This window comes from Corynebacterium sp. UMB9976 (genome assembly GCF_030212265.1).
In the GTDB taxonomy this organism is placed as follows: Bacteria; Actinomycetota; Actinomycetes; order Mycobacteriales; family Mycobacteriaceae; genus Corynebacterium.
Map to the genome: position 1 here is coordinate 1 of NZ_JASODY010000002.1, position 115,343 is coordinate 115,343.

A 115,343-nucleotide genomic window follows, 5' to 3' on the forward strand; every position below is an offset into this window, starting at 1 on the left:
GAGCTATTCTTTGGTGATTTGTGGTGTGTGGTCTGGGGTTATGGTGGCATGCGGACACACTTTTCTTTACTTAACCCGGGCCGGGGCTCGCTTCATTAGCGAGACCCGGCCCCTTTTTCACGCCTGACCGCTAGTAATTAGCGGCGACGCTCCTGACCCAGCATGTGCACCTGGATCATATTGGTGTTGCCCGGGATTCCCGGTGGGGAGCCCGCGGTGACCACGACGAGGTCATCGTAGTTGTAGTTCTTCTTGCTGAGCAGGGACTCGTCCACCACGCGCATCATGTCATCGGTGGAATCGACGTCATTGGTGAGCAGCGTCTCGGTGCCCCAGGTCAGCGACAGCTGGTTGCGCACATCCTGCGAAGGCGTGAACACCAGCAGCGGCAGGTAGCTGCGCAGGCGCGCCACGCGCTTGGCGGTATCCCCAGAGGAGGTGAAGGCCACCAGGGCGCGCGCGTTGAGACGCTCGCCGATGTCCTTCGCCGCGTAGGAGATCACGCCGCGGCGGGTGCGCGGGCGGTGCGTCAGGGGTGGGGCCTCGCCGTCGTCCTCGGCGGCAACGACGATGCGGGACATCGTCTCCACCGTCGCAATCGGGTGCTTACCCACGGAAGTCTCGCCGGACAGCATGACCGCATCCGCACCGTCGAGCACGGCGTTGGCCACGTCGGAGGCCTCCGCGCGGGTCGGACGGGAGTTCTCGATCATGGAGTCCAGCATCTGGGTCGCCACAATCACCGGCTTGGCGTTCTCGCGGGCGATCTGGATGGCGCGCTTCTGAACCAGCGGGACGTCCTCCAGCGGCACCTCCACACCCAGGTCACCGCGGGCGACCATGATCGCGTCGAAGGCCAGGATGATCGGCTCCAGCGCGTCGACGGCCTCCGGCTTCTCCAGCTTCGCGATGACCGGCACGCGGCGGCCGACCTCGTCCATGATCTCGTGGACAAGCTCAACGTCCGCCGGGGAGCGGACGAAGGACAGCGCGATGAAGTCCACGCCCATCTTCAGGGCGAAGCGAAGGTCCTCGCGGTCCTTCTCGCTCAGCGCCGGCACAGAGATGTTCATCCCCGGCAGGGACACACCCTTGTTGTTGGAGACCGGGCCGCCCTCGACGACCTCGCAGACCACGTCGTCGTCCTCGACAGCCTTGCAGATCAGCGCGACCTTGCCGTCGTCGACGAGCAGGCGGTCGCCCGGCTGGGCGTCCCGGGCAAGGCCCTTGTACGTGGTGGAGACGCGGTCGTGGGTGCCCTCGATGTCCTCCACGGTGATGCGGACGGTCTCGCCGGTCGCCCAGTAGGTCTTGTCTTCGGCAAAACGGCCCAGGCGGATCTTCGGGCCCTGCAGGTCGGCGAGGATGCCGACCGGCTTGCCGGTCTCCGCCGAGGCGTCGCGAACCCACTGGTAATTCTGCTGATGATCAGCGTGTTCCCCATGGGAAAAGTTCAGACGCGCGACATTCATGCCCGCGTCGATCAGCCCGCGAATCGAATCCTTATCGGCCACAGCCGGGCCGAGCGTACATACGATTTTTGTTCTTCTGCTCACAGCTCCCCAGAATAGCCAGGAGCAGCCTACCCCCGCTACATAAGGGGTAATTGGGGCGTGTTTTTACTCCGACGCGGCAGAAAGTTCGGCGTTGCCGCGGACGTACTCGGGAGTTTCCCGACGTCGGTTCCGGGTCGCCCAGAACAAGATGGCAGCCGACACAAACGCCACGGCAGAGACCACCACGTTGATGCGGACGTCCCCGAAGACCGTCGTCGCCGGATCGGTGCGCATCATCTCAATGAAGAAGCGACCCAGGGTGTAGCCAGCCACGTAGAGCATGAACACCCTGCCGCCACCCAGCCGGCGGGTGCGGTCGATGTAGACCAGCAGGCAGACGATGAGGATGTTCCACAGCATCTCGTAGAGGAAGGTGGGCTGGACGGTGGCGATGACCTCCCCGGTGGAACGCCCCGTGACGGGCGCGAGGTACCCGGATTCGTCGACGCGGCGGTAGATCTCCAGGGCCAGCGGGCCGTCAGCGGGACCGCCGTAGAGCTCCTGGTTGAACCAGTTGCCCAACCGGCCGATGGCCTGTGCCAGCAGGATGGTGGGCGCGATGGCGTCCGCGAAGGGCATCAGTGGGAGACGCTTGAACTTAAACAGCAGCGCCACGGCCACCCCACCCAGGATCACCGCGCCCCAGATGCCGAGGCCACCGTTGGTGATCTTCAGCGCATCGACGGGGTTCTTCCCCGGCCCGAAATACTTATCGTGGTCGGTGATGACGTGATAAATCCGCCCGCCGATGATGCCCGCGGGTACGGCGACGAGCAGCGCGTCGACCACGACTTCCGGGTCACCGCCACGATCGGCGTAGCGCTTCCGCGACCAGAAGTACGCCACGACGATGCCCGTGAGGATGCACAGGGCGTAGGCACGCAGCGGGAAGCTGCCCAGGTACCACACGCCCTGCGGGGGCGAAGGAATCGCGGCGAGCAGCATGGTGTCCGTCGCACCCATCATGCGTGGCTGCTCCCCTACGCCTTGGCGCGCACGCCGGCGGCCAGGTCTGCTGCGACCTCCACCAGGGTGCCCTGCTCCGTGGCGTTGATGAGGGCGGAGCCCACGATCACGCCGTCGGCGAAGGCTGCGATCTGCGCGGCCTGCTTGCCGTCGCGAACGCCCAGCCCGACGGCCACCGGCAGGTCGGTGACCTTGCGGCAGCGCTCCACGAGCTCCTGGGCCCCCTTGTCGACCTCGTCCTGGGCGCCGGTGACACCCATGTGGGAAGCCGCGTAGATGAAGCCGCCACCGGCGTTCGCGGTCATCTCCAACCGCTCCATCGTGGTCGACTGGGCCGCCAGGTAGACCGGATCCAGGTCGTGCTCATCGCAGGCGGCCTTCCAGCGGCCAGCCATCTCCGGAAGCAGGTCCGGGATGATGCTGCCCAGGCCACCGGCCTCAGCGAACTCGGCGGCGAAGCGCTCCGGGCCGTACTGCAGCACCGGGTTCCAGTAGGTCATGACCACGCAGTTCGCGCCGGCTTCGGTGGCCCGGCGAACGACCTCGATGGTGTCCTTGACCTTGAAGCCATTCTCCAGGGCGATATCCGCGGCGTGCTGGATCGTCGGGCCGTCCATCATCGGGTCCGTGAACGGGATGCCCACCTCGATGAGATCCGCGTGCTTGGACAGCTCGATGATGTTCTCGACGGACTCCTCCACCGTCGGGAAACCTGCCGGGTAGTAGGCGACGAACGCCGCCCTCCCCTCGGCCTTGGCGTCCTTAAAAATCTGCTCCAGGCGGCTCATTTAGTTTCCCTCCTTCGCGAACCACTTCGCGGCGGTCGCGACGTCCTTATCGCCGCGGCCGGAGACGTTGACGATGATCAACGGGTTATCCTCGCGCTCGGCGTACTTGATAGCAGCGGCCACACCGTGGGCGGACTCGATGGCCGGCAGGATGCCCTCCAAGCGGGTCAGCAGGCGGAAGGCCTCCATGGCCTCGGCATCGGTGATGGCGAAGTATTCCGCGCGCCCCTCGGCGTGCAGTGCGGAGTGCTCAGGGCCCACACCCGGGTAATCGAGCCCGGCGGAGATGGAGTGCGACGGGATGATCTGGCCGTCCTCGTCCTCCATCAGGTCGGAGTAGGAGCCCTGGAACACGCCCTGGCGACCCATGTTGATGGGTGCTGCGTGACGGCCGGTGTCCATGCCGTCGCCCGCGGCCTCGGCGCCGATCAGCGCGACGGACTCGTCCTCGATGAACCGGTGGAACAGACCGATGGCGTTCGAGCCACCGCCCACGCAGGCCACGACGGCGTCTGGGAGGCGACCAGCGCCCTGAAGGATCTGCTCGCGGGCCTCGGTGCCGATGATGCGCTGCAGGTCGCGCACCATCTGCGGGAATGGGTGCGGGCCGGCGGCGGTGCCGAAGCAGTAATAAGTGTCGTCCGCGTTGGCCACCCAGTAGCGCATGGCCTCGTTAATCGCGTCCTTCAGCGTAGCGGAGCCGAGCTCGATCTCCACGACTTCCGCTCCCAGCAGCTTCATCCGGGCGACGTTCATCGCCTGGCGCTGGGCGTCCACTGCACCCATGTAGATGCGGCATTCCAGGCCGAGCAGCGCACACGCGGTGGCGGTCGCGACGCCGTGCTGGCCGGCGCCCGTCTCAGCGATCACGCGGGTCTTGCCCATGCGCTTGGCTAGCAGGGCCTGGCCGAGCACGTTGTTGATCTTGTGGGAACCCGTGTGGTTGAGGTCTTCACGCTTGAGCCACACCTCTGCACCCACGTGCTTGGAGAATCGCTCTGCGTAGTACAGCGGGGACGGTCGGCCCGAGTAGTTGCGGTGCAGATCGTCGAGCGTTTCCAGGTACTCCGGATCGGTCTTCGCCTTGCCCCAGGCGTCGGTGATCTCATCGATCACGGCCATGAGGGCCTCTGGGATATAGCGGCCACCGAAGTCGCCCCACTGCCCGAGATTATCGGGCTCGTGGTGGGTCGCGGTGCCGATCACTTCGCCGGCGGTGGGAAGTGCTTGTGCTGGGCTTTTCTTTTTATTGCTCACGAGTTCCAACTTACCTGGCTGGGGTTATGCGTTTTGCTTGGAGCCGGTCGGGCACGCCGGGTGCTGGCCCGCCACCACGAGGGCCTTGGCGGCCGCACCCGGGTCGTCGGCGGTCACGAGCCCCTCGCCCACGAGGACAGCGTTTGCGCCGTGGCGGGCGTACTCGATCAGGTCGTGCTTATCGCGCACACCGGATTCCGCGATCTTCACGATGTGATCCGGGATCAGCGGGGCGATGCGACCGAAGACGGACATATCGACCTCGAGGGTCTTGAGGTTACGGGCGTTGACGCCAATGACCTTGGCACCGGCAGCGACCGCGCGCTCGACTTCGTCCTCCGTGTGGACCTCGACGAGGGCGGTCATCCCCAGCGACTCGGCGCACTCCAGGAGCCCGGTCAGCCGCTCCTGCTCGAGGGCTGCAACGATGAGGAGGATGACGTCCGCGCCGTGGGCCCGTGCCTCGTAGATCTGGTACGGGTTGACGATGAAGTCCTTGCGCAGCAGCGGGATATCTACGTTTGCGCGCACAGCGTCGAAGTCGGCCAGGGAGCCGTTGAAGCGGCGCTCCTCGGTCAGGCAGCTGATGACGGCGGCACCGTTCTTGGCATAGGCCTTGGCCAGCACCTCCGGCTCTGGGATCGCGGCCAGCGCTCCCTTCGAGGGGCTGGAGCGCTTGACCTCAGCGATAACGCTCACATCCGGACCGGAGAGAGCAGCCAGCGCGTCGAGCGCGGGCGGGGCGTCCAGTGCACGGGCCTTGATCTCCGCCAGCGGCACCTCCGCTTCACGGCGAGCCTGGTCCTCGAGAACTCCGGCGATGATCTCATCCAACACTGTTGCCATGTCGGCCTAACCTTTCACGATCGCTGTGTCGATGGTCACAACATTATCTACGCGTCGCGCTGGCACGAAATCCTGCCGCCCCCGCTGACGCTGGTTACGCCCGTTCCTCGTCCGTGGGGTCCACTCCCGCGTCGAGGGCATCCCACAGCACCCGGCCGGAATCCGGGTTTTCCGTCAGGTCTTGCTTGGCTCCCTCGCGCCGACGTTCCGGGGTCTCATAGCGGCTATAGCCACTGTCCGAGCCCCCGGGCTTCATCGCGAGGATCACTCCGCCACACACGCCGAGAATGGCGACGATGACGGTGAGCAGGACGGGCAGGTTGTGCACTTCCGCGGACACCACCTGGGCCCAGGCGGAGATCTGCTCGGGGTTGCTGGAATTCTGCGTGGCCACGCCAGAGCGCAGCAGCTGCTGGGCACGGTAGAGATCCGGCTCCGCACCCACGAGCTGCACGGCCCGGAAGCTCGCGCCAGCGGACAGCAGTGCGATGAGCACTCCGATGATACGGCGGACCACTGGCGGGACTGCCATCGTCGCGATCAGCGCGGCCATCATCGCCAGCGCCAACGGCGTGCCAGCCGGATCCCACACTGCACCCACGAGCTCGTGGGTGGACTCGCCGGACTTGTCGTCGAAGACCTCCGCGGTCAGCCAGTTCATGCGGCCGAAACCCCACACGCCGGCCGCTGCCAGGATCACCAGCAGTTGGGCCAGCCCACGAATGCGCTTCTCAGTCTTCGTCATGCCCTTCTTACCTTTTTCGTCAACGTCGTTGGCCGGTCGCAACCTAGAGCTTGCGCAGCGTCTCCGCTGCTGCCACGGCGCGCAGCACGGCCGCGGCCTTGTGCTGGCACTCGCGGTCTTCCGCCGCCGGGTCGGAATCCGCAACGATACCCGCACCGGCCTGCACGTACACGGTGCCGTCCTTGTAGAGCCCGGAGCGGATCGCGATCGCCTGGTCGGTGTTGCCGGAAAAATCGAAGTAGCCGACCGTGCCGCCGTAGATACCGCGGCGGGTGTCCTCGAGGCGGTCGATGATGCTCATCGCGGATGGCTTCGGGGAGCCAGACAACGTGCCCGCCGGGAAGGTCGCGGCCGCAGCGTCCACGGCCGTCTTACCCTCCGCGAGCTCGCCCGTCACGCCGGAAACCAGGTGCATGATGGCGCTGTAGCGCTCGATGTGGCGGAAGTCGTGTACCGCCACCGAGCCAGGCTTCGAGATCTTGCCAACGTCGTTGCGGCCGAGGTCCACGAGCATCAAGTGCTCGGAGTTCTCCTTCTCATCGGCCAGCAGCTCCCGCTCGTTGGCCAGGTCCTCCTCCGGGGTGGCCCCGCGGGGCCGGGAACCGGCGATCGGATGGGTGCTGATGTGCCCATCTTGCACGCGGACAAGGGACTCCGGCGAGGAGCCGACGATCCGGAACGCGGTCTGCGTGAAGTCCTCGTTCGGGATGTTCATCAGGAACATGTACGGGCTCGGGTTGGTGCGTCGCAACATCCGGTAGATGTCCAGGGCGGGCACGTCCGTATCAATCTCGAATCGCTGGCTCAGCACGATCTGGAACGCGTTCCCTGCCCGGATGTGCTCCTGGCACTGCAACACGCGCTCCCGGTACACCTCAGAAGTCTGCTGGCGACGGACCTGCGGCTCGGCTGTGGCGTCGTAAGTGTGAACCCCGCCCGCGGTCGCGCCGGAGAGCTTGCCGAGCATGTCCTCGATGCGGGCCACGGCGTCGTCGTAGGCGGCGTCCACGTGCTCCGGTGAGTTATTCCAGTTCACGGCATTGGCGATGAGCCAGATGCTGCCCTCGTGGTGGTCCACGACCGCCAGGGTGTCGACGAGCATCTGCACCAGGTCGGGGACGTCCAGGTCGTCCTCGCAGGTATCCGGTAGCTGCTCGATGTAGCGCACCATGTCGTAGCCCAGGTAGCCGACCAGGCCACTAGTCAGTGGTGGTAGGCCCGGCATCGGGGCAGTGTGCAGGGCCTCGAGGGTGGCGCTGATCGCAGCGAGCGGGTCCTCGGCGGCGGGCAGGTCCTCGGGGGCCTGGCCGATCCAGCGGGCGTCCTTGCCCTTGGCAACCAGGGCGGCGCGCGCCCCGGTGCCGATGATGGACCAGCGGCTCCAGGACTTGCCACTCGGGGCGGATTCGAAGAGGAACGTGCCCGGCCGATCCTCCGCGAGGACGCGATAAGTGTTCAGGGTGGACAGCCCATCGGCCAGCACCTTGTACACCACCGGAACCACGCGGTGTTCCGCCGCCAGGGCGCGGAATTCCTCGCGGGTCGTCATCTGCTGGAAATTCCCCTGCGCTGTAGCCATGTTCTAGAGCAACCTATCCGAATCGAAGCAGGTGGTGGTTCCGGTGTGGCACGCCGCACCGGTCTGATTGACCTTCAGCAGCACCGTGTCGCCATCGCAGTCCAGCCGTGCCTCCACGACTTCCTGCGTGTGCCCGCTGGTCTCCCCCTTGACCCACAGCTGCTGCCGGGACCGGGACCAATACGTGCCCTTGCGGGTGGCCAGGGTCAGAGCCAGGGCCTCGTCGTTCATCCAGGCCTGCATCAGGACGTCCCCGGTGGTCGCGTCCTGGACGACGGCGGCGACGAGCCCGTCAGCGTTGCGCTTCAGCCGCCCGGCGATGGCGGGGTCGAGGGCTGCAGAACTCAACGGCGCACCTCGTAATCCTCCGCGAGAGCGTCCTTTACTTCGCGAATGCTGACCTCGCCGAAGTGGAAGATACTGGCCGCCAGGACCGCGTTCGCACCGGCCGCAACGGCTGGCGGGAAGTGGCTGGCTGCACCCGCGCCACCGGAGGCGATGACGGGGATGGACACGACCTCGCGCACCGCGGCAAGCATCTCGGTATCGAAGCCGTCCTTGGTGCCATCGGCGTCCATGGAGTTGAGCAGGATCTCCCCCACGCCCAGTTCCTCGCCCTTCTTGGCCCAGGCCACGGCGTCCAGGCCGGCGGACTTGGTGCCGCCGTGCGTGGTGACCTCGTAGCCGGAGGGCTGGTCATCGCAGCGGCGGGCGTCCACGGAGAGCACGACGCACTGGGCGCCGAAGCGGGTGGACAGCTCGCGGAGCAGCTCCGGGTTCGCCACCGCAGAGGAGTTCACGGAAACCTTATCTGCGCCCGCCCGCAGCAGGGCGTCGGCGTCCTCGACGGAACGAACCCCGCCGCCGACGGTGAGCGGGATGAAGATCTGATCCGCGGTGCGGCGGACGACGTCCAGCATCGTGCCGCGGCCCTCCTTGGACGCGGAGACGTCCAAGAAGGTCAGCTCGTCGGCGCCCTCTTCGTCGTAGCGCTTCGCGAGCTCCACCGGGTCGCCGGCGTCGCGCAGGTTCTTAAAGTTCACGCCCTTGACGACGCGGCCGTTCGCCACGTCCAGGCATGGAATGACGCGCACACTGACGCTCATTGAATTCCACCTCGGTCCATGATCTCCTGCGCGGTGCGCGCAGCGGTGCCGATCGGCACGTTTTGAATGTGTTCCAGCAGGGTGGCGTGCACGTCCGGCTCCCCGGCCACCAGGCCGGAGACACCCGGCCGCCACGGATTGCCCGCGAAGTCGGTCGCCACGCCACCGTTGGCCTCCACGGCCAGGATGCCTGCCGCGTTATCCCACAGGTTCGGGCTGAATGTCACCGTGCCGCCGAAAACACCGGCGGCGGTGAAGGCCAGGTCGATGCCCACCGAGCCGGTGACGCGCATGCGCGGATAGGACTTGCCGATCTCGTTGAGCATGTCCTGGCGGTAGGAAATCGGCAGGTTGCCGCGGCGCTGGGACAGGATCGAGCCGAAGCTGATCTGTGTCACGCCCGCGTCCGAGGGTGGCATCGGCCGGGCGGGGTTGCCGTCCACGAACAGGCCGTGGCCCTTGTGCGCGGTGATGCGGCGGCCCAGCAACGGCATCTCGGTCACCGACAGCAGGGTCTCACCCTGGTGGATCAGGGACACGAGGATGCAGCAGAACGGGTTGCCCACCGCGTAGTTCGCGGTGCCGTCGATCGGATCAACGACCCAGAAGGTCTCCGGCTCCTCGTCGATGAGTTCCCGACGACGCCGACGCGGGCCGTCGAGGGCGTCCGCGCTCTTGTCACCGGGATTGTATTCCGGCACTTCGCCCGGCAGCTCGCCCGGCATGACGGTCCCATACTCCTCGCCGTGAACCGGGAAGCCGGTGTACTGGCTCAGCAGGTTGCGCAGCTGCCGTTCCACCTTGAGGTCGGCCTCGGTGGCGAAATCGCCGGGGCTCTTGATGACCTCGGGATCCGCACCGACGGCGGCCGTGAAGGTGGCCTCGGCTTCGTCGACCGCGGCTTCGGCGATGGCCAGCAGCGCGCGGGTGTCGAGAGATTCTGTCATCAGTCCTCCTGACCGCGGGCGACCCGCAGCGCCTCCTCGAGCGTGAACTTGCCTGCATACAGTGCCTTACCAACGATGGCCGAGTCCACGCCCTCGTTGACGACGGCGGCGAGTGCTCGGATGTCGTCCAGGCTGGAGATACCGCCCGACGCGACGACCGGCGCGGACGTTGCCGCCGAAACCTCGCGCAGCAGCTCGACGTTCGGTCCGTTGAGCATGCCGTCACGGGAGACATCGGTGACGACGAGGCGGGACACTCCCTCGGCGTCGAGGCGCTCCAGGACCTCCCACAGGTTGCCGCCGTCGCTGGTCCAGCCACGGCCGCGCAGGCGCCACTCGCCGTCGACCTCACGGGTGTCCAGGCCGATGGCGACCTTGTCCCCGTGCTCCTGGATGATCTTCTTGCACCACTCCGGGTTCTCCAGCGCGGCGGTGCCGATGTTGACGCGCTCGCAGCCGGTGGACAACGCGCGTTCGAGGGAGGCGTCGTCGCGGATGCCGCCGGAGAGCTCGACCTTCAGGTCCATCGCCTGGGTGACCTCCCGGATGATCTCGAAGTTGCTGCCCCGGCCGAAGGCAGCATCGAGGTCGACGAGGTGAATCCACTCGGCCCCGGCGTTCTGCCAGGCCATGGCGGCCTCGATCGGCGCGCCGTAGCTGGTCTCCGTGCCGGCCTCGCCCTGGACGAGGCGGACGGCCTGGCCCTCGGAGACGTCGACGGCGGGAAGGAGAGTCAAAGCGGTGGTGTTGTTGTGGGACATGTTTTTCACTTTCTCGCCACGGGGTGGATTTAGCTATTAAAGGATCAGTGTAGCCCCGGCCTGCCGGCGCAGTGCCGGGACCGTGCAACTAGAGGGTTGTGACCCAGTTGCGCAGCAGGTGCGCGCCCGCGTCGCCGGACTTCTCCGGGTGGAATTGGGTGGCCCACAGCGGGCCGTTTTCCACGGCTGCGACGAAGCGGCAGTCCTCATGCTGGGCCCAGTGGACCAGGGGCGCGCGGGTCCGGCCGTCGGTGTGCAGCTCCCACTCCTGGACTCCATAGGAGTGGACGAAGTAGAAGCGCTCGTCGGCTGGGAGGCCGTCGAACATCTGGCTGCCCGCGGGATCGACGTCCACGGTGTTCCAGCCCATGTGGGGCAGGATCTTGGCGTCGAGGCGACGGACAGTACCCGGCCACTCTCCCGCGCCCTCGATCTCCGAGCTGCCGTGGGCGCCGTCGGCGAACTCCACACCGTGCTCGAAGAGGATCTGCATGCCCACGCAGATGCCGAGTACCGGGCGGCCGCCGGCGAGCCGCTCCCCGATTAGTCGGGCCCCCTGGACCTTGCGCAGGCCCGTCATGCAGCTGGCGAACGCCCCCACGCCGGGCACGAGTAGGCCATCGGCGTTCAGCACCGTCTTCGGATCGTTGGCGACGGTGACTTCGGCCCCGGCCCGCTCGATGGCGCGCTGCGCGGAGCGGATGTTGCCACTGCCGTAGTCCAACAGCGCGACGCTGGGCCGCCGCCCACCGGTGGCCTTAAGGGTGCCCTCTTCAGCAGGGGCGGCTGTGCTGGAATTCGCTTCTGTGGACTGTGTTTCCATAGCCCGCATTGTACCCGGGCGCCTACCGGCGACGAACGCGCACCCGGTTGGTCACGCGGCGCAGACGGGTACGGACGTTTCCGGTGTCCACGACGCGGTGCTGGCCCATGAAGCGGTCCAGGATGACCAGCCCCAGGCCGACGAGGATGACGATGCCCGCACCGATGAAGGCGCCCTGGAAGGCGAAGCTGGAGGCCACGATGCCCAGCAGGATCGAGCCGACACCGGTTCCGGAGTCGAAGGACATGTTCCACAGGGCGGAAGCCTCGGCGGAGCGGTCGCGCGGCAGGCGGTAGAAGAGCAGCAGCAGCGCTTCAGACTGCGCCAAGCCAAAACCGGCGCCGAAGATCGCGGCGGTCAGCAGGGCGCAGGCCACCAGCAGCCGGCCGGTGGGTTCCATATTGATGGTCAGGGCTGCTCCCAGCACACCGGCGAGGGCGAAGATCAGCGAGGCAACGGCCAGGGTGCCGGGCTCGCCTTTGCGGTCGGACCACCAGCCGGAGAACGCACGCGCGATCGTCTGCGCCGCGCCCATCACCGCCAGGGTGAGGCCGGCGACTGTGGCGGCGATGGCGGGATCGATCTTGGCGGCGGCGGGCGCCAGGAAGTTACTGAACGCTGCAAACCCCACGGCGGCGACACCGATGAGCAGCCCGGGCACGGTCGCCAGCTTCCAGGTGGCAACCATCTGGGTGGCGGGCTTTTCAACCTCGGTGGTTTCGTGGGTGGCCTCGGTGACCTCCTTGGATTCCACCGGGAGCCCCAGCGCGGCGGCCGCGCCGACCACGGCGTAGACGGCGGCCAGGACGTAGACCGCGGAGCCGTAGTTGTCATAAACCCACATGCCCAGCGGGAAGCCGATGAGCTGGCCGCTTCCCACGAAGACCCCGAAGACACCGCTGGACCGGCCCAGCAGGTGCAGCGGCACGAGGTCGGCAATCAGCGCGGCTTCCGTCACCGTGACGGCACCGAAGCCGATGCCGCGGATGATAGCCACGGCGATCACGGCCGCATTGGACAACGAGCCGATGTGCAGCAGCGCGGGAAGGCCGAGCAATAAGCCGGCCGTGGCCATGACGGGGAAATAGCCTACTTTCCGCAGGATCCTTGGGGTGAAGTACTGGGTCGCCACGGTGGCCCCCATGAAGATGCCGGTACTAGCACCGGCCATCGTCTCGGATCCCCCAGCTTCAATGATGGCCAGCGGGATCACCGGCAGGAGGATCGCCCACCCGCCGAAGGCACAGAACACCGAGATCAACGTGGCTTTGAGCCCCGGGGCCTGCCACACGGATTCGATCTTGGCGAGCTCTGCCGCCGGGAGTGCCTTCGGGCGAATAGGCAAGGTCATCCTTCCTTCCTCCGTACGTGGTGCGCACGGGGTTGAAAATCTGCTGGTCTCTATCGGCGACGGGTCTCTCACCCGCCCAGGCCGCACGGCTGGGGCGCGTGCGGCTTAAATCCTACAAGGCACCCTTGGTCGACGGGATGCCGGTGACGCGCTCGTCGCGCTCCACGGCGGCACGCAGTGCGCGGGCCACGGCCTTGTACTCCGCCTCGGTGATGTGGTGCGGATCGCGGCCATAGAGGCAACGCACGTGCAGGGCGATCCGGGCGTTCAGGGCCAAGGTTTCGAAGAAGTGCTGGTTGATCACGGTGGCATAGTGGCCGCCGATGACCGTGTGCACCATGGCATCTGGCTCACCGGTGCCAACGTAGTACGGGCGACCCGAGACGTCGACGGCCGCATGAGCCAGGCACTCGTCCATCGGGATGAACGCATCACCGAAGCGGCGGATGCCGGCCTTGTTCCCGAGCGCCTCGCCCAGTGCCTGGCCCAGAACGATGCCAGTGTCCTCGACGGTGTGGTGGGCGTCGATCTCGACGTCGCCGACTGCCTTGACCTCAAGGTCGAAGGAGCCGTGGGCACCGAGTGCGGTGAGCATGTGGTCGAAGAAGGGCAGTCCGGTGGAAATGTCGGTCTTACCGCTGCCGTCCAGGTTGATGCTCACCGAGATGTCGGACTCGCTGGTCTTCCGCTGGGCGCGTCCGATCCGGCCCTCGAAGGTGTTGCTCATAGTTAGTTCTTTCCTTTCACTGCTGCCGCTGCGGCCAAGAAGGCGTCGTTTTCTTCCGGCAGGCCGACCGTCACGCGCAGCCAGCCGGGGATGCCGACGTCGCGGATGAGGACGTCCTGGTCCAAGAATGCCTCCCACGTGCGGTGACTGTCCTGCAGCCCACCGAAGAAGATGAAATTGGAGTGCGAGTCGACGACCTCATAGCCGAGTTCCTTCAGCTCGGCGGCAACCCGGTCGCGCTGCTCGCTGAGGGTGGCGACGGTGGCCAACGTATCCTCCCGGTGGCGCAGCGCCACGCGCGCGGCGGCCTGGCTCAGCGTCGAGAGGTGGTACGGCAGGCGCACCAGCATGACTGCCTCGATGAACGCCGGGTCGGCCACGAAGTAGCCCAGGCGACCACCGGCAAAGTCGAAGGCCTTGCTCATCGTGCGGGAGACCACGAGCTTGGCCGGGTAGTCCGCCAGCAGCGTGCAAGCGCTCGGCTCGTCGGAGAACTCGGCGTAGGCCTCGTCGATGATGACGATCCCCGGTGCGGCGTCGAGGATGCGGCGAATGTCCGCCAGCGGGGTGATCCCACCGGTCGGGTTATTCGGCGTCGTGACGAAAACGATGTTCGGCTGGTGCTCCTCAATGGCCGCCACAGCCTTGTCGACGTCGATCGCGAAGCCCTGGGCGGGGTCGCGGTCAATGGCGATGAACTCGGTCTGGGTGCCTGCCGCGAGGATCGGGTGCATGGAGTAGCTGGGCACGAAACCCAGCACGCTGCGGCCCGGCCCACCGAAGACCTGGAGGAGCTGCTGCAGGATCTCGTTGGAGCCGTTGGCCGCCCACAGATTGTCCTTGGTGACCGCCACGCCTGTCTGGGCGGTGATGTACTCGGCCAGGTCCTCGCGCAGCTCGACGGCGTCGCGTTCCGGGTAACGGTTTAGCCCAGCACCGAGCGCGCGGACCTCGGCGACGAGGTCCTCAACGATGGCCTCGCTCGGCGGGTAGGGGTTTTCGTTCGTGTTCAGCTGGTTCTTGACGGTCAGCTGGGGCGCGCCGTAGGCAGACTTGCCCTGGAATTCTTCACGGATCGGGAGATTAACCACGGTTGGTCCAATCTGGGTTGGTGCGGGCCTTGATTGCTTCCCCGTGGGCGGGGAGGCGCTCGGCGTCCGCGAGGGCGATCACGGTCTCTGAGACGTCCTGCAGGGCCTGCTCACTGTAGTTCACGACGTGCACGGACTTGAGGAAGGTGTGGGTGGACAGGCCCGAGGAGTGCCGGGCGCTGCCGCTGGTCGGCAGGACGTGGTTGCTGCCCGCGGCGTAGTCGCCCAGCGGCACCGGGCTGTACGGCCCGATGAAGATCGCACCGGCGTTGATGATCTTCTTCGCGGTGCCGGTGTCGTCCTTCGTGTGGATCTCCAGGTGCTCGGCGGCGTAGGCGTTGGCCACGCGGATCGCCTCTTCCTCATCGCCGACGAGCACGATGCCGCTCTGCTGGCCCTGCAGGGCCTCGGCGACGCGCTCGGAGTTGTGGGTCACCTGGTAACGCTCGGCGATCTCGCGGTCGACCGCGTCGGCGAGCTGCTCGGAGTTCGTGATCAGCACGGAAGCCGCCATCGGGTCGTGCTCGGCCTGGCTGATCAGGTCATAAGCCACCTGCACCGGGTCGGCGGACTCGTCGGCCAGGACCGCGATCTCAGTGGGGCCTGCCTCCGCGTCGATACCAACGACGGAGCGGCACAGGCGCTTGGCGGCGGTGACGAAGATATTGCCCGGGCCGGTGATCATATCCACCGGCTCCAGATCCTCGTCGCCGTAGGCCAGCAGCGCGATGGCCTGCGCGCCGCCCACGGCCCAGACCTCGTCCACGCCCAGCAGCTTGCAGGCCGCGAGGATCGTCGGGTGCGGCCAGCCGCCATTATCCGCCTGCGGCGGGGAGGCCACCACGAGGCTGCCGACGCCGGCGGCCTGGGCAGGAACGGCGTTCATGATCACGCTGGATGGGTACACGGCCTTGCCACCCGGGACGTACAGGCCCACGCGCTCCACCGGGATCCATCGCTCGGAGACCACGCCGCCTTCGGCGATCTCGACGTCCTGGTCCTCCGGCCGCTGCGCTTCGTGGAAGGCCCGCACCCGGCGGATCGCCTCCTTGAGCGCGTCCAGGACTTTCGGCTCCAGGGTGTCAAGGCTCTGATCGATGACCTCGGCCGGCACCCGGAGGCTCGCCGGGACGCAGCCGTCGAACTGCTGGGAGTACTTATTCGCCGCCGCCACGCCGTGGGCCTTGACGTCCTCAACGACGGGCGAGACGGTCGGCAGCACCGCATCAATATCCGTGCCGCCGCGGGGCAGCGCCCGCCGAAGCTGCGCGGTGGTGGGTGTGGTGCCTCGAAGATCAATGCGCTGGAGCATGCCAGATCCTCTCCCTTAAAGGGGCTAAAAATGGTGGGTTGCTAGGGTGATCCTTATTCTAATCAAGCCAGGTTTTCCGGAGGTTCATGGGGCATGCCACTGACTTTGAACGCATTGTTGGCCGATAGCGCCCACGATGTCGCTCAGGGGCGCACGGCCTGGCGGCAGATGAGCGAATTCGCCCGCTTCCACTGGCTCGCCACCGCCGAGGACGTCAGCCCCGAGCTCGTCGGCGAGTTCTACTTCCTGCGCGCCGGGGCCGCAGATGTGATGGGGATGACCGACGAGGCCATCGCCGCGCTCGGCGAGCTCAACACCTGGGCGGACAGTCGCGGGGACGATGCGCTCACGCTCGTCGGCAAGGCTCACCTGGCCTTCCACGCGCTCAACCAGGATGAGCCCTCTGTGTACCCGCTCGGCGAGCCCGAGGACCGGCTGCGCGCTCTGCTCGAGGACTTCCATGCCTGGCGCCCCACCCCGGATTCCCCCACTGTCGGCGAGGAACCGACCATTCGCGGTGAGAGCATCGACCGCCCCGATGCGGTGAAGCTCGCCACCGCCGCCACGACCGCATACTCGGTGGCCGTGAATGTCAGCGAGCAGCTGGCAGAGGTCTTCGCTGGGCTGGTGCGCCGCTTCGGCACCGCCTACCCCACCGAGGCAGACCGATTGCTCTGGTACGCCCAGCGGCACTGGTTCTCCGGCCGCAAACAACAGGCCTATGCCCTGGCCAGCGAGGTGCTGAGCAGCTCAGACACCACCTCGGTCTCCCGCTTCGACGCCCACGACATGCTGGGGCACTTTGCACTTTTGGAAGGCGACGAGGCAGGCGTGGCTGAGCACTGGGCACGCTGCGTGGAGCTGGCTCGCATCATGGATGCCCCGGTCATCGCGATGCGTCACGCGGAGCTCACCGCCCGCGTGTACTTCTCCCAGGACCGCGCGGGAGAGGCCTGGCAGCTCTCACATGACATGGTCACCTGGGTCGACGGCGTCCCCGTCGGCCCCATCCTGCTGGATTTGCAGGAGGTCATCGCCCAGTCCGCCTTCGAAAACAACCTCTTCGAGGAGGCCTGGGACACCGCGCGGTCGGTGATCCACTGGTCGGAGATGACCCCCAATGACCAGCGCACCGCCTCCTGCTACGCGATCGCCACCTTCGCGGGCCTGCGCCTGGGGCTAGCCGAAGAGGTCTTCGACCTGCAGCACCGCCGGGCGGAGTTGTTGAAGGCATCCGGCCGGCTGCTGGATGCCGCCGAGGTCTTCCAGACTCTGGCCTACCTCGACGAGGACGCCGCGACCGCGTACCTCCGCCGCTCCTGGGAGCTGATCGAGGCCAGCCAAGAGGAGGGCAAGGAGTGGCACGTCGCCGAGTGGCTGCTCACCATGGCCCAGTTCGCCGAGGGCGGGGCGGCCGTGGACTTCGCGCGCCGGGCGACTAGCGCCTTCGAGCGGTTGGGGCACCCGGTCAAGGAGGCCTTCGCGTTACTGGCGGAGGCTCGCGCCCAGCTGGCGATGGGGGAAACTGACCTGGCGCGACAGGCCTACGCCCAGGCAAACGTGGCCATGCCCGCGGAATTCGCGCGCCCCGCAGAGCTCGACGCGGTATTCACGCAGGTCAAAGAGGAGCTCGGCGGCTAGTTCTCGGCCGAAGCCGCACTATCGCTGAAGGTCTCACTGTCGCTCATCACGGACGCGCACCAGTAGAAGACCAGGGCGATGGTCATCGGCAGCAGCAGCGCGGTCAGCGAAATATCGGCGCTGGCCAAGTGGAGAACGTCCCCCGGGGCGGGGTGCCCCTCGGGCAGGGTATTCATCCAGCTGGTGATCCGCGCCCCAATCGCGAAGGCCCACCAGGTGCCGGAGAACACCACGAGCGTGGTCCACATCATCATGGCCGGTCCGCGCGGTTTGGTGAGGAAAGACCAACCGGCGACGGCGAAGGCCAGCAGGCCGGTGACGATAACGAAGCACGCAAAGCCCACGAAGCTGGCATCTTCGGTGCCGGGCACGGGGTCGAGTGCACCGTTGGCGGTCACCTCGACGTCAACGGTCGGGTGCCACAGCCCCCACAGCACACCGACAACGCCGTAGGTCAGCATCGCGAAGAGGAATACCGCGGAGACCGGCTGCGCCTTGCGTGCGATGCTAGCTAGCCGCAAAACTTCCAGCGCCCGCCTTCCTTGACCAGGTCAATCGGCGCTGGCTGGGACTGGCCCTGTGCGCTGGCGGTGGTCTCGACGCGCGCGGTGTTGCCGTTGACCTGCACGCTGTTGATGTTATCGATCCGCGGGATCAGGTTCAGGCCGGTCCCGGCGAGGTTGTTCGCTGCCTCGTCGAAGGCGCCGTCGCCAACCTCGTTGCGGACGCGCTGGCAGGCGTTGTCACGGCGGTAGTTCATGTAGGCGTGCGGGTTGTTGACGTGGGCGTTCATGCCCATGACGAGGTCGCGGATCTCCTTCTCGTCGTTCCCCGCGTTGCCCTGCGCCGGGGCACCACCCGGCGCCTTGGGCTGCTCCTTCGCCTGCTCCTGCTGGGCCTGCTTGGCGGCCTCTGCCTTCTTGGCCTCTTCCTTCTTGGCCTCAGCCCGCTTCTTCTCGGCTTCTGCCTTCTTCTTTTCCTCCGCCTTCTTCTTTTCGGCGGCCTTCTTCTCCTCAGCCTTCTTTTCTTCGGCCTTCTTCTTGTCCTTGTCCTCGGACTTCTTCGCGTCGGCCTGCGAGGTGGTGGTCGAGGTGGACTTCTCGTCCTTCGACGCTTCCTCTTCCTTCGAGCAAGCGGACAGGGCGAGCCCTGCTGCCAGGCACACCGCGAGGGCGCGCCGTCCAGAGCTGGAAACTGCTGAGATCTTCATAGCTTTAGAAGCCTAGTCGCTCGCGTGTCCTGTGCCTAGCTCGATCGGGTAGCGTCGAAGCCATGACGGACTCCTCGATCACCATCACCAGCGACGGCATTCAGGTCCACCGTTCGCTGCTCGCCCGCTCCCTCTCCCCCGATCTGGCCATCGCACCGGAGCAACTGCTGGGTTGGCGCATCTCGGCGCCGACGGCCAGCTCGCCGGGGTGGTTGCACTTCCTGCTTGCTGGGGCCAGCACCAACGGCTTCATCCGCAGCTTCGATGAGGCACGCCTGAACCCGGCCACCGTGCACTTCTTCCCCGGCGAGGCGGAGATGCTGACCGAGATCGACGAGCAACTTTCCCGCCTGCAGGCCGGTTTCGACGTCGACGTCGCGACCATCGATGCCGCAGAGTGGTCGGCCTCCTTCGAGTCGGACGCCCCAGCGGCGGGCAGCTCCGCAGCACCAGCGGCCGCGCCGACGTCGTCGTCGACAAAGAAGACAGCGAAGAAGAGCGGCAACCGGCGCGCCCCCTGGGACCGGGTGGCCACACCAGACAAGGTGCCGAAGCAAAACACTGAAGCGGACGTGGACGGCCCCGTGTTCGGCGAGACGGTCGTCATCACCGGGGACGTGGATCCCTACTCCAAGGGCGAGGTCTGGGACATGCTGGCCGATGCTGGTGCGATCGTCGCGAAGAACGTGACGAAGAAGACCACCCTGCTGATTCTCGGCGAATGGGCGACGGTGACCAGCAAGGAGAAGCGCGCCCGGGAGCTGCAGGAACAGGGCCAGGAGCTGGCGATCTGGACCTTCGAGGAACTGCTTCACAAGCTGGGAGTGCAGGACTAACTCCCCGGCGCGGTGGGTGGCTCCCCCAAGAATTTTTGGGGTTTTCGCCGTTTCCGGGAACCAAATGGGCTCGCGCGTTGTCTAACACTGTCATGATGAGCACAGTGACAACGCGTAGAACAACGCACAGAACCAGGACCACGATCACGGCTGCCGCGGAGGTGGCCACGCAGTGCACGGCCGGGCCGGCGGGCCCTGCGAGCAAAAGCCTGCCCGGGGTGGCTCGGCTGACCCGCCTGCCGGAGGCCTGCTATAGCCGCCCGGTGCGGGTGCCGGTGGGGTCCGGCTTCACCGCGGAGCTCCCGGAGTTCTCGGAGAAGGATTATCACACGCTCCTGCAGCTGTGGGGTGAGACTGCAGACAGCATCAGCGAGGTGGTGGGCGAATCCGGCGAGGCCTACCGTGTCCACCGCCTCGACTCCCGGGATTATGGCTGGGTGGAGCTCACCGGTTCCGCGGGCGCCCCGCCGCCGACCGCGATGCTGACCCACCCGAAGCTGGCTCAGGGGCTCGCGGAACGGATGGAAAGGGTCTTGGACGGGGTGGCGGCGTTCTACGTCGCCGGCGAGCGCGTGCAGGTCTGCCCGCTGCCATTGGCTATCGATCGCCAAGACTGGCACGGCCCCTTCGACCTGCGCACCGGTTTCTGCGTGGCCTTCGACTTCCTCTAGAAACCGCTCTCCGCGGCCTCGCGAACCGTGGCTTAGACTCTGGGTCATGGGAAACTCCACCTCACCAACCGCCAGCACCATCGCCCAGGCGCTGAAGGACTACGACACCTGGCTCGATGAGCACCCCGCCGCCGAGCGCGAAACGAAAGAGCTCGTTGCCGCCGCGCTCGACGACGCGGGGATCAGCTTCGACCAGGTCTCGGTGAGGCTGAAGGACCGCTCCAGCTTCGTCGCGAAGCTGAAGAACCCCAACTACCCGGAATATCAGGGCTTCGCGAGCGCCCACGACATCGTCGGCATCCGGGTGACCACCTTCCACTCCGGCGAGATCGAGCAGCTGCTCGCGGCGGTGAGCACCATCTTCGCCATCGACACCGTGGTCGATAAGGCCGCCGAAACCGCCAAGAGCGGGCGCTTCGGTTACGCCTCCCACCACGTGATCGGCTACTCAGAGCAACTCGGCCGGCGAGTGGAGGTGCAGCTGCGCACCGTGCTGCAGCACGCGTGGGCCGAGTTCGAGCACGATATGCGCTACAAGAACCCGGAGATGTCCGGCAACCCGGAGGTGGACCGGGCTTTCACGCTGGCCGCAGGTCTCATCGAGCTCGCCGACGAGCAGTTCGACAAGATCGCCCGCATCGTCGACGCCCGCACGCAGGAGCAGGACGCCACCGAGCTCGACACCCGCTCGCTGCCGGGCCTGCTCACCCGCCTGCTGGGCAACTCCTACCCCACCTCGCGGGCGGATTATTACGGCTGGGCGATCGCGATGCTGGCTGCCCACGGCATCACCACCGTCGCGGAGCTCAAGGAGCTGCTGGACCCGGAGCGCATCGCCGCGCTCAACGAGGCGATGGCCTATCCCTTCGAGCCCGGGCAGGTGCGCCTCATCGACGACCTGTTGCTGTTTACCTACGGCCGGGATCATATTCGGCGCACCGTGCACATCGGGGAGAATATCGAGACCCGCCCTGGGCGCCTCGGCAACCGTTGGCAGCAGCTGGGCCAAAAGGTCTACTCCCCCGGCACACGCGACTGAACGCACTGGTTCCCAGTTGTTGCCGCTGGGCGTCTACGCCCAGCGGTGATCGCCGCTAGCTTTAGCGCCGCGGCGCACCAACGCGGTGCTACCGCATTCAGCGGCGCCGCTGGTTGCGCATGAACTTATCCAGCTGGCGGCGCTCCTTCTTCGTGGGCCGGCCGGCCCCGGGGTCACGCCGTGGCATGGAGGCGATGATCTCCTTGGGCGGTGGTGGCGGAGAGTGGTCGATATAGGCTTTCTGCGCCACGGGCGCCCCCACCCGCTTGTGCAGCAGCTCCGTGACCTCGACGATGCGTTCCCGGTGGTTGACCCACACCCGCACCTGGTCCCCCACGGCCACGTGCTGAGCAGGCTTCACTGATTCGCCGTTGATTTTCACATGCCCGGCGCGGCATGCGGCCGCGGCCTGCGCGCGGGTCTTGGTGAGCCGGACGGCCCAGACCCAGGCGTCGATGCGGACCATGGTTTACCAGTTGTCCTTCTGGTTGATGATCTTGTTGATCTGCCAGCCGTTGTATCCGGCCACGATTAGGGAGATCACCAGGACGGTGATGATGAAGCCCATGCCAGCGCCGGTGAGGGCGCCCAGGACGATGAGTCCGCCGCCGACGCCAGCGGTGATCTGGATAGCCTTGGAGTGCTTGCGCACGGCGGCCTTGCGCTGGGCAATCGGGTTGTCTCCGTAGGGGCTGAGGGTCATGGTGCTTCTTCCTCTATCACGTTCTTGGTGTTGTGGCCCGGGTGCTCACCGGGTCGCCAGGGTGCCTGGGAAAAGTTTTAGCTTCCGGTGGGTAAATCTACCCAACGTTGGCCCGCGCGGGTGGGTTCCACGCGGCCTTGGGTCCAGCTGGCCAGGTGGGTGGCTAGCGCATCGTCCCCGGCGATGAGGAAGCCGACCTGGGCGGCGTAGTCGGTCTCCAGGATCTGGTAGCCGGCATTGCGGATGTCGGATTCCACGCGCCCGGCCTCGTCGTGGTTGAGCTCCACGCGGTAGAGCTCCAGCTGGGTGCGTGTGACCCAGGTGACCTTATCGAGCGCGGCCTTGGTGGCGTCGTGGTAGGCGCGGACCAGGCCGCCGGTACCCAGCAGGACGCCGCCGAAGTAGCGGACGACCACGGCGGTGACGTCCAGGGCCCCGCTGCCGCGCAGCACCTCCAGCATGGGCTGTCCGGCGGTGCCGGCGGGCTCGCCGTCGTCACTGGAGCGCTCGATGGGTTGGGCTCCGTCCTGGTGGACGAGGTAGGCGCTGCAGTGGTGGCGGGCATCCGGGTAGCGTTCCCGGACCTCGTCGATGAATGCCCGTGCCTCGGCCTCGGTGGGGGTCTGCCGCACCAGGCCGATGAAGGTGGAGCGCTTGATCTCGAGCTCGGCCTGCCACTCGTTATCCGTCGGGCGGCGGTAGGGCGCGAGCCGGGTGAACTCTTCTGCGCCTTCCGACTCGGGGGTCTGCTTCTTCTTGCTCACTGGGTGTTGTTTTCCTGCTCGTGGTGTGCTCGTGGTTGGGCAGCCGTGAGGGCCGGGGCTACCTGGGCTGTTAGGCGAAGATACCCTCCCAGGTGCTGGCCTTCAGGTCCCCCATCAGCGCCGGGGACTTGGTCACCCGCATCTCTGGACCGAGCAGGAACTGCACCTCCTGCTCGCCGTCGACGAGGGTGAGGTAGACATCCGAGTCTCCCTTGTTGTTGCTGAGCACCTGCTTGAGGCGCTGCATGTTCTCCGGGGTGGCCTGGTCGACGCGGATGTTCAGCCGCAGTGGCACGCCGGTGCCCGCCCCGATGGAGAGCTCGGCGGACTTCAGATCCTCGCAGAAGATGCTCATGCGGTCGTCGCGGTAGCGGATTTTCGCCTTGGCCAGGACGATGTTGTCCTCCACGATCTGCGGGGCGACCATCTGGTAGGTCTTTGCGAAGACGAGCAGTTCCACCTGCGCGCCGTGCTGGTCCTCGAGGGTGGCGATGACCCAGGGCGCACCGTTGCGGTCCACGCGGCGCTCGACGCTGGAGATGATGCCGCCGATCTTGACGTCCTTGTTATTCGGCAGCTCGCCGGACAGGACGGTGGGCAGCGGGGTGTCGACCTGGGCGTCGAGGGCGTCCTCGAAACCGTCGAGGGGGTGGCCGGAGACGTAGAGGCCCAACATGTCGCGCTCCAGGGCGAGCTCGTGCTTGCGCTCCCACTCCTGGTCCGGGACCTCGACCTTGAAGACGTCCCCGGCCTCCTCGGCGCCGAGGCCGGCGAAGAGGTCGAACTGTCCCTTGGCGGCGGCCTTCTTCGTCGCGACGACGGCATCGACGGCGTCCTCGTGGACGAGGACGAGGCCCTTGCGCGGGTGCCCGAGGGAGTCGAAGGCGCCCGCCTTGATCAGCGACTCGGTCACGCGCTTGGAGGCGGCGACGGCGTCGATCTTGTCCAGGTAGTCGGAGAAGTCCTTGAACGCCCCCTTCTCCTCGCGTGCGGCGATGATGGATTCGACGACGTCCTCGCCGACGTTGCGCACCGCGCCGAGGCCGAAGCGGATGTCCTCGCCGACGGACTGGAAGGTGAAAGCGGACTCGTTGACATCCGGCGAGAGCACCTTGATGCCCAGGTGGCGACAGTCGGCCAGGTAGATGGCGGACTTGTCCTTCTTATCGGAGACACTCGTCAGCAGCGCGGCCATGTACTCCGCGGTGTAGTTAGCCTTCAGGTAGGCAGTCCAGAAGGAGACCAGGCCGTAGCCCGCGGCGTGGGACTTATTGAACGCGTAGGAGGCGAAGGGCTCGATGGTGCCCCACAGGGCGTCCATGGCCTCCTTGGAGTAGCCGTTTGCCTGCATGCCCGACCAGAACTTGTCGTACTGCTGGGCCAGGACCTCCGGCTTCTTCTTACCCATGGCCTTTCGGAAGCCGTCTGCCTCACCCGCGGTGTAGTTCGCCACCTTCTGGGAGATCCTCATGATCTGTTCCTGGTAGACGATCAGGCCGTAGGTCTCGTCGAGGATCTCCTTGAGTGGCTCCTCCAGCTCCGGGTGGATCGGGGTGATCGGCTTGCGCCCGTTCTTGCGGTCCGCGTAATCCCAGTGGGCGTTCACGCCCATCGGGCCCGGGCGGTACAGGGCCAGGGAGGCGACAATATCGCTGAACCCGGTGGGCTTCATGCGCTTGAGCAGCTCCTGCATGCCACCGGAGTCCAGCTGGAACACACCCAGGGTGTCGCCCCGGGCGAGCAGCTCGTAGGTCGCATCGTCCTCGGTGGACAGCCCCTCGAGGTCGAAGTCCTCGCCACGGTTCTTCTTGATGTTGTCGATGGCATCGCCGAGGACGGTGAGGTTGCGCAGGCCCAGGAAGTCCATCTTCAACAGGCCAATGGCCTCACAGGCCGGGTAGGGCCAGCCGGTAATCAGCGCGCCGTCCTGCTTGCGCTTCCACATCGGGATGCAGTCCAGCAGTGGGACGGAGGACATAATCACCGCACAGGCGTGCACGCCCGCCTGGCGGACCACACCCTCCAGCCCGAGGGCGTCCTGGTAGATCTTGTTGACCTGCGGGTCGGTGTCGATGAGCTGACGGACCTCGGCGGCCTCCGCGTAGCGCGGGTGCTCCGGGTCCTTGATGCCCTTGAGCTCGATGTCCTTAGCCATGATCGCCGGCGGCAGGGTCTTGGTGATCCGGTCAGCCATCTGGAAGCCCGCCTGCCCGTACCAGGCACGCGCCGAGTCCTTAATCGCCTGCTTGGTCTTCACCGTGCCGAAGGTGATCACCTGGGCGATCTTGTCCTCGCCCCAGCGATCCGCCGCGTAGCGGATCATCTCGCCACGGCGGCGGTCGTCGAAGTCGATATCGATATCAGGCGCGGACGGGCGCTCCGGGTTGAGGAAGCGCTCGAAGAGCAGGCCGTGCTCGATGGGGTCGATGTTCGTGATCGTCAGTGCGTAGGCCACCAGGGCGCCTGCGGCGGAGCCACGGCCGGGGCCGACGCGGATGCCGACGGAGCGGGCGTACTTGATCAGCTCGGCGACGATGAGGAAGTAGGAAGGGTAGCCCTTCATGTCGATGACGCCGATTTCGTACTCGGCCCGGTCAATGTATTCCTGCGGCACCGGGCCGCCGTTGAATCGCTCCTCCAGGCCACGCATGACCTCGTGGGTCAGCCAGGACGTCGGCGTGTGGCCTTCTGGAACCTCGGCGACCGGCATGCGGTCGTAGGGGTGTTCTTCCCAGATCTCGCCGTAGTCCTGGACGCGCTCGGCGATCCACAGGGTGTTATCGCAACCATCCGGGACGACATGGTCCCACTGGTTGCGGATGTCCTCCGCGGTACGGATGTAGTAGGAGGAACCGCTGAAGGCGAAGCGCTTACCGCCCTCGTCGATGGTGGGTTCGTCCATGGTGGAGCCGGTCTGCACGCACAGCATGACCTCGTGGGCGGCGGCCTGGTTCTCCAGCACGTAGTGGCAGTCGTTGGTGACCAGCGGCGGCAGGTCCAGCTTGCGGCCGATCTCCAGCAGCTCGTCGCGGACGCGCTTCTCGATCTCCAGCCCGTGGTCCATGAGCTCGAGGAAGAAGTTGTCCTTGCCGTAGATGTCCTGCCACATCGCCGCGGCCTCGAGGGCCTCGTTGAACTGGCCAAGGCGGAGGCGGGTCTGCACGTCGCCGGAGGGGCAGCCGGTGGTCGCGATGACGCCCTCGGCGTGCTCGGCGATGAGCTCGGCGTCCATGCGCGGCCACTTGCCCAGCTGGCCCTCGTAGGAGGCCATGGAGGAAAGGTAGAAGAGGTTGCGCAGGCCGGTGGCGTTCTCGGCGAGCATTGTCTGGTGCAGGTACGCGCCGGAAGCCGAGACGTCGTCCTTCTTCTGCTCCGGGTTACCCCATCGCACGCGGTTCATGTTGAAGCGGGAGTCGGGGGCCATGTAGGCCTCGATGCCGATGATCGGTTTGATCCCGGCCGCCGTCATGGTGCGGTAGAAGGCATCCGCGCCGAACATGTTGCCGTGGTCGGTCATGCCCACCGCGGGCATCCCCTGGCGGGAAACCTCCTCGGCGAGCATGTCTACCTTCGCCATGCCGTCGAGCATGGAGTATTCCGTGTGATTATGCAGGTGGACGAAAGACGAGCGGCTCATAACTGGATATCCTATCGTTTTCCGGACACCACGAAACTCGGGCGCTAAGCTTTTGCCCCGTGAAGTATTTGACCAGGTCTGCCGTTGCCCATCTGGACGCCCCGTTCGCTGTCATGGATCTCGACGCCGCGCTCGCCAACGCCCGCGATATGGTCCGCCGTGCGAATGGCACCCCGATCCGGCTTGCGAGCAAGTCGGTGCGCATCCGCGAGATGCTGCGCCGCGTGCTGGAGCTGCCCGGCTACGCCGGGGTGCTGGGTTTCCACCTCTCCGAGGCCATCTGGTTGGTCGAGACCGGGGTCAGCGACGACGTCCTGGTCGCCTACCCCACCACCCACCGCGAGGCGCTGCGCACACTCGCCGCGTCCCGCACGCTCCGGGAGTCCATCACCGTGATGGTGGATTCTCCGGCCCACCTGGACTTCATCGACGAGGCAGTGGCCGAGGAGGTTGGTTCCGGTGCCGAACGCGGGGAGATTCGGGTGTGCATCGACGTGGACGCCAGCCTGGCCATGGGGCCGGTGCACGTGGGGGCACTGCGTTCCCCGGCCCACTCCGTGGAGCAGGTCCGGCGGCTGGCGGAGGTCGTCACCTCCCGGCCGGGGTTCCGGCTGGTGGGTCTCATGGCTTACGAGGGGCAGATCGCCGGGACCACGGATAGCTCCCCGGCGATCTCGGTGATGAAGGGGATCTCCACCCGGGAGCTGGCCACCCGGCGCGGGAAGATTGTCCGAGCCGTGGAGCAGCTCCTGGCGAGCGCGGGGCAACCGCCGCTGGAGTTCGTCAACGGCGGGGGCACTGGGTCGATCGAGACTACCTCGGCGGAAACAGTGATCACGGAGATCGGTGCGGGCTCGGGAGTGCTGGCCCCCGGGTTATTCGACCGCTATAAGAGCTTCCAACCGGATCCGGCGCAGTGGTTTGTGGTGCCGGTGGTGCGCCGCCCCGCCGCCGATGTGGTGACGGTGGCGGGTGGTGGCCGGGTGGCCTCCGGGCCGCCGGGGTCGGACCGGCTGCCAACGGTGGACTACCCCGCTGGCCTGCGCATGGCCCCACTGGAGGGCCCTGGCGAGGTACAGACCCCGCTGAAGGGACCTGCGGCTAAAAGCCTGCAGTTGGGAGATCACGTGTGGTTCCGCCACGCGAAGGCCGGCGAGCAGGCGGAGTGGTTCGACGAGGTGATCGTCGTGTCCGGTGGTCAGATCGTGGACCGGTGGCCGACCTACCGGGGCGAGGGGCAGGCCTTCGTCTAGTCTTCCTCAGCTGCTGGAGTGACCTTGCCGATCTTCTCCAGGGAGGCGTTGCGCCGGGTGGCGCGGGTCTGGATGACCATGTCGATGATGAAGATCACCACGGCCACCCAGATGATGGAGAAGCCCACCCAACGCATCGGCTCGATATGTTCCTTCGTGACGAACACGGCCCAGAGCATCTGCATGACCGGGGTGAGGTACTGGATCATGCCCAGCGAAGTCAGGGACATCTCCTGGGCGGCGCGGGCGAAGGCCAGCAGCGGCAGGGCGGTGACCACACCCGCGACCATCAGCAGAGCCGTGTGTCCGCCACCCTCGGTGGTGAAGGTTGACTCCGGACCCAACCACAGCAGGTAGATCACGGCAATGGGGGCAAGCACCATCGTCTCAGCGGCCAGGGATTGCAGTGGTTCCAACCGCATGCGCTTCTTCGCCAGACCGTAGAAGCCGAAGCTCAGGGCCAGCCCCAATGAGATGATCGGTGGCTGCCCCAGCGCGATGGTGAGGATCACCACCGCCACGGCGGCGATGGCTACCGAGAGCTTCTGCATCGGACGCAAGCTCTCGCGCAGCAGCAGCACGCCCAGCACGACGGAGACCAGCGGGTTGATGAAGTAGCCCAACGCGGCGTCCGCGACGTGACCGCTGTTGACCGCGTAGATGTAGAGTCCCCAGTTCACGGAGATCAGCAGCGAAGCCACCGCGACCCGGATCCATTCGCGGGGCGTGATCTCGCGCAGCAGCTTGATGCGGCGCAGCGCCAGCAGGAGCAGCAGCACGAAGACCAGGGTCCAGATGAAGCGGTGCGCCAGGATCTCCACAGGCGCGGCCGGTTCCAGCAGCGGGAAGAATGCGGGGAAGAATCCCCACATGATGTACGCGGCAAAACCCCACAGCATGGGCTACTCCTCCTCGTGCGTCACGGCGCGGATACCCATACGACCATAGGCTGCGTCCACCGGGGCCGGTTCGACGGCCATGACTTTCGGGTTCTCCGCGATCGCCTTGAGCTCGGCGGGCGCGGCGTAGACAAGGGCGCCGTTGATGGCGACCTTCTCCCCCTCCAGCCCTTCGGTGGCGATGGTGAAGACGTCCTCGCGGCGCAGCCCGGCGGCCGGCTCCGGGATTGGGCGTTGGACCACCGGGCCGATCAGCAGCGTGGACACACGCACCCGGTCCGCGTGCGGGATGTCGAAGACCTTGGCGAAGTCCTTTGGCGCCATCGCCGTGGCGGGTGAGACCAGTGCCCAGCGCGGCTCGTTCCCCTCGGCCTCGTCAAGGAGCTGGCGGGAGTGTTCCTCGTATGCCTGGTCGGACATGTAGAACGGCCCCAGCTGGTCACCATTAATGTGCATCGGCTTACTGGTGCGGTCCGACTGGGCCATCACCATGATCCCCACGAGCAGGGCTATGGCGCAGAGCCCGCCGAGCCACGCGACCCACGCGGGTCGGCGGGTATCCTCCCAGTCCAGCTCCCGCTGGCGGGCGCGGTTGGGCTTGACCACCTGCGGAGACCTAGATTCCATCGTTGGCCTCCCGCAGCCTATCCAGGGCCTGCTGGAGGTCCGCCGGGTACGGGCTATCGATCTGCATCATTCGGCCCGTGGGATGTTCGAAGCGGAGGGAAACCGCGTGCAGCCACTGGCGGATCAGGCCCAGCTTCTCGGCAAGCTCCGGGTCCGAGCCATACATGGGGTCGCCGCACAGCGGGTGGTGCAGGGAGGAAAAATGCACGCGGATCTGGTGGGTCCGGCCGGTCTCCAGGTTCACCCGCAGCAGGCTGGCCTGCCGGTGGGCCTCCAGGGTGTCGTAGTGCGTCACCGCGTGCTTGCCATCGTCGCGCACGGCGAAGCGCCAACCCGCCGAGGGGTGGCGCCCGATCGGGGCGTCGATGGTCCCGGAGGTCGGGTCGGGGTGGCCCTGCACCAGCGCGTGGTAGATCTTCTCCACCTCGCGGTTGCGGAAGGCGCGCTTCAAGTGGGTATAGGCCCGCTCGCTGGCGGCGACGATCATCACCCCGGAGGTGCCCACGTCGAGCCGCTGGACGATGCCCTTGCGCTCCGGGGGCCCGGAGGTAGAGATACGGAAACCCGCGGCCGCCAGGCCCGCGGTCACGGTGGGGCCCTCCCAGCCCAAGGTCGGGTGTGCTGCCACACCGACGGGTTTATTCACGGCGATGACGTCGTCGTCGGAATAGAGAATGTCCATACCCTCGACGAGCTGGGGTGGCTCGGCAGCCAGGTCGCGTTCCGGAGCGGGAAGGGTGACGTCCAGCCACTGGCCGGCAACAAGCCGGTCGGACTTGCCCAGCGCCTTGCCCTCGGAGGTGATGTCCCCCGCCGCCGCGAGGTCGGCCACCACCGTCCGGGACAAACCCAGCAGCTTGGACAGGCCTGCGTCGACACGCATCCCCGCCAGGCCGTCCGGCACGGGCATCATCCGCTGCTCACGTTCGGTCATTGCGCTGCCTTCCTTTCTGTTCGGGGCTCAACGATGAAAACGATGGCGAGGTAGAGGACTACCCCGACGGTGATGGCGATATCCGCCACGTTGAAGATCGCGAAGTTCCAGAAGCTGAAAAAGTCCACGACGTGGCCGTGCATACCGCCCGGCTCCCGGAAAATGCGGTCGATCAGGTTGCCGGCCGCCCCTCCCCCGATCAGCCCAATGGTCAGGGCACCAAGCCCGGTGCGGGCTCGAAAGGCGAGGAATACCGCCACACCCACCGCGATGAGCTGGACGAATGCCAGCACGATGGTGGCGTCCGTACCCATCGAAAATGCCGCCCCCGGGTTGCGGACCAACAAGAAACGGAACCAATCCCCCAGCACCGGCACGGCTTCGCGCGGCGGCAGGGTGGTCACGGCCAGCCACTTGCTCAGCTGGTCGATGATCACCACAACCGCCAGGGTCGCCAGGGCCACGGCGGTCACGGTTCCTCGGTTACTCTGCTGCTTCACTCCAGCAAGTCTAGCTTGAGCTGCAAACTGCTACGGTTATGACCGTGTTTACTCCCTCACGCACCCGCTCCCACCGCACCGGCCGGCGCGCGATCGCCGCTTTGATGTGTTCCCTCGGACTCCTCGGCACGGCCGCGTGCACTGCTGATTCGTCGAGCCCAGAGGCCGTCGAGGCGCCGGTCGAGGGCGTGCGCGTGCAGCTGCTTGAGCCCGGCAACAGCCCCCGCGCAACCCTCGCCTACCGCATCGGCGAGGAGGAGGCTTCCCAGGAGCTGACCTATTCGGCGACCCAGGGGCTGGAGCAGAAAACCGCCCACGGCGAGGGCGAGGACGTCCCCTACGGCGATGTCACGATGGACCTGCCACTGAACGCCACGGCGAACGAGGAGGGCGAGGAGATCGCCACGACCGTCGTGGTGGGGCGCCCGGACGGGACGAACGCGGAGCTGAACGAGGACATGGCCTCCGCCGAGGGTTTCGAGATGCACCAGACGATGGAGCCCAGCGGCCGGGTGAAGACCCGCTCCTTCGGCGCCCCCGAAGGCGCCACGGACGGGGCTCGGGCCAGCGTGGAGCAGGCTCTGACGCAGATGAGTGACCTGCCGATCGTCTTCCCCGAGGAGGAAGTGGGCCCGGGCGCGAAGTGGACAGTCAGCGGGCGCGTGGACGAGGGGGTCTCCCTGCGCCAGGAGCTGACGTACACGCTCGTGGAGCGGGACGGCGACAAGGTCATCCTCGACGTCGCGGCCAAGCGCCGACCGGCGGTCGCGAGCCTGGCGGATACGGACCTGAAGGTGCTGGAGGCGGATTCAACCTCCGAGGGACGGATCACCGTCGACCTCACCCGCCCGCTGCCCGCCGAGGGCAAGGTCAGCGTGGAAACGACCGTCACTTACGGCAAGGACGACGCCCCGCTGCGCGTACTGCAGACCATCACGTCGCGCAGCGAATGGAAGTAGGCCGTTGACAGCCTAAGGCCCAGGGAGCAGAGCCCAGGGCGTGGGGAGCTTAGAGCTCCTTACACATCGGCGGGACCTGCTCCGGCAGGACCGTCTCGACGAGGGTGCACGCCCAGCGGGTGTCCAGCTTCCACTTGCCATCCTCGTGGACGAACTCCACTCCACTGATGACCTGCGTGTCCCGCTCCGGCGCCTGCAGCTTGATGGTGGCCTCGGCCATATCCGGCAGCACGCCCGGCAGCACCGGGTCCACGACCTCGAGCTTCGCCTGAGCCTCGCTCTGACTGCGGGTCAGCGCCTCGAAGATTTCCGGAGCCTGGTCACCATCCACGACGGAATTGACCTTCTCCTCGGCTGGGACGCGCGGGTCAACGGCCTTGAGGAGGACCTCCTGCAGTTCCTGCGGGGTCGGCAGCTTCTCCTCCGGTGCGGTGGAGGACGGTGCGCTGCTGGCAGTGGTCTGCTCGGTGGTGGCTGCGTTATCCGCATCCTCCGAGCCGCAGGCGGTCAGCGTGAGGCCGGCGACGGCAGCGGTTGCCACGGCCACGGACTTCCAGATCTTCACGGTCAACATTCTCCTTCGACGCGGGGGTGTCAAAGCCCTGATCCTACTCGCCTGGGTGTCAAAGCCCGCTTCCGCAGGCGTTGGTGTGCGCCGGATCTCATTCCGGGCGGGGCTCAGTCGGGTCTTCCCCACCGAGCTCCAGCTGCCCGCCGTCATCATCCGCAGCCGTATCCCAGGCCAGGCTGTCCAGCGGGTCCGCGGGCTGGAGCTTCGGGTCGTCGGTGCCGAAGGTGGCGATGCGTCCCGGACCGGTTTCGCGGGTCTCAAAGCGCACCGTCACCACGCCCACCCCACTTCCCTGCACCCAGCCATGCCCGTAATCCGGGTGCCAGACGTCCTGGGTCTGTTTCCACCGGTTTTCCGACTGCTCCCCCGCACCCCCGGGGTGTGACTCGCCAGCTGCGTCGGCCTCCGCCGGGATCACCCCCGGGCCGCTAACGGTCGTAGCACTCAGGTGCGGCACCGCGGGGTGGCTGAGCTCTGGGAAGAGCATCTCCTGCCGGTCGTGGCTGAGTCCGGAAAATCCCACGCCCACCAGCCGCACTGCGCCGGAGTCCTCCGGGCGCGGCAGTACCGCGCGGGCGGCGCGCAACAACTGCTCGAAGTCATCGGTTGGTGCGGGCAGCGTGGTTGACCGGGTGTGCAGCGCGAAGTCGCTGGTACGGATCTTCACCGTGACAGTGCGTGCGGCCCGACCGTCCTTGCGCAGCCGCCGATAGGCCTGCCGGGCGGAGAGTTCCATGATGTTCAGCACGTCCCGGTAGGTCCGCGCGTCCACCGGCAGGGTCTGTTCGGCACTGATCTGCTTCGCCTCCGCCCGTGGGGCCACGGGCCGGGGGTCGTCACCGCCGGCCATGACCTGAACCTCAAGGCCGACCTTGCCGAGCAGTGATTTCACGTCGGTGGGGTCCATGTCCACGAACTGCTGAATCGTGTACACGCCCACGTCGGCGAGCTTGGCCTGAGCGACCCGACCGATCCCCCACAGGTCGCCCACGGGGCGCGGCCCGAAGGTGGCCATCCGGTCCTCCACCACGAAGATGCCGTGGGGCTTGGCCAGGTCGCTGGCCATCTTCGCGTCCAGCTTGGTGCTCGCAATCCCGATGGAGCATGGCAGCTCCGTGGCCTCCTCCACCGCGCGCTGGAGGCCCTCGGCCCACCGCCGGGCGGCCGCGGCATCGGCCAACCCCTGTGGTTCGGCGAAGCCCTCGTCGACCGAGAGCTGCTCGACCACGCCCGCGCGCTCGGCGATGACCTGGAAGATTCGCCGGGAAATGGTCTTATACAGCACCGACCGGGGCTGGACCACGATCGCCCGGTTGCGGCACAGCCGGATCGCCTGGTGCATCGGCATGGCTGAGCGCGCGCCGTACACGCGCGCCTCGTAGCTCGCCCCGGCCACAACCCCGCGCCCGGACATCCCGCCCACAAGGACGGGCCGGTCACGCAGGGTCGGCCGGGTCAGCTGCTCCACGGACGCGTAGAACGCGTCCATGTCGATGTGGGCGACCCAGCGCATGGCGGCTTAGCGAGCCACCTTTGCCACCTCGGCGGTCACGCCGGCCACGATCTCGTGGCCCAGCTTCTCGCCGGTGAGCACCTCGTGCTCCACCGCAAGGACCTCCTCGGCGATGTGGCCGATGTGCTGCTTAGCCCAGTCCTGCTTCTCCGCCGGCACCGACAGGCGCAGGCTGATGCGGTCGGAGACCTCGAAGCCCTCGTTCTTGCGGGCGTCCTGCAGGCCACGGATAACATCCGCTGCCCAGCCTTCGGCCTCCAGCTCGGGGGTGACGGTCGTGTCGAGGACCACCAGGCCGTCGACCCCACCCGGGCCCGCGACGCGCGCGGTGGAGTCCGGGTTCTCCGCCACCAGGCGCTCGGTGTACAGCTCCGGGGTCAGGACGATATCGCCGTCGACGACGACGTTCTCGCCGTCGCGGACGTAGTTACCCGCCTTAACGTTCTTGATCGCGCGCTGGACGTCACGGCCAAGCGTCGGGCCCGCAACCTTCGCGTTGACGACGACCTCGAAGCTGCCCGCGGAGTCGACGTCATCCGTCAACTCCACGTCCTTGACATTGACCTCGTCGCGGATGGTGGCGGCGAAGTCCGCGAGCCGTGCAGACTCCGGCAACGCGACCGTGAGCTTCGGCAGCGGCAGACGGTTGCGCAGCTTATTGGACTTGCGCACCGAGCTGGCCGAGGAGCAGACCGCACGGGTGGCATCCATCGCGTCGACGAGCTCCGCGTCGGCCGGGAAGTCCTCGGCCTTCGGGTAGTCCGCCAGGTGGACGGAACGCTCGCCGGTGAGCCCACGCCAGATGACCTCGGAGATGTACGGCAGCAGCGGCGCGGTCACGCGGGTGGCCACCTCGAGCACCGTGTACAGGGTGTCGAAGGCCTCCGGGTGAGCCTCCTGGCCAGCCCAGAAACGGTCACGGGAGCGGCGCACGTACCAGTTGGTGAGGATGTCGGCGTACTGACGCACCTCGTCGCAGGCGTCCGCGATGCGGGTATCGGCCAGGGCCTTGTCCACGTTGGCCACCAGGTCGTGGGTCTTGGCGAGAATGTAGCGGTCCAGCACGTTATCGGAGTCCACGGACCAGCGCGCCTCCTCGGAGGCGTAGAGCTGCAGGAAGCTGTACGCATTCCAGATCGGCAGCAGCGCCTGGCGCACGCCCTCGCGGATGCCCTGCTCGGTGACGATCAGGTTACCGCCACGCAGGATCGGGCTGGACATGAGGAACCAGCGCATCGCGTCGGAGCCGTCACGGTCGAAGACCTCGTTGACGTCCGGGTAGTTGCCCTTGGACTTGGACATCTTCAGCCCGTCGGAGCCCAGGACGATGCCGTGGGCGACGACCTTCTTGAACGCCGGGCGGTCGAACAGCGCGGTGGAGAGTACGTGCTGGACGTAGAACCAGCCGCGGGACTGGCCGGAGTACTCGACGATGAAGTCCGCCGGCTGCTCCTCCTCGAAGGCCGCCACGTTCTCAAACGGGTAGTGGTACTGGGCGAAAGGCATGGAGCCAGACTCGAACCAGCAGTCGAGGACGTCCGGGACGCGGCGCATCATGGACTTGCCGGTCGGGTCATCCGGGTTCGGGCGGACCAGCTCGTCGATGTCCGGGCGGTGCAGGGACTTCGGACGGACGCCGAAGTCGGCCTCCAGCTCCTCGATGGAGCCGTAGACGTCCACGCGTGGGTACTGCGGGTCATCGGAAACCCACGCTGGGACCGGGGAGCCCCAGTAGCGGGTGCGGGAGATGTTCCAGTCGCGGGCACCCTCCAGCCACTTACCGAACTGGCCGTCGCGGATGTGCTCCGGGATCCACTCGATCTGCTGGTTGAGCTCCACCATGCGGTCGCGGATCTCGAGCACATTCACGAACCAGCCGGGCAGAGCCATGTAGATCAGCGGCTCGCCGGAGCGCCAGGAGTGCGGGTAGGAGTGGACGATCGTCTGGGCGCGCAGGACGCGCTGCTTGGCCTTCAGTTCGCGGATGATGTCGCGGTTGGCGTCGAAGACGAGCGTGCCCTGGTACTCGGGCACCAGGGAGGTGAACTTGCCGTCGGCGTCCACCGGGATGACCAGGTCGATGCCGTAGCCCTTACAGACGTCCATATCGTCCTCACCGAAGGCCGGGGCCTGGTGGACGACACCGGTGCCGTCCTCGGTGGACACGTAGTCCGCGACGAGCACCATGAAGGCGTTGTCCTGATCAGCGAAGTGATCGAAGACCGGGGTGTACTCCAGGCCCTCAAGCTCAGCGCCGGTGAAGGTCGCCAGCACCTCTGGCTCCTTGCCCAGCTCCTTGGCGTAGGCACCCAGCAGTGCACTAGCCAGCAGCAGCTTCGCGCCGACGAAGCCCTCCGCACCGTCGTCGCCGACCTTGACCAGGGAGTACTCGATCTCCGGGCCGACGGCCAGGGCGAGGTTGGACGGCAGCGTCCACGGGGTCGTCGTCCAGGCGATGGCCGCGGCGTCGTGCAGCTCGGGGTGTGCCTCCCAGGTCTTGGTGGCTGGGTAGCCCTCGCGTGCGCCGGTGAACGGCATGGTCACGGTGACCGTCGGGTCCTGGCGGTCGCGGTAGGAGTCGTCGAGGCGGGTCTCCTGGTTGGACAGCGGGGTGTGCTCGGCCCAGGAGTACGGCAGCACGCGGAAGCCCTGGTAGATCAGGCCCTTGTCGTAGAGCTCCTTGAAAGCCCACATGACGGACTCCATGTAGTCCTGGTCCATGGTCTTGTAGCCGTTGTCGAAGTCGACCCAGCGAGCCTGACGGGTGACGTAGTTCTCCCACTCATCGGCGTAGTGCATGACGGACTTGGCGCAGTACTCGTTGAAGCGGTCGAGCCCCATGGACTCGATCTCGCCCTTGTCCTTGATGCCCAGTTGCTTCTCCGCCTCCAGCTCGGCAGGCAGGCCGTGGCAGTCCCAGCCGAAGACGCGCGGGACGTGGTAGCCGACCATGGTGCGGTAGCGCGGGACGATGTCCTTGACGTAGCCGGTGAGCAGGTGGCCGTAGTGCGGCAGGCCGTTGGCGAACGGCGGGCCGTCGTTGAAGACGTACTCCTCGTTGTCCTTGCGGTTATCGAGGCTGGCCTGGAAGGTATTGTCCTTCTTCCAGTACTTCAGTACCTCTTCTTCCATGGCCGGGAAGTTGCTGCCCCCGCCGCTCATGTCCACGCGGGGGTAGACGCCGCCAGCTGGTGTAGCCATAAGAAAATCCTCGTCTCTGGTGCTTAAAATGAAATTTCTTTCAAGCACAGGGACGAGGATTCGCGGTACCACCCTGCTTGAAGCCTTCCGTGGGCGCCACCCGCCCGTTGGAAAGGCTTCCTCTTATCTTGCGTTGTTGTACGGAACGCGACTCCGCTCGGTTCTACTGGGCATCCCTCGTGGGGGCTGTTCTTCCGAGACGCTCGCCGGTGATGGCCGGGTCCTCGCGGTGGGTTGGCTCGGTGTGGCTGCCAACCCTAGGGGTAAAGCTATGTAGTTATTTTTTGCTCTTACGGTGCTGGATGGCCTCCGCGATGGAGAGCAGGACTCCGATGGCTGCGATGATCACGCAGATCCAGGCCCAGGTGACTGAGCCCAGGTAGAGCGCCACCAGGAGTGCCGCAAATCCGAGGACCGCGAGGCCCAGTGAGGCCACGAGCATGATCGCTAGTTTCGCTCGCCTTCGCCCTCGACGGCCTTCGGCGCTGCGGTGCCGCGGCTGTTGAGGTCCTCAAGCTGGGACTCGAGGAAGGTCTTCAGGCGGGTGCGGTACTCGCGCTCGTAGGTGCGCAGCTCCTCGATGCGGGCCTCGAGAGCGGTCTGCTGCTTCTTCACCGTGGTCATGATCTCGGTGTGCTTGCGCTCGGCGTCCTGCTGCAGGGCGTTGGCCTTCTCCTGCGCCTGGCGCACGGTGGCCTCTGCCTGAGCGTTGGCGTCGGAGACCAGGGTCTCGGACTTCTGCTTCGCGTCGGAGAGCTGGGTCTCGGACTTCTGCTTCGCGTCGGCCAGCATCTTCTCGGAGCGGGTCTTCGCGTCGGAGAGCTGCTCCTCGGAACGCTTCTGGGAGTCCGCCAGCTGGTTCTTCGCGGTAGAGTCCGCGTTATCCAGGGTCTTCTTCGCCTCGGCGCGGGCCTCATCCAGCATGGCGTTGGACTCGGTCTTCGCGTCGTTGGTGAGGCGGTCAGCCATCTCCTGAGCCAGGGACAGCACGCGGGCGGCCTGCATGTGGGTGTCCTCGGTGGCAGCGCCCTTGGCAGCTGCACCACCGGCGACACCGGAAGCCTGCGGGGCAGCCTTGCCAGCCTGGGACTTTGCGGCCTCGGCATCCTGCTGAGCCTTCTTGGCCTTCTCCTCAGCCTCCTGAGCGCGGCGCTCAGCGGCCTCAGCGCGCTGCTCCGCCTCCTGCAGCTTGGACTGCAGGCCGGAGACCTCGGCAGCACCCTTGGACTGGGTGTTCTGAGCCTCGCGGCGAGCCTCCTCGCGGACCTCGGCCTCAACCTCGGAGCGGATCTGCTTGCGCAGTGCCTCCTCGTCGACCTTGATGTCCGCTGCGGCAGCGACCGGCTGGCCACCGTCGCCCACCTGGCTGCGAAGTTCAGCGTTCTCGTCCTGGAGCTCGGCGAGGGTGTCCTCAACGAGGTCGAGGAACTGATCGACCTCGTCCTCGTTGTAGCCACGCTTACCAATCGGGGGCTTACTGAACGCAACATTGTGAACGTCAGCTGGTGTGAGCGCCATCAATACTTCCCTTCGCTCTCGGTTATTTTCGGCAATGCCTGTCTGCAGGATGGTTTTATTCTTCAGAAAGACTGTATTCCACCATACCAGCGCGAAAAGGCTTTGTTCCTATCAAGAGGTGGTTTTCTTCACCAGTTCTGAAAAACCATCGCCCTGGCCGGGTGCTCCCGGGATTCCTCGCTAGAGGAGGGAGTACAGAATCATCGTGAGAATCTGCAAACCAAAGAACAGCACCAAGACAGAAACGTCGAGGGCAACCCCGCCCATATTCAGCGGCGGGATGAGCTTACGCAGCCCCTTGACCGGCGGATCGGTGATCGCGAAGATCGGCTCGGCAAGCATGATGAACCAGCGCTGCGGGCGCCAATTCTGGGAGAAGGACTGCACCATCTCCACGATGATCCGCACGATGAGGAGCAGCGTGAAAAGGCGGACGAGCAGGATGAGTGCTCCGATGAGGTTGACCACTCGGGATCAGCCCTCCGTCAGCTGATCCAGCTGGGACTGCTCGAGCTCAATGCCGTGCGGGATCAGCACGAAGTTACGAACCCCACCCAGCTTCTTCAGCTCGGCATCCAGGCCCAGGCTCAGGCCTGCGGCGAAGTCCAGCACGCGAGTTGCGGCGGACTTCTCCATCCCGCCCAGGTTGAAGACGACGACGTCGCCGGTCTTCAGCGCCTCGGAGATCTCGCGCGCCTGGTTGTACTCGTTCAGCGCCAGGCGGATAACCATCGGATTCTTCTGTGCCGGGGCAGCCTCACGCTCGGCGGCACCGTAGCGGGAACGTGCCGGGGCCGCGTGCTCCCGGTCGGAGCTGTAGCCGTGAGAGGAGCCAGCCTCGGAGCGTCGCTCGCTGGGGCGGTAGGAACCGTAGTGATCGGAGTCGTAGCGTCCGGCCGAACGGTCCTCACGCTCGTGGCGCTCGGTGCGCTCGGGGCGCTCTTCGAAGTTATCCCGGTAGTAAGGGTCCTCGTAGCTTTCTACGCCCCCGAGCCCGAAGAACTCCTTGAACTTATCGCCAAAGCCCTCAGCCATGCTTGGGTTTCCTTTCGCTTGCTGCAATCACTGTTTATTGGGGTATTCGTTGTTCGTTAACGTACTGGTCGCGGGCCCATGATGTCCGTACCGACACGCACCAACGTGGAGCCCTCGCCGATAGCGATCTCCAGGTCGTGGCTCATGCCCGCGGAGTACACCGGCGCGCCCAGAACGCGGTCGCTGATGCCGTCCAGCAGCGCGCGGCCGCGGGCGAAGACCTCGGCCGGGTCACTGCCCAAAGGAGGGACGGTCATGAGGCCGCGCAGCTCGAGGTGCTCCGAACCCGCAACCAGGTCCGCGAGCTGGTCGATCTGGTCCTCCGGGGCACCGCCGCGCTGGGGGTCACCGTCGGCGCTGAACTGCACCAGTACCGGCAGCTTCTCCGCCCGGTCGCCGCGCTCCAGCGCCAGGTCGGCGCCGCGTTCGAGGGCGTTAATGAGGCGCTCCGAGTCCGCGGTGTGGACAGCGGCGGCCCACCGAGCCACAGAGTTGGCCTTGTTGGTCTGGATCTGACCCACCATGTGGATCTCGACGCTTCCCGCCAGGTCAGCGGCCTTGCGCTTGGCTTCCTGTTCGCGGTTTTCCCCGACCGCGTGGATGCCGCCGGCGCGCAGGAGCTCGATGTCTTCTACCGGGTGAAACTTCGTGATCGGCAGGAGGTCTGCTCCCCCGGCCACGGCGATGCGCTGCCGCACGGCTCGGAGGTTCTCCGCCAGCTGCTCTGCCCGCTGGGCGCGGGCCTTATCTCCATCTGGGCTTGTCATGATGGCATCCAGATTACGCCAGCTTGGCGACCGGTGGTTCCCTCGCGGCGGTAGCTGAACAGGTTCTCGGAGGCAATGGTGCAACGCGGGTCGATGTCCACCGCGCCCACGCCGAGGCTTTCGAGCTGGCGGGCGATGCCCGCCCGGATGTCGAGCCCGGTGGTCCCCTGCTTCGTACGGGTTTTCGCCCCAGGCAGGCGGGACTCCACGTCCGCCGCCATGTCGGCCGGAACCTCGTAGTTTTCGCCGCTGACCGCAGCCCCCATCACCGCATGGATCGCGGCGGGGTTGGCGCCAAGCTCCACCATGCGCTCCACGGCCCGGGCAACGATGCCGTTGCGGGCCCCGATCCGCCCGGCGTGGACCGCGGCGATGACGCGGGCGTCCTGATCGGCGAGCAGGAGGGGGACGCAGTCGGCAGTCAGGACGACCAGCGGGACGTCCCGCAGCGTCGTGACGAGAGCGTCGGAGGCCGGCACGGGCCCCGACCCCACCATGTCCGCGGTGACCTCCGTGACCGTCGGGGTGTGCAGCTGCTCCATGAACATGAAGCGCTCCGCGTCGAGCCCCAGGATCTCGGCGAGTCGTCCGCGGTTGGCGGCGACCGCCGCCGGGTCGTCCCCGACGTGATCTCCCAGGTTAAAGCTGCAGTAGGGAGCCTCGGAAACGCCACCGTCACGGGTGGTAAACACCATCCGGACGGGGCGCTCGGTCGGGCGTGCCGTAGCCATCGCTGTTAGAGGAAGGACGGGAGGTCGAGGTCGTCGCCCTCGTCCGGGCCGTCGGTGCGCTCGTGGCGCGGGCGAGCCGACTCGTCAGAGGTGAACAGGCCGCCGCCGCGTGCGGGGTTCTGACCTGCGCGGCCCTCGCGGGCAGCGAAGGAGCTCTGGCGCTCCTGGCGCGGCTCGCTTGCTGGGGTCGCTGGCTGGGCCGGTGCGGCCTCCTGCAGTGGCTCAGCCTCGACGCGCGGGGCCTCGGAGTCACCGAAGATGCTGGCGCCGCGGTTCTCGGCAGCGTGGGCAGCCCCGCCGCGCTGGGCGCTGGAGGATGCCGACGGGGAGTCGTCGAAGCCGGTGGCGATGACGGTGACGCGAACCTCGTCGCCGAGCTGGTCGTCGATGATGGTGCCGAAGATGATGTTGGCGTCCTCGTCGGCCATGGTCTGAACCAGGGATGCGGCCTCGGAGACCTCCATCAGGCCCAGGTCGGAGCCACCCGCGAAGGAGAGCAGCACGCCCTTGGCGCCCTGCATGGTGTTTTCCAGCAGCGGGGAGTTGATCGCGGCCTCGGTGGCCTTGACGGCGCGCTGCTCACCGCGGGAGGTGCCGATGCCCATCAGGGCGGAGCCGGCGTCGGTCATGACGGAGCGGACGTCCGCGAAGTCCACGTTGATCACGCCCGGGGTGGTGATCAGCTTGGTGATGCCCTCGACACCGGACAGCAGCACCTCGTCTGCCTTGCGGAAGGCGTCCATCATGGACAGCTGCTCGTCGGAGAGCTTCAGCAGGGAGTCGTTCGGGATGACGATGAGGGTGTCGCAGACGTCGCGGAGCTCCTCGATACCCGCCAGGGCCTGCTTGGTGCGGCGCGGCCCCTCGAAGGTGAACGGGCGGGTGACGACACCCACGGTCAGGGCGTTCTGCTTCTTCGCGATGTTTGCGACGACCGGGGCGGCACCGGTGCCGGTGCCACCGCCCTCACCGGCGGTGACGAAGACCATGTCCGCACCAGCGAGGATCTCCTCGATCTGATCCTTGTGGTCCTCGGCGGACTTGCGGCCGACATCCGGGTTGGCGCCGGCGCCAAGACCACGGGTTTCCTCGCGCCCGATATCCAGCTTCACATCGGCATCGGTGAGCATGAGAGCCTGCGCGTCGGTGTTGATCGCGATGAACTCCACGCCCTGCAGCTTCTCGTCGATCATGCGGTTGACGGCGTTGACTCCGCCGCCGCCGACACCAACCACCTTGATTTCTGCGAGGTGGTTTCCAGGAGTTGTCATAAAGTTTTCCGCCTTCCTTGTGCGCGAGCCTTCGGGGAAAGGTCCGCGCTAATGTGTGGAGCCTTTTCGTTGCCTTCCATCTTGACCCGTGGGGCCAAGGATTTGGCGCACATTTCGGGAGCGTGTCGTATCTTTAAAGTTCTACTTTAAGGTTCCGACCTGCGATTATCGGCACATGAGTCACACTAGTCACACGCGCTTCAGTAGCGCCGCGCCAACCCCAACGCGGCGGAAAAATCCCACTTAATCCCGGGCTGTCGGCATGGCGGGATTGGACACGTTCCACGTGGGCTGCTCGCGCTGCAGCACCACGCGCACCGCCTCGGCCTTCTCCGTCAGCTGCTCGGCTGCACCGAAGTACACGACCTTGCGGGGCTTGGCCTCCCCCTTAGGGGCGGGCAGCTCGAAGGTCATCTCGACCGCCTCAGCGTTCGGCACCGCGACTTCCACCAGTTGCTTGCGGTTCTCCGGCTGCAGCGCATTCACCGCCGCCGCACCGGCAGCCAGTGCCCGGGTGTCGCCGTCCTTGACCTTGGTAAACGGCACCGCACCCTCCGGGGCCGGCCCCTTAAGGAAGACCTTGCCGTCCCGGTCGATCAGGGATGTCTCCCCACCCTCGTCGAGCACGCCGACGGCCTCGTGTTCGGTGATTTGAATTGTCACGGTGCTCGGCCAGCTGCGTGAGACGGTTACCTTCTTCACCCACGGCGTCGGGGCGACGTTCCGGGCGACCTGCTCGGTATCCAGGCGCAGCATGTTGCTCTGCTGGCCCACCCCGCTCGCTTCGCTGACCTGCTGGGCGTCAGCGTTTTTGGCTCCCTGGACGTCGACGTTCTTGACGGTAAGAACCGGGAAGAAGAAGAGCACCGCCCACGCGACAACGACGGCGAGCACTGCCACAAACGCCCACCGGCGCCGCGCGTGCTTGCTTCGCCTGCGACGTTCCCGGGCCTGCGCTCCCGCGCTACGGGGGCCGCGCCGAACGCGAGTGGTCTTTTCTTCCGCCATGGCCCCTACTCCCCCTGCGCTTCCCGGCCGCAGCGCAGGATCTCATCGGCGAGCATGGTGACCGTGCCAGCACCGATGGTGAGCACCACGTCCCCCGGCTTCGCGATGCCGATGACCTGCTCCGCAACAGCGGAGAAGTCCGGCTGGAAGTGCCAGTCGCAGGTCAGCTTCTCACCGATGATGCGGGAATCCACGCCCTCCACCGGCTGCTCACGCGCGCCGAAAATATCCAGCAGAACAACCTCGTCCGCCAAGGACAGGGCACGTGCGAATTCAGCGGCGAAGTTCATGGTGCGGCTGTACAGGTGGGGCTGGAATACCGCGATGATGCGTCCGGCGTCGGTCGCCTCGACCAGCTCCTTAGCGGCGGTGAGCACCGCGGTGACCTCGGTCGGGTGGTGCGCATAATCGTCGTAGACCCGCACGCCACCGGCCTCACCGTGGTACTCGAAACGGCGGCGCACCCCGTCGAAATCGGCCACCCCAGCGATGACCTTCTCCAGGTCCGCGCCCAAGAGGGCACCGCCGGTGATCGCGGCGACCCCGTTGAGCGTCATGTGTGCCCCCGGGATGGCCACGCGGATGTCCTCACAGCGTTCCTCCTGGCCGGGCAGGGTGAACCGAACCTTCGCAGCCGTACCACGTGCGTCGGGGCGCATCTCCTCGATAATCGCGGCGGCCGGGATATCCGGGTGTTGGTCGACGGCCGCGCGGGTGCCGTAACCCAACACTGTGGGCGCCGAACCCGCGGCGCGAACCCGGGCTGCCAGCGCGGCAGCGCCCGGGTCGTCGAGGCAGCACACCAGGTAGCCACCCGGGGTGACCTTCGTGGCGAACTCATCAAAGATCGCCACATAGGCCTGTTCCGTGCCGTAGTAGTCGAGGTGATCCGGCTCGATGTTCGTGATCACCGCAACTTCCGGGCTATAGGAGAGGAACGAGCCATCGGATTCGTCGGCCTCGGCGATGAAGATCTCCCCGGTGCCGTGGTGGGCGTTCGTACCCGCGCGGTTCAACTGCCCGCCGATGGCAAACGAAGGATCGAGGCCGGCGGCCTGCACGCCCACCACCGCCATCGAGGTCGTGGAGGTCTTCCCGTGGGTGCCCGCCAGTAGGAACGCCCGGCGATCGGACATGAGGGCGGCGAGCACGTCGGAGCGGCGGACGACGGGGATCCCGGCCTCGCGGGCAGCGGTGAGCTCAGGATTATCCTGCGGAATCGCGGCGAAGGAGGTCACGACAACCGTCGGAAGTGCCGCGCCACCGGTGACGTTGGCGGCGTCGTGTCCGATAGCGACCTCCGCCCCTGCTGCACGCAGCGCCAGAACGCTGCGGGAATCCTTCATGTCGGAGCCGGTGACGCTGTAGCCCCGGGCGAGCAGGATTCGGGCGATGCCGGACATCCCGGCCCCGCCGATGCCCACCATGTGGGTGCGGCTCAGATCAATCTGTTCAGGCTGCGTGGTCATGGGATCCTCAATCTTCGTGGGAAGGGCTATTGCCTTGAAAGGGGTGTCGTAGTGGTCGCGCCGGGAGAGGCCACCTGCTGGTGCTGTGGCCCGGCGTCCGGTTGAAGCGGGTCTGGGCGCCTAGCGGGCTGCTGAAAGCAGAGCTCGAGCAATCTCGTCCGCCGCATCGCGGTGACCGGCGGACTCGGCTGCCGCGCTGGCCTGGGCCAGCCGCTGCTCGTCGCCGAGCAGTGCGGTGACCTCCGAGGCGACGCGCGCGCCGTCGAGCTCGGCATCGGGGACAATCACCCCGCCACCGGCGTCGACAACAGGGCGGGCGTTGAGCTCCTGCTCCCCGTTGCCGTGCGGCAGCGGGACGTAGATGCCAGGCAGGCCGACGGCGGAGACCTCGGCGACGGTCATCGCACCCGCGCGGCACAGTACGGCGTCGGCTGCGGCGAGCGCGAGATCCATGCGGTCGATATACGGCACCGCCTGGTAGCGGGGTGCGGTGTCGAATTCGGGTGCGGTGATCTCGTTCTTCTTGCCGAAGGCGTGGAGGACGCCCACGCCCGCCTCGTGGAGGGCATCGGCGGCGTCAACAACCCCGCGGTTGATGCTGGCCGCGCCCTGGGAACCACCGGTGACCAGGAGGACCGGTCCTTCGGGGTCAAGGCCAAAGAACTCGCGAGCCTCGGCGCGCAACGCTGCGCGGTCCAGGTTCAACACGGATTCCTTGACCGGGATGCCCACGATCTTCTCGTCCTTCAGGCCCGAGCCCGGCACGGCGGCCAGTGCAGTCCCACCGAGGCGAACGCCCAGCTTGTTAGACATGCCGGCACGGGCGTTGGCCTCGTGCACGAAGAACGGGATTCCCAACGAACGGGCGGCGAGGTAGGCCGGAGCAGAGACGTAGCCACCAAAGCCGATGAGGACGTCCGCCTGGACGTCACGGAGGTGGGCCTTGGTCTCGTCGATGGCCTGCTTCAAACGCAGCGGCAGGGTGAATAGGTCCTTATTCACCTTCCTCGGGACCGGAACCGGCGGGATCATGCGCAGGTCAAAGCCGCGGTCAGGCACGATCGAGGCTTCCAATCCCTTGGGGCTACCCAGTGCGGTGATCCGGGCGTTCGGGGCCAGGCGCTTCACAGCCTCGGCGACCGCGAGCGCTGGCTCGATGTGGCCAGCGGTTCCGCCTCCTGCGACGACCACCGACGGCGCGGCATCGGTACGCCCGCCTGCTGGATGATCCTCCCGGTGTGTGCTGTCGGCCATGGGTTTCTACTTCCTCCTTGGCGAGTAGCGGTTCGCGCTACTGCGGCTTCGACGTTGCGGCAGTGGTTCCTGCCGGTGCCAGCTATTAGTGCCATCGTAATCCGGCACGCGATCGCGGTGCGGCAGCCGCTCCTGCGCGCGACGGTTCCGGTCACGTTCCCGGCGGGCATCCTGCCCCGCGGTGCCCGCGGTGGACTCCCGGCGGGTCACCGGTCGACCGTAGCGCTGAGTCGTATTGCGACGCTCGATGCGGCGCTCCTCCCCCGCCCGGTACGGCAGCGGCTCCGGCAGCAGGAACATCCGGTCGAAGAGGCTACGACCCTCGTGCTGCATCGAGGAGATCGCCTTGGGCTCGTGGCGTGCGCAATTGGCGAGGAGGCCGAGCGAGCCCAGGGTGATGACCATGGAGGTACCACCCGCGGAGATCAGTGGCAGCTGGATACCCGTCATCGGCATCAGGCCCACGACGTAGGAGATGTTGTACAACGCCTGCACGACGATGCCCAGGGTCAGGGTTGCGGCGAGCATGGACAGGAACGGGTCTGCCTGCGCCAGGGCGGTGCGGATGCCGAACCAGCCGAGGAACGCGAAGAGCGCGACCACGATGATGGCCCCCACCCAGCCGAGCTCCTCCCCGATGATTGCGAAGATGAAGTCATTCTTCGCCTCCGGCAGGTAGTACCACTTCGCGCGAGATTGCCCCAGCCCCGTGCCGGTCAGGGAGCCGTCCGAGAGGCTCAGCAGCCCCTGATAGGACTGGTAGGACGGCCCGCTGGTGCTGCCCTCCCGGAAGTTCAGGAACAGGGTGTCCTTCCACGTCGTGATGCGGTCGCTTCGGTAGGCCTGGGCGATGGTCGCGCCGGTGGCCAGCAGCGCGATGACACCGCCGACGAGGGCGATGAGGCGAGCCGAGACACCGGAGAAGAAGAACAGCGCCATCAACACGATGCCCACGGTGAGCATCATGCCGAGGTCCTTCTGCAGCAGAACCAGAAGCACCATGGCCGTGCCCACGGCCAGGAATCGACCTAGAACAGGGCGGAATTCGTCGGTCTGGCGCGTCTTGGAGCTGATCTCCGCCGCACCCCACACAGCCAGCGCCACCTTGGACAGCTCGGAAGGCTGAATACCGAAGGAGCCGAAGCGGATCCACGAGTGGGAACCGATTTCCGCGCCAACACCAACCCCCGGGATGAACAGTGCCACCTGCAGGAACAGTGCGAGGCCGAGCAGCCACGGGGAGATGGCCTTGATGGTGTCCGGCCGGAGCCGCAGGGCAAGCCAGGCAACCACGAGGCCGAGGACGACGTACAGCGCCTGGTTGAGGAATACGGACCACACGGAGGTATCCGGGGTGCGCGCGGTGACCATCGAGGAGGACAGCACCATCGTCAAACCAATGGCGGTGAGCATCAGGGTGATGCTCAGGATCACCTTGTAGTTCAGCTGCGGGGCATCCAGCACCGCGCTGATCTTGGCTCCCACGCCCTTGGCGGTGGAGTTCTGCCCGCCACCGCTCTGCTTCGGTCGCGTTTGATCCGCGTGGCGGCGGGGGTACTCGGTACGGGCGGGTTGGCGCCGGGCACGATCACGGCCTGAGCCGTGGTGTGAAGTCATAGTCATTGGTTCTCGCCCTCCCGTTCGCTGGTGCAAGCCTCGGCGCCTGTGCGCTGAGCGTAGGCGGCGAAGAGTTCGCCGCGCTGTGCCATGCCGGTGTACATGTCCAGAGACGCCGCCGCGGGCGCAAGGACAACACTGTCCCCTGGTGCAGCGAGGCTACGGGCGGCGGCCACCGCCTCGGCCATCGCTCCTTCCGGGTCGGTGTTCGAGACCTCCGTGACGGGCAGGTCTGGGAACTGTGCCGCCAGTTCACGAATGATCTCCGCCCGGTCACAGCCGAGGACGACCGCGCCTCGCAGCCCAGGTCCGACGGTGGCGATGAGGTCGTGAACCTCCGCGCCCTTGAGCTGGCCGCCGGCGACCCACACGATGTTCTCTAGCCCGCCGAGCGCGGCGATGGCTGCGTGCGGGTTCGTGGCCTTGGAGTTATCAATCCAGATCACCCCTTCTGCCAGGTGCACGGCTTGGCCACGGTGCGCCTGCACTTCGAAGCCGTGCAGCGCCTGCGAAATGGCTACTGGCGGCACGTCGAAGGCTCGCACGAGGGCGCAGGCCGCCACAGCATCGGCGATGCCCGCCGGCCCCGGTGGGGAAATCGCCTCCGCCGAGGCGATGGGGGTGACCTGCAGTTCACCGTTCTCGGCGGTGGCTACCTCGGTGATGACCGCCCCCGCCTCGGACTCCACCACCCCCACAACGAGCGGGAAATGTGCCTGGGCGAGCACCTCGGCAGGATCCTGCATGCTGCAGGCCACCACGTTGGGGACACCGTTGTCCGCAGCGAGCTCGCGGACGAGCTGTTCGTCCACTGCAACCACCGGGCGCGGTCCCCGAAGGGCGCGGAGCTTATCCCCGGCGTAGCCTGCCATGGAACCATGCCAATCCAGGTGATCTTCCGCGAGGTTGAGCACCACGCCGGTGTCCGGGGTGAAGCTGGGCGCCCAGTGCAGCTGGAAGCTGGAGACTTCGGCGACGAGGTAGTCCGCCCGCTCGTCGGCCACCAACGCGGCCCCCGGCGGGGTGCCGATGTTGCCGACGGACACGGCGGCCAGGCCCCCTGCCTGCAGCATCGCCGTGGTCATCGCGGTGGCGGTGGTCTTACCGTTCGTGCCGGTGATCGCAATCCAAGTGCGCGGGGTCCCGAAGGCCCCGGCCTGGTCCGCGAGCCAGGCGGCCTCGATGTCACCGATCACCGGCACGCCCGCGGCCTGGGCTGCGAGCAGCAGCTCTGAGTCCGGGCGCCACCCCGGCGAAGTGATCAGCAGTGCGGGCGCGGTCTCAGCCGAAGACACCGCGGCAATAGCCTCGGCGGTGTTGAGATCCGCAGCCTGGGCGCGGTCGTCGACAATCTTGAAGCGTCCACCGATGCCCTCGAGCATGGCGACGATGCCCTTGCCCGCCACGCCGGCGCCGGCGACGAAGACCGTCTGCGAGCGCATGATGTCAACAGCGGACTGGGGGTGAAGGATCGAATCGGTGGACATGATAGGCCCTCTTTCGCGGGTTTAGAAGCTCGTGGCGGTCAGCCACTCGCCGTAGAACAGGCCGAAGCCGGTCATCGCGGCCAGGGCTGCGAGCAGCCAGAAGCGGACGACGACGGTGGTCTCGGCCCAACCGCCGTTCTCAAAGTGGTGGTGGATCGGTGCCATGCGGAACACGCGCTTACCGGTCGTCTTGAAGTAGGTCACCTGGATGACCACGGAGACGGTCTCCAGAACGAAGATCGCGCCCACGATGATCATCAGCAGCTCGGTGTGGGAGGTAATCGACAGGCCGGCGACAAGACCGCCCAGGGCCAGCGAACCGGTGTCCCCCATGAAGATTTTCGCCGGGGCGGCGTTCCACCACAGGAAGCCAAGGCAGGCGCCCAAGCCGGCGGAGGCGAGCATCGCCAAGTCCAGCGGATCGCGCACGAAGTAGCACCCAGCCGCCGCCCCATCGGCGCAGGAGTTGCGGAACTGCCAGAAGGTGATGAGCACATACGCCCCCATCACGATGGCCGTCACGCCGGACGCCAGCCCGTCCAGGCCGTCCGTGAGGTTCACGGCATTCGACCAGGCGGAGATGACGATATTGATGAAGATCAGGAACAGGATCATGCCGATGACGGCGCCGCCCACGGCGATGTTGAACGTCGGCATCTCCCGGACGAAGGAGAGGTACGTGGATCCCGGGGTGATGTCATTGGAATCCGGGAACTGCAGAATCAGCACGCCGAAGGCGATGGCGATCACCAGCTGGCAGATGAGCTTCGCCCGGGCGTTGAGCCCCAGGTTCCGCCCCTTGACCAGCTTGATGTAGTCATCGGCGAAGCCCACCCCGCCCAGGGCGAGGGTCAGGCCCAGCACCAGCCAGCCGGACACGCCGGGGCCGGAGCCGGTAAAGATAACCCCGACCAGCACCGCGACAATATAGCCAAGGGTGATGCCCACGAGGATGGCGATGCCACCCATCGTGGGAGTGCCGCGCTTCTTCAGGTGGGACTTCGGCCCCTCCTCGCGGATCTCTTGGCCCAGGCCTTCGTCCGAGAACTTCCGGATGAGAACCGGGGTGAAAAGTACAGCCGCGAGGAACGCCACGGCGCCCGCGATGAAGATCTGCATCATGGGTTTTCCTTATGCTCCTTCGTCCGCCAAAAGCCCTTCGGCGACCGCCCAGAGACCATCAGAGTATGACGCCTTCACGAGCACAACATCCTTGGGTTTGACATGTTGATCCACAAAATTCACTGCCGCGTCGACATCCTCGACGCTGCGGGTATCCACACCGTGCTCCCGCGCCGCATCGGCGATGGCACGCTGATTGACCCCGGTGCCAACGATCACGGCGTGATCGATGCCCCGGGTGCCGAGGAACTTGCCTAGCTCGGTGTGCTCCTCGGCGGATTCCTCACCCAGCTCGCCCATCTGCCCCAGCACAGCCCAGCTACTGGCCTCCAGACGACCACCGGCCGTGTAGGCCAGGGCGTCGATGCCAGCGCGCATGGACTCCGGGTTGGCGTTGTAGGAATCGTTGATAATAGTCGCACCATCGCGCCGGGTTCGCACATCCATGCGGTTGGCGCTGGCGGCGACGTGGTTGCCCAGCACTCGGGCCACCGACGCCGGCAGCATGCCGGATTCGATCGCAACCGCAGCGGCGGCGAGCGCGTTGGAGACCTGGTGGGCACCGAACACGCCCAGGCGGATGTCCACCGGCTCACCGTACGGGTGGTGCAGGCGGAAGGACGCCCGGGCGACCTCGTCCAGGCGGATGTCGCTGGCCCAGTAGTCGGCCCGCTCCCCAGTCTTGGAACGCTCGTCAAGCGCGAAGGTGACGACCCGCGCGCGGGTGCGGTGCCGCATGGCGATCACCGCGTCGTCGTCTGCGTTGAGGATCGCGATCCCGCCATCCTCTGCGGCAGGGAGTGCTTCGACGAGCTCTCCCTTGGCCTGTGCGATCGCCTCCCGGGAGCCGAACTCGCCGAGGTGTGCGCTGCCAACGTTCAGCTCGACGCCGATCTTCGGCGGGGTGACCGTGGTCAGGTGGGCAATGTGGCCCACACCGCGGGCGGACATCTCGGAGACCAGGAACTTCGTGTCTCGGTCCGCGCGCAGCGCGGTGTAGGGCAGGCCGATTTCGTTGTTGAAGCTGCCCGGCGGGGCGACGGTCTCTCCCAGGTCACCCAGCAGCGCGCCGATCAGGTCCTTCGTGGAGGTCTTCCCGGCCGAGCCGGTCACACCAACGACGACCATGCCCTCTTCGTCGGCAAGGACGTCGGTGTTGTGGCGCGCGAGCTTATCGACGGCGGCGAGCACCGCCGCCCCGTAGCCCTCCTCATCTGCGCCGAAGACCGCGGAATTATCGGTGCCCTCAGCCCGCTCGCTGGCCGGAGCCAGCAGCGCCGGGTAGCCGACGGGCCGGCCCACGATGGCCAACGCCGCGCCCTGCTCACCCGCGGCGGCCACGTAGTCGTGCCCGTCCACGGTGGCCCCGGGCAGCGCCATGAAGATGCTCCCCGGCGCTACGTTGCGCGAGTCGAACTCCACGGGCCCCGCCACGATAGTCTCCGCGGCGGCGCCGTCAATCAATTCGCCACCCGTGATGGCGGCAATTTCACCTGCTGAAAGCTCAATCATTGCTTCGTCGCCTCTCGTTAGTCGCGGAGCTTCGTGTGTGCCTGCTGGTCAACGCCCGCCCGCTGCTCAAGCGCAGCGGCGAGCTCCTCGAGGTCGGAGAATGGGTGGATTTCCCCGCGGACCTCCTGGCCGGTCTCGTGTCCCTTGCCGGCCACCACGATCGCATCGCCGGGGCGAGCCCATGCGACCGCCGCGCGGATGGCGTCCGCGCGGCCCGGGACGTCGTCATAAAAAACCTTCTCGCCGTTCGCCTCGCGCGCCTTGGCTGCCTTGCGCACCCCGTCCAGGATCATCGACCGAATCGGGGCGGGTTCCTCATCGCGCGGGTTGTCGTCGGTGACGAAGACGGCGTCGGCGATCTTCGCGGCCTCCTCGCCCATCATGGGGCGCTTATCGTGGTCGCGGTTACCGCCGGCGCCCAGCACGATGCCGATGCGCCCCGTCGGGGACGGCAGGTAGTCGCTCAAGGTTCGGACGACGGCGGCGACGGCGCCCGGCTTGTGGGCGTAGTCCACGACCGCGAGGAAGGGCTGCCGGGCGTCCACGGCCTGCATGCGGCCCGGCACCTGCACATCCGCGATTGCCGCTGCTGCGGCCTGCGGGTCCTCCCCCAGTTGCGCCACGCAGCTGATCGCCAGCAGGCTGTTGGCCACGTTGAAAGAGCCGACCAGGCCGATGTCGTAGCTGAATACCTCGCCCTCGGCGGCCACGGTGATCTCCTGGCGCCCGGCCGGGGTGACGTGAACGTCTGTGACCTGCCAATCCGCGCCGGACTGCTTCTTGGTGCTCACGGTGAGGGCCTGGTGGCCGGATTCCGCAATCATGCCGACGAGGCGCTGGCCCCAGTCATCGTCGACGCAGACAACGGCGGCGGGCAGTTCCGCGCCCTCGGCCTGAGCCTGGAGGAACAGCTGAGCCTTCGTCTCGAAGTAGTCCTCCATCGTCGGGTGGAAATCCAGGTGGTCCTGGCTCAAGTTGGTGAAGCCGGCGACGTCGAAATCGATGCCGGTCACCCGCCCCAGCGCGAGCGCATGCGAACTGACCTCCATAACCACGTGGGTGACCCCGCGGTCGCGCATCTGCGCCAGCAGGGCCTGCATGGTCGGCGCCTCGGGGGTGGTGAGCTTCGTGGGGATCTGCTCGCCATTGATCCGGGTGCCGGTGGTACCGATGATGCCGACGCTGTGCTTGGCCATCAGGGCGCGTTCGATGAGGTACGTCGTGGTGGTCTTACCCGAGGTTCCGGTGATGCCGATGATGCGCAGGTCGCGGCTCGGATGGCCGTAGACGGCCGCTGCGACCGGCCCCATCCAGCGCCGGACGTCGTCGACGACCAGCAGCGGGAGGTCTGCATCGGCGAGGATCTCCGCGCCCTCGGCGTCCGTGAGGACGGCAGCGGCCCCACTGTCGGCCGCGAAGGTCGCGCCGTGGACGCGGCTACCTGGAACGGCACAGAACAGGCCGCCGGGCTGGACGTCTGCGGAACCGATGGCGGCGGAGTCGACGGTGACGTCCTGATGGGTATCGGCGACCGTGCCGCCGGTCAGTGCCGCGAGTGCGCGGAGGGTTACCCCGCTGGTGTTGCGGTCGGAATTGTCAGTGGCCTGGTGGGTTGCCATGTTATCGAGCCTCCAGCATGAGCCGTGGTGCCTTCGGGGAAGGCGGAACGTTGTAGTGATCCATCAACCAGGATGCAATGTTGTGGAAGGTCGGCGCAGCCGAGCCCCCGCCGCCACCGCCTTCCTCGGTGCCGCGCTGCGGGTTGTCCAGCATGATCGCGACGACGAAACGGGGGTTATCCGCCGGGGCGATGCCGCCGAAGGTGATCCAGTAGTTGGAGTTTGAATACGCGCCGGTGTCCGGATCAATCTGCTGGGCAGTGCCGGTCTTGCCGGCGATCTGGTAGCCCTCGACTGCGGCCGCGGCACCGGTGCCGTTTTGCACACCGTTCGGGTCATCCTGGGTGACGGACTGGAACATCGCGCGGACGGTCTTCGCCGTCTCTGCGGACACGGCGCGCGTCTCACTCTGGACCGGCTGCGGGACGTCCTCCCCGTCCGAGTTGGTGATGGACTTGATCAGGCGCGGCTGGACGCGGACGCCGTCGTTGGCGATCGTCTGGTAGATGCTGGCCATCTGCAGCAGGTTCATGGACATACCCTGCCCGATGGGGAGGTTGGCGAAGGTACCGCCCGACCACTGAGAGAGCTCCGGCATGTAGCCCGCGGCCTCGTGTGGCATCCCCACGTCTGCAGCCTGGCCCACACCGAACTTCCGGAAGTATTCGTACATCTTCTCCTGACCGACGCGCTCGGCGAGCATCAGGGTGCCGACGTTGGAGGACTTCCCGAACACGCCGGTGGTGGTGTACGGGGCCACGCCGTGCTCCCACGCGTCGCGGACGGTGACGCCGGCCATTTCAATTGAGCCGGGCACCTTCAGCACCTCGTCCGGGGTGGTCTTCTTCTCCTCGATGGCGGCAGCGGCCGTCATGATCTTGGCGATGGAGCCCGGCTCGAAGGTTTCCGCGGTATTGCGGTCGCCGAAGGCCTTGTTGGCCCGCAGCTGCTTCTGCAGGTCACCGTTGGGATCGATCGTGTCGGAGCTGGCCATCGCGATGACCTCAGCGGACTTGGCGTCCAGCACGACGGCGGAAGCGGACTCGGCCTTGGAGTTATCCTTCGCCTGCTGCACCTGCTGCTGGATGAATGCCTGCGCGTCGAGGTCGAGGGTGAGCTCGAAGTTATCGCCGTTGACCGGCGGGTGTTCGTCGCGGGCGGAGCCTGGGATAGTGAGGCCGCCAGCGATGTCCAGGGTCTTGGAGCCGTTGACACCCTGCAGTCGGCTGTCCTGGGAGAGCTCCAGGCCGAATTGGCCCTGGTTATCGGCGCTGATCTTGCCGATGATGTTCTGGGCCACCGCACCGTTGGGGTACTGGCGGATGTCCTGGCGTTCCGCGGTGATCTCCGGGAACTTTTCGGTGACCTTCTGTGCCACGTCTGGGGCGACGTTGCGGACGAGGACGGTGTAGGTGACCTTCTCGTCGGTGAGTTTCTTGCGGAGGTCTTCCTTCTTCACCCGGCCTTCGGATGCCGGGATCATGTCGGGCAGTTCTTCGACGATCTGCTCGATGCGCTCGTCGGCTGGCGGGACCTCATCCGGGTTCGCCTTGTGGCGTTCGTCCATGTAGCCGCGCAGCTTATTCGGCAGCACCGACAGCGACTTGGCTTCCATCGTGTAGGCGAGGTTGCGGCCCTCGCGGTCGACGATGGCGCCGCGGTGGGCTGGTTCAGCGATGACGGCTGTGCGCTGCGCAGCGGCGTGTTCCGCGAGCGTTGGGCCCGCGATGAGCTGGACCCAGGTCAGGCGCAGGATGAGCGCGAGGACGACGATAACGATGGCAAACAGGGAGAGCCGCAGGCGCTTGTTATAGCGCTGCGGGCTGTTGTCGAGGAGCAGCAGCGCTCGCGTATTCCGCGAGCCGTCTGCCGGCCGACGGTTCCACTGCTGAGCCAACGGTGTGTGTCCTCCTCGATCTTTGTCTTCGCAGTTGCAAGATCGGCATGGTTCTTGGGTTGGAGACGCAGATCTTCACTGGCCGGGACGCGGCGGTGTCCCGGAAGTTTTAGCGCTTAGAATCTTAGGCGCTGTGCGGCCAGTTACGGTCGCGGCGCGGCGGGCGGAGCCGGATTCGCTTCGGCGGGTGCCGCCGGTGCGGGCTGTGCTGCTGGTGGCGCCGGCGGTGCCGGCTGCTCGCCGTTGGCCGGGGCCGGAGCTGGTGCGGGGGCTGGGGCGCCGTGGCCCTGGTTGGCATATGGCAGGTCCCCGGAGTTCATGTTGCCGGCTGCTTCCGCACCCGCCGGGCTAGAAGGCGCCAGCCCCGGGACGTTGCGGGTCTCCTCCGGGGAGGACGTTGCCTCGCGAGTTCGCTTATTCCCGGTGACGTCGACGACCCGGCGATCCTTGGAGTTATCCGCCTCGCGACGCTGGTCAACCTTGTCGCCCTTGGTCTCCAGAATGCCTGCCTGCCCCGGGGCAACCATGCCCAGCTCGGCGGCCTTCGCGGACAGGTTCTGCGCGGACTTCGCCTTTTCGACGTCTCGCTCCAGCGTGGTGATCTCGTTAGCCAGCGTCTTGGATTTGGCCTCTGCGTCCGTGATCTGGAAGGTCTTCTCCGTCGTCATGCCGGCGAGCAGCATGACGGCGGCGGTGCCGATGATGCACGCGGCAACGGCGAAGGCCACGAAGCGGAAGACCCGGGAGTTTTCCTGCTTGATGGGCTGCAGGCGGCGGCCGCGTTCCGAGACGCGCTGCTGCGAGCCGAGGCGGCCACGGTAGGCCGGAGCGCGGTGCAGGCTGCGACGGGGCTTGGCCGGCTGCCGCTTGAGCGAACGGGGTGCGCTGGTGCGCAGCTCTGCTCGCTCGACCTTGGTGGCAGTCCTGGGGTGCTCCTTCAGCATTCCGGGAGTGGTCATATCCTGTCCTTTGCCTGGTTCTTCGGGCTCGTTGTGGGCTTCGTGGTGCGGTGCGCGGTTGTTGTTGAGGTTTCTGTCGGGCTATTCGGTCCACTTACTGTGGCGACGCCAGCGGGTAGTGTGGCCCGTCTGTTCCGGAGGTGTGGGCGCCTATTCGCCGCGCTGCCCGGACCCTCACGGGGGCGGATCTGGAGTTTTCAGCGATCTCTTGCTCGCTGGCTTTCTCCGCCCCGCGAGTGAGGAGCTCGAACTCCGGTTCGGTGCCGGGCAGCTCGACTGGCAGCCCGGGCGGCGTTGTGGACTCGGTCATGCCCTTGAGCTGTTGTTTGACGATCTTGTCCTCGAGGGACTGGTAGCTCATGAAGACCCCGGCGCCGTCGACACGGAGCCAGCTGAAGGCTGCCGGGATGACGAGCTCGAGGCTTTCCAGCTCCGCGTTAACCTCGATCCGTAGTGCCTGGAAGGTTCGCTTGGCGGGGTGCCCGCCGGTCCGTCGTGCCGCGGCTGGGATGGTTGCGTAGAGCAGGTCCACGAGGCGCGCGGAGTTGTCGAAGGGCTGCTTCTCGCGCTCGCGGATGACAGCGGAGGCGATCTTGCCCGCGAACTTCTCATCGCCATAGCGCTTGAGGATGCGGGCAAGCTCGCCGTGCTCGTAGGTGTTGAGGATCTCCGCCGCAGTCAGCCGGCTGCTGGGGTCCATGCGCATGTCCAGTGGGGCGTCGACACGGTAGGCGAAACCGCGATCCTCCTGGTCCAGCTGCATGGAGGACACCCCGAGGTCGAACAGGAACCCGGAGATCCCCTGCTCACAGATGTCGACCGGGAAGCCAGGGTCCTCGGAGAAGTGCTCTAGTGCCTCACCGATGCCATCGAAGCGAGTCTGGTAGCTGAAGAAGCGCTGACCGAAGCGCTCGAGGCGGGCGCGGGCCTCAGCAAGCGCGTTGGGATCGCGATCCAGCCCGATGACGATGGCATTGGGGTAGGCCTCGAGGAATGCTTCGGTGTGGCCTCCGGCCCCCAGGGTGCCGTCCACGATGATGGGCTGAGCTGGGGCGCTGCCTGCGGTCACACCGATGCCGACGAGTTCGACCATGCGCTGCCGCATGACGGGAACGTGGCCTGGGCTGCTTGGATCGTGGGGGGTGTTCGCTGCCACGGTCACGCTCCTCTGGGCTCGTCGGTGGGTTACTTCGGGTGAGCGCCTGCCTGTGGGTCGGGCGCCGTCAAACTGCTTGGGGTTTTTGTCTTGGGTTGATATGAACAGGGCCTTACCTGCGCGGGCGTGGGCTTGATGTTGGGGAAGTGCATCAAACGGTCACGTCTTCCGCTCAGGCAAGGGCCTGCACACATCACGGGGATCGCCGGCGTGATCGTGGCCGGTCGATGTGGCATGGCGGGCTAGAGGAAATTCGCGAAGGCTTCGTCGTCGCCTGCGGCGAAATCTGCCTCGTGGGCTGCGCTGTACTCCTCCCAAGCCTGGGCATCCCAGATCTCGAGGAAGTCCACCGAGCCGATGACGACGCACTCCTTCTTCAGCCCCGCGTATTCGCGGTGCGCTGCGGAGACGGAGATGCGCCCCTGCGAGTCGAGGTCCTGCTCGTCCGCGCTTGCCGCGAGGTTTCGCACGAAAGCGCGAGCTTGCGGGTTGCTACGGCTCGCGGCCGCGGCCTTGCGGGCCCGGAGGAGGAACTCCTCGCGGGGGTAGATCGCGAGGCTGTGATCCTGCCCCTTAACGACCATCAGGCCGTCCTTGAGTTCCTCGCGGAATTTCGCAGGGAGGGTGAGTCGCCCTTTGTCGTCGAGCTTCGGCGTGAAGGTGCCAAAGAACATGTCTTGTGACCCCTTTCGCCGTTTTCTCGTGCAGCCATGCCATGTTTTCGCTGTGAAGTTATCCGTGGCTCTTGCGGTGCGTCCGATCTGGACCCGCGGGCTACCTACATTCAGGAAGCCCCCTCAATCACCAACATGCCCCACTTTACCCCACCTTGCGCCACCATAACCACCCAGCTGGCGTGTTTAGGCGTGTTTTTTCTCAAGCCAGCGAAACAACCTGCAGGTTCACGACAGAGACCGGTGGGGAGCGCGAACTTTCCGCCACCGAAATCCGATCCACAAGGCCCAAAAATGGCGCCTTTCATGGTGGCTTTGACTTTAAATAACGCCAATTCGAGTCTCAGCGGGTCGAGAGTGGGTGAAAGTGGGGATTCGGAAGAAGGCACGAAAAAACCCTCGCCATGTGGCGAGGGCTCTCGGGCTGGGGCCCGCTAGTTCACCGCGGGGCTTAGCGCTCGAAACGCTTGCGGAACTTATCCTCCATGCGGTCCCCCAGACCGCCATCCCCCTGCCGGACAGCTCCGCCAGCGGAAACCCGACGAGGCTTCGTGCTCTTCGCTGGAGCCGGGGAATCGCCGTTATTCAGCGCGATCATTCCGCCACCCAGCATGACCAGGAAGCCTGCAACGCTCAGGATCACGAACCACAGGGAGACCTGCGCCAGAGCGACACCGCCGACCAGCAGACAGATGCCGAGCATGATCAGCGAGATCGAACGGATATCGAAGCGCACCCCCGACGGCGCCGAGTCATCCCCGCCCTGAGCAAAGCGCGGATCCTCCGCGATCAAAGCCCGCTCGATCTCTGCGAGCATCTGCTTTTCTTGTTCCGAGAGAGCCATGACAGTCCTCGTTTCCCTCTACTGATCCTCCGCGTGGCCACAACAACGCAGCACGCGACCTGATAACCCACTGTAGCGCGCTTCAGATCTTCATTTACTCCGGCGGAAGATCGCGCCAACGCCGCAGTCTGCTGGAAGCCACCCCGCCGCAGCGAGGCTTCCCCATGCTTTAGTTACTACTCGATTCCCCACTCTAACCAATGAGCAGGATTAAGTCAGCCCCAAAGCCCTAGGCAGCCTGTAGGCCAAGGCCCAGCTCCATTCGCACACGCTCCAGGAGTTCGACAGAATCCGAGTACACCTCCTGAAACGAAGAATCTGCCACATCACGCTCGAGGCCGATATCTGCCCGCTCCGCCAGCCTGGCGTGTTGCTCGAAAGAGTCAGCCCAGCCGCCGAGGTCAGGTCGCACCGCCCGGAGACGCAGCCACGCCGAACCGGCCGGAAGCCTGCGACGAGCCGGCCGCTCGGCGTCGATAACAGCACCTGCAGCACGTAGCCCGGCGCGATAGGCGTAGACAACAGCCCGCGGCAGATCCCCTTGACCATAAGCCTCGTTCGCCAACACGAGTTGGGCTTCCGCGCGCATCAAAAATTCCGCTGGATTGGGACGCAGCGTCCCCCTTGTCTTCGACATCACAGCCATCGCCACTCCCACCTTTCGAGAACTTCCGTTTCGCAATTTGCACCCCTGACGTTAAAGCTCGGCGCAGACACCCCCGCCCACTATTCGAACACGTGTTCTAATTACGCTTTAGCATCTCCCGTTGCACACCCTCGCGCTTGATACGTGGGACGATATCCCTATGAGCCAGCCCATCGCGCAACCCGACCAGGATCACCTCGTCTCCCTCGCACCCATCAGCCGCGCGGTCTTCCTGCGACGCCTCGATGAACTCGTTGCTTTGCACCTCAAGGCCATGGGGTATCCGCCGGAGGCATTTCGACAACGGCGCAGCCTGTGGCTCAGCAACGCCAACCACCCACACTTCACGAGCCTGGTAGCGCTCTTACACTCACCGGCGGAAGAACCGGATCCAGCCAACCCTGCGCAGAAGATCGTGGGTGTCTGCTTTGGCTTCCAGGGAAGCCGAGGAACGTGGTGGTACCAGCAGGTCAGCTACGGCCTGCTGGCTTCAGGCATGCCGCCGGAGGACGTCACCGAGACTCTGTCGAGCTACACCGAGATTTCGGAGATCCATGTTCTTCCGCGATTTCAGGGCTCCGGCATCGGCACCCGGCTATTAACGGAGGTCCTGGGCATCCTGCCCACCCGCGACGCAATGCTCTCCACCCCGGAGGTGCCCGGCGAGAATAATCACGCGTGGCGCCTCTACCGCAGCCTGGGCTTCACCGATCTACTGCGGGAACACCGCTTCCCTGGCGATCCCCGCCCCTTCGGCATCCTTCGCAAGCGCCTGCACAACGCCCCAGGCGACCCCACCACGGTGAGGGAACCAGCGTCAGACGCGGACCGGGTAGCACGCTAGCCCCCGCGCGCCGGTCCGGGGCAGACTTGCCCAGCAGCTGCCCCACCCCACGGGGCGAACGCACCGGTAGGCGTCGCCGGTGAGCTAGCGAACCATGTCCTGGCCGTAACCCGGCCCCCATGCTGGCGCCATCCCCAGGTTGTGCAGCACGTCCTGGGTCGCCCGCACGTTATTCATGGTCATGAAGTGCAGGTTCGGCGCGCCCTCTGCAATGAGACGCTCACTCATCTCGGTGGTGATGTCGATGCCGACCTCGCGGACCGCATCACGGTTGGCAACCTCATCGCCAGCAGCGGCCTTCTCCAGGCGCTCCAGGATCTTCACGGGAACCTCGCCACCCGCCAGTTCCATTTGGCGGCGCACGGAACGGATCGAGGTGATCGGCATGAGTCCCGGAATCACGGGCTTTGCCCCGTGGATCGGGTCGGCGGCGGCGAGCCTATCGCGCAGCCGGAGGTAGTTCTCCACGTCGAAGAACATCTGGGTAATCGAGTAGTCCGCCCCCAGCCGGAGCTTGTGCAGGGTCACCTGCGTGTCCTGCTCCAGGTCCTCGGCCCGGTAGTGCCCCTCCGGGAAGCTGGCGATACCGATATCGAAGTTTTCGCACTCCGGGGTGTTGCGGATCAGTTCGATGAGGTCGGAGGCATAGTTCAGCCCGCCCGGTGTGGGCTGCCATGCTCCGAGCGGGTCCCCCGGCGGATCGCCGCGCAGGGCGAGCACGTTCGTCATGCCGCGACGGGCGTAGTCCTGGAGCATGGCGCGCAGCTCGTCGGCCGAGTGGTCCACCAGGGTGAGGTGCATGAGGGTGGTCAGTGGCTTGGCCGCCAGCTGTTGGGCGACCTCCATCGTGCGCTCCCGGGTGGAGCCACCGGCCCCGTAGGTGATGGACGCGAAGCTCACGCCGAGGTCGTGGAAGGCCTCCGCAGCGTTCCACAGCCGGGTTTGGGCGGCATCGTCGCGCGGGGGCATGAATTCAACGGAGAACGGGATCTTACCGGGGCTGTAGCCACGGATAGCTTCGCTCACTGGAACTTGGAGCGTGGGCTGTGGTGGTGTGCCCGGCAGCGGTGAGGTCTTCTCGTGGTGACCGTGGGGGTTGGATGCAGACATGAAGAAAATCATAGTAGACATCTCTGTCTAGGTCGCGTTCCGGGCTAACACTCGCGTGCCGTCGGGTTCCCCCACCCCCACTGACCTATCCGGCACCCACCCCGGTTGCGCCTGTTCGCCGGTGTCTGCAGCGACCTTTAGACTATGAGGCACAAGATCGAACCTTCAAAGCAGGGCGCTTCGTGCGCTGCTCACTCAGCATCCACGCCCCGCCCTGCCCCACAGCCCCGAAAGGTGTGCTCCCTGTGACCACTCCGTCCTCCCCGCATGGCCTGTCGACGATCTCCCAGCCGCCGGTTGCGAACCAGCTAGCCGGTTGGGACCTGCGCTCACCGCTGAAGGACGTTCCGGCTGCTGTCGACCGTGCCCTGGACGCCTATTTCGACCACAGTGCGGCGGAGTTTTCCGCGATCGCGCCCGAGTTCAACGACGCCATGGCGGTGTTGCGGGGCTTCGTCATGGGCGGTGGCAAACGCGTCCGACCGACCTTCGCTTGGGCTGGTTTCCGCGCCGGCCTGGAAGGTGGCGGGGCCGATGGCAGCAGCATTCAGGACGTCGACCCGGCGACCGTGCTGCTGGCTCTCAGTGCTCTCGAGTTTGTTCAGGCGTGTGCGCTGATCCACGATGACATCATCGACGAGTCCGATACCCGCCGAGGCAACCCCACCACCCACCGAGTGTTTGAAAGCCAACACCGCGAGCGCGACTGGTTTGGATCCCCGGAACACTACGGCATCAGCCAGGCCATTCTGGCTGGTGACCTCGCGTTGAGCTGGGCGGATGATCTGCTCGCCACCGCGGGACTGAGCCCAGCGATTGTCGAGCGGGTGCGGGATCCTTGGCGTGCGATGCGTACCGAGGTGATCGCCGGCCAGCAGCTGGACATCGCCTTGGAGAACAACGGGAGCGAGTCGATCGCCGATGCCATGCAGGTGATCAACTTCAAGACCGCCAGCTACACCGTCGCCCGTCCACTGCACATCGGCGCGGCCCTGGCAGGCGCTGATGAGCGCACGATCGAGCTGCTCCTGGAGTACGGGACACTGGTGGGGCAGGCTTTCCAGCTTCGGGACGACCAGCTGGGCGTCTTCGGCGACCCAGCCGTGACTGGCAAACCGAGCGGGGATGATCTGCGCACCGGGAAGCGAACGGTGTTGGTGAATACCGCTTTCTCGGAGTGCAGCCCGGAGCAGCTGGCCCGACTGCGGGAAGATTTCGGTCCGCTTCCCGGCGCGGCGGAGCACACTGCGGAGCAGATCGACGGGATGCGCCAGATCATTCAAGATTGCGGGGCGGCGCAGCAGATCGAGGACAAGATCAACGCCCTGTCCGAGCGGGCAATCTCGCTGGTCGAGAACTCTTGGCTGGAGGACAGCATCAGCGAGGAGCTCGTCGCCTTCGCACGCTTGCTGAGCGACCGGAGGTTCTAGGGCATGCCGATTTTTAGCGCGATCCCCTCCCCTCGCCAGGTACTCGCGGCCACGCGCCGGATGGTGGTTCCGACCACCCGCCCAACGACCCGCGATCGGGTCCCCGGGGATGTCGAATCCGTGGTTGTCGTGGGTGCGGGGCTATCCGGTTTGGCGGCTGCGTGCCGGCTGCAGGCTGCTGGCAAGCAGGTGACGCTGGTTGAGGCGAATCCCGAGGTCGGGGGCCGCTGCCGTACGGAACAGCTGCGCAGCGACCACGGCGAGTTCTACGCCGACACCGGGGCGACGGTGCTGACGATGCCGGATCTGGTGGATAACCTCCTGCTGCACCTGGGGGTGAGTGCCGAGGACGTTGGCTGGGGTTACCGCAAGTTGCGCCCGGCCTATCACGCGATGTTCGCCAGTGGCCGCGAGCTGGATGTCTACTCGGACGGCGACACCATGGAGCACGAGGTGCGCCGCTTCGCCGCCGGGAAGTACGGCGCCGACAGCGGAGATGTCGACCGGCTTGCCCGGGGATACCGCCAGCACCGCCAGTGGATCGGCGGGATCTTCGATGCTTCCTTCGAGTCCTTCATCGGCGCGGATTTCGATTCCCTTCTCGACGCCGTGGCGACCCCTGCCGCTGCCAATGACATGGCGGATCTCGTGGAGCTCGGGGCGTTCGGCAGCCTGGGTAAGCGCGCCTCCCGCCACCTGGGGGACGAAGAGCTGGCCCGGGTATTCAGCTTCCAGGCCCTCTACGCCGGCGTGGCCCCGGCGAAGGCCCGCGCGGTCTATGGGGTGATCTCCCACATGGACACGACCATGGGTGTGTTTTACCCGCGTTTCGGCATGGGGGACCTGCCTGAGGTCTTGACCAGGGCCTCCCGCCGAGCCGGCGGGGTGCTGCGCTGCAACACCCGGGTGGAGCGCATCATCCATGATGGTGCGCGTGCCACGGGGATCCGAACCGCTGACGGCGAGCAGCTGGCCGCGGATGCCGTCGTCGTCACTGCGGACCTGCCCGTCGTGGAGGAACTACTGGACTCCCCGGCACGGCTGGCGGGACGAAAGCCGAATTGGTCCCCCTCCGCAGTCGTGGTGCACGGCAGTATCCCGGTGGACGTCACCGCCGCATGGCCGGGCGCAGACGAGGGCGGCTACCACCACAACATCAGCTTCGGCGAGGCGTGGAACGAAACCTTCGCCGAGCTCACCGCCTCGCGCGGTCGGGCGGGGCTGATGTCGGACCCATCGCTGCTACTGACCCGCCCGGCGGTCACGATCCCTGAGCGGCTCGTCCGCACCGAAGATGGTCACACGGTCGAGCCGGTGAGCGTCCTCGCCCCGGTGCCGAACCTGGACCGAGCGGGCCTGGATTGGGAGGCGATCGCCGAGAACTACGTCCAGGAATTGCTGGGGGTGCTAGAAGGTCGCGGCTTCACTGGTCTGCGGGATCACCTGTCGGTAGCCCGGATCGATACCCCTGTGTTCTGGCAGCAGCAGGGCCATGGCGGGGGCTCGCCGTTCGGGCTGGCCCACACCGTCGCACAGACCGGCCCCTTTAGGCCACGGAATTATCCGGTGGCGGGCCTGGAGAACGTGATTCTGGCTGGCTCCTCCACCACCCCGGGTGTGGGTGTGCCGACCACGCTGCTCTCTGGTTCTTTGGCAGCACGCAGAATTATTGGTGGAGGTTCCATCCGATGAGCACGCAGTTGCAGGAGTCGCAGGATAAGTCCGCGGCGACCAGCCGACCTTTCACTGAGCACCCCGTCGTTGCCCGCCCCACCGCGTGGTTGCGGGCCCACAGTATGAGCAGCGCGGTCCGCATGGGGCTGATCGGCTCGGTGGTTCTCACGCTGTGTTCCTACACGGTGGGCGCTACCCGCGAACGCGGCGGCATCATGCAAGCCCTCGGCCTGGATTGGCTGACCTTCGGGCACATGGCGGGGATCTTCTCCGTCGTGCTGTGGGTGGGTATTGCGCTGCTGGTGCTCAGTTGGGCGATCGTCGGCGGGCTCGTGCTCCGGGGCGGGCGCTCCTTGCCACAGCGCGCGATCGCCGCGTGGGTCGGGCCGATGGTGCTGGCTGCACCGTTGATGAGCCGCGATATTTACTCCTATTTGATGCAGGGGGCGCTGGCGAAGGAGGGGCTGGATGCCTACCGGGTGGGTGCGGCGGCCAACCCGGGCCCGATGCTCTACGAGGTCTCTGCCGACTGGCGTAACACCACCACCCCCTACGGCCCCGGCCATCTGTGGCTGGGCAAGGGGGTCACCACGATCACCGGGGATAACGTCACCGCCGGGATCTTCGTATTCAAGTTTCTGACCCTCGTGGCCTTCGTGGCCCTGATCTGGGTGGTGCGCCGCCTGGCCGCCGAACTCGGCAGTGACCCCGACCTGGCGGTGTGGCTGGGCGTGGCCAATCCCCTGGTGATCGTGCATCTCATCGGCGGACTGCACACCGAGTCGATGATGATGGCGCTCGTGATGCTCGGCATTCTGGCGAGCCTGCGGCTGCGACCGGTCGCCGGGCTACTGCTGGGCAGCGTGCTGATCGCCACTGGCGTGGCGTTGAAGGCCACCGCTGCGATCGCCTTGCCCTTCCTAATTTGGATCGCCGTCGCCCGCATCGCTGGGCCCGCGCCCCGTGGCTGGTTCAAGGAAACTGCCGCCCGTTTCGTCACCTTGCTGTGGACGGGGATCAGCTCCGTGGCGGTGGTCGTGGCCGTGATGTTCGCCATCACCTGGGCCTCGGGGCAGACCTGGGGCTGGATCGCGGAGATGTCCGGCAACTCGAAGGTGATCAACCCGCTGGCCGCCCCCACGATGCTGGCCAGCACCCTGGAGCCCTTCATCTCCCACATCAACGACGACATCGGGTTCAACGTCCTGATCGGAATCTTTCGGCCGATCTCGATGGTCATCATGCTGATCGGTCTGGTCGTGGTGTGGTGGCTCTTCCGTCACGACGTCCGCCGCGCCCTGCTGGGTGCGACCCTGGCCTACGCGGTGACCTGCGTGTTCAACTCGGTGGTGCTGCCCTGGTACTACGTCGCCCCGCTGGTGATCGTGGGTGTGTGCATCCGTGACCGCCGGGCGGTCTTCATCGTGGCCTGGTTGAGCGCGGTGCTGTGCTTCATGTTCGACGGCGGTGGCAACAACCGCCTCTACGTTCTGTGGTGGGTCATCGCCATCGGCGTGGTGATGTGGTTCGCGCTGCGCGCCACCCTGGGCTTCGCGCCCGGCATGCCGGAAGAGCAGGCCGAGCCGTGGCCGAAGGCCGCTAAATCAGAGCCATCGCCTGCGCCCGGCGGCGAACCTCACGAGCCAAGTGCCCGTGCAGCGCATCAACCGGCCGACCAGGCAGGGAGTCGTCCTCGGTAAAGAGGTACTCCAGGATCTCCGCGGGCTGGTAGCCGCCGTCGAGAAGGAGGGCAACCACCCCGGGGAGGAAGCGGGTGACCTGGCCGTCGTCGTCGAAGAAGCGGGCGGGGAGGTAGCGCACGCCGTCGATCTTGGTGTCGAGGATCTTTTTCTTCTGCACCAGATCCAGGATCTTGCTCTGCCCCACCCCCATGCGCTCGGCAGCTTCAGGGATGCTCAGCAGCACCTCGCCCGCGGGCAGGCCGCCCGCGGCCTCCTGCAACACGCCACTGGTCACGCGGCCGCGATCGGAGCGGCTTTTGGCTGCTGGGGTGGCTTCTAGGTGGGAAGACTGCGGATCCGGCTGTGTGGAGTTGCTCATGGCTGCCATTGTATTCGACTGTGACAGGCTAGAATCGTTGACACCTTCAAGGCACACTTGAGACTTTAGGGCGCGGGCTGCGACCCGGCCCGGCACGGTGTGGACCCGGCCCGCCCCTCCCCTGCGTTCGGTGCCCTGCGCACGGCCCAATGGCCTTCGTAGCGTGCACAGATGGACAACGGGGAAGAGCGTAAGAAAAAATAAGCAAGGATTATCGGCAGTAAAAGTGATGGAACCGCAACCCGGCAGCTACCTCGACGACCGCTACCACCTGGGCGCCAAGATCGCCAAGGGCGGAATGTCGACGGTCTACCACGCCGTGGACACTCGCCTGGACCGTGAGGTCGCGGTGAAAATCATGAACCCGGAGCTCGCGACCGATCCGACCTTCCGCACCCGCTTCGAGCGGGAGGCCCGGGCTGTCGCAAAGCTCACGCACCCGGATCTGGTCAACGTCTTCGACCAGGGCGAGGATGGCCCGTTCGTCTTCCTCGTCATGGAGCTCGTAGACGGCGGTTCGCTACGGGAGCTGCTCCGGGAGCGTGGCCCGATGCCGCCGCACGCAGCGCTCTCGGTCATGGAGCCGGTGCTCACCGCCCTATCGGTTGCCCACACCACGGGCATGATCCACCGGGACGTTAAGCCGGATAACGTGCTGATCAGCGCCAATCACCAGGTCAAGCTCGCGGACTTCGGGCTGGTCCGCGCGGTTGCGACGGGCTCGGGTGAGGCGGCGCGCACCTCAGCCACCGGGCAGGTCATCGGCACCGTCGCTTACCTTTCCCCGGAACAGGTTCAGGGCCAGTCCCTGGGTGCGGCCTCCGATGTCTATTCCGCCGGGGTGCTGCTCTACGAGCTGCTGACCGGCGAGACCCCCTTCAGCGGTGGCAGCCCCGTCGAGACGGCGCTGAGCCGGCTCACCCAGGATGTCCCCGCCCCCTCCGAGATCATCGACGGCGTGCCGCCGGAGATCGACGACCTGGTGCTGCGGGCCTGCCAGCGGGCACCGGAGGATCGTTTCGCGGACGGTTCTGAGTTCCTCGCCGCGGTCCGCCAGACCGCCGCGGAACTCCAGCTTCCGGCATTCCGGGTGCCCGTCCCCGCGGATTCCGCCGTGCAGCACGCCCTGGCAGGCTCGAGTTTCACAGACCGCCTGGCCTGGGACGACGAGGCGATGTCCACCCGTGCGGTCACGCTCGACCCCGCAGCGGGTACCGATGAAGCCGGGGACACGGCGGAGACCCACTACGCGGCTCAGGACCAGGCTCACGAGACGTCGGAGACCGCACTGGTCGACCCCTACGGGGATTACTCCCCCGCCGAAGCCGATCAGGGCTATGACCAGTGGGCAGACCCAGGCCATCAATGGGCTGAGCCCGGCGAGCAGTGGGCCGAGCCAGCCCAACCCCAGGGGTATGGGCAGGCGCCGGGCTACGCGGAGCCGCAGTACTACCCCGCTGCTCCAGCGGGTTACCCAGCGCAGCAGTCCGCAGGCTACCCAGCGCCCGTACACCGCCCCGCGCCCCCACCGGCGCCGACAAAGAAGCTCAGCAACCGCTCCACGATCAAGGGTTTACTGTGGACCGCGATCATCACCGCGCTGGTGATCGCCATCGGGCTCGGCGGCTGGTGGCTGACCTCCGGCCGCTACGGCCAGATCCCTTCGGTCGTCGGCCTCGACCGGGAGGCGGCGGTCGTCAAGGTGGAAGACGCAGGCTTCGTCTCCCAGGTGGATGAGCAATTCTCCGACGACCACCCGGCGAAGAAAGTGATGGGGACCGATCCCCCTTTTGGTGAACGGGCACCGAAGGGAAGCCAGGTTTCGGTGCTCGTCAGCCTCGGGGTGCCGACCGTCCCGATCCCTGGTGAGACGGATACGGCGGAGACCTATTCCGCCAAGCTGACGTCCCGCACCCTCGTCGCCGAGATCGGCGAGGAGGTCTACTCCGACGACGCCAAGAAGGGCACCGTCGCCGAGGTCTCCCCCTCCCCCGGCAGCGAGGTCCGCACCGGGTCCACGGTGACGATCCACGTCTCCCGCGGGCCAAAGCCGGTCCGGGTTCCAGGTGTGGCGGGTCAGAAGCTGGACCGGGCGAAGAAGACCCTGGAATCCGCCGGCCTGAAGGTGGGCAAGACGATCAAGGAGTTCGACCCCGACGCCGACCCGGGCACCGTCCTGCGCACCACGCCCTCGAAGGGCACGGAGGTGCCGAGCAAGTCCGAGGTCACCATCGTGGTCAACAATGCCACGGAGGTCCCGGACATCACGGGACTGAGCAAGTCTGAGGCCATCGCCGAGCTGCGCGATGCGGGTCTGGACCCGGTCGATGATGGCGAGGTTTTTGACGAGGACGTCTCCGGCGGCGACGTCGCCTCCCAGTCACCGGAAGCGGGCACGGTCGTCGACCCGTCCCGGGACACGCAGGTGAAGTTCAAGGTCTCCAACGCCGAGTCGGTCCCCTTCGTGTTGGGGATGCGGGCGGAGAAGGCCCGAGAGAAGCTGGAAGACGCGGGCTTCGAGGTCGAGATTTCGGGCTCGGAGGACGGCCTGGTGTGGAGCCAGTCGCCGAACACCGGTCGGAAGGCACAGAAGGGCGACACGGTGCGGATTTCGACCTTCTAGGCTCCGCTGGGGCGCTCGGGTTAGCTCCACTGCGGTCTCCCCACCGCCCCCGCCTGACACCCTGGATGGCTATCGCTGCCGTGCACCCTGCACAACCGGCTGGGCAACCGGCCCTCAATCAACCGACCCCGGCGCAACCAGGCAACCGGCCCTCAATCAACCGACCCCACGCAATCGGCTGGGCACGCAATAACCCCGGGGAAGGAATAACTCCTTCCCCGGGGTTGCGTTGCGCTGCGGGACCGGTGCGGTCCGGCGCTGGCTACAGGGGCAGCAGCCTAGTTGCGGAGCATCTCCGCGACGAGGAACGCCAGCTCCAGGGACTGCTGGGTGTTCATGCGCGGGTCGACGGTGGTGTCGTAGCGCTTCGGCAGGTCCACGTCGGTGATGGACTGGCCGCCGCCGACGACCTCGGTGACGTCGTCGCCCGTAAGCTCCACGTGCACGCCGCCCGGGTGGGAGCCGAGGGCGCGGTGGACCTCGAAGAAGCCCTGGACCTCATCGATGATGCGGTCGAAGTCGCGGGTCTTGTAGCCATTGGAGCTGGTGTAGGTGTTGCCGTGCATTGGGTCGGTCTGCCAGATGACCTTGTGTCCGGTGGCCTCCACGGCCTCCACGATCGGCGGCAGGACGTCGCGGATCTTGTCGTAACCCATGCGGGTGATCAGCGTCAGTCGGCCCGGATCGTTGTGCGGGTCGAGGCGGTGGACGTACTGGACGGCCTCCTCTGGGGTGGTCGTCGGCCCGATCTTCACTCCGACCGGGTTACCGATCAGGGAGGCGAAGTGGATGTGGGCGTCGTCCAGCCCGCGGGTGCGCTCGCCGATCCACACCTGGTGGGCGGAGAGGTTGTAGAGCACGTCCCTGCCCTCTTCGTCGTGGGCCAGGCGCAGCATGCCGCGCTCGTAGTCCAGGACGAGGGCCTCGTGGGAGGCGTAGATGTCCGCGGTGTGCAGGGTGGAGGAGGTCACGCCACAGGCGCTCATGAACTCCAGGCCGCGGTCGATCTCCTGGGCCAGGGCCTCGTAGCGGGCGCCCGCCGGGGAGTTGGCGACGAATTCGCGGTTCCACTCGTGCAGCTTGTACAGGTCCGCGGTGCCCGAGCCAGTCAGGGCGCGGATGAGGTTCATGGTCGCCGAGGAGTTCGCGTAGGCGCGCACCATGCGGGACGGGTCGTGGGCGCGGGCTTCCTCGGTGGCCTCGTGGCCGTTGACGAGGTCGCCGCGGTAGTTCAGCAGGCCGTTGGCGTCGCGGTCGGCGGAGCGCGGCTTCGCGTACTGGCCTGCGATGCGGGCCATCTTCACCACGGGGGTGGACGCCCCGTAGGTCAGGACGACAGCCATCTGCAGGAGGGTCTTGATGTTGCCGCGGATGTGTGGCTCGGTGTTGGACTCGAAGGTCTCGGCGCAGTCACCGCCCTGCAGCAGGAAGGCCTTGCCCAGGGCGACGTCCGCGAGCTGCTTGCGCAGGCGACGGATCTCCGGGGCGACGACGATCGGCGGGACGGACTCGAGAATCCTCCGGACACGATAAGCATGATCCTTGTCCCAGCTCGGCTGCTGCTTGGCATCACGAGCAAAAACCTGGTCAAACTCCGCTGCGATATCGTCCGGCAGCGGCGGGAGGTCGGGCATCTCATCGATGGGGAGGTCAATAGTCCAAGACATGCCTAAAACTATACCCGAAATTACCCCTGCGCTGCGCGTTAAGTGCGTTTATTCAGCGCAGCCATGCTCAGCCGGTACTTCACGGCGTTGAAACGGGCATCCACCAACGCGTCGTGGGCCTTAGATGGGGCCTCCGGCAGTTGCGGTTTACCCGCCATCTCCCACAGCTGGCGCAGCTCGCGGGTGAAGTGTGGAATCTCGCGGGGCAGCTTGGTCATATCCCCCCACAGCTGCGCGAGCGCCACGTGGTCGTACGCCCCCAGCCAGGCCCACAGTTCGGGCCAGTCGCGGCGGGTCGTGCCGGGCGGCAGGAGGAAGTCGTAGAGCTGGTCGCGCATCTGCGCGCGGCTCATCCAGGCCGCGTGGGAGCGTGGCGGCAGCAGCGGCAGCACGTTGCGCTTGACCCATGGGCCGGCCGCCCCCGCGTCGAATTCCGTGGAGATCGCGTAGAACTCGCGACCGTCCTCCGCGACAACACCGATGGAGATCAGGTCGATGGTGCGACCGTTTTCGATGAACTCGGTGTCATAAAAATAGCGCACTGCTACTGCTTTCTAGCTTCGCGTTTGGGTGGAGCTTGCGCACTGCTGGCGCGGCGTGGAGCGTTGTTCCGCCGTCGAGTGTAACCGGGTAGCGCCCGCCCGGGACAAAGCCGGCGGATAAAGAATCCACTTGAGCACCGGCACCTTGCCGACGTTGTAGAACAGGGTCCCGGCGAACAGGCAAGCAGCGAAGCCGATGAGCATGAACGGATAAGTCTCAGTAAGGAACCCGAAGCGCTCCGGGTCACTATCGGCCAGGCCGCGGGCGCCGACGTCCATAAACAGCCACATCATCGCATGGTGACTGACGTAGATCGGCAGGGTGTTGGCTCCGACAAAGGTCAGGAAGCGGCTGACCAGCGGGGTGTTGCTCAGCCACACGGCCAGCACCACGCCGAACGGCACAGCGGTGAAGGTGCGGATGAGCGCCAGGAATGCGTTCTGGCTGGAAATGACGATATCCCAGCCTTCGAAGACCACCGCCTCCATGTAGCGGTACACGAACTCCCAGGCCACGAAGATGCCGAAGGTTCCGAGGATGACCGCCGCGTTGCCGGCCTTATTGGCCAGGGCAAAGAACCACGTGCGGAAGTGCAGGCCGGCAAAGAAGATCGGCATGTAGATGAAGGCCTGGCGGAAGCTCTGGGTCTGCACCCAGCCGGTCATCATGCCTGCACAGATGGGAACGAAAGAGAGCGCCAGGGCCACGACGGCGGGCTGGCGACGCAACAACCACGCGACGATGTTGTAAACCATCAGCGTGTAGAGGAACCACAGCCCAGGATCGCCGAACAGGATCGCCTGGATCAGGTGGGGCAGGTCGGCATTGCCCGCCATGTTGAGGCGGATCAGCGCCTGGAAGGGGGTGAAGACCAGATAGGGAACGAGCAGAAACCACAGGCGGCGGTACCACAGGTCCCCCAGCGTGCGCTCCAGCACTCGGTGGGCGAAGAGCCCGGAGACCAGGAAGAACAGCGGCATGCGCAGCGGGTCAAGGAAGGAGGACAGCATCCCCAGCGGTGTGCTGGTGCCATCCGGAACCGCCGTGACGACGTGCATCAGGCACACGCCGATGATCGACAGACCCTTCGCGGTATCCGCCCACTCGACGCGGCTCGCCTTGCGCGGCGTCGAGGCCGGCGCCGACGCGCTGCTCGCCGCGGTCGCGTCCGCGGTCTGCTCACTGCTCGTCTTGATGTTTGCTCCTCTATGCCAATGGGGCTCTGCCCTGCCCCGGTGTGGATCCGTGGCCGGCAAGCCCCTTATCGAAGCGCGACTTCTTAACGTTTTTTAAGAGTACACCACGCCCTCGCCCGGAGCGGAACCCTCCGGGTAGCCCTGACCTGCAGCGAGGGAGTTTTTCACGTCCGCGGCGTAGAAATCCTTCACGTACTCCTGGCCGCTGAGCTTGGCGAGCTCTTCCATGACCCGGTCGGTCAGCGCACGAGCCTGCTGGTAATCATCCCCGGCATCCTTGAACTCGGCGGGGTCGATCGGGTCGCCCACGATCACGCCGCAGCGGTAGGGCCGCGGGATCCAGGAGCCGATCGGGTTGACCTTATTCGTGTTGATCATCGCCACCGGATAGACCTTCACGCCGGACTCCAGCGCGATGCGAGCCATGCCGGTCTTGCCACGGTAGAGGCGACCGTCCGGCGAGCGGGTGCCCTCCGGGTACATGCCCAGCGCGTCCCCCTTCTCCAGCACCCGCAGCGCGGTCTGCAGGGCGGCCTCCTGGGACCCCTTGTCGGCGCGGTCGATCGGCACCTGCCCCACCGAGGAGAAGAACCAGCGCTGGATCGCGCCGACCAGGCCTGGGGTGGTGAAGTATTCCTTCTTCGCCAGGAAGGTCAGCTGGCGTTTGTTCACCAGCGGGAAGTAGAAGGAGTCCATCACAGCGAGGTGGTTGGAGGCGAAGATCACCGGCCCGTCCACTGGGGGCTTATCCAGCCCGCGGGTGAATGGCCGGTTGTAGATCCACAGCCACGGCCCGATGAAGACGTGCTTCAACCACCAGTAAGTCCGGTTCCGCATTGGAAAAGTCTTGCCTTCCTAGAGTTCGCCTCGAGCTTTGAAGCCCCGATCGTGTTTGGCCGCACGCCGCGCGGCCCGGGCTGCCCAGGGCTATAACTTCTTTAATCCAGCGCCTGCGCTGCGAGTAGAGCCACGCCAATCATACCGGCGTCCCCACCCAGTTCCGCGGGAACGACGCGGGCTAGGGGTCGGCGACCTTGGCCGACGATGTTTTTCGCCATCTCTGCCCGGGCGGTATCTAGGAAGAGGTCAGCGTCGGCGCTCACTCCCCCACCCAGGACGATGAGCTCTGGGTCGAGGATGTCCTGCACCATCGCCAGGCCACGGCCGAGCCACTCCCCGACGTCCCGGAGGATCTCAAGGCCCAGCTTGTCCCCGTCGCGAGCAGCCTTGACGATGTGCCGGCCGGAGATCTCCTCCGGCTGCCGGTGGAAGCGGGTGAAGAGCACGGATTCCGGGTAGGCCCGCTCCGCGATGCGGTCATGGGCGGCCAGCTGCAGCGCGGAGCCGGAGCAGTAGCGCTCCAGGCAGCCTCGCTTGCCGCAGGGGCAGGCCCGGCCGCCGGGCACCACGGTGATGTGGCCGAACTCGGGCGCGGTGCCGAAGGAGCCCCGGTACAGCTCACCGTTGTGCATGAGCGCGCCGCCCACCCCAGTGCCAATGGCAAACAGCGCCCACGTGCTGACCCCCTGTGCCACGCCACGGTGGTGTTCCCCGATGGCGGCGGCGTTGGCGTCGTGTTCCACGACGATGGGCAACTTGATGCGGTTTTCCAGTCGGGCGACGACGTCGACGTCCTCCCACGGCAGGTGGGGCGCGAAACGGACGGTGCGCAGGTCCGGGGCCAGGAAACCCGCGATCGCGAGGCCCACCGCACCGATCTGCGGGTGTCGGGCGCACAGCGTGTCGACGACGCGGACGATGGTGTCCTCCAGCGCCGGGGCTTCGGATGGTGTGGGGAGTTTTTCGAGGTCGACGATCGTGCCTTCGGCGTCGATGACTGCCGCGCGGAGGTTCGTGCCTCCGATGTCCATACCGATCGTCAGCTGTGGGTGTTCAGCTGGTGCTTCCTGGTTGTGCACCGGCAACCTTTCTCGATTCAGGCGTGGAAATACCGGTGCCCCGTAGCACCGGTATTCGCCGTGGTTCTCGCCCCTCGGTTGAGGTTGCGGCGATCGTGTCGCGCGGCTGGCGAGTTGAGGTCTTTATAGAACTTACTTCTTATTGACCGGGGAATTCCAACTGTGGCGGGGTGGTGTGCGCCGCCGTGGCTGCTGGTCGCCCCGCAGGACGTACTCCAGTTGCTGGGCGAGAACCCGCCAGTCCCAGGCCTCCGCGACGCGCTCCTGCCCAGCTGCGGCCAGGTCTGCGGCGCGTTCCGGGTCGTTGAGTAGTGCGCTGAGGCAGGAGGCGACGGCGGCGGTGTCACGCCCGTTCACGATCTCGCCGGTGACTCCGTTGATGACGGTCTCGGGTGCTCCCCCACCATCGCCGGCCACGGTGGCCCGGCCGGCGGCTTGTGCTTCGAGGAAGACGATGCCCAGCCCTTCGACGGAGAGCCCACCGCCCTGGGTGCGCACCGGCAGGGCGAACACATCACCGAGGCTGTAGTAACCGGCGAGCTCCGCTGGCTGCACCGGCCCGGTGAAGGTCACGTGCTGGGCGACGTGGAGTGCCTCGGCACGCCGCTGGAGCTTCGTTGCGTAATCGCCAGGGCCGACGATCACGAGGTGAGCATCCGGGACCTCCCGCAGGATCTGCGGCATCGCTGCCACGAGGGTGTCCTGCCCTTTCCTGGGAACGACCCTGCTAACCGCGACGATGACTTTCTTTTCCTCAACGCCAACGCGTCGGCGGAGGCGCTGCCGGACCTGCTCATCCGGGGTGAAGCTTGCGGCATCCACGCCGCCGGGCATGGGTTCCCACGCCACATCGGGGCCGAAAACCCCGGCGATGCGCCCACGCACGTAGCGGGAGACGAAGGTGAGAGTGTCCACGTGCCGGCCGATATAGCGGAGCACGGCACGGGTGCCGGGGAACATGGACCAGCCAACCTCGTGGCCGTGGGTGGAGGCCACGACCCGCGTTGCCCCGGCGGCCCGGGCGCTGGGAGCCATCGCAGCGAGTGGGGCTGCTGCACCGAACCACACGGTGTCGATGCGGTACTCGCGGATGAGCTGCCGCATGCGGCGGGCGACCTGCGGGGTCGGCAGCATGATCTTCCGGGGCCACCGTACGACGTGGTAGTCGACAGCGGCGTCGAACTCGGCGGCCGCGTCGGCGTCCTGGGTAGAGGCGAAGACCACGATATTCTCCGCGGGGATCCCGGCGTGGGTGACCAGCGCGTTGAGGTAGTCGCGAATATAGGTCTGGATACCCCCGAGGGTCGGTGGGAAGTCGTTGGTAACGACGAGAACCCGCGGGGCTGAGACGCCGCTGTTCTGCTGCTCCGGCACGCCGGGTGGGACCTGCTAGTAGCGGACGGCGCCGACGATCGGCATGGAATCGACCGGAACAACCTGGACCGGGATGCCGTAGTCGGAAGCGTGAACGAGCTGGCCGTCGCCAATGTACATGCCCACGTGGGTCGCACCCGGGTAGTAAGCGACGATATCGCCCGGCTGGAGGTCGGAGGTGCTCACGCTCTGGCCGCCGGAGAGCTGGGCCTGGGAGGTGCGCGGGATGGACTTGCCGATCTGCTGATAAGCCCAGACCATCAGGCCGGAGCAGTCGAAGGCGTCCGGACCGGTGGCGCCCCAGCTGTACGGGGCGCCGAGCTTGCTCATCGCCGCGGCGACGGCGCCGGCGTAATTGCCCTTCGCCGCACCCTTGGCGGACTTCTTCAGCTTGCCGAGGAACTCGTCGACGTCGACGTCGATGGGGCCGTTGCGGTCGACCCAGCGGCGGCGGTCCTCCGGGGAGAAGCCATCGACGATGGTCTTGACCTCGGCCTTGAGCCGGTCCAGGTCCTCGGTGCGCTCGTTGAGCTTCTTCTCCTGGTAGCGCAGCTCGTTGAGTCGGTGGTCGGCCTGAGCCTTGGTGCGCAGCGCCTTGGAGCGGGCGGCGTGGGCGTCCTGCTGGTCCTGGGTGACGGCGTCCATGCGGGACTGCGCGTCGCGGGTCAGGGCGGTCAGGTAGGCGGAGCGATCCATGGCCGCGGCCGGACCGGATGCGCCGGCGATCGCGGAGACCGGGTCCACGCTCGCGCCACGGTAGGCGGAGCGGGACATCTCGGAGACGGAGGCGCGGGAGGCGTCGACCTTCTTCTGCGTCTTGTCGAGCTGGGCCTTGGCGGCGCGGACGTCGCGGTTGGCCTTGTCCAGCGCCTCGTTCTGCTTGGCGATGCGCCCCTTGGTGGACTCCACGAGGTCGCTAGTGACCGCCGCGGTGCGGGAGATCTTTTCGAGGCGCTTGATCAGGCCGTCGACGTCCTTCGGCGCGGGGCTCTTGAGCAGACGGTCGACGTCAGCCTGGGTGGCGTCGAACTCGCTGAGCTTCTTCTTGTCCTTCTTCGTGTCCGCCTGGTTGGCTCCGTTGTCTCGGGTCGACGCGGCGGGGTCGGCCTGCGCGATTGGCGCGGTCGGCAGGATCGTCGCGGCGGTGAGTACAGCAGCGCAAACACTAGTCCCGAGGGTGAATTTCTGCTTAGACAAGATTTTTTCCAAACCTTTGCTTCGAAGAGCCACAGTGTGGGGGCGGATGTACGGGCCGTTCACGGGGTCGTCACGGCCACAAGCCGGGTTTTCAGGGGGATCGTGCAGCCGTGTTGGCTTGGGCTGACACCTGCTGCGGCGAACCGAAACCCAGCGGAACAACCAACTTGTGATTATGCCACAGTTGGCTCGCAATGAGTAGCCATTTCGGAGGGCTGAGCTGCAGCGCAGTAACGCCAGACCTCGTTAGCCACAAGAGTTAACTGAAGGAAACAAGAAACCCGCCGGAGGCGGCATTCTGGGCCACTCCGGCGGGCAATCGAGCGCCTGAAAGCTTAGAAGCGCACTGCGTTGTTGACCGGCATGTAGTTGAGGTCGTTGACCTGAACCGGGGTGCCGGAGTTGACGGCGTGGACGACCTTGCCCTTGCCGATGTAGATAGCAACGTGGGATGCGCCACCGTAGTAGGAGACGATGTCGCCCGGGCGCAGATCCTTGATGGCGACCGGCTTGCCGCCGCCAGCCTGAGACTGGGAGGTACGCGGGATGTTCTTGCCGACCTGCTTGTAGGCCCAGCTGGTCAGACCGGAGCAGTCGAAGGCGTTCGGGCCAGCGGCACCCCAGGCGTACGGGGCGCCGACCTTGCTCATAGCGTAGTCGGCGATCTTCTGGCCGATGCTGACGTGTGCCTTAGCAGGGGCAGCCTTCTTCGCACCCTTGGTTGGAACCTGAGCCTGCTTAATGAGGCCTGCGTTCACTGCCTGGCGGTGAGCGTTATCGATGTGCGGCTGCACCTGCTTGGCGATGTGGTCCGGCGCCTCGACGGAGAAGTCGGTGTCCGGGACGGTGATCGGCGCGGCGGTGGCGGTGGCCGGAGCCAGGGCTGCGAGGCCTGCGCCTGCTGCTGCGAATGCGACTGCGTTGCGGACGGTGTTGCCCTGCTTACGGTGCTTACCCATAGAAATTCTTGCCTTTCGCTACTCCCCTTGAGAGGAGTTCTTATTCGGTTTCTTTTCTCCGGATGTTTACCGGCGGGGCGGCTGCCCTCTGCTTTAAGATCACGGAAAGATTACGAAACGATCACAAGCCCTGTCCACTGAAACGGCCAAAGTTTGTGAAAATTCTTCTGTTTCCATGCCAACCAAGGGCACCGACCTGGGAACTTCACCCCGCGAACACGCAAAAGTTACCAAACCGTAATAACCCCGCTACCTGCGTTCTTGCATTTGCTATACCGCTCGACTGCTGGCGCCAGCACCGCAGGCATAGCGGTGAAGTTCCAGCAATGTGATCTTGCTCACACCTCTTTATATTGGGTGCTTTTTGGCGCTGGAACACGGTTTGGAGGGAAGAAAACCGGACATCGAACACCTGCTGCTCAGCCAAAGAACGGGCTTGTCCGGGAGCGCGCCTAGACTCCTTAGCTATGAGCACTCCCCCGGCTAATACTCAACCCGGCTGCAATCGTGATGATGGCTCGTCGGTGAACCCGCGCCCACGCCTTGAGGCTGCGTTGGCAGCAGCGTTGGAACGCTGTGCGGTGGTGGACCTGGAAACCACCGGGCTGGAGCCTGCCACGGATAGAATCATCGAGATCGCTGTCCTGACCGTAGAGCATGGAAGCATCGTGGGGAGGTTCCACTGCCTCCTTAACCCCGAGTGCAGCATTCCTGGGGAATCCAGCAACATCAACGGCCTTAGAGACGATGATGTCGCCAACTCACCCACTTTTGCCGAGGTCGCTCAGGAGCTCCTACCCCACGTATTGAGTAGGACGCTCGTGGGGCACAACGTGAAGTTCGACGTCGGCTTCCTCGCGGCGGAATACGCTCGCCTGGGGCACGCGGATGCGGCACGGGTTTTGACGGAGCAGTGCCTCCCACAAGCGTTGTGCACGGCAGCGACCGCGCGAGAGCTCATCCCCCGGGAGGCCGTGGGGCGTTATACGTTGGCGAACCTCGCGGCACACTGTGGGTTGCCCTCCTCCCCTGCCCATCGGGCGCAGCAGGACGCGGCCACGACTTTTGATCTCACCCATCGGCTCTACACAATCGCACAAGAGCCCCCACAGCGTTAGTGGGCGTTCACCGCACTCCTCCACGCTTCCGCACGCGCAAATCCCTCAGGCAGGAACAGCGGGAAGCTTTAAATAGGGCATAGAGAAAGGGCGGGGCCCACGTTTTTAACGTGGGCCCCGCCCTTAGCCTTTCCCGGCTGCTAGTGGCAGTTGGAACTAGCGCCGGTACTTCTGCGAGCTATGCGCCTCGTGGCGTTTAGTCCTCGTTGCGGGACTCCAGCTCGGCACGGTTGGCCTCCTGGAGACGCTCGAACATCTGCTTGCGCTCCAGCGCGTTGCGGTGCTCGATCTCCTGAGCCTTTTCGGCGATCTCCGGGGAGTCCGGGCTGAACCAGCCACCGCGGCCCGGCTTGCCAGCCGCACCGAGGTCGTTCGGCTGGGTCGGCACGTATGCACCCTGGTACTCCAGCGGGATGGCGTGGCCGTGCTCGTCGACGCCACCAAGCGGCTGGTGGACCTCGATGAACTCGCCGGACGGCAGCTGACGGATGGTACCGGTCTCGATACCGTGCTCCAGGATCTCCCGGTCGCGACGCTGCAGACCAACGCAGATGCGGTGGGTGACGTAGTACGCGATCGGAGGCAGCACGATCAGGCCGATGCGGCCGACCCAGGTCATCACGTTCAGCGAGATGTCGAAGAAGTGAGCGACGTGGTCGTTACCACCAGAGACGGTCAGCAGTGCGTAGAACACCAGAGCCATGACGCCGAGGCCGGTGCGGACGGGGACGTCGCGCGGACGCTGCAGCAGGTTGTGGTGTGCAGTGTCACCGGTCATCTTCTGCTCGATCCACGGGTAGGCAACCAGCAACGCGACCAGCAGGCCGAGCAGCAGGGCAACCCAGAAGACAGAGGCGATGGTGTAGTTACCGAGGTACAGCTCCCATGCCGGCATGACACGGGCAGCACCATCAGTCCACAGCATGTAGACGTCCGGCTGGGAACCAGCGGAGACCTGGGACGGGTTGTAGGGGCCGATGTTCCAAATACCGTTGATCTGGAAGAGACCAGCCAGCAGTGCCACGAAACCGAAGGTGATCAGGCCGAAGGAAGCTGCCTTGACGCCGAAGACCGGGAGGATTCGGACGCCGACAACGTTGTTCTCAGTGCGACCCGGTCCAGGGAACTGGGTGTGCTTCTGGAACCAGACCAGAGCCAGGTGAGCAGCGATCAGAGCCAGCAGGATGCCCGGGATCAGCAGCACGTGCGCGATGTACAGGCGCGGGATGATGATGTCGCCCGGGAAGTCACCGGCGAACATGATCCAGTGCATCCAGGTGCCGATGATCGGCAGGGAGATCACGATTGCAGACATGATTCGCAGACCCACACCGGAGAGCAGGTCGTCCGGCAGGGAGTAGCCCATGAAGCCCTCGGCGATCGACAGCAGCAGAAGCAGGCAGCCGATAACCCAGTTGGCCTCACGTGGCTTGCGGAATGCACCCGTGAAGAAGATGCGCATCATGTGAACCATGATGGACACGGAGAACAGCAGTGCTGCCCAGTGGTGGACCTGGCGAATGAACAGGCCGCCACGCACCTCGAAGGTGATATCGAGGGCCGTGTGGTAAGCGGCGGACATCTCCACACCGTTGAGCGGTGCGTAGACGCCGTCGTAAATGACCTTCGACATGGATGGGTCGAAGAACAGGGTCAGGTAGACACCCGACAGGATCAGAATGATGAAGGAGTAGAGCGCGATCTCACCGAGCATGAAGGACCAGTGAGTCGGGAACACCTTGTTGATCTGCGGGCGGATTACCCCAGATGCGGTGTAGCGCTCATCGATGTTGTTTGCGGCCTGCGCGAGGCGGCCTTGTTGCTTAGTGGTCATGACCTACGCTCCCAGAATGCCGGGCCAACAGGCTCAATGAAGTTGCCCTTGGCGATGAGGTACCCTTCCTCGTCCACCGTGATCGGCAGCTCTGGCAGTGCACGTGCGGCTGGGCCGAAGACCGGCTTGCCGTACTGCAGCGCGTCGAACTGGGACTGGTGGCACGGGCAAAGAATACGGTTGGTCTGCTGCTCGTACAGGGACGTCGGGCAACCAATGTGCGTACAGATCTTGGAGAACGCAATGTAGTCGCCGTAGTGGAAGTCTTCCTGACCGGCACGCTGGACAGCACGCAGAGCATCCTCGTGGCGCAGGCGGATCAGCATGACCGCGTTGCGGGAACCGTGGATGGAGTGCATGTGGTCCTCGTAGACCTCAGCCTTGGAGTCGTACTTGTCGCCGTCGTTGACCATGCTTTCGGTCATCGGGAAGACGGTCTCCATGGCGCCAGCGTCCAGGTCCTCCGGACGGACGCGGACCAGGCGGGAGATGCCCTGGGTGCTCCAGTGGCCGTCGTGGTTCTCAGCCACGGCGCCGGTGTCGCGAGCCAGGTACAGCTTCTCGCCCTGCTCGTGCAGGGTCCAGCCGGTGGTCCACAGGGTGCCGTCGCCGGCGATGCCCATTGCGCCGCGCTTCCACGGGTTCTTCACGATGCCACCCATTGGGAGGATGATCGCGAGACCAGCGAGTGCAGCACCACCTGCGGCCAGGCCGGCGATCACCGGGCGGCGGCCGAGGGTGGAGGTCTTCCAGGAGTCGTTCAGGAGGGCCACGAGAGTGCGGCGATCGACCTCGTCAGACGGGCCGTCGTGGCGAGTCTGAACGGAGATCTCCTCCGGGATGAAGCTCTTGGTGTAAGCCGCAACACCCATGCCCAGCAGGGTGATGGACAGACCAGAGGTAATACCCAGCAGCGGGGTGTAGAAGGTGTACCACCACAGGCCCTCTTCATCCATGTGCTTGTACTCCCACGGCCAGAAGAGGTAGATGGCAACGAATGCCAGGCCGAGGACGATGGAGAGGATCAGGTAGGTGGCAACCCGACGGGAGGCACGCTTCTCAGCCGGATCGTTCTCGATCGGGAAGCGTTCCTTACGGTAAGCGACGGTCACGCCGTCCAGCTCGGTGCCGAGGCGAGCGAGGTCTTCCTCGCTCATCTGCGCCAGCTCGGCATCAGTGTACTTATTCTTCAATTCGCTCATGACCGGGTTCCAATCCACATCGCGAAGGCGATCATCACGATGATGCCTCCGAACCACATCAGCATGCCCTCGCTAACGGGACCCAGACCGCCGAGGCCGTAGCCACCCGGGTTCGGGGTTTCCTTAGCGTTCTTCACGAAGGCGATGATGTCCTTCTTCTCGTCAGCGGTCAGCTGGCGATCAGAGAACTTCGGCATGTTCTGCGGGCCAGTCAGCATGGCCTGGTAGATCTCCTGCTCGTTCGCGTGATCCAGGGTCGGAGCGAACTTACCGGAGGACAGTGCGCCACCACGGCCAGTGAAGTTGTGGCAGGAGGCACAGTTCAGACGGAAAAGGTCGGAACCGCGTGCCACGTCGGCCGGGTTGATCTCACCGTCGGTGGTGCTCTTACCGCGGAGGGACTCCATGGCGATGGAGCCGTCCTCGTTGCGGACGATGCCCGGGCCGCCACCGTTGGCGTTGACGTATGCCGCCAGAGCCAGGGTCTGCTGCTCGGAGTAACGCGGCTGCTTACGCTTTGCCTGCGCCTCGTTGCGCAGCATCGGCATGCGGCCGGAGTGGACCTGGAAGTACACGGAGCCCTCGCCGACACCGATCAGCGAAGGACCACGACCCTCCTGGCCCTGGAGGTTGGCACCGTGGCAGGTGATACATGCCACTTCGTAAATTTCCTTACCCTGCTGGACCAGTGCGGTCTCGTCCTGCTGTGCCGTAGCAGTGTTCGGGTCCGGAGTGAGGGCATTAGCCAGGAATCCCGCGCCGGTCAGTCCGACGACGAGAGCGAATGCCCCGGCAAGCACCTTGCGGAGCTTGCGGCGCCGCCGTGCGGCCCCTGGGGAACGCTGTGCACCGGTTGCTGCACCAGCGCTCGCGTTGTTGTTAGAGGTATCCATCTTGTTCCCTTTAACTCGTCAATGGAATTGCGATGGGCTGTCGGCCAACCTGAGTTGGCGCTAACGGCCTATTGAACGAAGTAAATCGTGATCCACAGGCCGATCCAGACAACGTCGACGAAGTGCCAGTAGTAAGACACGACGACGGCAGCGGTTGCCTGTGCCGGGGTGAACTTGGACTTGAACGTCCTGAGCAACACAACGAGGAACGCAATCACACCGGCCAGCACGTGTGCGCCGTGGAAACCGGTCGTGATGAAGAACACCGAGCCGTAAACGGAGCCCGGGATCGTGGTTCCAGTCTCGACGAAGTGGAAGTACTCGTATCCCTGACCGATAAGGAACACGGTTCCCAGCAACGCCGACAGTGCGTACCAACGACGAAGAGCGAAGACATCCCCCCTCTCAGCCGCGAACACGCCGAACTGCGCAGTCACGGACGAGGAGATCAGGATGATCGTAATCGTCGCCGCGAAAGGCACGTTCAGCTCGGTTGGCTCGGATGGCCAATTGCCTCCCGAGTTGGCCTTGGACACGAAGTACATCGCGAACAGGCCAGCAAAAAACATCAATTCTTGAGACAGGAACACGATCGTGCCGACGCTGACCATGTTCGGTCGGTTCAGCGTCGCAACACGATGTGGTGCTGCCATACCTGGGTTTTCAACTGCGCTTGTCACGTGTCTAAGTATGGCTGTTTTCTGGCAGATAGTCGATTCCCCACGCGTGAAAGCTCAAAGCGGACTGGAAAACAGCAGGTCAAACCTTGGACAAACCTGCCAGTATCCCCCCTTTGGGGGATAGTCGGAACTTTTTGGAACCGCTATCCGACGCACATCATCGTGGCAGGTCAGCGCATAAGCGGCCACGATTTTCCGACGTACTGACACCCGATATTGTTCACAGGATTCAGCCAGCAAGGCCTCACCCCCTCCCCCATTTCGGGCCCAAATCCCGCCACCGAATCTCCCCCGTATCTCGCCTTTACCCCCGCAGAAGTCGCCGAGATTCGGTTCGTAGTCGTGATCCACGCCACCCGCTCACAGGCAACACTAACCTCCGCCGTATTATTTAAAGGAAACAGCTTTGGAAGGGAGCCAACAGGTGGCAACAGAGTCATCCGATCACAGCACATTCACCTCTACCGCTCATGCACTGGGCGCCGGGCAGCTTCCGGAGTCCTATTTCACCTGGCCAGGTCTGCTGGACCGCCTGGGTCGCCGGGAGGAGCTCAGCGAGTCCCAGACCGCGTGGGCGATGAACGAAATCATGGCGGGGCGCGCCAGCGACGTCCTGATCTCAGCCTTCGCGTTTGGCCTTCGGGTGAAAGGCATCACGGCCGCGGAGCTCGCCGCCGCAGCGGAGGCCATGCGCTCCTTCGCCACCCCGGTCGACTTCTCGGACGTGGACAAGATCGTGGACATCGTGGGCACCGGGGGCGACGGCCGCAATACCGTGAACATTTCCACGATGGCCTCCTTCGTGGTCGCCGGCACGGGAACCAACGTGGTCAAGCACGGTAACCGCAAGGCCTCCTCCCAGTGTGGTGGCGCGGACATGCTCGAGGCGCTCGGCGTAGATATCGAGCGCTCCCCCGAGGCCGTGGCGGAGGACCTGAAGGAGACGCACTTCGCGTTCCTGTTCTCGAAGGCCTATCACCCGGCCATGCGTTTCGCTGGCCCGGTGCGCAGCGAGCTGAAGGTTCCGACTGTCTTCAACCTGCTCGGGCCCATGACCAACCCGGCCAAGCCTGGTTTCGGCCTCATCGGCTGCGCGTTCAAGGACCTCATGCCGATCATCGGCGGCGCATTCGCCCACCAGGGCAGCCGCGTGCTCGTCGTCCGCGGCATGGACGGCATGGACGAGATCAGCGTGTGCGCCCCTACGGACGTGGTCACGGTGGATGCCAACGGCCAGACCGGCGAGGAGATCATCAACCCGCGTTCCCTGGGCCTCGACTTCTACGAGGAGGACGCCCTACGCGGCGGGGATGCCGAGTACAACGCCGAGATCGCCCGCAAGCTGTTCCGCGGCGAGCTCGAGGGCGCGATTAAGGACGCCGTTCTGCTCAACGCCGCCGCTGCGCTTGCCACCGTCGAGGGTTGGGAGGAAGACGGCCTGCAGGCCACGCTGAAGCGGAACATCGACCGCGCCCGCGAGAGCCTGGAATCCGGCGCAGCCCTGAAGAAGATGGAAGCGATGATCGCCCGCTAAGGGCCACACCACTGCCCTATTAGGCCCCTCGGTCAAGGTTTAACGCCTGACCCTGGGGTCTTTTTCATCGCTTTTCGGTCCAGCTACTCCCCTGGCACTGACTGGCGAACTTCGCACGCAGGGCGACGATCCCTGGAATCAAACCTGGCCAGCGAACCGAACACAGGGGTGTTGCCAACACCGAGTCGCAGGGAAGCTGGAAATTCAGGGCCAGGTTCCGAAATGCAGAACGCGGCCGGGTTCCCGTCGAGGGATCCCGGCCGCGGTCTTAAAGCGTGTGAACGCTTAAGCGTTTAGTGGTCGTCGCGAGCGACACCGTACTGGAGGTTCATCATGACAGAGCCCCAGATCAGGAAGATTGCGCCTGCCACGATCAGCCAAAAGTGGAAGAAAGCCAGACCGTAAGCAATCAGCATGACTGCGATGGTCAGCTGCAGCGGCCAGATGGAGCCGGCGGAGAAGAAGCCCAGCACGCCAGCGCCGTCCTCAATCTCAGCCATCTCCCAGTCAGATGGGCCGATGTCGGTCTTGTTATCGGTCAGGTGCAGGTACACCGCCAGCATCAGGGACAGCAGCAGGGCCAAGGTCAGGCCGGTGACACCAGCCCACTCGGTACCCATCACGCGGTTGGTCTCGACCAGGTACTTGGTACCCAGGATGTAGACCACGTCCATGACCAAGAAGAACAGGGCGAGGCCGTAGAAAAGCTTTGCTCCGGAAGTCATCTTTTCCTCTTTCTCTAGTTAGGAACTCGCGCGGTGCCCTTAGGCGGCGTTGCGGTCCGTCATGTTCTCGCCGGCCTCACGGGTGCCCGTGCGGTCGGAAACGAATGGGTGGGTAGAGGTGGAGTACGGAGCTTCACCGATGGACTTCAGAGCCTCGGAGTTCGGAGCCTCCGGGTTGTCCTGACGGAACTTGATGTAGTCCGCGAACTTCTCCGGAGAGACGACACGCAGCTCGAAGTTCATCATGGAGTGGTAGGTACCACACATCTCGGCACAGCGACCGACGAATGCTCCCTCTTCCTTGATCTCGGAGATCTGGAAGCGACGCTCAGACTGGTTAGCCTCCGGGTGCGGGAACACGTCGCGCTTGAAGAGGAACTCTGGGATCCAGAAGGAGTGAGCAACGTCCGCGGAAGCGAGGTTGAACTCGATCGCGGTGTTGGACGGAACAACCAGGACCGGGACCTCGTCGGTGGAGCCGACGGTCTCAATCTTGTTGAAGTTCAGGTAGCTGTAATCTTCCTTCGAACGGCCGTGGATCGGGCCGACACCGTGGTTGGTGTTGGAGCGGATCTCGTACTTGGAGTCCTCAGCGCGCTGCTGAGCCTCCTTGTCGACGCCCTCGTAGTCCTGGCCGCCCAGCAGCTCGCCGTTGATCTCGCCGTAACCGAACTTCCAGTTCCACTGGTAGCCGGTGACGTCGACCTTGACCTTCGGGTCCTTGTCCAGCGCGGTAACGCTGTCCTGGGTCTGGACGTTGAAGAAGAACAGGACCATGACGATCAGGACCGGGAGGGTGGTGAGCACCAGCTCGAGCGGGACGTTGTAACCCGTCTGACGTGGGAATTCTTCGTTGTCACCACGGCGGGAGCGCGCCTTGCTGGAGTAGCGACCCATGACGAAGAACATCAGGGCCCACATGATGATACCGATGATCCAGGCAGCTACCCAGACCCAGACCCAGTAGTTGCCCATCTGCTCAGCCTCCGGGGTGATACCCATCGGCCAGCCCATGCGGAGAGCATGGAAAAAGCCGTTCTCCGGGGGCGCGACGTTACAACCAGCAAGGGCGAGGCCGGACAGGCCGAGCGTCCCTGCCATAGCAATACGGCGAGTCATACCGTGCACTTTTCGCTGTTCCACGCGATTATGCCTTCCTCGTTCACACGTTCATAGCCTTGGGTTTTCGGCGTTATCGCTCGTGGTGAGCGCACGCTTGTTGCGCCCAAGACTGCTTCACTAGAGAACTTTAGACCATATACAGCGAATTGCCACTATTCGTTGCGGTGGGTGCCACATTTTGGGGGTTTCCTGTGAGCCCCTCCCCCCGTCCGGGGCAACTTGCCCGTTTTCCGCCCCGCGCGCCAGCTAGGACGAGCGCCCCCGAGCGCGTAGTTTGTAGTCTAACCGACCTGGCTCGCGGCCGCTTCTGCTCCGCGCGTCAGTTTATATAGTCCCCGATGATTCAGGAGTAGTAAAGCACCCTATGTGTGGCCTACTTGGTTTACTGTCCGCCGACGGCACTGCCAACACGTTCACCGACCCGGTCGCTGAGGCGCTGCCGTGCATGCGTCACCGTGGTCCGGATGATAGCGGCACCTGGAACGACGACGATGTGGTCTTCGGCTTCAACCGCCTGTCCATCATCGACCTGGAGCACTCCCACCAGCCGCTGCAGTGGGGGCCAGCGGATCAGCCGAACCGCTACTCCATGACCTTCAACGGCGAGATCTACAACTACGTCGAACTCCGCGAGGAGCTCCAGAGCTTGGGTTATTCCTTTAATACCAGCGGCGATGGCGAGCCGATCGTCGTTGGTTTCCACCACTGGGGTGCCGATGTGGTCAACCACCTGCGTGGCATGTTCGGCATCGCGATCTGGGATTCGGTGGAGCGCCGCCTGTTCCTCGCTCGCGATCCGTTCGGCATCAAGCCGATGTACCTGGCGTCGACCGACAAGGCGACCGTCTTCTCCTCAGAGAAGAAGTGCATCCTTTCCCTTGCGGACGCCATCGGCCTGAACCTCGATCTGGATTCCCGGGCTATTGCTCACTACACGGATCTGCAGTACGTCCCTGAGCCGGAGAGCCTGCACAAGAACATCTTCCGTCTGGAGTCTGGCTCCCGCGCATTCGTGACTCCCCCGGCGGAGGGCGCGCAGGGCGGCTGCACCATCGAGGAGGAGCGCTACTTCGAGCCGAAGTTCCCGGTGGCTAAGGTGCCGGCGGGCGGCGAGGACGCCCTCTTCCAGCGCATCGCCGAGGCCCTGGAGGATTCCGTGGCCAAGCACATGCGCGCGGATGTCACGGTGGGTTCCTTCCTTTCGGGCGGCATCGACTCCACGGCCATCGCCACCCTGGCGAAGCGCCACAACCCGGATCTGCTGACCTTCACCACCGGTTTCCAGCGCGAGGGTTACTCCGAGGTGGACGTCGCGGCGGAGTCCGCTGCAGCGATCGGCGCAGAGCACATCGTCAAGGTGGTCAGCCCGGAGGAATTCGCCGACGCGGTGCCGAAGATCATGTGGTACCTGGACGACCCGGTTGCCGATCCGGCCCTGGTTCCGCTGTACTTCGTGGCAGCCGAAGCCCGCAAGCACGTGAAGGTCGTGCTCTCCGGCGAGGGCGCGGACGAGCTCTTCGGTGGCTACACCATTTATAAGGAGCCTTTGAGCCTCGCCCCGTTCGAGAAGATTCCTAGCCCTATTAATAAGGTGCTGGCGAAGCTGGGCGACGCACTGCCAGACGGCGTGCGCGGTAAGTCGCTGCTGCAGCGCGGCACGATGTCCATGGAGGAGCGCTACTACGGCAACGCCCGATCCTTCAACTACGAGCAGTTGGAGCGCGTGCTGCGCGAGGTCCGCCCCGAGTGGGACCACCGGGAGGTGACCGCCCCGATCTACGCAAAGTCGAAGGACATGGATCCGGTGGCCCGCATGCAGCACCTGGATCTGTTCACCTGGCTGCGCGGGGACATCCTGGTCAAGGCGGACAAGATCACGATGGCGAACTCCCTGGAGCTGCGCGTCCCGTTCCTGGACAAGGTCGTTTTCGACGTCGCGGAAACCCTCCCGATCGATATGAAGATCTCCCACGGGACGACGAAGTACGCGCTGCGTAAGGCGATGGAGCGCATCGTTCCGGAGCACGTGCTCAACCGCAAGAAGCTGGGCTTCCCAGTGCCGATCCGCCACTGGTTGGCCGGCGACGAGCTCTACGGCTGGGCGAAGAAGCACATCGAGGATTCCCAGACGGATCACATCTTCAACAAGGCCGAGGTGCTGGCGATGCTCGAGGAGCACCGCACGGCGATGAACTCCGGTTCCGGCCCGGATCACTCCCGCCGCCTGTGGACGGTGCTGGCGTTCATGATCTGGCACGGCATCTTCGTGGAGAAGCGCATCGACCCGGGCATCAGCGAGCAGGATTACCCGGTGAAGCTCTAAGGCCACGCTCTTAGGCCGCTGGGCCTGGGGCGGGAAGCCCGCGCCCTAGGCCCAACTTCCCCCGGGCCCTAGCCTGTGACCCCTGCCAAGCCCTGGGACCTCACCGCTCGCTAGCCCCTGTTGGGCTCCTTGCAACAAAAACGCCGCGGCACCCACTCGACGTGGGGCCGCGGCGTTTCGCCGTCCTGCCTCTTTTGCTACCCCGCAGCCGCGGGGTTAAGGGCCTTTCTTCGGCTTAGGAGAAGGAGTCGCCGCAGGCGCAGGAGCCCGAAGCGTTCGGGTTGTCGATCGTGAAGCCCTGGGACTCGATGGTGTCCGCGAAGTCGATCTTCGCGCCCATCAGGTATGGGGCGGACATGCGGTCGACGACCAGGTTCACGCCCTCGTACTCGTCCTTCAGGTCTCCGTCCAGGGAGCGGTCATCGAAGAACAGCTGGTAACGCAGGCCAGCGCAGCCACCTGGCTGGACCGCGATGCGCAGTGCCAGGTCGTCGCGACCCTCCTGGGCCAGCAGGGAGCTTGCCTTGGCCACAGCGGCGTCGGTCAGCTCAACACCCGTGACCTTCTCTGGGGCAGTCATATTTCCTCCTCATTAAGGATGGTTTCGATGCTCGTTTAGGTTACTCGCGAAGCGGTGCGAATTCCACAAGCTCGCGCTCCGTCCTCCCGTACAACGAACGTTGCCGCGAAACTATTCCATCCTTTTGATAGCCCCCTGATTCTGCTCTAGCCTAAGAGGCGTGAAAAAGTCGCGTAAGAAGAGCACATCCACCTCCGCTGCCGCCAGCACCGCCGCAGCATCCGCCGAGGCCACCCCAGAGGCTGGGGACAAGCAGCCTGCCAACAAGGCCTTCACCCCGCCGAAGGGTCGGCCGACCCCGAAGCGTAACGAGCAGGAGCGCCAGGCCGGCGTGCGCCGCGGCCCATACCAGGGCCCCGAGACCCCGGCCGAGGCCCGCAAGCGCCGTAAGGAGCTCAAGGCCTCCATGTCCAAGGAGGAGTACAAGGAGCTCAAGGCCAAGGAGCGCCGGGAGCGCGAGGCCGAGCGCCGCCACATTAACGAGCGCATGATGGCCGGCGACGAGCGCTACCTCATGGACCGCGATAAGGGTCCGGAGCGTCGCTTCGTTCGCGACTGGGTGGATTCGCACCGCTACCTCGGCAACTACTTCATGCCGATCGCGCTGGTCGTAGTCGTGATCATGGTGATCGGCCTGCGCAACCCGATGCTGGCGAACACCGCCTCCCTGGTGATGTTCGGCATCCTGATCCTCATGGTCATCGAGGGCATCATCCTTGGCCGCAAGGTCAACCGCCTGGTGCGCGAGAAGTACCCGGACACCACGCTGGGTAAGTTCGGGCTGGGTATGTACGCCTTCGGCCGCGCGACGATGATCCGCAAGATGCGTAACCCTGCCCCGCAGGTAGAGATCGGCGAGGACGTTCGCTAAATGGCAGTGGACTTCACGGCCGTGGAAGCAGTCGATCCGACGCGTGTTGCTGAGGCGACCCGGCGGCTGGAGGCGACGACGATGGCTGCTGGTGGCGGCCGCGCGAGCTTGGGGGAGCTCGCCGCCTGGGGTGGCTGGTTGGCGGCCTGCCAGGGCCGGGAGCTGCCCGCCGCGCTGGAGCGCGTGACCTTGGCGGTCGTCGCGGGTAGGTCTTCAACGACGCCCAGCGTGTCCGTTCTCCCCGAGGACTCCCTTTCTCAGGTGGGCGAGCTGTATTCTTCGGGTCGCTCCCCCGTCGCCGCCGCTGCGGTGGCACAGGATGTTCGGGTGGAGTTTATCGACGCCAACGCCGCGGCCACCGATCAGCTTTCCACCGAGCAGGCCTCCCCTGGGGCGGAGCCCGGCATCGAGGAGTGGCTGGCGGCCGGTGCGGCCTTCGCGGATGCGGAGGCAGATAAGGGCACGGAGCTGCTGCTGCTCGGCGACTTCGGCCCGGGCACCACGACCGCGGCCGCGACGATCATCGGCGCGATCTGCGGGATCGAGCCGGTGAAGGTGATCGGGTGGGGCTCAGGCATTGATGACCAGGGCTGGCGGCGCAAGGTCGCCCAGATTCGCGACGGCATGTTCGCGGTGCGGGATGTGCGCACGGAGCCCCGCGAGATCCTCGCCCGGGTGGCCGCGCCGCATATCGCGGTGCTGACCGGGATCCTCGCGCAGGCCGCAATCCGCCGCACCCCGGTGATCCTTGAAGGCGCAGGCTGTGCGGCGGCGGCACTGTGCGCGCAGATGCTGGCCCCCACCGCTCGCGACTGGTGGCAGCCTGCCTCCCCCGGCACGGAGCCGGCAATCGTGCCGGCGCTCGGCGCCTTGGGGCTTAGCCCGATCCTGCCGACTGGAATCGGTCTGGGTCAGGGCGCGGGCACGCTGCTCGCGTTGCCGCATCTGCGCCTGGCCACGCAGTTTGCCGAGGGCGGGGCCTAAAACTGCACTCCCCTGATCAGCGCCCTGCCTAGCAACGCTTCAGGCCCCAGCGCCACCGAAAGTGAACTAGCCCCCGAAAGTTGGCTTGTTTCACCCTAGACGGTACGGAAACCTGCTCCTCACTAGTTGGTAGTTGATAACTCAGGCCAACTAATGGGGAGCAGTTCGTTTATTTAGCAGAGCTTTTTCGGTTTATAATTCGCCTAATCGCGACAGCTAGCAGGTTGAAAGGGGTGCAAAGCAGCGCTATTCCCACAAAGGCAAAAACAACCCCAATTCCTTCTTGGGATGATATTCCAAAGGCTGCATCGAACGCGAAAGCTGTGCCAAAACCTGAGCCTGTAAGAAGGGCTATAATGAGAGATTCCTTGACGGACCTGTAGTTAACATATGCAATGATGCTCGATCCGAGTATCAGGGAAATTCCGCAACCAATAATCTGCCATTTAGGGAAGTGATTAGGCGCGCCATATAGAAAAAACTCTTCAATGCTTGATCCCGGAGACCATGAAAGCCAGGCTGCAGCTGACAGAATTCCAACAAGAAAAGATGCAACGGGTGCCTTATATGGAAGTCGTGAGTTCTGAGCACTTTCAGGAACATGCCTGTTTATTAAAACGTAAACTACTACGGTGGGAACTAGCACCAAGATAAAGGCGGCCCAAAGGAATTGCCGAGGGTGAAAATTTCCAATCAGCATTGCGTCCCCAATCAAAGATTATCGCTGTGAAATCCTGTAACAACAACCCAGTAGGTATCTCTGAAGTCTCTGCATCCGTACCGTCGTGGGTCTGGGCCACTATAAACATTTGTGCAGATAGTTTCCATGTCGCGCCAGAGTTTGTTATTACAAGACCCGTACCCGATACCTATTCTATCCATTTCATCCATACAAATATCATGTCTAGCGCAACCGCCACTGAATTCAGCATTTTGTCCAGGGGAAGGGAATTGGTCTGGTGAGTTGGTGCAGTAGTCATGACGACCGATGCCAACCCAGTCCTTACTTCCGTCAATACAAGCCCAGTAGTCGTACTCTGATGGGATAGTAACACCGCCATATTGATCCTGAGTAGAGTCGGGGATCGGGCATCTGCTCACAGATCGAGCAAACGTTTGGGGCGTTATGCCAGATGGTAGCGCTTGATCAACCGGAAGAGTCAGGCCTCTTGATTCAAGCAGTTCGAGTGCGAATTTGTTGATGATCTTTCCATTAACAAGCGACTCCCCTGAAGAATCAATGACAGCCCTAGCATCGAGTGGTTTTTTAGAAAAATCCTGTTTAACTAAAACTGGTGCTTCGGGATCTTGCTGCGCTGAACCTGTCGGGTACCCCCATTCTGACTTTTCGTACCCCCTGAGTGACCAAATGACGAGTGGCAGCCCTCGCACTTCATGCGCGCCGTGTTGTGGGTGCCAGTAGATCTTTCCGTCTACGAAGTTACTAAACCGCCCGATACCGTCAGGAGTTATTGTTTCATCACCTGTGGGGTAGCCTAGCGGGCCTTTCTCCGCTCCGGTGTGAACCCACTTGTTGTAGATCGCGCCGCGTATTGTGGCTAGGCCCGCCAGTGAGCCGTAGATGTGGCCGTGTTCGAAGGATTGCTTACGCCCGATACCATCAGACAGGCCAAATTCGTCGGTAGTGGGGTAGCCCAGCGGGCCACGCTCCCATCCGGTACGAGCCCAGGCGACAGAAAAGTGCGTGGTGATCGGATGAGCGCCGGTATTAGGGTGCCAGTAGATGAACCCGTTGACGAACTCGTTACGACGCCCTACACCATCGGGGACCTTCAACTCGTCAGATTTTGGCCACGTCAGGAAGCTTCGCGGCCCACCGAGAGAATCATATTTCTCGCGAATCTTTCCGCAGACCTTAAACGGGCTGGGCCAGTACGTCCGGCACGTATCGACGACGGCAAAATTCTGAGGCCGAGAGCGCGCCTGCGTGGCCTGTTCTTCAGCTTCTTGAACTTCGGCGCGGTTGGCTTGTTCTTTAGTGAAACCGCCGGGAATTTCCTCCTTATCGGAACGCATCTGTCCCGGAGTGACCTTGCTCTTGGGGTTGGTGGTAGGGTGCCAGTTTTTGCCCGCTTGGTTATCGACGGTGTTGTCATCGAAGCCTGGTTCTGCCGGTTCGAGATCTTCGCGCCCGGGGGCGACGTAATCGGCGTTATTTGCGGATGGTGTGCTGGCAGCTGCCGGTGGCTGTGCGGACTGAGACTGCACAGCGGGAGTGAAACCGATGCTGAGGGTGAGGGTGAACAGGAGGGTGGAGATAATGCGAGATGGTCTGGCCATGGTGGGTCATCTTTCGATGTGATGAATGGGTAGAAATGACCCTAGCGCGCGATGGCTACTTTAGGGCAGAAAACCACTTAACAGCTAGGAAATCTTACAAAAATGCAGGAAGAATCCTAAACGTATTAAGCCTGGATTTTTCTGACAGCGCTATTCCTCGCTATATCTGTTCTTTTTATATATGGAACATGTGAACGGCCGAGGGTGCGCTAGCCCCCTTCCGAAACTTGGACTTGTTAAATCCTAGTCGGTTAGGAGCTCAAGGGGCTGATTCCGATATTGCATTGGAGTCAGGCCCTTGAGTCGTTGTTGGATGCGTGCAGTGTTGCACCACTTACTGCTCGCGCTAATCTTCGCGCGGCGAACTTCGCGCGCTCAACGAAAAACTGCTCCTCACTAGTTGGTAGCTGATAACTCAGGCCAACTAATGGGAGCAGTTCAAAGACGGTTGCCGGGGCCTCAATCTCTCTCCACCGCCGCGCGAGGCGCCTACGGAGCTAGTGCGTTATTGCAGGCGCGCTACTGCAGGTCCTCAGCCGGAACCAGGGTATGCAGCCAACCGTGCTTATCCTCCACGGCACCGCGCTGGATGCCCGTGAGGTGGTCGCGCAACCGCATGGTGACCTCGCCGGTCTGGGCACCGTTGATGTCGTACTCACCACCGGCGTACTTGACGGAGCCCACCGGGGTGACCACGGCCGCAGTGCCGCAGGCCAGCACCTCGGAAAGCATGCCGGAGTTCGCGGCCTGCTCCCATTCCTCGATGGAGATACGGCGCTCGTTGACGTTGTAGCCGAGGTCCCGGGCGACCTGGATCAGGGAGTCGCGGGTCACGCCCGGCAGCAGGGAGCCGGAGAGCTCCGGAGTGATGACCTCGGCATTCTCGCCCTCGCCGAAGACGAACATGAGGTTCATGCCGCCCATTTCCTCGACCCACTTGCGCTCAACGGCGTCCAGCCATACGACCTGGTCGCAGCCCTGCTCGGCGGCCTGGGCCTGTGCCATGAGGGAACCGGCGTAGTTACCGGCGCACTTCGCAGCCCCCGTGCCGCCGGGCGCGGCGCGCACGTACTCGGTGGACAGCCAGACGCTGACCGGCTTGATGCCGCCGGTGAAGTAGGCGCCCGCCGGGGAGGCGATGACCATGTAGGTGTAGGTCTTGGATGGCTGGACGCCCAGGTGAACGTCCCGGGCGATCATCAGCGGGCGCAGGTACAGCGCGGCCTCGCCGCCTGCGGCTGGCACCCACTCGTGGTCGATGGCGACCAGCTGCTTCAGAGACTCGAGGAACAGCTCCTCCGGCAGCGGGGCCATGCCCAGGCGCTCGGCGGAACGGGCCATACGCTGGGCATTCTGCTCCGGGCGGAAGGTGGCGATGCTGCCGTCCGGCTGGCGGTAGGCCTTGATGCCTTCGAAGATGGCCTGGCCGTAGTGGAAGACCATGCTGGCCGGGTCCATGCTCAGCGGACCATAGGGCTCGACGCGGGCGTTGTGCCAGCCGATCTCCTCGTCGTAGTCGATGAGGACCATGTGGTCGGTGAAGTGGACACCGAAGCCCGGGTTCTCAAGGACCTTGGCGATATCCGCCGAGGAGGTGCGGTTCTCGTTCGGCGTGACGGTGAAGCTCAGATTGGTGTTTGGTGCGGTGGTGTTCGGTGTGCTGTCGCTCATGGCTACAACCATAGTTCCTCGAAAAATTGTGAGTACAGTTGATGGCGCATTAGTGAGTTTTCGCATTGCGAAAGGATTGATTTTCGATCATGACCACCCAGCCAGGCCAGCCGATCGCGCTGGATCCCGCCCAGACTTATTCCGCCCTGCCGAACCGTGGCACGATGCCGGCGATTGACCTCGTCGCGGAGGTTCCGGCAGACGCGGAGGTGGACACGCTCATCGTTCCGGTGTTCCAGGGTGCCAACGGCCTGGAGTTGGCCGCCACGGGTTCTGGCCTGTTGAGCAAGGAGCAGGAGATCACCCTGTGGCGCGTGCTCACCAGCGTGGGTGCGACTGGCAAACGCGAGGAGCTCACCCCGGTTCCGGGCGAGCTGCTGGCGACCGAGGGCACTGCCCCGGCGGCCAAGATCCTGGCGCTGGGCCTGGGCGATATCGACGAATCCACGGACGAGGACATCCGCGAGCTCGCGGGCGTGGCCTCCCGTGCTGCGGGCCTGGGTTCCAAGGTCGTGTCCAGCCTCGGCCTGATTTCCCCGGAGGCCGCGCTCGTCGGTCACGCGCTGGGTGGTTACCGTTTCGCTGGTTTCAAGGGCGCTTCCGCCAAGGACGCCGCTGGTCAGGACGTTTCCGCTAAGGACGACGCCGACGCGTCCGACTCCCCCGCCACCATCACGGTGCTCGCCCGCGAGGCCGACGCCGCCCTGCTGGCCCAGGCTCAGGTTGACGCCGCCGCGGTGGCGCTGGCCCGTGACTTCGTGAACACCCCGGCGAACTTCCTGTACCCGGAGACCTATGCCAACACGATCCGCGAGATCGCTGAGGCCGTGGGGCTGGGCGTCGAAATCCTGGATGAAAAGGAGCTGGAGGAGAAGGGCTACGGCGGCATCGTCGGCGTCGGTAAGGGCAGTGAGCACGCCCCACGCCTGGTGCGCCTGACCCACGAGCCGTCCGCGGATAACGAGGCACCGCAGGTCGCCCTCGTCGGCAAGGGTGTGACCTTCGACACCGGCGGTATCTCCCTGAAGCCGGGCGCGAATATGTGGGACATGATTTCGGACATGGGTGGTTCCGCGGCTGTCGTCGCCACGATGGTGGCGGCCGCGCGCCTGGACCTGCCGATGAAGGTCATCGCCACGATCCCGTTGGCGGAGAACACCCCGAGCTCCACGGCGACCCGCCCGGGTGACGTGCTGCGCCACTACAACGGTCTGACCACCGAGGTGCTGAACACGGACGCCGAGGGCCGCCTGATCCTGGCGGATGCGATGGCGCGCGCCTGCGAGGATGAGCCGGATTACCTCATCGAGACCGCGACCCTGACCGGCGCGCAGATGGTGGCGCTGGGCAACCGCACCCCGGGTGTCATGGGTTCCATCGCCTTCCGCGACAAGGTGGCGGAACTGTCCCAGGAGATCGGCGAGAACGGTTGGGCTATGCCGCTGCCGCCTGAGCTGGGCGAGGCGCTGAAGTCCGATGTGGCTGACCTGCGCAATATCTCCGCCAGCCGCTGGGGTGGCATGTCGGTGGCCGGCCACTACCTGGCTAACTTCGTGACCGAGGGCGTGGAGTGGGTGCACATCGATATCGCTGGCCCGGCGTATAACACCGAGGGCGCGTTCGGCTACACCCCGAAGCGCGGCACGGGCGTGCCGGTGCGCACGATCCTGGCGACCCTGCGCCACCTGGCAGGGACCACCAAGGAGGGCTAAGCCCAAGCCCTGGCCCTCCCCTCGGCAAGAACTGCCCGGGGCTAGGGTTTCTCCCCCCCCCGGAGGGCTAGGAGCCCTCTTCCGAGCGGCGCGCCTGTTCCATGCGGGCTCGCCGTTCGCGCTGTTCGAGGCGCTTTTTGATCAGCCGGTCGCGCTCGATGCGGTCGCGCATGCGCTGCGGGTAGCCGGTCTCTTCGGCGAAGTAGAGGGGGATGTTGAGCTTCTTCGCGACCACGTCGATGCCCTTCGGCCCGCCGATCTTGCGGCGCGTCCAGTCGCCGGAGCCATCAACGAGAACGACCGACATCTCGTTGATGAGGGTCTCGGGTTCCACGAAGCCCTCCACCCCACCTGCCTGTCCGCCATGTTGCGCGGACCAGGTGCTCAGGTACTCCAAATCACGTGCGCGGATGGTGTCTCCGGGCGCACGCGGCGGCTTGGTCTGATTCTTGCTGGATCGGCCAAAAAGATTGAACACAAGTAGCCATTCTAGGCAGTCCGGTTCTCGGTCGGGGTTGGGTGCGTCGAAAGTTGCTTGAGAGCGTACAATTGTTGAGTAACTGGTCTTTAAAACTCGACCACAGCTAGTTTTCGCGTTTCAAGAGGAGCTTCAACACCATGGCGCAGTCCGTCGAAATGCCCGAGTTGGGCGAATCGGTCACTGAGGGCACCATCACCCAGTGGCTGAAGAAGGTTGGCGACAAGGTAGAGGTGGATGAGCCTTTGCTCGAGGTGTCCACCGACAAGGTTGATACCGAGATCCCCTCCCCTGTTGCCGGCGTTCTGCTGAAGGTAATGGCCGAAGAGGACGACACCATCGAGGTCGGTTCCGTCATCGCTGAGATCGGCGAGGAGGATGAAGCTCCTTCCTCCGATGACGAGGGCGACGACTCCTCCAACGAGGACGAGGCTGCGGACAGCTCCGACGAGGAGGCTGCTGAGGAGTCCGAGGACACCTCCTCCGACGATTCTGCTTCCGAGGGTTCCGGTGAGGGCGAGGACGTCACCATGCCGGAGCTCGGCGAGTCCGTCACCGAGGGCACCATCACCCAGTGGCTGAAGTCCGTCGGCGACAAGGTCGAGGTCGACGAGCCACTGCTCGAGGTGTCCACCGACAAGGTCGACACCGAGATCCCATCCCCGGTCGCAGGCACCCTGGTCGAGATCCTCGCTGAGGAGGACGACACCGTCGAGGTCGGCGACGTCATCGCCCGCATCGGCGACGGCGAGGCTAAGCCGGCCAAGAAGGAAGAGCCGAAGGCTGAGGAGCCGGAGGAGACCGAGGACGAGGACGAGGACGCTGAGGATTCCTCCGAGGACACCTCCTCCGATGAGTCTTCCGACGATTCCGCTTCCGAGGGTTCCGGTGAGGGCGAGGACGTCACCATGCCGGAGCTCGGCGAGTCCGTCACCGAGGGCACCATCACCCAGTGGCTGAAGTCCGTCGGCGACAAGGTCGAGGTCGACGAGCCACTGCTCGAGGTGTCCACCGACAAGGTCGACACCGAGATCCCATCCCCGGTCGCAGGCACCCTGGTCGAGATCCTCGCTGAGGAGGACGACACCGTCGAGGTCGGCGACGTCATCGCCCGCATCGGCGACGGCTCCGGCAAGCCTTCCAAGAAGGAAGAGCCGAAGAAGGAGAAGTCCGAGGACAAGTCTTCCGAGAAGGCTAAGGCGAAGGACGAGCAGAAGTCCGAGAAGAAGGACGACTCCAAGCAGGAGCAGAAGTCCGAGAAGAAGGACTCCGGCAAGGACAAGGCCGCGGCCGCCCGCGAGGCTGCACGCGAGAAGGCTGCGGAGACCACCGCTCGCCCGAACGTCGCTGACCGCGGCGAGAAGTCCGGCTCCGCTGGCGAGCCGTCCGGCGATAACCTGCCGTATGTGACCCCGCTGGTCCGCAAGCTGGCCGAGAAGAACAACGTGGATCTCTCCAAGGTCACCGGCACCGGCGTTGGCGGCCGCATCCGCAAGCAGGACGTCCTGGCCGCCGCCGAGGGCGAGGACATCACCACCGGTGCGAAGACCAACCTGCCGGCCGGCCCGCGTGCGTCCGCGCACAAGGTCGACCCGGATAAGCAGGAGCTGATCGGCACGACCCAGAAGGTCAACCGCATCCGCGAGATCACGGCACGCACCACCCTGGAGTCCCTGCGCAACTCCGCGCAGCTGACCCAGGTCCACGAGGTCGACATGACCCTCGTCGCCGACCTGCGCGCGAAGTCCAAGAAGGCTTTCCAGGACGCCCACGGCGTGAACCTGACCTTCCTGCCGTTCTTCGCGAAGGCTGCCGTCGAGGCGCTCATCTCCCACCCGAATGTCAACGCGTCCTACAACGCTGAGACCAAGGAGATGACCTACCACGACCGCGTGAACCTGAGCATCGCGGTGGACACCGAGGACGGCCTGCTCTCCCCGGTCATCCACGATGCGCAGGACCTGAGCCTGCCGGAGCTGGCGAAGGCCATCGCGGACATCGCGGACCGTGCGCGCAACAAGAAGCTGAAGCCGAACGACCTGGCCGGCGGCACCTTCACCATCACCAACATCGGTTCCGAGGGTGCCCTGACCGACACCCCGATCCTGGTTCCGCCGCAGGCAGCCATGGTCGGCACCGGTGCGATCGTGAAGCGCCCGGTCGTCCTCACCGAGGATGAGAACGAGGCCATCGCGATCCGCGACATGGTCTTCCTGCCGCTGACCTACGACCACCAGGTCATCGACGGCGCCGACGCAGGTCGCTTCATGTCCACCCTGCGCGACCGCCTGGAGAAGGGCGACTTCGAGGAGGACCTGGAGCTCTAAGCTCCTTCCTCCCTGGGGCTGTAAGCCCCGCCCCCTACACGGTGGCGCTGGTTGATGGCAGCGCCCCGCGCGGAGGATAACGCCCGCGGGTAACTAGCTGTCACTAGCCCCGCAGCATTCAGACCCCTGAGCCTCAAGGCTTGGGGGTTTTGTGCTGCGCGCTACACTTGGCAAACATGGGCTTTCAAACCGGCAGTATCCGCATGGACTCCACCCCGATCGAGGTCAACGAGCTCGGGACCGTGGACTACGAAGAGACCTGGCATCGCCAGGCAGATCTCGCCGTCGAGCGCGCCGCGGGGAAGATCGGCGACCAGCTGCTGATGCTGGAACACCCGTCGACGTACACGGCGGGTAAGCGCACGGAGGACAGCGACCGGCCGGATAACGGGCTGCCGGTGGTGGACGTCGACCGTGGTGGTCGCATCACCTGGCACGGTCCCGGCCAGCTGGTTGCCTACCCGATCATCAAGCTGGCCGACCCGGTGGACGTGGTGGACTACGTGCGCCGCCTGGAGGAAGCACTGATCCAGACCTGTAAGGACGTGGGCCTGGAAGGCACCGGTCGCGTCGAGGGCCGTTCTGGGGTGTGGCTGCCCGCCGGCGTGGTGGGCGGCGAGCTGAAGCCCGCCCGGAAGATCGCAGCGATCGGCATTCGTGTCACCCGCGGGGTGACGATGCACGGGGTGTCCCTGAACTGTGACAACACGATGGAGTACTACGGGCACATCGTGCCCTGCGGCATCGCCGATGCCGGGGTGACCACGCTGTCCGCGGAACTGGGCCGGGACGTCACCGTCGAGGAGTGCCGCGAAGCGCTGGAGAAGAACATCGTGGCTGCCCTCAACGGCGAGCTGGCGGTGCACAAGGACTAGCCCCAGCGCTGGCCATGCCGGTGATGTTTGGGCAGGTCAGCCCGCACGCCGAGATTGTTAGCAATCATCGGGGGACCAGCGTAGGGTGGACTCTATGACTGTCAGCGCTAACGGACGCCGGATGCTTCGCATTGAAGCTAAGAACTCGCAGACCCCCATCGAGGCTAAGCCCCGCTGGATCCGCACCACCGCGAAGATGGGCCCCGAGTATCGGGACATGAAGAACCGCGTGACGGGCATGAGCCTGCACACCGTATGCCAGGAAGCTGGCTGCCCGAATATCCACGAGTGCTGGGAGGACCGCGAGGCCTCCTTCCTCATCGGCGGCGACACCTGCTCCCGCCGTTGCGACTTCTGCCAGATTAAGTCCGGTAAGCCCACTCCCCTGGACCGCGACGAGCCGCGGCGCGTGGCGGAGTCCGTCCGCGAGATGGGTCTTAAGTACGCCACCGTCACGGGCGTGACCCGCGACGACCTGGACGATGAGGGCGCCTGGCTGTACGCGGAGGTCGTCCGCAAGATCCACGAGCTGAACCCGAACACGGGCGTGGAGAACCTCACCCCGGACTTCTCGAATAAGCCGGAGCTGCTGCAGATCGTGTTCGAGTCCCAGCCGGAGGTCTTCGCCCACAACCTGGAGACCGTGCCGCGCATCTTCAAGCGCATCCGCCCGGCCTTCAAGTACGAGCGCTCCCTGGAGGTCATCCGTGCGGCTCACGATTACGGGCTGATCACGAAGTCCAACCTGATCCTGGGCATGGGCGAGACCGAGGAGGAAGTCGTGGAGGCCATGCGTGACCTGCGCGAGGCGGGCACCGACATCCTCACGATTACCCAGTACCTGCGCCCGACCTCCATGCACCACCCGATCGAGCGTTGGGTGCGCCCGGAGGAGTTCGTGGCACACTCCGAGGCTGCTTATGACATGGGCTTCCCGGCTGTCATGTCCGGCCCGCTGGTTCGCTCCAGCTACCGTTCCGGCCGCCTGTACGCGCAGGCGATGCGCGCCCGTGGCCGGGAGATCCCGGAGAACCTCTCCCACCTCAACGAGAAGCTAGACGGCTCCACCCAGCAGGAGGCCACCAACCTGCTGGATAAGTACGGCGCTTCCGAGGAGACCCCGGTCGCTTACCGCTAGGGAAACCCAGCGATGTAGCGCTAAAGATAATCCTGCGGCGTACCGCTAGCGCGAGAAGCGTTGAGACGCGCGTAAGGCTTCGCGCCTTGCGCGCGTTTCTTTGTTTTTCGCTGCATGTTCTATCCTGGAGCACATGGCTAAGGACATCCGCGAGAAGGAAAACAAGAAGGCAGAAAAGGCCGCCAAGCGCGCCGCCCGCAAGGAGCAGCGCGGTCAGCTGTGGCAGGCCTTTAAGCTGCAGCGGCAGCGCGATAAGAAGCTGATCCCGCTGATGCTGGTGGGCTTTTTGGTGCCCGTCGTGCTTCTGCTTCTGCTTTCCACTGTGTTCGGCTGGTGGTGGCTGAACCTCATCGTGGGTATCCTGCTGGGCATCGCCGTGGCGGTGTGGGTGTTCACCCGCCGCCTGCAGAAGGGTGTCTACGAGCAGATTGAGGGTGAGGCCGGCGCTGCCGCCTGGACCTTGAGCAACCTGCGCGACGGCGTGGGCATGAAGTGGATTGTCGAGCCGGGCATCGCGCAAAACACGAACCTGGATGCCGTCCACCGCGTCGTCGGCACTCCGGGCATCGTCCTGGTCGGTGAGGGTGATTCGAACCGTGTGAAGCAGATGATCGCCCGCGAGCGGAAGAAGATCGCCCGCATCGCTGGCAACGCCCCGATCTACGACGTCGTCGTCGGCGATGGTGAGGGCGAGGTTCCGGTCCGTAAGCTGCAGAACCACCTGATGCGCCTGCCGCGGAACATTAAGAAGAACGAGGTCGATGCGCTGAACTCCCGCATCGATTCGATTTCCCGCCTGCAGTCCCCGATGGCGAATATGCCGAAGGGTCCGCTGCCGAAGGGCGGACAGATGGCCGGCATGAACCGCCGCGCCCGCCGTGCTGCACAGCGTGGCAAGAAGTAAAACTTAAGATATTTAGCGCTCAACCGGCCGCACTCTGTGGCCGGTTTTTGCTTGGAGATTTGGGATTAATTTGTGGAATTAACGAACATCGGGATCGTCATGCTGATGAACATGCTCGGCGTGATGACCCCTGGACCAGACCTGTTCCTGGTGCTACGGATGGCCTCCCGCTCGCGGAAGCATGCCTTCGCGGCGATCGGCGGGATCGTCACGGCCCTGATGTTCTGGTCGACGCTGGCCGTGACCGGCGCGAGCGCGCTGCTGAATAAGAAGCCGTGGATCCTGGATTATCTGCAGATCTTCGGTGGCCTGTGGTTGGGTTATATGGCCTTTAGCCTGCTGCGGCAGGTGCGGGAGTACTACCGCACGCGGGTGGGGGCGAACGCTGATCTGGTGATGCCCCCGGGCTTGGGCTCGCCGCGTGCTGCCTACCGTACGGGCGTGGCGACGAACCTCTCCAACCCGAAGGTCGTGCTGTACTTCACGGCGATTCTGGCGCCGTTCCTGCCGGTGGGCGCGCCGTGGTGGGTCTCTGTGGTCTATGTGGTCACCATCATGGCCTCGGCGGCGATTGTGTTCAGCCTGATCGCGCTGTTTGTGTCGACGCAGCGGGTGCAGTCGCGGTTGCTCTCCGTCTCCCACCTGATCGACTTGGGTGCGGGGCTGTTCTTCGCCGTGGTCTCGGTGACGTTGCTGTACAACGGCCTGACCGGCCTGTTGGGCTAGTTCATCGGCGCCGGCGACTCGGTTTCGACGCCGCCGGGGCTCCCCCTCCTGGGCCCCGCAGCCAGCCCCTCTTTCTTGCGGTCCCCCGGTCGCTTTGCCTCCTATGGCCGCGCGGTCCGCGGCCCTGTTTCCCTTTTCTCGGGAGGGGCTAGCGGGTCTTGATGACGCCGGTTTGGGTCACGCGGTCGTGCAGCCCGCGGCCGTCGGTGTCCTGGACAACGGGCGGGAACATGAAGATGGTCAGCAGGATGCGCACGAAGGAGCGCCAGAGACCGACGCGCTGGGTGGCGTCGTCGAGGCGGGCGACACCGATGCCCATCACCGCGTGGCCTGGGGTCTGGGCCAGCAGCCAGACGGTGAGCAGGCGCATCAGCACGAAGACCAGCATGGTGAGGGTGGACAGGCCACCGAACTTTGTGGTCTGGGTGGTGATGAAGAACGCGATGCCCATGCTGAGGAACCAGTCGATGAGCAGCGCGATCATGCGGGGCATCAGCGGTGAGAGCGAGCCGGGACCGTCCTTGGGCAGGCCGATGGCCTCGCCCGGGTATGAGCTGAGTTTGTTCGGGTCTTCGTTTTGGCCGGGCAGCTGGGGGCCTTCGAGCCAGGAGCGCTTCTGAGTCATGATGGTTTTGAGCCTATCCAAGCGCGGGGGGGGGAACAATTTCCCGCACCCCTGCTGGGCTTATTAGGCTGCCCTGACCCGGCGGACTCAGGCTTTGCTCGCAACCACGGTTAGCGGCTGATCACCTTCTTCGTGGTGCGCGGCTTGGCACCCAAGAATTGGCGTTTGAAATACTCCGAGACCGAGCTGGCCCACTGGCCGGCGCCTGGCTTTACTTGTCGCCCGGTGTTGGCCGCCCCTCCCCGTGCGCCAGGCGCCATGCCGCCGTAGAAGCCGCGACCGCGTTGGTTGCTCTGTGCGTCGGCGTGTGGCGTTGCCGTGGTCGGAGAGCCGTGGCTGGTGCCGTGCATGCCCGTGTGCGGAGCCCCGTTGGGTGTGCCCGGCGCGCCAACGCCGTGCAGCCCGCGGCCCGCCACACCGTTGCGAAGGTTCTCCGGGTGTGCGGCTGGTAGCTCGGGGCGGACGACGGTGGTTCGTGGCGCCCTGCCCTGCCCGGTGGTGGCGGGGGTTCCGTAGCCGTGGTTGCGGCTGCCGGTGCGCTCGCCGGTGGCCTCTGCCCCGCCGAGCCCCGGAGCGTTGCGGAGGGCACTGTGCGCGCCGGTGCCGTGTGGAGCACTGCCTGCCCGTGGCACCGGCGCGTGTCCTGCGTTTGGCCGGTGTGCACCCGTCGTCGGCAGCGCGGGGCGGGCGGGCTGTGCTCCCCTCGCGTTCGGGCTCCCGTTGGCACCGCGTTGGTTGGTTCCAGGCAGTGCGAGGCCCGGCGCGGCTGCGTTGGATGGAGCCCCGCCCGGCATGCCTGCTGTGTGGGCGGGCGTGTTCGCGGGCAGCTGTGTGCCTGCCGGGGCCACGCCCGGACCCGCGGGTGCTGCGGGGTTGGCGCCTGCCGGGGCGACGTGTTGCTGGCTGGCGGGGAGGTGCTCCCCTGCCGCTGGGCTGGTGTTCCCGGCTGCTGGCGCGTTGGCGGCGGCGTTGCCGCGACCTGCATCCGTCACAGCATCGGCGGTCTGGGCCCCTAGCTCCTGAACGTTGTTCGCGGTGGCGGGTGCGACGTTGCCGTTGATGGCCTGGAAAGCCTCGGCTGGGCCGGTGGTGTTGAAGCTGGTGATGTTCACCCCGCCGCCACCGTTGTGTCCGACGACGGGCACCCCGAAGTTATGGACTGGTGGCTTGAGCAGCTCCAGCGAGGGCTGCAGGTGCGTGCTCACGAACCTTGCCATTTCTGCGCCTTCCATAATTTCTCCGGATCCCGGCGCACCGGCATTGGCTGCGGTCACCTTCGCTGCAATTTCCAAAAGCTCCTCCAGGTTCTTCTGACGAACGAGAGGAAACTGAGCTGCCGATTCCGCCATCAACGCTGCGTTTGCCGACACGGTTCGGCTTCTCTTCGCAAAATCCTCGAGCGCGTTGCGCGCTTCATCGAAGGCCCGGCCTTTGTTCCTTGCGCCCAGGCCCGATGAGGTCGCCATCAGTTGTTCCGCAACAGCCTGCAGCTCTGCTGCAGTGCCCCGCCATTTCTCCGCAGCGGCGATCGGCGCAGCATCGGAATCCTGGATCAGCGCAATCATCAACTTCACCGAGTAGAGCGGTTCAACGATAGAGGCCGGATGAAGGTAATTGAGATTCTTAAATGGCTCGGTATCTCGTGGCTGGAAGCAGGAGAAAGAGCCCACCCCGCGCTCATGGGCAGCCATATCAAAGTTGTCGAAGGCCTTGGATGTTGTCTCCTCCTGGTGCTGGAGTGCATCAGCGACACTGCCCAACATCGTTCCGCTCCAGTCGAGATCGTCGTTGAGCTTGGTGATCGCGGTGACTGCATCACCAGGTTGGCCGCTCCAAAATGATGCATGCTGCGTAAACGCACCGCTGAGGGACGGAACTTTGGTGTATCCGCCACCCCATGCCTCTTCCGTTGTGAATCCAGTTTTTGTCTGTGCAGCGGACGCAATAGTGCGCCTTGCTTGATCGATGTCCGCAATTACGGCTTCCATCTTCATTTAGTGTTCCCCCATTACGTTCTGAACTACTTGCCAATAAAGTGCGTTAACCGTGCAGTCTGCGTACTGCGACTCCATATGGTCGACCCCCGTCGCCACATAGACCCGATTTTCATCGCGGAGCTTTGGTCCCCTTGCGAGGCACGACACTGTCGGAGAGCCGTTAGGCACCCGGACGTACTCAGCAGATGACGGCAGCTCATATTCCGTGTCGATCTCAACTCGTTCTAGGTGTCCGGGCGGAGTCCCCAACGACACATCGACGGCATCGAGATTCGCTAGGTTTTCGACGTCGCGGTTCCCGAAATTGCAGCCGTAACGGAACTCGTAGTTACTCTCGAGCGTCTTGCTCGGCAGGTACCCCAGCTCGGCCATGCGCTCGCGCACCACCGGGCCGCAAATATCCGGCAAGCCCACGAAGTCCCCCTTCACCTGCCCCTGCTTCAACTTTGGGATGTCCACCGGCTCACCCACGAAGCGCTGCGATTCCCACACCACATGCTCCCGGCGGCCGTAGGGCTCCTTCTCGAACCAGATGCCATCGAAGCCCTCCGGCCTGGGCCAAGAAAGATCCATCCCACCATTATTAGACAACCGCTCGCCCAGTTCGGTTCCCACGTAGTTCCCCGCGTCCACGATCGGCATCACCCCCGCAGCCTCTCGCCGCAGCTCGCCACCCGTGCCGGGCGCGAAACCCATCACCCCCGCCAGCCCCAGAACCGTGGCGATCACCACCACAACCCGCATGATCCCGCGAGGGGATCGGGTGGATTTGCGGGGGTTGACGTCGTTAAAAAAGCTGGTCACAGCGCCCCCTAATAAACAATGACTTCCCACCCCACCCCGCAACCGGTGCCCCCTGCTGCGGGAACGAGGTAAAAGAAACAGTAACCCAGCGGCCACCGGCGTGGACGGGAAAAACGGAAAGTTCACCCCCGCGCCCTCCCCGAGGGCAATACTCCGGATAACGGCGGGTAAAATGTGACCCCAGCAACCCCCACAAACACGACTACGAAGAGCGGAGTTTAGCGTGGCATTTGAAACACCCGAAGAGGTCGTGAAGTTCATCAAGGACGAGGACGTGGAGTTCGTCGACATCCGCTTCACGGACGTCCCTGGCACCGAACAGCACTTCAGCATCCCCGCAGAGGCTTTCGACGAGGACGCCATCGAGGAAGGCCTGGCCTTCGACGGTTCCTCCATCCGCGGATTCACCACCATCGACGAGTCCGACATGAACCTCCTGCCGGACCTGTCCACCGCGAAGATCGACCCGTTCCGCGAGGCGAAGACGCTGAACATCAAGTTCTTCGTCCACGACCCGTTCACCCGCGAGCCGTTCAGCCGCGACCCGCGCAATGTGGCGCGTAAGGCGGAGCAGTACCTGGCGTCCACCGGCATTGCGGATACCTGCTTCTTCGGTGCGGAGGCGGAGTTCTACCTCTTTGATTCCGTGCGCTACCGCGTGGAGGGTCACGAGGCGTTCTACAGCATGGATTCCGACTCTGGCTGGTGGAACCGCGATCAGGAGTTCGACCTGGATGGTTCCCGCAACCTGGGTTACAAGACCCGCCCGAAGGGTGGCTACTTCCCGGTCGCGCCGTATGACCGCTACCAGGACCTGCGCGATGAGATGAGCAAGGAGCTCATGAAGGCCGGCTTCACCCTGGAGCGTCTGCACCACGAGGTGGGCTCCGGCGGGCAGCAGGAGATCAACTACAAGTTCGACACGCTGCTGGCCGCGGCGGATGATATCCAGACCTTCAAGTACATCATCCGCAACGTGGCGTGGCGCAACGGGAAGTCCGCGACCTTCATGCCGAAGCCGCTGGCCGGCGATAACGGTTCGGGTATGCACGCGCACCAGTCCCTGTGGAAGGACGGCGAGCCGCTGTTCCACGACGAGAACGGTTACGCAGGGCTTTCGGATACCGCCCGCTACTACATCGGCGGCATCCTGGAGCACGCTGGCGCGGTGCTCGCTTTTACGAACCCGACGCTGAACTCCTACCACCGCCTGGTGCCGGGCTTCGAGGCTCCGATCAACCTGGTGTACTCGCAGCGCAACCGTTCTGCTGCGGTGCGTATCCCGATCACGGGCTCGAACCCGAAGGCGAAGCGCATTGAGTTCCGTGCGCCGGACCCGAGCGGTAACCCGTACCTGGGCTTTGCCGCGATGATGCTGGCTGGCCTGGATGGCATCAAGAACCGCATCGAGCCGCACGAGCCGGTGGATAAGGACCTCTACGAGCTGCCGTCGGAGGAGGCGAAGAGCATCCCGCAGGCGCCGACCTCCCTGGAGGGCGCGCTGAAGGCCCTGGAGGACGATAACGAGTTCCTCACCGAGGGTGGCGTGTTCACCGACGACCTGATCGACACCTACATCCGCTACAAGGTGGATAACGAGATCATGCCGTCGCGTCTGCGTCCGACTCCGCTGGAGTTCGAGATGTACTACGACTGCTAGTTCTGGTCTAGCGCGAGGCCCGGAAGCTGTTGGTAGCTTCCGGGCCTTTTGCTGTGGGGATCGGGGTGCGGGGGCTGAGGGCTTGAGGCTGGGGCTCAGCGGGATTTAGGCAGTTGCTACGTGTTTTGGGCCGTGGCGTGTCACTTTTCGCGCATTTCGTGACACGGCACGGCCCAAAAGCACCTCCCACCGCTCCGACTTAACCCCGTACTGCGCTGGTCTTAAACAGTAGGCCCAGCTGTGGTGTAGGCACTCCTCGCTTTGGCAGACGGTGGCGTAACCGTCGCGTCTACTCCAAGGGCGGCAAGTGCTCCGTCTCGGATTGCGCTCACGCAACCACTGAGGTCGATAGCTGAAAAGGTAAAAGCATGCCCATGAATGGTGAACTGTTGGCGCTGTTCAGAACCGTCCCGGGGTGCTCCTAGAGTCGCATAGACCACCACACCGGACACTGGCCGAGTATCGCCAGCAGTGGCAAGAGCAGCCGCATGCGCCAACACATAGGACTGGATTTGATAGAGGTGCCCGGACTTCAGCGTGTACCCGGTGTTCGTGCGATTGTTGGTGGCCATCGCGGCGAACTTGGCGTCGACGATCACCTCGGTGCCATCGGGCGCGGTGAGCATGATGTCGGTGAGCATTCGCGGCAGCTGCGCAGTCGTCGGGGAATTGAGAGGCCAGCCCAGGTACTTGGCGCCGTGTACGGTCCACCCCAGCGGCGTGAGATGGTAGCGGTAGATTCCCAGTAGTGCCCGCTCAAAAAGCGCACGCAGGTACGTCTCAGTGACCGAGGCCCGGGCGAACGCATTTGGGCCAATACCGGACCTCGGAATAAACAGGTTGAGCAGCAAGGATGCTACGGCTGTGGGATGAACGTCGGAAGGAGAGAGCCGGCCAGTGGGTTCAGGCGCGGACGAGATAAACGGCACTCCTGCGACTTCGAGAGATCGCGCCAAGCGACGGCACCGCGTCGCCACTGCTTGATTGAGCGGCTGAATGAGGTTTTCTGCGTAGTGCAGAACACGAAGCAAGTAGCGGTTGACGGGGTGGTCGCTGGTGAGCTCGTTGAACTCGCACCGGATCTGGCCCTTGTCGAGTAGCCGGTGTCGCTGCGTTGCATAAACATCGATCTTCCCGCGCACGCGGTGAAGAGTTGCCGCGCGACGGCTGAATCCGACGCTGAGCTCACGCGTGAGCCGGCGTTCGACTGCTTCACACAGCATCGTGGTGAGCAACACCGGAAGCTCAGCATCCGCGGCCTCGACTGCGGCGTCGGTGATAACGCCCCGCCGGTATGCTTCCGAGGCATAGAGCTGCAACAACCACACGCTCCGCATGGGGACGTGCTGGCTGATGTGGTCGCCGGGAGCGTCAGTCTCGAAGTTCACGAAGTGCTTCTTCCAGGACCTCGGGCTGGTCATACCAGTACTCACGCAGCAATGGAGCCAGATCTGTGTCGATAATCGCGTCGAACCACATGCACGTTTCCTCCCTGCTCAACGGCTTCGAGGACTTCCGCGGAGTCACGAAACTGTGCCCAACCCCGTAGTCGCGCCCCAAATTAGCGTCCTGAGCAATGCGTTCGTTGAGTACGGAGAGCTTAGCTCCGATGGTTGCCAGCGCCTCGCGGTCGTATCCGCATTCAGACGAGCAGTAATCGAGCCATCGCTCATTGAACTGCGGCTGAAGGTCGACGAATGCGAAACGCCGGCGTAGTGCCATATCGACCATCGCGAGAGATCTGTCTGCTTGGTTCATCGTGCCTAAGACGTAGAGGTTGTTGGGCAGGTAGATTGGCTCGCTGTCGGGCGAGTAAATCGTCGTGAGAGCACTTGCAGCGTTGCGCTTGTCAGCTTCTAGCAGCGTAAGCATTTCGCCGAAGATCTGGGCGGGATTTCCACGGTTGATTTCTTCGATAATGATGAAGTGCTTGCGCTCCTCGTCGTCACTAGCAGCTTTAACGGCCTTCAAGAAAGGTCCGGGCTGCAAGCGGAGATGGCCGCCACTGGCCGGACGGAAGCCCTCGATGAAGTCTTCGTAGGACGTTGACGGGTGAAACTGCACGGCAGTGATTGTTTCGTCGGAGGAGTCTCCGAGCAGCGCGTACGCAAGCTTTCGGCCAAGCCACGTCTTTCCCGTCCCCGGTGGGCCCTGCAAAATGAGGTTCTTCTTTTCTCTCCACCGCCGGAGGATCGTCTCGAGTTCTTTGCGCTCGAGAAAGCATCCAGCGTTGAGAATATCCTGAATGGAATAGGTTTCCTGTGCTTCCCCGGGCAGCTCTTCTGGTTCGGTTACGGCTGGCCCTTCAGGTTCGTTTTGTGCGTATTGGAATGCTGTTGCCGAGAGACCCGCGAAATTGGGCGGATCGATCGTGGATTCCTGGAGCCAGTCGGCGACCTCTGTAAGCGTGGTGAGATAAGAGGAACCATCGCTGACCATGCTGAGGACATCAGTGCCCATGCCATCTTCGGATTTAAGGAAGTCTGCATTGCGACGGTCGAGTGCCATAAACGTTTCAGGCCGAATCCAAAACAGTCCCATGGTGTACGCGACCTGTGAGCGGTTTTTGACGGCGGCATCGTACGCGTCGACGAAATCGGCACGAGATTGACCGTCTTCTTCACGCGGGTTGTAGCTCAGTGCGGCTTCAAAAAGTGCCCAGATGCCATCGTAAAATGCGGTGTTCCCTGGATCACTAGGCTTCGATTCAAAGCGTGCTGAAAGGTTATTGCGCACGGGCAGTCCGTCCACAGAGGTGGGAACCTCGGCGTTGATCTCGAAGGCCTCCTTGAGCCCTTGATAGATGGCTTCCTTGTTGGACATCGTCAGTGAGCGATTGATCAGGGCGTAGACCGTGAACGGATCAATATCTGTGGCAGACTTTTTACCATCGTCGGTGGACCATTCCCACAGCATATTGAATAGCGATGGTCGCTCAGATAGCCGTGCAGCCTCATGGAGTTTCTCAAGCAATGCTGTGCGATCAGCACGGTAGGGCAAAAGGCGCTCCGCGAACTCCCGATGGAAACCAAGCCAGTCGAGCGTGTAGGAATCCGCCGAAGAAAAATCCTGCACGTTGAAGTCCGGGTCCCCAGAACCATCGATGACCGACAAAAAGCGCTCGTGTGCGTTGTTCCTTTTCACCTGCGAGATCGTCAGCAAGCTGCCGATGGAGCGACGCAGATCGATTCCTAATTCATCGCGGCGGAACGTTTCGTCGCTCCACTCGATCGGAACGCGAAGATGAGCCTCGACGTCAGGTTCGCTGCGGTCAATGGTGACAGGACCAGTGACCGTACCGTGGTACACCGCACCACGGACATGGTTGCTCGGCATAAGAACGATGTCGCCCACTTGGAGCTTCGTACGGAAACGGTAAAGTTGCCCTGCCTGAGTATTGATCTGGCCGCGCTTCCACTCGGGATAGGCGGCCCGCATGGCCTTTTTGATCTCGTCAAGGGTCTCGGCATTTTCTACCTCTTCGTTGTAGTACAAGCCCGGTAGACCGAGGTTTTCTTGAAGGGCACGCTTCTCACGTACGCCATCTTTGCCAGCGCGGAGAACCCAGACGTAATCATCGCTTGTTTCGGGCTCGTCGGCATCGTCATCAGACGAGGATTTTTCGATCGTCCCCTTCGCTTCGAGAACACGGTCACGCATCTTCACAAACTCTCGCTGTTGTTCGCGGCTCAGCGGATAGGGATTGTCCTTGAGCCATTGGATGCCTTCAGGCGTAATTTGCGTTACGGCGCGCTCAACATCGGCGAGTAACCCGGAGCGACGCAGCTCAAACGTCGCCCAATTAGCACGGTCTTCATAGGAGTAGCCGTGCTTGAGCTTCCGGTGAATTTCGTCGCCAAAGTCACGAGCGGTGACTCGGCGAACAGCCTCGATATAGTCGCTCCGGTGGTGCGGTTTTCCATCAGCCGCAACTTCAAGAACCACTGGCAGCATGGCTTTCCAGTTATAAATCTGCGGACTCATTGTCACTCCTCATCCTCCCGAATGCTCTCCACAATCCTCACCGAATCCACTGCCACACGCGTGACCTTCGCGATGAGGTCAACGATGTAGCGAGGGTTGCCGACCTCGTCTGCCCAGTCATTCGGATCGTTGACGATGCCGGAGGCCTTATCCTTCTTCACCTGGTACCGGTCGATCAGCCACCCAATTGCAGACCGCGAGCCGAGCATGTACTCATCGGCTTCCGCCGGAATACCGGCGATTGTGACCTGCTTGTTGTAGATCAGCTTCGTGACATCGTTGACGTTCTTGCCAGTCTCTGGGTCCCTGCGCTTCGGCCAACGCATCTTGGTTACGCGCCAGGTTTCCCGGTCAGATTCATCACCCTTGACCTGGATATCCAGCGGCCATAGATCCACGTTCTCGTAGTCCACGTGCAGATCCATGAGTTTCTGCCCGGCTGCCGCAAACTTATCGAACTCAGTACGAGAACTTGGGGTCTCGATGTGAGGCAGCATCTTCTTCAGGTCGGCTGCATACTTAGCCCGGTACGTCGGGTCGTTCAGCTTCCCGTATACAAAGTGAAAGATATCGTCACCTGTCACATCCGCGCCAAGCGCGTCGCGGTAGAGCGCCTTGATCGCGTCAGTGATGTTGTCCTTGCGCACATACCCCGCAACAACCTCACCAACCTGCCCATAGATCGAGGACTCACCTTCGCTTATCGACGCCCCCTCGCCGAACAACCCACCATCCGAAGCCTCAACCGGCTCCCACGTGAAGCGGGAGAAGAACTGGCCAGCGTTCGAACCGTAGAGAGCCAAGTCTGGAAGCAGCTTCGTTGCAAACACGGAAAATGGTTTCTCTGCGCCGGGGTTCAGCACGTAATAACCGATGTTGTGGTGGTGCTGCGTCGGGAACATCGATGGCAACTGGTACTGCCTATCGATCAATTCCTTCGCGAAGTAATTACGCTGTTTGTAGAACGGGCGGTACAACGACGTGTACACACGGTCCGGTTCAAACGAGATTTCGGTTCCGCGGGCTAGCTCCTGTTTCAGGTTGGCATTCCATGATCCCTGCGTGCTATCGACTAGCTCAGGGTGCTGCGCAAACAACGCGTCGACCCCCCGCTTGCTTTCTTCAAACCCTTCGTTTTGCAACAGGTCTTGCGCCTGGCGGTAGTTCGCAACGTGCGTCTCGATGTTTTCTATGAGTTGGGCGGTCGCAAAAGAATACGACCACGCATCACGCGCAGTTGAAAGGCCACGCGAATGCTCTTCAAAGAACTTCGTCGCATTACCCTTCTTCTCGCCGATGACCGGCCACATCGCGAACTCGTCGCTGCGCTGGTTCACCCAGTCACCGTGGAAGTTCGGGGTAATGGTCTGCCAGTCGACAGTATCGACGGTCGACGTGTCGACGATCTTCAGCTTTTCCTCGGCGGAGAGGTAGTCACCGATGTCGCGGTAGTGCAGCTGGAATCCGGACTCGTTGGAATCCTTAATACCGATGGTGATGGCTACCGTGTTCCGCGAGCCAGAGCCGAAGACCTTTCCACCCTCCCTGCGTGATTGTTCGCCAGCCGTGCGCTGGTTCCCTCGAAGGTTGAACACATATAGGTCCGTGAAGTCCTCAGCCATGGAGAGGCGCACACCATCCCCGGTGTTGCCGTCGATCCAGCCGCCATTAGATACGAAGGCGACCACGCCCTGGTTACCGATGCGGTCGGTCGCCCAGCGGAATGCACGCAGGTAGGAATCATAGAGCGAGTTCTTATTCGTCGCCGTCGACTTCGCCGCGTACGTCTCCGCAATCCGAGCATCCAGCGTCGGGTACTTCACATTCGCGTTGTTATCGTTCGCGCTCGTCTGACCCACCGAGTATGGCGGGTTGCCCACAATCACATTGATCGGGGCCTCCTTCTGCCGCACGATGCGCTCGTTGTTGTTCTTGAATACCGTCAGATCCAGGATGTCTCCTTCCTCGTGGATCTGGAAGGTATCCGCGAGAGCGATATTGCCGAACGGGACGTATTCGGGCTCAGGCAAGCCCTCACGCTGCGCAGCCTCGGCCTGCAGCGCGTTAAACGTCGTCTCAATATTGACCGCCGCCACGTAGTAGGCAAGCAGCATGATCTCCGTGGCGTGCAACTCGTTGGCGTACTTGCGCGCCAGATCCTTCGGATCAATCAACCCGGACTGCAGCAGACGCACCATAAACGTGCCCGTGCCCGTAAACGGATCCAGAATATGCACGCTCTCATCGCTCAAGCCCCGGCCGAAATATTGCTTCGACAC

At 64.9% G+C, this 115,343-nt stretch carries 100 protein-coding genes and 1 pseudogene (1 of these 101 running past the window's edge); 23 read left to right on the plus strand and 78 right to left on the minus strand.

Going from position 1 to position 115,343, the window contains the following annotated elements; genetic code table 11:
- Window positions 1-137: 137 nt before the first annotated feature.
- The 16 genes from pyk to hisD all read right to left on the minus strand — a co-directional run bounded on the left by pyk (window position 138) and on the right by hisD (window position 15,855).
- Window positions 138-1,556 (minus strand): pyruvate kinase, encoded by a 1,419-nt coding sequence (gene pyk / locus QP140_RS01660; RefSeq protein ID WP_070758086.1) that lies wholly within the window; start codon window positions 1,554-1,556, stop codon window positions 138-140.
- A gap of 63 nt (window positions 1,557-1,619) precedes the next feature.
- Window positions 1,620-2,522 (minus strand): prolipoprotein diacylglyceryl transferase, encoded by a 903-nt coding sequence (lgt, locus tag QP140_RS01665; protein WP_070758084.1) that lies wholly within the window; start codon window positions 2,520-2,522, stop codon window positions 1,620-1,622.
- 14 nt (window positions 2,523-2,536) lie between these two features.
- Window positions 2,537-3,310: a tryptophan synthase subunit alpha gene (gene trpA / locus QP140_RS01670; protein WP_148812013.1), complete on the minus strand. Its 774-nt coding sequence runs from the start codon at window positions 3,308-3,310 to the stop codon at window positions 2,537-2,539.
- On the minus strand, window positions 3,311-4,567 hold the full coding sequence (gene trpB / locus QP140_RS01675; RefSeq protein ID WP_284757758.1) for a tryptophan synthase subunit beta: 1,257 nt from the start codon (window positions 4,565-4,567) through the stop codon (window positions 3,311-3,313).
- A gap of 24 nt (window positions 4,568-4,591) precedes the next feature.
- Complete coding sequence (trpC, locus tag QP140_RS01680; protein WP_070758079.1) at window positions 4,592-5,413, minus strand: indole-3-glycerol phosphate synthase TrpC; 822 nt, start codon at window positions 5,411-5,413, stop codon at window positions 4,592-4,594.
- 94 nt (window positions 5,414-5,507) lie between these two features.
- Window positions 5,508-6,158 carry a TIGR02234 family membrane protein gene (locus tag QP140_RS01685; protein ID WP_284757759.1) on the minus strand — a complete coding sequence of 217 codons (651 nt, stop codon included), beginning with the start codon at window positions 6,156-6,158 and terminating at the stop codon, window positions 5,508-5,510.
- Between the two features lie 43 nt (window positions 6,159-6,201).
- Window positions 6,202-7,737: an anthranilate synthase component I gene (locus QP140_RS01690; RefSeq protein ID WP_284757760.1), complete on the minus strand. Its 1,536-nt coding sequence runs from the start codon at window positions 7,735-7,737 to the stop codon at window positions 6,202-6,204.
- 3 nt (window positions 7,738-7,740) lie between these two features.
- Window positions 7,741-8,085 (minus strand): phosphoribosyl-AMP cyclohydrolase, encoded by a 345-nt coding sequence (gene hisI / locus QP140_RS01695; protein ID WP_070761913.1) that lies wholly within the window; start codon window positions 8,083-8,085, stop codon window positions 7,741-7,743.
- Window positions 8,082-8,843 (minus strand): imidazole glycerol phosphate synthase subunit HisF, encoded by a 762-nt coding sequence (hisF, locus tag QP140_RS01700; RefSeq protein WP_070758071.1) that lies wholly within the window; start codon window positions 8,841-8,843, stop codon window positions 8,082-8,084. The genes hisI and hisF overlap by 4 nt, the downstream gene beginning before the upstream one ends.
- Entirely contained in the window at window positions 8,840-9,790 is a 951-nt protein-coding gene (locus QP140_RS01705; RefSeq protein ID WP_070758069.1) for an inositol monophosphatase family protein, read from the minus strand. The genes hisF and QP140_RS01705 overlap by 4 nt, the downstream gene beginning before the upstream one ends.
- Window positions 9,790-10,551: a bifunctional 1-(5-phosphoribosyl)-5-((5-phosphoribosylamino)methylideneamino)imidazole-4-carboxamide isomerase/phosphoribosylanthranilate isomerase PriA gene (gene priA / locus QP140_RS01710; RefSeq protein ID WP_284757763.1), complete on the minus strand. Its 762-nt coding sequence runs from the start codon at window positions 10,549-10,551 to the stop codon at window positions 9,790-9,792. Before priA ends, QP140_RS01705 begins: the two co-directional genes overlap by 1 nt.
- A gap of 88 nt (window positions 10,552-10,639) precedes the next feature.
- Window positions 10,640-11,383: an imidazole glycerol phosphate synthase subunit HisH gene (gene hisH / locus QP140_RS01715; RefSeq protein WP_284757764.1), complete on the minus strand. Its 744-nt coding sequence runs from the start codon at window positions 11,381-11,383 to the stop codon at window positions 10,640-10,642.
- Window positions 11,384-11,396: 13 nt separating this feature from the next.
- Window positions 11,397-12,725, minus strand: a complete 1,329-nt coding sequence (locus QP140_RS01720) for an MFS transporter (protein WP_284757765.1) — start codon at window positions 12,723-12,725, stop codon at window positions 11,397-11,399.
- 112 nt (window positions 12,726-12,837) lie between these two features.
- A complete protein-coding gene (gene hisB / locus QP140_RS01725; RefSeq protein WP_070761909.1) occupies window positions 12,838-13,452 on the minus strand; it encodes an imidazoleglycerol-phosphate dehydratase HisB in 615 nt (204 codons plus the stop codon).
- 2 nt (window positions 13,453-13,454) lie between these two features.
- Window positions 13,455-14,555: a histidinol-phosphate transaminase gene (locus QP140_RS01730; protein WP_284757989.1), complete on the minus strand. Its 1,101-nt coding sequence runs from the start codon at window positions 14,553-14,555 to the stop codon at window positions 13,455-13,457.
- The gene (hisD, locus tag QP140_RS01735; protein WP_284757766.1) at window positions 14,536-15,855 is read right to left on the minus strand and encodes a histidinol dehydrogenase; all 1,320 of its coding nucleotides are present in this window, start codon (window positions 15,853-15,855) and stop codon (window positions 14,536-14,538) included. The genes QP140_RS01730 and hisD overlap by 20 nt, the downstream gene beginning before the upstream one ends.
- 93 nt (window positions 15,856-15,948) lie before the next feature.
- Here hisD and QP140_RS01740 point away from each other — a divergent pair, with 93 nt between their 5' ends.
- Entirely contained in the window at window positions 15,949-17,496 is a 1,548-nt protein-coding gene (locus QP140_RS01740) for a hypothetical protein (RefSeq protein ID WP_148812029.1), read from the plus strand.
- Here the strand turns inward: QP140_RS01740 and QP140_RS01745 are convergent.
- The gene (locus QP140_RS01745; protein WP_284757767.1) at window positions 17,493-18,017 is read right to left on the minus strand and encodes a hypothetical protein; all 525 of its coding nucleotides are present in this window, start codon (window positions 18,015-18,017) and stop codon (window positions 17,493-17,495) included. The two genes, QP140_RS01740 and QP140_RS01745, sit on opposite strands and share 4 nt — an antisense overlap.
- Window positions 18,008-18,706 (minus strand): Rv0361 family membrane protein, encoded by a 699-nt coding sequence (locus QP140_RS01750; RefSeq protein ID WP_284757768.1) that lies wholly within the window; start codon window positions 18,704-18,706, stop codon window positions 18,008-18,010. The genes QP140_RS01745 and QP140_RS01750 overlap by 10 nt, the downstream gene beginning before the upstream one ends.
- A 62-nt stretch (window positions 18,707-18,768) precedes the next feature.
- On the opposite strand from QP140_RS01750, the gene QP140_RS01755 reads away from it, so the two are divergent.
- The 3 genes from QP140_RS01755 to QP140_RS01765 all read left to right on the plus strand — a co-directional run bounded on the left by QP140_RS01755 (window position 18,769) and on the right by QP140_RS01765 (window position 21,252).
- Window positions 18,769-19,542, plus strand: a complete 774-nt coding sequence (locus QP140_RS01755; RefSeq protein WP_284757769.1) for a BRCT domain-containing protein — start codon at window positions 18,769-18,771, stop codon at window positions 19,540-19,542.
- Between the two features lie 218 nt (window positions 19,543-19,760).
- The gene (locus QP140_RS01760; RefSeq protein WP_284757771.1) at window positions 19,761-20,213 is read left to right on the plus strand and encodes a hypothetical protein; all 453 of its coding nucleotides are present in this window, start codon (window positions 19,761-19,763) and stop codon (window positions 20,211-20,213) included.
- 46 nt (window positions 20,214-20,259) lie between these two features.
- Entirely contained in the window at window positions 20,260-21,252 is a 993-nt protein-coding gene (locus QP140_RS01765; protein ID WP_284757774.1) for a GTP pyrophosphokinase, read from the plus strand.
- A 97-nt stretch (window positions 21,253-21,349) separates the two neighbouring features.
- Here QP140_RS01765 and QP140_RS01770 read toward each other — a convergent pair whose 3' ends face one another.
- The 4 genes from QP140_RS01770 to dnaE all read right to left on the minus strand — a co-directional run bounded on the left by QP140_RS01770 (window position 21,350) and on the right by dnaE (window position 26,356).
- Entirely contained in the window at window positions 21,350-21,718 is a 369-nt protein-coding gene (locus tag QP140_RS01770) for an RNA-binding S4 domain-containing protein (protein ID WP_070758046.1), read from the minus strand.
- A 3-nt stretch (window positions 21,719-21,721) separates the two neighbouring features.
- Window positions 21,722-21,955 (minus strand): hypothetical protein, encoded by a 234-nt coding sequence (locus tag QP140_RS01775; protein WP_148812040.1) that lies wholly within the window; start codon window positions 21,953-21,955, stop codon window positions 21,722-21,724.
- A gap of 77 nt (window positions 21,956-22,032) precedes the next feature.
- Entirely contained in the window at window positions 22,033-22,719 is a 687-nt protein-coding gene (locus tag QP140_RS01780; RefSeq protein WP_070758042.1) for an IMPACT family protein, read from the minus strand.
- A gap of 70 nt (window positions 22,720-22,789) precedes the next feature.
- Complete coding sequence (gene dnaE / locus QP140_RS01785) at window positions 22,790-26,356, minus strand: DNA polymerase III subunit alpha (RefSeq protein WP_284757778.1); 3,567 nt, start codon at window positions 26,354-26,356, stop codon at window positions 22,790-22,792.
- A gap of 68 nt (window positions 26,357-26,424) precedes the next feature.
- Here dnaE and QP140_RS01790 point away from each other — a divergent pair, with 68 nt between their 5' ends.
- Entirely contained in the window at window positions 26,425-27,609 is a 1,185-nt protein-coding gene (locus QP140_RS01790) for an amino acid deaminase/aldolase (protein WP_284757990.1), read from the plus strand.
- Here QP140_RS01790 and rarD read toward each other — a convergent pair.
- Genes rarD through lspA form a run of 4 tightly spaced genes read right to left on the minus strand, consistent with a single transcriptional unit; the run spans window position 27,606 to window position 30,569 of the window.
- Window positions 27,606-28,508 carry an EamA family transporter RarD gene (gene rarD, locus QP140_RS01795; protein ID WP_284757779.1) on the minus strand — a complete coding sequence of 301 codons (903 nt, stop codon included), beginning with the start codon at window positions 28,506-28,508 and terminating at the stop codon, window positions 27,606-27,608. The two genes, QP140_RS01790 and rarD, sit on opposite strands and share 4 nt — an antisense overlap.
- Window positions 28,509-28,511: 3 nt before the next feature.
- The gene (locus QP140_RS01800; protein ID WP_148812049.1) at window positions 28,512-29,135 is read right to left on the minus strand and encodes a hypothetical protein; all 624 of its coding nucleotides are present in this window, start codon (window positions 29,133-29,135) and stop codon (window positions 28,512-28,514) included.
- The gene (locus QP140_RS01805) at window positions 29,125-30,069 is read right to left on the minus strand and encodes an RluA family pseudouridine synthase (protein WP_284757782.1); all 945 of its coding nucleotides are present in this window, start codon (window positions 30,067-30,069) and stop codon (window positions 29,125-29,127) included. Before QP140_RS01805 ends, QP140_RS01800 begins: the two co-directional genes overlap by 11 nt.
- Window positions 30,066-30,569, minus strand: coding sequence for a signal peptidase II (lspA, locus tag QP140_RS01810; protein WP_284757783.1), 504 nt, complete (start codon window positions 30,567-30,569; stop codon window positions 30,066-30,068). Before lspA ends, QP140_RS01805 begins: the two co-directional genes overlap by 4 nt.
- Window positions 30,570-30,607: 38 nt before the next feature.
- Between lspA and QP140_RS01815 the strand changes: the two genes are divergently transcribed.
- Window positions 30,608-31,528, plus strand: a complete 921-nt coding sequence (locus QP140_RS01815) for a DUF6263 family protein (protein WP_284757785.1) — start codon at window positions 30,608-30,610, stop codon at window positions 31,526-31,528.
- Window positions 31,529-31,577: 49 nt separating this feature from the next.
- Here the strand turns inward: QP140_RS01815 and QP140_RS01820 are convergent, their stop codons facing one another.
- The 24 genes from QP140_RS01820 to QP140_RS01935 all read right to left on the minus strand — a co-directional run bounded on the left by QP140_RS01820 (window position 31,578) and on the right by QP140_RS01935 (window position 59,390).
- Window positions 31,578-32,102 (minus strand): hypothetical protein, encoded by a 525-nt coding sequence (locus tag QP140_RS01820; RefSeq protein WP_284757787.1) that lies wholly within the window; start codon window positions 32,100-32,102, stop codon window positions 31,578-31,580.
- Window positions 32,103-32,190: 88 nt separating this feature from the next.
- Window positions 32,191-33,612: a DNA polymerase IV gene (locus QP140_RS01825; RefSeq protein WP_284757788.1), complete on the minus strand. Its 1,422-nt coding sequence runs from the start codon at window positions 33,610-33,612 to the stop codon at window positions 32,191-32,193.
- A 6-nt stretch (window positions 33,613-33,618) separates the two neighbouring features.
- Complete coding sequence (ileS, locus tag QP140_RS01830) at window positions 33,619-36,813, minus strand: isoleucine--tRNA ligase (protein WP_284757790.1); 3,195 nt, start codon at window positions 36,811-36,813, stop codon at window positions 33,619-33,621.
- A 277-nt stretch (window positions 36,814-37,090) separates the two neighbouring features.
- Entirely contained in the window at window positions 37,091-37,255 is a 165-nt protein-coding gene (locus QP140_RS01835) for a hypothetical protein (RefSeq protein ID WP_168167033.1), read from the minus strand.
- Window positions 37,256-37,260: 5 nt separating this feature from the next.
- Window positions 37,261-38,331, minus strand: coding sequence for a DivIVA domain-containing protein (locus QP140_RS01840; protein ID WP_284757792.1), 1,071 nt, complete (start codon window positions 38,329-38,331; stop codon window positions 37,261-37,263).
- 180 nt (window positions 38,332-38,511) lie between these two features.
- Entirely contained in the window at window positions 38,512-38,799 is a 288-nt protein-coding gene (locus QP140_RS01845) for a YggT family protein (RefSeq protein ID WP_070758022.1), read from the minus strand.
- Between the two features lie 6 nt (window positions 38,800-38,805).
- Window positions 38,806-39,366 carry a cell division protein SepF gene (locus QP140_RS01850; protein WP_148812057.1) on the minus strand — a complete coding sequence of 187 codons (561 nt, stop codon included), beginning with the start codon at window positions 39,364-39,366 and terminating at the stop codon, window positions 38,806-38,808.
- A 56-nt stretch (window positions 39,367-39,422) separates the two neighbouring features.
- The gene (locus tag QP140_RS01855) at window positions 39,423-40,133 is read right to left on the minus strand and encodes a YggS family pyridoxal phosphate enzyme (protein ID WP_284757794.1); all 711 of its coding nucleotides are present in this window, start codon (window positions 40,131-40,133) and stop codon (window positions 39,423-39,425) included.
- Complete coding sequence (pgeF, locus tag QP140_RS01860) at window positions 40,130-40,864, minus strand: peptidoglycan editing factor PgeF (RefSeq protein WP_284757797.1); 735 nt, start codon at window positions 40,862-40,864, stop codon at window positions 40,130-40,132. Before pgeF ends, QP140_RS01855 begins: the two co-directional genes overlap by 4 nt.
- 5 nt (window positions 40,865-40,869) lie before the next feature.
- The gene (ftsZ, locus tag QP140_RS01865; protein WP_284757798.1) at window positions 40,870-42,135 is read right to left on the minus strand and encodes a cell division protein FtsZ; all 1,266 of its coding nucleotides are present in this window, start codon (window positions 42,133-42,135) and stop codon (window positions 40,870-40,872) included.
- Between the two features lie 243 nt (window positions 42,136-42,378).
- Window positions 42,379-43,143 (minus strand): cell division protein FtsQ/DivIB, encoded by a 765-nt coding sequence (locus QP140_RS01870; protein WP_284757800.1) that lies wholly within the window; start codon window positions 43,141-43,143, stop codon window positions 42,379-42,381.
- A 5-nt stretch (window positions 43,144-43,148) separates the two neighbouring features.
- Window positions 43,149-44,612, minus strand: a complete 1,464-nt coding sequence (gene murC, locus QP140_RS01875; protein ID WP_284757801.1) for a UDP-N-acetylmuramate--L-alanine ligase — start codon at window positions 44,610-44,612, stop codon at window positions 43,149-43,151.
- 120 nt (window positions 44,613-44,732) lie between these two features.
- Window positions 44,733-45,866: an undecaprenyldiphospho-muramoylpentapeptide beta-N-acetylglucosaminyltransferase gene (gene murG, locus QP140_RS01880; RefSeq protein ID WP_284757803.1), complete on the minus strand. Its 1,134-nt coding sequence runs from the start codon at window positions 45,864-45,866 to the stop codon at window positions 44,733-44,735.
- A gap of 6 nt (window positions 45,867-45,872) precedes the next feature.
- Window positions 45,873-47,489 (minus strand): peptidoglycan glycosyltransferase FtsW, encoded by a 1,617-nt coding sequence (locus QP140_RS01885; protein WP_284757804.1) that lies wholly within the window; start codon window positions 47,487-47,489, stop codon window positions 45,873-45,875.
- Entirely contained in the window at window positions 47,486-48,970 is a 1,485-nt protein-coding gene (gene murD, locus QP140_RS01890; RefSeq protein WP_284757805.1) for a UDP-N-acetylmuramoyl-L-alanine--D-glutamate ligase, read from the minus strand. The genes QP140_RS01885 and murD overlap by 4 nt, the downstream gene beginning before the upstream one ends.
- Window positions 48,971-48,991: 21 nt before the next feature.
- On the minus strand, window positions 48,992-50,092 hold the full coding sequence (mraY, locus tag QP140_RS01895) for a phospho-N-acetylmuramoyl-pentapeptide-transferase (protein WP_149121623.1): 1,101 nt from the start codon (window positions 50,090-50,092) through the stop codon (window positions 48,992-48,994).
- A gap of 9 nt (window positions 50,093-50,101) precedes the next feature.
- Entirely contained in the window at window positions 50,102-51,604 is a 1,503-nt protein-coding gene (locus tag QP140_RS01900) for a UDP-N-acetylmuramoyl-tripeptide--D-alanyl-D-alanine ligase (protein WP_284757806.1), read from the minus strand.
- A gap of 17 nt (window positions 51,605-51,621) precedes the next feature.
- Window positions 51,622-53,223 (minus strand): UDP-N-acetylmuramoyl-L-alanyl-D-glutamate--2,6-diaminopimelate ligase, encoded by a 1,602-nt coding sequence (locus tag QP140_RS01905; protein WP_284757807.1) that lies wholly within the window; start codon window positions 53,221-53,223, stop codon window positions 51,622-51,624.
- 1 nt (window position 53,224) lies between these two features.
- On the minus strand, window positions 53,225-55,120 hold the full coding sequence (locus tag QP140_RS01910) for a peptidoglycan D,D-transpeptidase FtsI family protein (RefSeq protein WP_148812077.1): 1,896 nt from the start codon (window positions 55,118-55,120) through the stop codon (window positions 53,225-53,227).
- Between the two features lie 143 nt (window positions 55,121-55,263).
- On the minus strand, window positions 55,264-56,079 hold the full coding sequence (locus QP140_RS01915) for a hypothetical protein (protein ID WP_284757808.1): 816 nt from the start codon (window positions 56,077-56,079) through the stop codon (window positions 55,264-55,266).
- A gap of 94 nt (window positions 56,080-56,173) precedes the next feature.
- Window positions 56,174-57,235, minus strand: coding sequence for a 16S rRNA (cytosine(1402)-N(4))-methyltransferase RsmH (gene rsmH / locus QP140_RS01920; protein ID WP_284757809.1), 1,062 nt, complete (start codon window positions 57,233-57,235; stop codon window positions 56,174-56,176).
- A gap of 242 nt (window positions 57,236-57,477) precedes the next feature.
- A complete protein-coding gene (gene mraZ / locus QP140_RS01925; protein WP_012360462.1) occupies window positions 57,478-57,909 on the minus strand; it encodes a division/cell wall cluster transcriptional repressor MraZ in 432 nt (143 codons plus the stop codon).
- Window positions 57,910-58,360: 451 nt separating this feature from the next.
- Entirely contained in the window at window positions 58,361-58,753 is a 393-nt protein-coding gene (locus QP140_RS01930) for a DUF3040 domain-containing protein (protein WP_284757810.1), read from the minus strand.
- A 229-nt stretch (window positions 58,754-58,982) separates the two neighbouring features.
- The gene (locus QP140_RS01935) at window positions 58,983-59,390 is read right to left on the minus strand and encodes an SAV_6107 family HEPN domain-containing protein (protein ID WP_246817996.1); all 408 of its coding nucleotides are present in this window, start codon (window positions 59,388-59,390) and stop codon (window positions 58,983-58,985) included.
- A gap of 169 nt (window positions 59,391-59,559) precedes the next feature.
- Between QP140_RS01935 and QP140_RS01940 the strand changes: the two genes are divergently transcribed.
- Complete coding sequence (locus QP140_RS01940) at window positions 59,560-60,243, plus strand: GNAT family N-acetyltransferase (RefSeq protein WP_284757811.1); 684 nt, start codon at window positions 59,560-59,562, stop codon at window positions 60,241-60,243.
- A gap of 84 nt (window positions 60,244-60,327) precedes the next feature.
- Here the strand turns inward: QP140_RS01940 and QP140_RS01945 are convergent, their stop codons facing one another.
- Window positions 60,328-61,353 (minus strand): methylenetetrahydrofolate reductase, encoded by a 1,026-nt coding sequence (locus QP140_RS01945; RefSeq protein WP_284757812.1) that lies wholly within the window; start codon window positions 61,351-61,353, stop codon window positions 60,328-60,330.
- Window positions 61,354-61,598: 245 nt separating this feature from the next.
- Between QP140_RS01945 and QP140_RS01950 the strand changes: the two genes are divergently transcribed.
- From QP140_RS01950 to QP140_RS01960, 3 genes are read left to right on the plus strand one after another with little or no spacing between them, the layout of a single operon-like run.
- Window positions 61,599-62,783, plus strand: a complete 1,185-nt coding sequence (locus QP140_RS01950) for a polyprenyl synthetase family protein (protein WP_284757813.1) — start codon at window positions 61,599-61,601, stop codon at window positions 62,781-62,783.
- A gap of 3 nt (window positions 62,784-62,786) precedes the next feature.
- Window positions 62,787-64,475 carry a phytoene desaturase family protein gene (gene crtI / locus QP140_RS01955; protein ID WP_284757814.1) on the plus strand — a complete coding sequence of 563 codons (1,689 nt, stop codon included), beginning with the start codon at window positions 62,787-62,789 and terminating at the stop codon, window positions 64,473-64,475.
- Window positions 64,472-66,157, plus strand: a complete 1,686-nt coding sequence (locus QP140_RS01960; protein ID WP_284757815.1) for an alpha-(1->6)-mannopyranosyltransferase A — start codon at window positions 64,472-64,474, stop codon at window positions 66,155-66,157. Before crtI ends, QP140_RS01960 begins: the two co-directional genes overlap by 4 nt.
- Here QP140_RS01960 and QP140_RS01965 read toward each other — a convergent pair.
- Window positions 66,057-66,518, minus strand: coding sequence for an Rv2175c family DNA-binding protein (locus QP140_RS01965; RefSeq protein WP_284757816.1), 462 nt, complete (start codon window positions 66,516-66,518; stop codon window positions 66,057-66,059). The genes QP140_RS01960 and QP140_RS01965 overlap by 101 nt on opposite strands.
- Before the next feature lie 229 nt (window positions 66,519-66,747).
- Here QP140_RS01965 and QP140_RS01970 point away from each other — a divergent pair, with 229 nt between their 5' ends.
- The gene (locus QP140_RS01970) at window positions 66,748-69,141 is read left to right on the plus strand and encodes a PASTA domain-containing protein (protein WP_284757991.1); all 2,394 of its coding nucleotides are present in this window, start codon (window positions 66,748-66,750) and stop codon (window positions 69,139-69,141) included.
- 278 nt (window positions 69,142-69,419) lie between these two features.
- On the opposite strand, the gene QP140_RS01975 is transcribed toward QP140_RS01970, so the two are convergent.
- From QP140_RS01975 to QP140_RS02010, 8 genes are all read right to left on the minus strand, one after another.
- A complete protein-coding gene (locus QP140_RS01975) occupies window positions 69,420-70,808 on the minus strand; it encodes a class II 3-deoxy-7-phosphoheptulonate synthase (RefSeq protein WP_070757981.1) in 1,389 nt (462 codons plus the stop codon).
- Between the two features lie 38 nt (window positions 70,809-70,846).
- Window positions 70,847-71,350 (minus strand): polyadenylate-specific 3'-exoribonuclease AS, encoded by a 504-nt coding sequence (locus QP140_RS01980; RefSeq protein WP_284757817.1) that lies wholly within the window; start codon window positions 71,348-71,350, stop codon window positions 70,847-70,849.
- Between the two features lie 12 nt (window positions 71,351-71,362).
- Window positions 71,363-72,607 carry an acyltransferase family protein gene (locus QP140_RS01985; RefSeq protein WP_284757818.1) on the minus strand — a complete coding sequence of 415 codons (1,245 nt, stop codon included), beginning with the start codon at window positions 72,605-72,607 and terminating at the stop codon, window positions 71,363-71,365.
- Window positions 72,608-72,640: 33 nt separating this feature from the next.
- Complete coding sequence (locus tag QP140_RS01990; protein WP_284757819.1) at window positions 72,641-73,384, minus strand: lysophospholipid acyltransferase family protein; 744 nt, start codon at window positions 73,382-73,384, stop codon at window positions 72,641-72,643.
- A gap of 101 nt (window positions 73,385-73,485) precedes the next feature.
- The gene (locus QP140_RS01995; protein ID WP_284757820.1) at window positions 73,486-74,466 is read right to left on the minus strand and encodes an ROK family protein; all 981 of its coding nucleotides are present in this window, start codon (window positions 74,464-74,466) and stop codon (window positions 73,486-73,488) included.
- Between the two features lie 132 nt (window positions 74,467-74,598).
- Window positions 74,599-75,840 carry a glycosyltransferase family 4 protein gene (locus QP140_RS02000; RefSeq protein ID WP_284757821.1) on the minus strand — a complete coding sequence of 414 codons (1,242 nt, stop codon included), beginning with the start codon at window positions 75,838-75,840 and terminating at the stop codon, window positions 74,599-74,601.
- A 15-nt stretch (window positions 75,841-75,855) separates the two neighbouring features.
- Window positions 75,856-77,037 carry an NlpC/P60 family protein gene (locus tag QP140_RS02005; protein WP_284757822.1) on the minus strand — a complete coding sequence of 394 codons (1,182 nt, stop codon included), beginning with the start codon at window positions 77,035-77,037 and terminating at the stop codon, window positions 75,856-75,858.
- A 335-nt stretch (window positions 77,038-77,372) separates the two neighbouring features.
- Window positions 77,373-77,996 carry a C40 family peptidase gene (locus QP140_RS02010; RefSeq protein WP_070757971.1) on the minus strand — a complete coding sequence of 208 codons (624 nt, stop codon included), beginning with the start codon at window positions 77,994-77,996 and terminating at the stop codon, window positions 77,373-77,375.
- Between the two features lie 467 nt (window positions 77,997-78,463).
- Between QP140_RS02010 and QP140_RS02015 the strand changes: the two genes are divergently transcribed.
- Window positions 78,464-79,114 (plus strand): 3'-5' exonuclease, encoded by a 651-nt coding sequence (locus QP140_RS02015; protein WP_284757827.1) that lies wholly within the window; start codon window positions 78,464-78,466, stop codon window positions 79,112-79,114.
- A gap of 196 nt (window positions 79,115-79,310) precedes the next feature.
- Here the strand turns inward: QP140_RS02015 and qcrB are convergent, their stop codons facing one another.
- From qcrB to ctaE, 4 genes are all read right to left on the minus strand, one after another.
- A complete protein-coding gene (gene qcrB, locus QP140_RS02020) occupies window positions 79,311-80,948 on the minus strand; it encodes a cytochrome bc1 complex cytochrome b subunit (RefSeq protein ID WP_070757800.1) in 1,638 nt (545 codons plus the stop codon).
- Window positions 80,945-82,150 carry a cytochrome bc1 complex Rieske iron-sulfur subunit gene (qcrA, locus tag QP140_RS02025; protein WP_070757798.1) on the minus strand — a complete coding sequence of 402 codons (1,206 nt, stop codon included), beginning with the start codon at window positions 82,148-82,150 and terminating at the stop codon, window positions 80,945-80,947. Before qcrA ends, qcrB begins: the two co-directional genes overlap by 4 nt.
- Window positions 82,147-83,043, minus strand: coding sequence for a cytochrome bc1 complex diheme cytochrome c subunit (qcrC, locus tag QP140_RS02030; protein WP_070757796.1), 897 nt, complete (start codon window positions 83,041-83,043; stop codon window positions 82,147-82,149). The genes qcrA and qcrC overlap by 4 nt, the downstream gene beginning before the upstream one ends.
- A gap of 68 nt (window positions 83,044-83,111) precedes the next feature.
- Window positions 83,112-83,723, minus strand: a complete 612-nt coding sequence (gene ctaE, locus QP140_RS02035; RefSeq protein ID WP_070757795.1) for an aa3-type cytochrome oxidase subunit III — start codon at window positions 83,721-83,723, stop codon at window positions 83,112-83,114.
- A 475-nt stretch (window positions 83,724-84,198) separates the two neighbouring features.
- Here ctaE and trpD point away from each other — a divergent pair, with 475 nt between their 5' ends.
- On the plus strand, window positions 84,199-85,257 hold the full coding sequence (gene trpD / locus QP140_RS02040) for an anthranilate phosphoribosyltransferase (RefSeq protein ID WP_284757992.1): 1,059 nt from the start codon (window positions 84,199-84,201) through the stop codon (window positions 85,255-85,257).
- 293 nt (window positions 85,258-85,550) lie between these two features.
- On the opposite strand, the gene ctaF is transcribed toward trpD, so the two are convergent.
- Together ctaF and ctaC are read right to left on the minus strand one after the other, a co-directional pair.
- Complete coding sequence (gene ctaF, locus QP140_RS02045) at window positions 85,551-85,982, minus strand: aa3-type cytochrome oxidase subunit IV (protein ID WP_284757830.1); 432 nt, start codon at window positions 85,980-85,982, stop codon at window positions 85,551-85,553.
- 39 nt (window positions 85,983-86,021) lie between these two features.
- On the minus strand, window positions 86,022-87,125 hold the full coding sequence (gene ctaC, locus QP140_RS02050) for an aa3-type cytochrome oxidase subunit II (protein WP_070757789.1): 1,104 nt from the start codon (window positions 87,123-87,125) through the stop codon (window positions 86,022-86,024).
- 343 nt (window positions 87,126-87,468) lie between these two features.
- On the opposite strand from ctaC, the gene asnB reads away from it, so the two are divergent.
- Entirely contained in the window at window positions 87,469-89,427 is a 1,959-nt protein-coding gene (asnB, locus tag QP140_RS02055) for an asparagine synthase (glutamine-hydrolyzing) (protein ID WP_284757832.1), read from the plus strand.
- A gap of 235 nt (window positions 89,428-89,662) precedes the next feature.
- Here asnB and QP140_RS02060 read toward each other — a convergent pair whose 3' ends face one another.
- Window positions 89,663-90,007, minus strand: a complete 345-nt coding sequence (locus tag QP140_RS02060; protein ID WP_012360489.1) for a HesB/IscA family protein — start codon at window positions 90,005-90,007, stop codon at window positions 89,663-89,665.
- Window positions 90,008-90,167: 160 nt separating this feature from the next.
- On the opposite strand from QP140_RS02060, the gene QP140_RS02065 reads away from it, so the two are divergent.
- Together QP140_RS02065 and QP140_RS02070 are read left to right on the plus strand one after the other, a co-directional pair.
- Window positions 90,168-90,878, plus strand: coding sequence for a DUF3043 domain-containing protein (locus QP140_RS02065; protein WP_284757835.1), 711 nt, complete (start codon window positions 90,168-90,170; stop codon window positions 90,876-90,878).
- Window positions 90,879-91,862, plus strand: a complete 984-nt coding sequence (locus tag QP140_RS02070; RefSeq protein WP_284757836.1) for a nicotinate-nucleotide--dimethylbenzimidazole phosphoribosyltransferase — start codon at window positions 90,879-90,881, stop codon at window positions 91,860-91,862.
- 169 nt (window positions 91,863-92,031) lie between these two features.
- On the opposite strand, the gene QP140_RS02075 is transcribed toward QP140_RS02070, so the two are convergent.
- From QP140_RS02075 to QP140_RS02090, 4 genes and pseudogenes are all read right to left on the minus strand, one after another.
- A complete protein-coding gene (locus tag QP140_RS02075) occupies window positions 92,032-92,508 on the minus strand; it encodes a hypothetical protein (RefSeq protein WP_284757837.1) in 477 nt (158 codons plus the stop codon).
- A 65-nt stretch (window positions 92,509-92,573) separates the two neighbouring features.
- Window positions 92,574-94,163: an LGFP repeat-containing protein gene (locus QP140_RS02080; RefSeq protein ID WP_284757838.1), complete on the minus strand. Its 1,590-nt coding sequence runs from the start codon at window positions 94,161-94,163 to the stop codon at window positions 92,574-92,576.
- A gap of 243 nt (window positions 94,164-94,406) precedes the next feature.
- A pseudogene (locus QP140_RS10395) lies at window positions 94,407-94,496 on the minus strand (IS3 family transposase); the annotation flags it as partial.
- Between the two features lie 186 nt (window positions 94,497-94,682).
- On the minus strand, window positions 94,683-95,846 hold the full coding sequence (locus tag QP140_RS02090) for a branched-chain amino acid aminotransferase (protein WP_284757840.1): 1,164 nt from the start codon (window positions 95,844-95,846) through the stop codon (window positions 94,683-94,685).
- A gap of 77 nt (window positions 95,847-95,923) precedes the next feature.
- On the opposite strand from QP140_RS02090, the gene QP140_RS02095 reads away from it, so the two are divergent.
- Window positions 95,924-97,546 (plus strand): leucyl aminopeptidase, encoded by a 1,623-nt coding sequence (locus QP140_RS02095; protein ID WP_284757841.1) that lies wholly within the window; start codon window positions 95,924-95,926, stop codon window positions 97,544-97,546.
- Between the two features lie 67 nt (window positions 97,547-97,613).
- Here the strand turns inward: QP140_RS02095 and QP140_RS02100 are convergent, their stop codons facing one another.
- Complete coding sequence (locus QP140_RS02100; protein ID WP_284757843.1) at window positions 97,614-98,024, minus strand: hypothetical protein; 411 nt, start codon at window positions 98,022-98,024, stop codon at window positions 97,614-97,616.
- Between the two features lie 140 nt (window positions 98,025-98,164).
- Between QP140_RS02100 and sucB the strand changes: the two genes are divergently transcribed.
- The 5 genes from sucB to QP140_RS02125 all read left to right on the plus strand — a co-directional run bounded on the left by sucB (window position 98,165) and on the right by QP140_RS02125 (window position 103,994).
- Window positions 98,165-100,351, plus strand: a complete 2,187-nt coding sequence (gene sucB / locus QP140_RS02105; RefSeq protein WP_284757844.1) for a 2-oxoglutarate dehydrogenase, E2 component, dihydrolipoamide succinyltransferase — start codon at window positions 98,165-98,167, stop codon at window positions 100,349-100,351.
- Window positions 100,352-100,527: 176 nt separating this feature from the next.
- On the plus strand, window positions 100,528-101,226 hold the full coding sequence (lipB, locus tag QP140_RS02110) for a lipoyl(octanoyl) transferase LipB (RefSeq protein ID WP_284757845.1): 699 nt from the start codon (window positions 100,528-100,530) through the stop codon (window positions 101,224-101,226).
- A 94-nt stretch (window positions 101,227-101,320) separates the two neighbouring features.
- A complete protein-coding gene (gene lipA / locus QP140_RS02115) occupies window positions 101,321-102,364 on the plus strand; it encodes a lipoyl synthase (RefSeq protein ID WP_012360497.1) in 1,044 nt (347 codons plus the stop codon).
- 133 nt (window positions 102,365-102,497) lie between these two features.
- Complete coding sequence (locus QP140_RS02120) at window positions 102,498-103,268, plus strand: DUF4191 domain-containing protein (protein ID WP_284757847.1); 771 nt, start codon at window positions 102,498-102,500, stop codon at window positions 103,266-103,268.
- A gap of 72 nt (window positions 103,269-103,340) precedes the next feature.
- On the plus strand, window positions 103,341-103,994 hold the full coding sequence (locus tag QP140_RS02125) for a LysE family translocator (RefSeq protein WP_284757849.1): 654 nt from the start codon (window positions 103,341-103,343) through the stop codon (window positions 103,992-103,994).
- A 148-nt stretch (window positions 103,995-104,142) separates the two neighbouring features.
- On the opposite strand, the gene QP140_RS02130 is transcribed toward QP140_RS02125, so the two are convergent.
- From QP140_RS02130 to QP140_RS02140, 3 genes are all read right to left on the minus strand, one after another.
- On the minus strand, window positions 104,143-104,619 hold the full coding sequence (locus tag QP140_RS02130; RefSeq protein ID WP_187441041.1) for an RDD family protein: 477 nt from the start codon (window positions 104,617-104,619) through the stop codon (window positions 104,143-104,145).
- 110 nt (window positions 104,620-104,729) lie between these two features.
- Window positions 104,730-106,613: a hypothetical protein gene (locus QP140_RS02135; protein ID WP_284757851.1), complete on the minus strand. Its 1,884-nt coding sequence runs from the start codon at window positions 106,611-106,613 to the stop codon at window positions 104,730-104,732.
- Window positions 106,614-107,420 carry a hypothetical protein gene (locus tag QP140_RS02140; protein WP_284757853.1) on the minus strand — a complete coding sequence of 269 codons (807 nt, stop codon included), beginning with the start codon at window positions 107,418-107,420 and terminating at the stop codon, window positions 106,614-106,616.
- A gap of 223 nt (window positions 107,421-107,643) precedes the next feature.
- Between QP140_RS02140 and glnA the strand changes: the two genes are divergently transcribed.
- On the plus strand, window positions 107,644-109,080 hold the full coding sequence (gene glnA, locus QP140_RS02145) for a type I glutamate--ammonia ligase (protein ID WP_284757855.1): 1,437 nt from the start codon (window positions 107,644-107,646) through the stop codon (window positions 109,078-109,080).
- A gap of 221 nt (window positions 109,081-109,301) precedes the next feature.
- Here glnA and QP140_RS02150 read toward each other — a convergent pair whose 3' ends face one another.
- The 3 genes in view from QP140_RS02150 to QP140_RS02160 are tightly spaced (at most 2 nt apart) and all read right to left on the minus strand, a layout consistent with a single transcriptional unit that may run on beyond the window.
- Window positions 109,302-110,468, minus strand: coding sequence for a 5-methylcytosine restriction system specificity protein McrC (locus QP140_RS02150; protein ID WP_284757856.1), 1,167 nt, complete (start codon window positions 110,466-110,468; stop codon window positions 109,302-109,304).
- Complete coding sequence (locus tag QP140_RS02155) at window positions 110,452-113,064, minus strand: AAA family ATPase (RefSeq protein ID WP_284757857.1); 2,613 nt, start codon at window positions 113,062-113,064, stop codon at window positions 110,452-110,454. The genes QP140_RS02150 and QP140_RS02155 overlap by 17 nt, the downstream gene beginning before the upstream one ends.
- A 2-nt stretch (window positions 113,065-113,066) precedes the next feature.
- Window positions 113,067-115,343 carry the 3' end of a DEAD/DEAH box helicase gene (locus QP140_RS02160; protein WP_284757859.1) on the minus strand. It continues 2,694 nt past the right edge of the window, so 2,277 of the gene's 4,971 nt are visible here — the last part of the coding sequence; its start codon lies off the right edge, out of view; the stop codon is at window positions 113,067-113,069.

What these genes read in the sequence shown, in the direction of transcription:
- lgt (WP_070758084.1), bottom strand. Translation starts at nt 2,522, where the DNA reads ATGATGGGTGCGACGGACACCATGCTGCTCGCCGCGATTCCTTCGCCC.
- trpA (WP_148812013.1), bottom strand. Translation starts at nt 3,310, where the DNA reads ATGAGCCGCCTGGAGCAGATTTTTAAGGACGCCAAGGCCGAGGGGAGG.
- trpC (WP_070758079.1), bottom strand. Translation starts at nt 5,413, where the DNA reads ATGGCAACAGTGTTGGATGAGATCATCGCCGGAGTTCTCGAGGACCAG.
- QP140_RS01685 (WP_284757759.1), bottom strand. Translation starts at nt 6,158, where the DNA reads ATGACGAAGACTGAGAAGCGCATTCGTGGGCTGGCCCAACTGCTGGTG.
- QP140_RS01690 (WP_284757760.1), bottom strand. Translation starts at nt 7,737, where the DNA reads ATGGCTACAGCGCAGGGGAATTTCCAGCAGATGACGACCCGCGAGGAA.
- hisF (WP_070758071.1), bottom strand. Translation starts at nt 8,843, where the DNA reads ATGAGCGTCAGTGTGCGCGTCATTCCATGCCTGGACGTGGCGAACGGC.
- QP140_RS01705 (WP_070758069.1), bottom strand. Translation starts at nt 9,790, where the DNA reads ATGACAGAATCTCTCGACACCCGCGCGCTGCTGGCCATCGCCGAAGCC.
- priA (WP_284757763.1), bottom strand. Translation starts at nt 10,551, where the DNA reads ATGTCCCACAACAACACCACCGCTTTGACTCTCCTTCCCGCCGTCGAC.
- hisH (WP_284757764.1), bottom strand. Translation starts at nt 11,383, where the DNA reads ATGCGGGCTATGGAAACACAGTCCACAGAAGCGAATTCCAGCACAGCC.
- QP140_RS01720 (WP_284757765.1), bottom strand. Translation starts at nt 12,725, where the DNA reads ATGACCTTGCCTATTCGCCCGAAGGCACTCCCGGCGGCAGAGCTCGCC.
- hisB (WP_070761909.1), bottom strand. Translation starts at nt 13,452, where the DNA reads ATGAGCAACACCTTCGAGGGCCGGATCGGACGCGCCCAGCGGAAGACC.
- hisD (WP_284757766.1), bottom strand. Translation starts at nt 15,855, where the DNA reads ATGCTCCAGCGCATTGATCTTCGAGGCACCACACCCACCACCGCGCAG.
- QP140_RS01740 (WP_148812029.1), top strand. Translation starts at nt 15,949, where the DNA reads ATGCCACTGACTTTGAACGCATTGTTGGCCGATAGCGCCCACGATGTC.
- QP140_RS01750 (WP_284757768.1), bottom strand. Translation starts at nt 18,706, where the DNA reads ATGAAGATCTCAGCAGTTTCCAGCTCTGGACGGCGCGCCCTCGCGGTG.
- QP140_RS01755 (WP_284757769.1), top strand. Translation starts at nt 18,769, where the DNA reads ATGACGGACTCCTCGATCACCATCACCAGCGACGGCATTCAGGTCCAC.
- QP140_RS01765 (WP_284757774.1), top strand. Translation starts at nt 20,260, where the DNA reads ATGGGAAACTCCACCTCACCAACCGCCAGCACCATCGCCCAGGCGCTG.
- QP140_RS01770 (WP_070758046.1), bottom strand. Translation starts at nt 21,718, where the DNA reads ATGGTCCGCATCGACGCCTGGGTCTGGGCCGTCCGGCTCACCAAGACC.
- QP140_RS01775 (WP_148812040.1), bottom strand. Translation starts at nt 21,955, where the DNA reads ATGACCCTCAGCCCCTACGGAGACAACCCGATTGCCCAGCGCAAGGCC.
- dnaE (WP_284757778.1), bottom strand. Translation starts at nt 26,356, where the DNA reads ATGAGCCGCTCGTCTTTCGTCCACCTGCATAATCACACGGAATACTCC.
- rarD (WP_284757779.1), bottom strand. Translation starts at nt 28,508, where the DNA reads ATGCTGTGGGGTTTTGCCGCGTACATCATGTGGGGATTCTTCCCCGCA.
- QP140_RS01800 (WP_148812049.1), bottom strand. Translation starts at nt 29,135, where the DNA reads ATGGAATCTAGGTCTCCGCAGGTGGTCAAGCCCAACCGCGCCCGCCAG.
- QP140_RS01805 (WP_284757782.1), bottom strand. Translation starts at nt 30,069, where the DNA reads ATGACCGAACGTGAGCAGCGGATGATGCCCGTGCCGGACGGCCTGGCG.
- QP140_RS01815 (WP_284757785.1), top strand. Translation starts at nt 30,608, where the DNA reads ATGACCGTGTTTACTCCCTCACGCACCCGCTCCCACCGCACCGGCCGG.
- QP140_RS01820 (WP_284757787.1), bottom strand. Translation starts at nt 32,102, where the DNA reads ATGTTGACCGTGAAGATCTGGAAGTCCGTGGCCGTGGCAACCGCTGCC.
- QP140_RS01825 (WP_284757788.1), bottom strand. Translation starts at nt 33,612, where the DNA reads ATGCGCTGGGTCGCCCACATCGACATGGACGCGTTCTACGCGTCCGTG.
- ileS (WP_284757790.1), bottom strand. Translation starts at nt 36,813, where the DNA reads ATGGCTACACCAGCTGGCGGCGTCTACCCCCGCGTGGACATGAGCGGC.
- QP140_RS01835 (WP_168167033.1), bottom strand. Translation starts at nt 37,255, where the DNA reads ATGCTCGTGGCCTCACTGGGCCTCGCGGTCCTCGGATTTGCGGCACTC.
- QP140_RS01840 (WP_284757792.1), bottom strand. Translation starts at nt 38,331, where the DNA reads ATGGCGCTCACACCAGCTGACGTTCACAATGTTGCGTTCAGTAAGCCC.
- QP140_RS01850 (WP_148812057.1), bottom strand. Translation starts at nt 39,366, where the DNA reads ATGGCTGAGGGCTTTGGCGATAAGTTCAAGGAGTTCTTCGGGCTCGGG.
- QP140_RS01855 (WP_284757794.1), bottom strand. Translation starts at nt 40,133, where the DNA reads ATGACAAGCCCAGATGGAGATAAGGCCCGCGCCCAGCGGGCAGAGCAG.
- pgeF (WP_284757797.1), bottom strand. Translation starts at nt 40,864, where the DNA reads ATGGCTACGGCACGCCCGACCGAGCGCCCCGTCCGGATGGTGTTTACC.
- ftsZ (WP_284757798.1), bottom strand. Translation starts at nt 42,135, where the DNA reads ATGACAACTCCTGGAAACCACCTCGCAGAAATCAAGGTGGTTGGTGTC.
- QP140_RS01870 (WP_284757800.1), bottom strand. Translation starts at nt 43,143, where the DNA reads ATGGCGGAAGAAAAGACCACTCGCGTTCGGCGCGGCCCCCGTAGCGCG.
- murC (WP_284757801.1), bottom strand. Translation starts at nt 44,612, where the DNA reads ATGACCACGCAGCCTGAACAGATTGATCTGAGCCGCACCCACATGGTG.
- murG (WP_284757803.1), bottom strand. Translation starts at nt 45,866, where the DNA reads ATGGCCGACAGCACACACCGGGAGGATCATCCAGCAGGCGGGCGTACC.
- QP140_RS01885 (WP_284757804.1), bottom strand. Translation starts at nt 47,489, where the DNA reads ATGACTATGACTTCACACCACGGCTCAGGCCGTGATCGTGCCCGGCGC.
- murD (WP_284757805.1), bottom strand. Translation starts at nt 48,970, where the DNA reads ATGTCCACCGATTCGATCCTTCACCCCCAGTCCGCTGTTGACATCATG.
- mraY (WP_149121623.1), bottom strand. Translation starts at nt 50,092, where the DNA reads ATGATGCAGATCTTCATCGCGGGCGCCGTGGCGTTCCTCGCGGCTGTA.
- QP140_RS01900 (WP_284757806.1), bottom strand. Translation starts at nt 51,604, where the DNA reads ATGATTGAGCTTTCAGCAGGTGAAATTGCCGCCATCACGGGTGGCGAA.
- QP140_RS01905 (WP_284757807.1), bottom strand. Translation starts at nt 53,223, where the DNA reads ATGGCAACCCACCAGGCCACTGACAATTCCGACCGCAACACCAGCGGG.
- QP140_RS01915 (WP_284757808.1), bottom strand. Translation starts at nt 56,079, where the DNA reads ATGACCACTCCCGGAATGCTGAAGGAGCACCCCAGGACTGCCACCAAG.
- mraZ (WP_012360462.1), bottom strand. Translation starts at nt 57,909, where the DNA reads ATGTTCTTTGGCACCTTCACGCCGAAGCTCGACGACAAAGGGCGACTC.
- QP140_RS01930 (WP_284757810.1), bottom strand. Translation starts at nt 58,753, where the DNA reads ATGGCTCTCTCGGAACAAGAAAAGCAGATGCTCGCAGAGATCGAGCGG.
- QP140_RS01935 (WP_246817996.1), bottom strand. Translation starts at nt 59,390, where the DNA reads ATGTCGAAGACAAGGGGGACGCTGCGTCCCAATCCAGCGGAATTTTTG.
- QP140_RS01940 (WP_284757811.1), top strand. Translation starts at nt 59,560, where the DNA reads ATGAGCCAGCCCATCGCGCAACCCGACCAGGATCACCTCGTCTCCCTC.
- QP140_RS01945 (WP_284757812.1), bottom strand. Translation starts at nt 61,353, where the DNA reads ATGTCTGCATCCAACCCCCACGGTCACCACGAGAAGACCTCACCGCTG.
- crtI (WP_284757814.1), top strand. Translation starts at nt 62,787, where the DNA reads ATGCCGATTTTTAGCGCGATCCCCTCCCCTCGCCAGGTACTCGCGGCC.
- QP140_RS01960 (WP_284757815.1), top strand. Translation starts at nt 64,472, where the DNA reads ATGAGCACGCAGTTGCAGGAGTCGCAGGATAAGTCCGCGGCGACCAGC.
- QP140_RS01965 (WP_284757816.1), bottom strand. Translation starts at nt 66,518, where the DNA reads ATGAGCAACTCCACACAGCCGGATCCGCAGTCTTCCCACCTAGAAGCC.
- QP140_RS01970 (WP_284757991.1), top strand. Translation starts at nt 66,748, where the DNA reads ATGGAACCGCAACCCGGCAGCTACCTCGACGACCGCTACCACCTGGGC.
- QP140_RS01975 (WP_070757981.1), bottom strand. Translation starts at nt 70,808, where the DNA reads ATGTCTTGGACTATTGACCTCCCCATCGATGAGATGCCCGACCTCCCG.
- QP140_RS01990 (WP_284757819.1), bottom strand. Translation starts at nt 73,384, where the DNA reads ATGCGGAACCGGACTTACTGGTGGTTGAAGCACGTCTTCATCGGGCCG.
- QP140_RS02010 (WP_070757971.1), bottom strand. Translation starts at nt 77,996, where the DNA reads ATGGGTAAGCACCGTAAGCAGGGCAACACCGTCCGCAACGCAGTCGCA.
- QP140_RS02015 (WP_284757827.1), top strand. Translation starts at nt 78,464, where the DNA reads ATGAGCACTCCCCCGGCTAATACTCAACCCGGCTGCAATCGTGATGAT.
- qcrB (WP_070757800.1), bottom strand. Translation starts at nt 80,948, where the DNA reads ATGACCACTAAGCAACAAGGCCGCCTCGCGCAGGCCGCAAACAACATC.
- qcrA (WP_070757798.1), bottom strand. Translation starts at nt 82,150, where the DNA reads ATGAGCGAATTGAAGAATAAGTACACTGATGCCGAGCTGGCGCAGATG.
- qcrC (WP_070757796.1), bottom strand. Translation starts at nt 83,043, where the DNA reads ATGGATACCTCTAACAACAACGCGAGCGCTGGTGCAGCAACCGGTGCA.
- ctaF (WP_284757830.1), bottom strand. Translation starts at nt 85,982, where the DNA reads ATGACTTCCGGAGCAAAGCTTTTCTACGGCCTCGCCCTGTTCTTCTTG.
- asnB (WP_284757832.1), top strand. Translation starts at nt 87,469, where the DNA reads ATGTGTGGCCTACTTGGTTTACTGTCCGCCGACGGCACTGCCAACACG.
- QP140_RS02060 (WP_012360489.1), bottom strand. Translation starts at nt 90,007, where the DNA reads ATGACTGCCCCAGAGAAGGTCACGGGTGTTGAGCTGACCGACGCCGCT.
- QP140_RS02070 (WP_284757836.1), top strand. Translation starts at nt 90,879, where the DNA reads ATGGCAGTGGACTTCACGGCCGTGGAAGCAGTCGATCCGACGCGTGTT.
- QP140_RS02080 (WP_284757838.1), bottom strand. Translation starts at nt 94,163, where the DNA reads ATGGCCAGACCATCTCGCATTATCTCCACCCTCCTGTTCACCCTCACC.
- QP140_RS02090 (WP_284757840.1), bottom strand. Translation starts at nt 95,846, where the DNA reads ATGGTTGTAGCCATGAGCGACAGCACACCGAACACCACCGCACCAAAC.
- QP140_RS02095 (WP_284757841.1), top strand. Translation starts at nt 95,924, where the DNA reads ATGACCACCCAGCCAGGCCAGCCGATCGCGCTGGATCCCGCCCAGACT.
- sucB (WP_284757844.1), top strand. Translation starts at nt 98,165, where the DNA reads ATGGCGCAGTCCGTCGAAATGCCCGAGTTGGGCGAATCGGTCACTGAG.
- lipB (WP_284757845.1), top strand. Translation starts at nt 100,528, where the DNA reads ATGGGCTTTCAAACCGGCAGTATCCGCATGGACTCCACCCCGATCGAG.
- lipA (WP_012360497.1), top strand. Translation starts at nt 101,321, where the DNA reads ATGACTGTCAGCGCTAACGGACGCCGGATGCTTCGCATTGAAGCTAAG.
- QP140_RS02120 (WP_284757847.1), top strand. Translation starts at nt 102,498, where the DNA reads ATGGCTAAGGACATCCGCGAGAAGGAAAACAAGAAGGCAGAAAAGGCC.
- QP140_RS02130 (WP_187441041.1), bottom strand. Translation starts at nt 104,619, where the DNA reads ATGACTCAGAAGCGCTCCTGGCTCGAAGGCCCCCAGCTGCCCGGCCAA.
- QP140_RS02135 (WP_284757851.1), bottom strand. Translation starts at nt 106,613, where the DNA reads ATGAAGATGGAAGCCGTAATTGCGGACATCGATCAAGCAAGGCGCACT.
- QP140_RS02155 (WP_284757857.1), bottom strand. Translation starts at nt 113,064, where the DNA reads ATGAGTCCGCAGATTTATAACTGGAAAGCCATGCTGCCAGTGGTTCTT.